This window comes from Nocardioides sp. JCM 18998, from assembly GCF_055391535.1.
Window position 1 is genome coordinate 1125454 of sequence record NZ_AP043886.1, and the last position, 113189, is coordinate 1238642.

At 72.1% G+C, this 113189-nt stretch carries 102 protein-coding genes, 2 tRNA genes, 1 other RNA gene and 1 pseudogene (2 of these 106 only partly in view); 38 read left to right on the forward strand and 68 right to left on the reverse strand.

The window, feature by feature from the left end; genetic code table 11:
• Together ACZ5L9_RS05375 and ACZ5L9_RS05380 are read right to left on the reverse strand one after the other, a co-directional pair.
• A protein-coding gene (locus tag ACZ5L9_RS05375) for a YbaB/EbfC family nucleoid-associated protein (RefSeq protein ID WP_464534662.1) crosses the window boundary here: on the reverse strand, positions 1-59 show its start. 331 nt of this gene lie to the left of the window's left edge; only the first 59 of its 390 coding nucleotides appear in the window; the start codon lies at positions 57-59; its stop codon lies off the left edge, out of view.
• A gap of 25 nt (positions 60-84) precedes the next feature.
• Complete coding sequence (locus ACZ5L9_RS05380; RefSeq protein ID WP_464534664.1) at positions 85-2382, reverse strand: DNA polymerase III subunit gamma and tau; 2298 nt, start codon at positions 2380-2382, stop codon at positions 85-87.
• 108 nt (positions 2383-2490) lie between these two features.
• Here ACZ5L9_RS05380 and ACZ5L9_RS05385 point away from each other — a divergent pair, with 108 nt between their 5' ends.
• Positions 2491-3345, forward strand: coding sequence for an NAD-dependent epimerase/dehydratase family protein (locus ACZ5L9_RS05385; RefSeq protein WP_464534668.1), 855 nt, complete (start codon positions 2491-2493; stop codon positions 3343-3345).
• Positions 3346-3348: 3 nt separating this feature from the next.
• On the opposite strand, the gene ACZ5L9_RS05390 is transcribed toward ACZ5L9_RS05385, so the two are convergent.
• The 3 genes from ACZ5L9_RS05390 to ACZ5L9_RS05400 all read right to left on the reverse strand — a co-directional run bounded on the left by ACZ5L9_RS05390 (position 3349) and on the right by ACZ5L9_RS05400 (position 5030).
• Complete coding sequence (locus ACZ5L9_RS05390) at positions 3349-4515, reverse strand: cation:proton antiporter (RefSeq protein ID WP_464534671.1); 1167 nt, start codon at positions 4513-4515, stop codon at positions 3349-3351.
• 24 nt (positions 4516-4539) lie between these two features.
• An RNA gene (gene ffs, locus ACZ5L9_RS05395) (signal recognition particle sRNA small type) lies at positions 4540-4629 on the reverse strand.
• Between the two features lie 59 nt (positions 4630-4688).
• Positions 4689-5030, reverse strand: coding sequence for a hypothetical protein (locus ACZ5L9_RS05400; RefSeq protein WP_464534673.1), 342 nt, complete (start codon positions 5028-5030; stop codon positions 4689-4691).
• A 38-nt stretch (positions 5031-5068) separates the two neighbouring features.
• On the opposite strand from ACZ5L9_RS05400, the gene ACZ5L9_RS05405 reads away from it, so the two are divergent.
• Both ACZ5L9_RS05405 and ACZ5L9_RS05410 read left to right on the forward strand, forming a co-directional pair.
• Positions 5069-5533 (forward strand): MarR family winged helix-turn-helix transcriptional regulator, encoded by a 465-nt coding sequence (locus ACZ5L9_RS05405; protein WP_464534677.1) that lies wholly within the window; start codon positions 5069-5071, stop codon positions 5531-5533.
• Between the two features lie 94 nt (positions 5534-5627).
• Positions 5628-5715, forward strand: a tRNA-Ser gene (locus ACZ5L9_RS05410).
• A 38-nt stretch (positions 5716-5753) separates the two neighbouring features.
• Here the strand turns inward: ACZ5L9_RS05410 and ACZ5L9_RS05415 are convergent.
• A complete protein-coding gene (locus ACZ5L9_RS05415; RefSeq protein ID WP_464534680.1) occupies positions 5754-6719 on the reverse strand; it encodes a glutathione S-transferase family protein in 966 nt (321 codons plus the stop codon).
• A gap of 148 nt (positions 6720-6867) precedes the next feature.
• On the opposite strand from ACZ5L9_RS05415, the gene ACZ5L9_RS05420 reads away from it, so the two are divergent.
• The 5 genes from ACZ5L9_RS05420 (at position 6868) to ACZ5L9_RS05440 (ending at position 11453) form a co-directional block, all read left to right on the forward strand.
• A complete protein-coding gene (locus ACZ5L9_RS05420; protein ID WP_464534682.1) occupies positions 6868-8238 on the forward strand; it encodes a putative bifunctional diguanylate cyclase/phosphodiesterase in 1371 nt (456 codons plus the stop codon).
• Positions 8239-8269: 31 nt separating this feature from the next.
• Positions 8270-8656, forward strand: a complete 387-nt coding sequence (locus ACZ5L9_RS05425; protein WP_464534684.1) for a phage holin family protein — start codon at positions 8270-8272, stop codon at positions 8654-8656.
• On the forward strand, positions 8656-9147 hold the full coding sequence (locus ACZ5L9_RS05430; RefSeq protein ID WP_464534686.1) for a low molecular weight protein-tyrosine-phosphatase: 492 nt from the start codon (positions 8656-8658) through the stop codon (positions 9145-9147). Before ACZ5L9_RS05425 ends, ACZ5L9_RS05430 begins: the two co-directional genes overlap by 1 nt.
• Positions 9144-10001, forward strand: coding sequence for a fructosamine kinase family protein (locus ACZ5L9_RS05435; protein WP_464534688.1), 858 nt, complete (start codon positions 9144-9146; stop codon positions 9999-10001). The genes ACZ5L9_RS05430 and ACZ5L9_RS05435 overlap by 4 nt, the downstream gene beginning before the upstream one ends.
• A gap of 117 nt (positions 10002-10118) precedes the next feature.
• Entirely contained in the window at positions 10119-11453 is a 1335-nt protein-coding gene (locus ACZ5L9_RS05440) for a calcium-binding protein (RefSeq protein WP_464534690.1), read from the forward strand.
• A gap of 7 nt (positions 11454-11460) precedes the next feature.
• Here the strand turns inward: ACZ5L9_RS05440 and ACZ5L9_RS05445 are convergent, their stop codons facing one another.
• Positions 11461-13005 carry an EAL domain-containing protein gene (locus tag ACZ5L9_RS05445; protein WP_464534692.1) on the reverse strand — a complete coding sequence of 515 codons (1545 nt, stop codon included), beginning with the start codon at positions 13003-13005 and terminating at the stop codon, positions 11461-11463.
• Between the two features lie 139 nt (positions 13006-13144).
• Between ACZ5L9_RS05445 and cls the strand changes: the two genes are divergently transcribed.
• Positions 13145-14608 carry a cardiolipin synthase gene (gene cls / locus ACZ5L9_RS05450; protein WP_464534694.1) on the forward strand — a complete coding sequence of 488 codons (1464 nt, stop codon included), beginning with the start codon at positions 13145-13147 and terminating at the stop codon, positions 14606-14608.
• A gap of 70 nt (positions 14609-14678) precedes the next feature.
• Positions 14679-15677 carry a hypothetical protein gene (locus ACZ5L9_RS05455; RefSeq protein WP_464534697.1) on the forward strand — a complete coding sequence of 333 codons (999 nt, stop codon included), beginning with the start codon at positions 14679-14681 and terminating at the stop codon, positions 15675-15677.
• Positions 15678-15741: 64 nt separating this feature from the next.
• Here ACZ5L9_RS05455 and ACZ5L9_RS05460 read toward each other — a convergent pair.
• The 12 genes from ACZ5L9_RS05460 to ACZ5L9_RS05515 form a co-directional block, all read right to left on the reverse strand.
• Positions 15742-15829 (reverse strand) — tRNA-Ser (locus ACZ5L9_RS05460).
• A 52-nt stretch (positions 15830-15881) separates the two neighbouring features.
• Positions 15882-16499: a LutC/YkgG family protein gene (locus ACZ5L9_RS05465; protein WP_464534700.1), complete on the reverse strand. Its 618-nt coding sequence runs from the start codon at positions 16497-16499 to the stop codon at positions 15882-15884.
• Entirely contained in the window at positions 16496-17989 is a 1494-nt protein-coding gene (locus ACZ5L9_RS05470; protein ID WP_464534703.1) for a lactate utilization protein B, read from the reverse strand. Before ACZ5L9_RS05470 ends, ACZ5L9_RS05465 begins: the two co-directional genes overlap by 4 nt.
• Positions 17986-18738 (reverse strand): (Fe-S)-binding protein, encoded by a 753-nt coding sequence (locus ACZ5L9_RS05475; RefSeq protein ID WP_464534705.1) that lies wholly within the window; start codon positions 18736-18738, stop codon positions 17986-17988. Before ACZ5L9_RS05475 ends, ACZ5L9_RS05470 begins: the two co-directional genes overlap by 4 nt.
• Positions 18739-18743: 5 nt before the next feature.
• On the reverse strand, positions 18744-20207 hold the full coding sequence (locus ACZ5L9_RS05480; RefSeq protein WP_464534708.1) for a rhamnulokinase: 1464 nt from the start codon (positions 20205-20207) through the stop codon (positions 18744-18746).
• An 86-nt stretch (positions 20208-20293) separates the two neighbouring features.
• A complete protein-coding gene (locus ACZ5L9_RS05485; RefSeq protein WP_464534711.1) occupies positions 20294-22369 on the reverse strand; it encodes a bifunctional aldolase/short-chain dehydrogenase in 2076 nt (691 codons plus the stop codon).
• 4 nt (positions 22370-22373) lie between these two features.
• Positions 22374-23546: an L-rhamnose isomerase gene (rhaI, locus tag ACZ5L9_RS05490; protein WP_464534713.1), complete on the reverse strand. Its 1173-nt coding sequence runs from the start codon at positions 23544-23546 to the stop codon at positions 22374-22376.
• Between the two features lies 1 nt (position 23547).
• On the reverse strand, positions 23548-23913 hold the full coding sequence (locus tag ACZ5L9_RS05495) for an L-rhamnose mutarotase (protein ID WP_464534715.1): 366 nt from the start codon (positions 23911-23913) through the stop codon (positions 23548-23550).
• Positions 23914-24037: 124 nt separating this feature from the next.
• Entirely contained in the window at positions 24038-25090 is a 1053-nt protein-coding gene (gene rhaS, locus ACZ5L9_RS05500; RefSeq protein WP_464534717.1) for a rhamnose ABC transporter substrate-binding protein, read from the reverse strand.
• A gap of 5 nt (positions 25091-25095) precedes the next feature.
• Positions 25096-26184, reverse strand: a complete 1089-nt coding sequence (locus tag ACZ5L9_RS05505) for an ABC transporter permease (RefSeq protein WP_464534719.1) — start codon at positions 26182-26184, stop codon at positions 25096-25098.
• Complete coding sequence (locus ACZ5L9_RS05510) at positions 26181-27212, reverse strand: ABC transporter permease (protein ID WP_464534721.1); 1032 nt, start codon at positions 27210-27212, stop codon at positions 26181-26183. The genes ACZ5L9_RS05505 and ACZ5L9_RS05510 overlap by 4 nt, the downstream gene beginning before the upstream one ends.
• Positions 27209-28759, reverse strand: a complete 1551-nt coding sequence (locus tag ACZ5L9_RS05515; protein WP_464534723.1) for a sugar ABC transporter ATP-binding protein — start codon at positions 28757-28759, stop codon at positions 27209-27211. The genes ACZ5L9_RS05510 and ACZ5L9_RS05515 overlap by 4 nt, the downstream gene beginning before the upstream one ends.
• A gap of 177 nt (positions 28760-28936) precedes the next feature.
• Between ACZ5L9_RS05515 and ACZ5L9_RS05520 the strand changes: the two genes are divergently transcribed.
• Positions 28937-29983, forward strand: a complete 1047-nt coding sequence (locus ACZ5L9_RS05520; RefSeq protein WP_464534725.1) for a LacI family DNA-binding transcriptional regulator — start codon at positions 28937-28939, stop codon at positions 29981-29983.
• Between the two features lies 1 nt (position 29984).
• Here ACZ5L9_RS05520 and ACZ5L9_RS05525 read toward each other — a convergent pair whose 3' ends face one another.
• Complete coding sequence (locus tag ACZ5L9_RS05525; RefSeq protein ID WP_464536808.1) at positions 29985-30425, reverse strand: nucleoside deaminase; 441 nt, start codon at positions 30423-30425, stop codon at positions 29985-29987.
• Between the two features lie 39 nt (positions 30426-30464).
• The gene (locus ACZ5L9_RS05530; RefSeq protein ID WP_464534727.1) at positions 30465-30950 is read right to left on the reverse strand and encodes a tRNA adenosine deaminase-associated protein; all 486 of its coding nucleotides are present in this window, start codon (positions 30948-30950) and stop codon (positions 30465-30467) included.
• Positions 30951-31027: 77 nt separating this feature from the next.
• Between ACZ5L9_RS05530 and upp the strand changes: the two genes are divergently transcribed.
• Positions 31028-31669 (forward strand): uracil phosphoribosyltransferase, encoded by a 642-nt coding sequence (upp, locus tag ACZ5L9_RS05535; RefSeq protein ID WP_464536810.1) that lies wholly within the window; start codon positions 31028-31030, stop codon positions 31667-31669.
• 142 nt (positions 31670-31811) lie between these two features.
• On the opposite strand, the gene ACZ5L9_RS05540 is transcribed toward upp, so the two are convergent.
• From ACZ5L9_RS05540 to ACZ5L9_RS05585, 10 genes are all read right to left on the reverse strand, one after another.
• Positions 31812-32825 (reverse strand): phosphotransferase enzyme family protein, encoded by a 1014-nt coding sequence (locus tag ACZ5L9_RS05540; RefSeq protein ID WP_464534729.1) that lies wholly within the window; start codon positions 32823-32825, stop codon positions 31812-31814.
• The gene (locus tag ACZ5L9_RS05545) at positions 32822-34093 is read right to left on the reverse strand and encodes an aspartate aminotransferase family protein (RefSeq protein WP_464534731.1); all 1272 of its coding nucleotides are present in this window, start codon (positions 34091-34093) and stop codon (positions 32822-32824) included. The genes ACZ5L9_RS05540 and ACZ5L9_RS05545 overlap by 4 nt, the downstream gene beginning before the upstream one ends.
• A gap of 25 nt (positions 34094-34118) precedes the next feature.
• Positions 34119-35585 (reverse strand): APC family permease, encoded by a 1467-nt coding sequence (locus tag ACZ5L9_RS05550; protein ID WP_464534733.1) that lies wholly within the window; start codon positions 35583-35585, stop codon positions 34119-34121.
• A 159-nt stretch (positions 35586-35744) separates the two neighbouring features.
• A complete protein-coding gene (locus ACZ5L9_RS05555; protein WP_464534736.1) occupies positions 35745-36467 on the reverse strand; it encodes an IclR family transcriptional regulator in 723 nt (240 codons plus the stop codon).
• A 76-nt stretch (positions 36468-36543) separates the two neighbouring features.
• Complete coding sequence (locus tag ACZ5L9_RS05560) at positions 36544-37836, reverse strand: M20/M25/M40 family metallo-hydrolase (RefSeq protein ID WP_464534738.1); 1293 nt, start codon at positions 37834-37836, stop codon at positions 36544-36546.
• Between the two features lie 2 nt (positions 37837-37838).
• A complete protein-coding gene (locus ACZ5L9_RS05565) occupies positions 37839-38696 on the reverse strand; it encodes an alpha/beta fold hydrolase (RefSeq protein WP_464534740.1) in 858 nt (285 codons plus the stop codon).
• An 11-nt stretch (positions 38697-38707) separates the two neighbouring features.
• A complete protein-coding gene (locus ACZ5L9_RS05570; RefSeq protein ID WP_464534742.1) occupies positions 38708-38857 on the reverse strand; it encodes a hypothetical protein in 150 nt (49 codons plus the stop codon).
• Entirely contained in the window at positions 38854-39765 is a 912-nt protein-coding gene (locus ACZ5L9_RS05575) for an alpha/beta fold hydrolase (RefSeq protein WP_464534745.1), read from the reverse strand. Before ACZ5L9_RS05575 ends, ACZ5L9_RS05570 begins: the two co-directional genes overlap by 4 nt.
• On the reverse strand, positions 39762-40742 hold the full coding sequence (locus ACZ5L9_RS05580; protein WP_464534748.1) for a DODA-type extradiol aromatic ring-opening family dioxygenase: 981 nt from the start codon (positions 40740-40742) through the stop codon (positions 39762-39764). Before ACZ5L9_RS05580 ends, ACZ5L9_RS05575 begins: the two co-directional genes overlap by 4 nt.
• Complete coding sequence (locus tag ACZ5L9_RS05585; RefSeq protein ID WP_464534750.1) at positions 40742-42091, reverse strand: Rieske 2Fe-2S domain-containing protein; 1350 nt, start codon at positions 42089-42091, stop codon at positions 40742-40744. Before ACZ5L9_RS05585 ends, ACZ5L9_RS05580 begins: the two co-directional genes overlap by 1 nt.
• Positions 42092-42318: 227 nt before the next feature.
• On the opposite strand from ACZ5L9_RS05585, the gene ACZ5L9_RS05590 reads away from it, so the two are divergent.
• The 3 genes from ACZ5L9_RS05590 to ACZ5L9_RS05600 all read left to right on the forward strand — a co-directional run bounded on the left by ACZ5L9_RS05590 (position 42319) and on the right by ACZ5L9_RS05600 (position 43914).
• Complete coding sequence (locus ACZ5L9_RS05590) at positions 42319-43311, forward strand: NAD(P)/FAD-dependent oxidoreductase (RefSeq protein WP_464534753.1); 993 nt, start codon at positions 42319-42321, stop codon at positions 43309-43311.
• A gap of 25 nt (positions 43312-43336) precedes the next feature.
• Positions 43337-43675, forward strand: coding sequence for an indolepyruvate ferredoxin oxidoreductase subunit alpha (locus ACZ5L9_RS05595; RefSeq protein WP_464534756.1), 339 nt, complete (start codon positions 43337-43339; stop codon positions 43673-43675).
• A gap of 116 nt (positions 43676-43791) precedes the next feature.
• The gene (locus ACZ5L9_RS05600; protein ID WP_464534759.1) at positions 43792-43914 is read left to right on the forward strand and encodes a hypothetical protein; all 123 of its coding nucleotides are present in this window, start codon (positions 43792-43794) and stop codon (positions 43912-43914) included.
• 78 nt (positions 43915-43992) lie between these two features.
• Here ACZ5L9_RS05600 and ACZ5L9_RS05605 read toward each other — a convergent pair whose 3' ends face one another.
• Complete coding sequence (locus ACZ5L9_RS05605; protein ID WP_464534763.1) at positions 43993-44466, reverse strand: hypothetical protein; 474 nt, start codon at positions 44464-44466, stop codon at positions 43993-43995.
• Positions 44467-44687: 221 nt separating this feature from the next.
• On the opposite strand from ACZ5L9_RS05605, the gene ACZ5L9_RS05610 reads away from it, so the two are divergent.
• Entirely contained in the window at positions 44688-45845 is a 1158-nt protein-coding gene (locus tag ACZ5L9_RS05610; RefSeq protein ID WP_464534766.1) for an acyl-CoA dehydrogenase family protein, read from the forward strand.
• A gap of 88 nt (positions 45846-45933) precedes the next feature.
• On the opposite strand, the gene ACZ5L9_RS05615 is transcribed toward ACZ5L9_RS05610, so the two are convergent.
• From ACZ5L9_RS05615 to ACZ5L9_RS05640, 6 genes are all read right to left on the reverse strand, one after another.
• The gene (locus ACZ5L9_RS05615; RefSeq protein WP_464534770.1) at positions 45934-46575 is read right to left on the reverse strand and encodes a response regulator transcription factor; all 642 of its coding nucleotides are present in this window, start codon (positions 46573-46575) and stop codon (positions 45934-45936) included.
• A 41-nt stretch (positions 46576-46616) separates the two neighbouring features.
• Positions 46617-48065 (reverse strand): aldehyde dehydrogenase family protein, encoded by a 1449-nt coding sequence (locus ACZ5L9_RS05620; protein WP_464534774.1) that lies wholly within the window; start codon positions 48063-48065, stop codon positions 46617-46619.
• Between the two features lie 37 nt (positions 48066-48102).
• Positions 48103-50103, reverse strand: coding sequence for a primary-amine oxidase (locus tag ACZ5L9_RS05625; protein ID WP_464534778.1), 2001 nt, complete (start codon positions 50101-50103; stop codon positions 48103-48105).
• Positions 50104-50156: 53 nt separating this feature from the next.
• Complete coding sequence (locus ACZ5L9_RS05630) at positions 50157-51596, reverse strand: APC family permease (protein WP_464534781.1); 1440 nt, start codon at positions 51594-51596, stop codon at positions 50157-50159.
• Between the two features lie 118 nt (positions 51597-51714).
• Positions 51715-53223: a PAS domain-containing sensor histidine kinase gene (locus ACZ5L9_RS05635; protein ID WP_464534786.1), complete on the reverse strand. Its 1509-nt coding sequence runs from the start codon at positions 53221-53223 to the stop codon at positions 51715-51717.
• 41 nt (positions 53224-53264) lie between these two features.
• The gene (locus ACZ5L9_RS05640; RefSeq protein WP_464534791.1) at positions 53265-53777 is read right to left on the reverse strand and encodes a flavin reductase; all 513 of its coding nucleotides are present in this window, start codon (positions 53775-53777) and stop codon (positions 53265-53267) included.
• A gap of 217 nt (positions 53778-53994) precedes the next feature.
• On the opposite strand from ACZ5L9_RS05640, the gene ACZ5L9_RS05645 reads away from it, so the two are divergent.
• Complete coding sequence (locus tag ACZ5L9_RS05645; protein WP_464534795.1) at positions 53995-54573, forward strand: TetR/AcrR family transcriptional regulator; 579 nt, start codon at positions 53995-53997, stop codon at positions 54571-54573.
• A gap of 72 nt (positions 54574-54645) precedes the next feature.
• On the opposite strand, the gene thpR is transcribed toward ACZ5L9_RS05645, so the two are convergent.
• The 3 genes from thpR to ACZ5L9_RS05660 form a co-directional block, all read right to left on the reverse strand.
• A complete protein-coding gene (gene thpR, locus ACZ5L9_RS05650; RefSeq protein ID WP_464534799.1) occupies positions 54646-55239 on the reverse strand; it encodes an RNA 2',3'-cyclic phosphodiesterase in 594 nt (197 codons plus the stop codon).
• A 10-nt stretch (positions 55240-55249) separates the two neighbouring features.
• Entirely contained in the window at positions 55250-55981 is a 732-nt protein-coding gene (locus tag ACZ5L9_RS05655; RefSeq protein ID WP_464534802.1) for a VIT1/CCC1 transporter family protein, read from the reverse strand.
• A 64-nt stretch (positions 55982-56045) separates the two neighbouring features.
• On the reverse strand, positions 56046-57464 hold the full coding sequence (locus tag ACZ5L9_RS05660) for an FAD-binding oxidoreductase (protein WP_464534805.1): 1419 nt from the start codon (positions 57462-57464) through the stop codon (positions 56046-56048).
• 209 nt (positions 57465-57673) lie between these two features.
• Between ACZ5L9_RS05660 and ACZ5L9_RS05665 the strand changes: the two genes are divergently transcribed.
• Positions 57674-61021 (forward strand): BTAD domain-containing putative transcriptional regulator, encoded by a 3348-nt coding sequence (locus ACZ5L9_RS05665; RefSeq protein WP_464534810.1) that lies wholly within the window; start codon positions 57674-57676, stop codon positions 61019-61021.
• 119 nt (positions 61022-61140) lie between these two features.
• Here ACZ5L9_RS05665 and ACZ5L9_RS05670 read toward each other — a convergent pair whose 3' ends face one another.
• From ACZ5L9_RS05670 to kdpF, 7 genes are all read right to left on the reverse strand, one after another.
• Complete coding sequence (locus ACZ5L9_RS05670; protein ID WP_464534813.1) at positions 61141-62280, reverse strand: acyl-CoA dehydrogenase family protein; 1140 nt, start codon at positions 62278-62280, stop codon at positions 61141-61143.
• A gap of 39 nt (positions 62281-62319) precedes the next feature.
• Entirely contained in the window at positions 62320-64440 is a 2121-nt protein-coding gene (locus tag ACZ5L9_RS05675) for a subtype A tannase (protein ID WP_464534817.1), read from the reverse strand.
• Between the two features lie 40 nt (positions 64441-64480).
• Entirely contained in the window at positions 64481-64930 is a 450-nt protein-coding gene (locus ACZ5L9_RS05680) for a universal stress protein (RefSeq protein WP_464534821.1), read from the reverse strand.
• A 99-nt stretch (positions 64931-65029) separates the two neighbouring features.
• Positions 65030-65638, reverse strand: a complete 609-nt coding sequence (gene kdpC / locus ACZ5L9_RS05685) for a potassium-transporting ATPase subunit KdpC (protein WP_464534825.1) — start codon at positions 65636-65638, stop codon at positions 65030-65032.
• Between the two features lie 12 nt (positions 65639-65650).
• Positions 65651-67795 (reverse strand): potassium-transporting ATPase subunit KdpB, encoded by a 2145-nt coding sequence (kdpB, locus tag ACZ5L9_RS05690; RefSeq protein WP_464534829.1) that lies wholly within the window; start codon positions 67793-67795, stop codon positions 65651-65653.
• Positions 67792-69477, reverse strand: a complete 1686-nt coding sequence (kdpA, locus tag ACZ5L9_RS05695; RefSeq protein WP_464534833.1) for a potassium-transporting ATPase subunit KdpA — start codon at positions 69475-69477, stop codon at positions 67792-67794. Before kdpA ends, kdpB begins: the two co-directional genes overlap by 4 nt.
• Complete coding sequence (kdpF, locus tag ACZ5L9_RS05700; protein WP_464534837.1) at positions 69477-69566, reverse strand: K(+)-transporting ATPase subunit F; 90 nt, start codon at positions 69564-69566, stop codon at positions 69477-69479. Before kdpF ends, kdpA begins: the two co-directional genes overlap by 1 nt.
• Before the next feature lie 173 nt (positions 69567-69739).
• Between kdpF and galT the strand changes: the two genes are divergently transcribed.
• Genes galT through ACZ5L9_RS05715 form a run of 3 tightly spaced genes read left to right on the forward strand, consistent with a single transcriptional unit; the run spans position 69740 to position 72944 of the window.
• The gene (gene galT / locus ACZ5L9_RS05705) at positions 69740-70840 is read left to right on the forward strand and encodes a galactose-1-phosphate uridylyltransferase (protein WP_464534841.1); all 1101 of its coding nucleotides are present in this window, start codon (positions 69740-69742) and stop codon (positions 70838-70840) included.
• Positions 70837-72018: a galactokinase gene (gene galK / locus ACZ5L9_RS05710; RefSeq protein ID WP_464534844.1), complete on the forward strand. Its 1182-nt coding sequence runs from the start codon at positions 70837-70839 to the stop codon at positions 72016-72018. Before galT ends, galK begins: the two co-directional genes overlap by 4 nt.
• Positions 72018-72944 carry an aldose 1-epimerase family protein gene (locus ACZ5L9_RS05715; RefSeq protein ID WP_464534848.1) on the forward strand — a complete coding sequence of 309 codons (927 nt, stop codon included), beginning with the start codon at positions 72018-72020 and terminating at the stop codon, positions 72942-72944. Before galK ends, ACZ5L9_RS05715 begins: the two co-directional genes overlap by 1 nt.
• A 65-nt stretch (positions 72945-73009) precedes the next feature.
• Here ACZ5L9_RS05715 and ACZ5L9_RS05720 read toward each other — a convergent pair whose 3' ends face one another.
• Positions 73010-74668: a ricin-type beta-trefoil lectin domain protein gene (locus tag ACZ5L9_RS05720; protein WP_464534852.1), complete on the reverse strand. Its 1659-nt coding sequence runs from the start codon at positions 74666-74668 to the stop codon at positions 73010-73012.
• 209 nt (positions 74669-74877) lie between these two features.
• Between ACZ5L9_RS05720 and ACZ5L9_RS05725 the strand changes: the two genes are divergently transcribed.
• Positions 74878-76953, forward strand: coding sequence for a glycoside hydrolase family 2 protein (locus tag ACZ5L9_RS05725; RefSeq protein WP_464534854.1), 2076 nt, complete (start codon positions 74878-74880; stop codon positions 76951-76953).
• Positions 76954-77071: 118 nt separating this feature from the next.
• Here the strand turns inward: ACZ5L9_RS05725 and ACZ5L9_RS05730 are convergent, their stop codons facing one another.
• The 10 genes from ACZ5L9_RS05730 to ACZ5L9_RS05775 all read right to left on the reverse strand — a co-directional run bounded on the left by ACZ5L9_RS05730 (position 77072) and on the right by ACZ5L9_RS05775 (position 88744).
• Positions 77072-78142, reverse strand: coding sequence for a LacI family DNA-binding transcriptional regulator (locus ACZ5L9_RS05730; protein WP_464534858.1), 1071 nt, complete (start codon positions 78140-78142; stop codon positions 77072-77074).
• A gap of 36 nt (positions 78143-78178) precedes the next feature.
• Positions 78179-79102 (reverse strand): carbohydrate ABC transporter permease, encoded by a 924-nt coding sequence (locus ACZ5L9_RS05735; protein WP_464534861.1) that lies wholly within the window; start codon positions 79100-79102, stop codon positions 78179-78181.
• Complete coding sequence (locus ACZ5L9_RS05740) at positions 79099-80067, reverse strand: carbohydrate ABC transporter permease (protein ID WP_464534865.1); 969 nt, start codon at positions 80065-80067, stop codon at positions 79099-79101. Before ACZ5L9_RS05740 ends, ACZ5L9_RS05735 begins: the two co-directional genes overlap by 4 nt.
• An 81-nt stretch (positions 80068-80148) precedes the next feature.
• Complete coding sequence (locus tag ACZ5L9_RS05745) at positions 80149-81567, reverse strand: extracellular solute-binding protein (RefSeq protein WP_464534869.1); 1419 nt, start codon at positions 81565-81567, stop codon at positions 80149-80151.
• A gap of 576 nt (positions 81568-82143) precedes the next feature.
• On the reverse strand, positions 82144-84291 hold the full coding sequence (locus ACZ5L9_RS05750) for a sensor histidine kinase (protein WP_464534873.1): 2148 nt from the start codon (positions 84289-84291) through the stop codon (positions 82144-82146).
• The gene (locus ACZ5L9_RS05755) at positions 84288-84932 is read right to left on the reverse strand and encodes a LuxR C-terminal-related transcriptional regulator (RefSeq protein WP_464534877.1); all 645 of its coding nucleotides are present in this window, start codon (positions 84930-84932) and stop codon (positions 84288-84290) included. The genes ACZ5L9_RS05750 and ACZ5L9_RS05755 overlap by 4 nt, the downstream gene beginning before the upstream one ends.
• A 132-nt stretch (positions 84933-85064) precedes the next feature.
• The gene (gene dmpG, locus ACZ5L9_RS05760) at positions 85065-86078 is read right to left on the reverse strand and encodes a 4-hydroxy-2-oxovalerate aldolase (RefSeq protein WP_464534881.1); all 1014 of its coding nucleotides are present in this window, start codon (positions 86076-86078) and stop codon (positions 85065-85067) included.
• Positions 86075-87091 carry an acetaldehyde dehydrogenase (acetylating) gene (locus ACZ5L9_RS05765; protein ID WP_464534883.1) on the reverse strand — a complete coding sequence of 339 codons (1017 nt, stop codon included), beginning with the start codon at positions 87089-87091 and terminating at the stop codon, positions 86075-86077. The genes dmpG and ACZ5L9_RS05765 overlap by 4 nt, the downstream gene beginning before the upstream one ends.
• A 15-nt stretch (positions 87092-87106) precedes the next feature.
• Complete coding sequence (locus ACZ5L9_RS05770) at positions 87107-87901, reverse strand: 2-keto-4-pentenoate hydratase (RefSeq protein WP_464534886.1); 795 nt, start codon at positions 87899-87901, stop codon at positions 87107-87109.
• Between the two features lie 93 nt (positions 87902-87994).
• Positions 87995-88744 carry an IclR family transcriptional regulator gene (locus tag ACZ5L9_RS05775; protein WP_464534889.1) on the reverse strand — a complete coding sequence of 250 codons (750 nt, stop codon included), beginning with the start codon at positions 88742-88744 and terminating at the stop codon, positions 87995-87997.
• Between the two features lie 74 nt (positions 88745-88818).
• On the opposite strand from ACZ5L9_RS05775, the gene ACZ5L9_RS05780 reads away from it, so the two are divergent.
• Genes ACZ5L9_RS05780 through ACZ5L9_RS05795 form a run of 4 tightly spaced genes read left to right on the forward strand, consistent with a single transcriptional unit; the run spans position 88819 to position 92802 of the window.
• Positions 88819-89988 carry a cupin domain-containing protein gene (locus ACZ5L9_RS05780; RefSeq protein ID WP_464534892.1) on the forward strand — a complete coding sequence of 390 codons (1170 nt, stop codon included), beginning with the start codon at positions 88819-88821 and terminating at the stop codon, positions 89986-89988.
• Positions 89989-89993: 5 nt separating this feature from the next.
• A complete protein-coding gene (locus ACZ5L9_RS05785; RefSeq protein ID WP_464534894.1) occupies positions 89994-90836 on the forward strand; it encodes a fumarylacetoacetate hydrolase family protein in 843 nt (280 codons plus the stop codon).
• 2 nt (positions 90837-90838) lie between these two features.
• Positions 90839-91462, forward strand: a complete 624-nt coding sequence (locus ACZ5L9_RS05790; RefSeq protein ID WP_464534896.1) for a maleylpyruvate isomerase N-terminal domain-containing protein — start codon at positions 90839-90841, stop codon at positions 91460-91462.
• Positions 91453-92802 (forward strand): FAD-dependent oxidoreductase, encoded by a 1350-nt coding sequence (locus ACZ5L9_RS05795; RefSeq protein ID WP_464534899.1) that lies wholly within the window; start codon positions 91453-91455, stop codon positions 92800-92802. The genes ACZ5L9_RS05790 and ACZ5L9_RS05795 overlap by 10 nt, the downstream gene beginning before the upstream one ends.
• A gap of 29 nt (positions 92803-92831) precedes the next feature.
• Here ACZ5L9_RS05795 and ACZ5L9_RS05800 read toward each other — a convergent pair whose 3' ends face one another.
• The 4 genes and pseudogenes from ACZ5L9_RS05800 to ACZ5L9_RS05815 all read right to left on the reverse strand — a co-directional run bounded on the left by ACZ5L9_RS05800 (position 92832) and on the right by ACZ5L9_RS05815 (position 94317).
• Entirely contained in the window at positions 92832-92981 is a 150-nt protein-coding gene (locus ACZ5L9_RS05800) for a heme-binding protein (RefSeq protein WP_464534901.1), read from the reverse strand.
• Positions 92982-93066: 85 nt separating this feature from the next.
• Positions 93067-93294 (reverse strand): annotated as a pseudogene (locus ACZ5L9_RS05805) (heme-binding protein); the annotation flags it as partial.
• Between the two features lie 19 nt (positions 93295-93313).
• Entirely contained in the window at positions 93314-93841 is a 528-nt protein-coding gene (locus tag ACZ5L9_RS05810) for a hypothetical protein (protein ID WP_464534905.1), read from the reverse strand.
• 53 nt (positions 93842-93894) lie between these two features.
• Positions 93895-94317, reverse strand: coding sequence for a hypothetical protein (locus ACZ5L9_RS05815; RefSeq protein WP_464534907.1), 423 nt, complete (start codon positions 94315-94317; stop codon positions 93895-93897).
• A 121-nt stretch (positions 94318-94438) separates the two neighbouring features.
• Between ACZ5L9_RS05815 and ACZ5L9_RS05820 the strand changes: the two genes are divergently transcribed.
• The 3 genes from ACZ5L9_RS05820 to ACZ5L9_RS05830 are packed head-to-tail and all read left to right on the forward strand — an operon-like array spanning position 94439 to position 96307.
• Positions 94439-95086, forward strand: coding sequence for a COG4315 family predicted lipoprotein (locus ACZ5L9_RS05820; RefSeq protein ID WP_464534909.1), 648 nt, complete (start codon positions 94439-94441; stop codon positions 95084-95086).
• Between the two features lie 34 nt (positions 95087-95120).
• Entirely contained in the window at positions 95121-95651 is a 531-nt protein-coding gene (locus ACZ5L9_RS05825; RefSeq protein ID WP_464534910.1) for a sigma-70 family RNA polymerase sigma factor, read from the forward strand.
• Positions 95648-96307: a zf-HC2 domain-containing protein gene (locus ACZ5L9_RS05830; protein ID WP_464534912.1), complete on the forward strand. Its 660-nt coding sequence runs from the start codon at positions 95648-95650 to the stop codon at positions 96305-96307. Before ACZ5L9_RS05825 ends, ACZ5L9_RS05830 begins: the two co-directional genes overlap by 4 nt.
• A gap of 18 nt (positions 96308-96325) precedes the next feature.
• Here the strand turns inward: ACZ5L9_RS05830 and ACZ5L9_RS05835 are convergent, their stop codons facing one another.
• Positions 96326-96919 (reverse strand): TetR/AcrR family transcriptional regulator, encoded by a 594-nt coding sequence (locus tag ACZ5L9_RS05835; protein WP_464534915.1) that lies wholly within the window; start codon positions 96917-96919, stop codon positions 96326-96328.
• A 211-nt stretch (positions 96920-97130) separates the two neighbouring features.
• On the opposite strand from ACZ5L9_RS05835, the gene ACZ5L9_RS05840 reads away from it, so the two are divergent.
• Positions 97131-99395, forward strand: a complete 2265-nt coding sequence (locus ACZ5L9_RS05840; protein WP_464534918.1) for an MMPL family transporter — start codon at positions 97131-97133, stop codon at positions 99393-99395.
• Positions 99396-99506: 111 nt separating this feature from the next.
• Here the strand turns inward: ACZ5L9_RS05840 and ACZ5L9_RS05845 are convergent, their stop codons facing one another.
• The 4 genes from ACZ5L9_RS05845 to ACZ5L9_RS05860 form a co-directional block, all read right to left on the reverse strand.
• Positions 99507-101381, reverse strand: coding sequence for a sensor domain-containing diguanylate cyclase (locus tag ACZ5L9_RS05845; protein WP_464534922.1), 1875 nt, complete (start codon positions 101379-101381; stop codon positions 99507-99509).
• A 151-nt stretch (positions 101382-101532) separates the two neighbouring features.
• Positions 101533-102690: an FAD-dependent urate hydroxylase HpxO gene (gene hpxO, locus ACZ5L9_RS05850; protein WP_464534924.1), complete on the reverse strand. Its 1158-nt coding sequence runs from the start codon at positions 102688-102690 to the stop codon at positions 101533-101535.
• A 49-nt stretch (positions 102691-102739) separates the two neighbouring features.
• The gene (locus ACZ5L9_RS05855; protein WP_464534926.1) at positions 102740-103690 is read right to left on the reverse strand and encodes a PDR/VanB family oxidoreductase; all 951 of its coding nucleotides are present in this window, start codon (positions 103688-103690) and stop codon (positions 102740-102742) included.
• On the reverse strand, positions 103687-104781 hold the full coding sequence (locus tag ACZ5L9_RS05860; protein WP_464534929.1) for an aromatic ring-hydroxylating dioxygenase subunit alpha: 1095 nt from the start codon (positions 104779-104781) through the stop codon (positions 103687-103689). Before ACZ5L9_RS05860 ends, ACZ5L9_RS05855 begins: the two co-directional genes overlap by 4 nt.
• 345 nt (positions 104782-105126) lie before the next feature.
• Here ACZ5L9_RS05860 and ACZ5L9_RS05865 point away from each other — a divergent pair, with 345 nt between their 5' ends.
• The 8 genes from ACZ5L9_RS05865 to ACZ5L9_RS05900 form a co-directional block, all read left to right on the forward strand.
• Positions 105127-106203 (forward strand): acetamidase/formamidase family protein, encoded by a 1077-nt coding sequence (locus tag ACZ5L9_RS05865; protein WP_464534931.1) that lies wholly within the window; start codon positions 105127-105129, stop codon positions 106201-106203.
• A complete protein-coding gene (locus tag ACZ5L9_RS05870; RefSeq protein ID WP_464534933.1) occupies positions 106200-107720 on the forward strand; it encodes an AtzH-like domain-containing protein in 1521 nt (506 codons plus the stop codon). The genes ACZ5L9_RS05865 and ACZ5L9_RS05870 overlap by 4 nt, the downstream gene beginning before the upstream one ends.
• Before the next feature lie 92 nt (positions 107721-107812).
• On the forward strand, positions 107813-108313 hold the full coding sequence (gene uraD, locus ACZ5L9_RS05875; protein ID WP_464534935.1) for a 2-oxo-4-hydroxy-4-carboxy-5-ureidoimidazoline decarboxylase: 501 nt from the start codon (positions 107813-107815) through the stop codon (positions 108311-108313).
• On the forward strand, positions 108310-108627 hold the full coding sequence (gene uraH / locus ACZ5L9_RS05880; RefSeq protein WP_464534939.1) for a hydroxyisourate hydrolase: 318 nt from the start codon (positions 108310-108312) through the stop codon (positions 108625-108627). Before uraD ends, uraH begins: the two co-directional genes overlap by 4 nt.
• A gap of 3 nt (positions 108628-108630) precedes the next feature.
• Positions 108631-109968, forward strand: a complete 1338-nt coding sequence (allB, locus tag ACZ5L9_RS05885) for an allantoinase AllB (RefSeq protein WP_464534941.1) — start codon at positions 108631-108633, stop codon at positions 109966-109968.
• Complete coding sequence (locus tag ACZ5L9_RS05890; protein WP_464534943.1) at positions 109965-111194, forward strand: pyridoxal-phosphate-dependent aminotransferase family protein; 1230 nt, start codon at positions 109965-109967, stop codon at positions 111192-111194. Before allB ends, ACZ5L9_RS05890 begins: the two co-directional genes overlap by 4 nt.
• Entirely contained in the window at positions 111191-112453 is a 1263-nt protein-coding gene (locus tag ACZ5L9_RS05895) for an allantoate amidohydrolase (RefSeq protein WP_464534946.1), read from the forward strand. Before ACZ5L9_RS05890 ends, ACZ5L9_RS05895 begins: the two co-directional genes overlap by 4 nt.
• Positions 112450-113189, forward strand: partial view of a MurR/RpiR family transcriptional regulator gene (locus ACZ5L9_RS05900; protein ID WP_464534949.1) — the 5' portion only. It continues 85 nt past the right edge of the window; 740 of the gene's 825 nt are visible here — the first part of the coding sequence; its start codon is at positions 112450-112452; the stop codon falls past the right edge of the window. The genes ACZ5L9_RS05895 and ACZ5L9_RS05900 overlap by 4 nt, the downstream gene beginning before the upstream one ends.

The following is a 113189-nucleotide window of genomic DNA, read 5'->3' on the forward strand; positions in this document are numbered from 1 at the left end:
ATCAGCGCGTTGAGGTCGAAGCCTCCGCCACCCAGTGCGTCGAACGGGTTCTGCGTCATGACTGTCTCCGTGTCCTTCAGGGGCCTACTGGTGGCGGATCTCTTCGATGATCTGGGCGCCGAGCTCGCGCTGCAGCAGCTCGGTGCCGCCGAGCTGCTCGTCCTCGAACGCCTCGTCGTCGGGGCGTACGTCGGCGTCGCGGGCCGCCAGCTCCTCGGCTCGGCTCTGCTCCGCGGCCCGGGCGTCCAGATCGGGGGCGCCGATCCGGGTCGGCTGGATCGCTTCGCGGGCCGCACGGGAGGCGTCGAAGGCGGGCGCGGGCGGCTGCTCGTCCCAGGGCGGCGGGGGTGCGTCGGCCCCCGCCCACGGCGGCGGAGCCTGATCCGTCGGCGGCTCCGGGGTGGACGGCGGGGGCTGGACGGGCGCCGGCTGGACTGCCGCGGCCTGGGCGGGCGTGTACTGCTCGGGAGCCGCCGGGGCCGCGGCCGGCGGCGCGGCGGGAGCCTCGCCCTGGTGGACGATCGCCTCGATCCGCCACTTGGCGCCGATCACGTCGGTGATCGCCTGCTGGAGGACCGGCTCGTGGTTGCCGCGGGAGAACTGCTCGCGCAGCCCCTGCGTGCCGAAGCCGACGGTCAGGACGTCGCCCTCGAGGCCGACGACCTGGGCGTTGTGGCTGAGCAGGGTCCAGGTCGCCTTGCGCAGGCCGTTGAGCGCGTTGATCACGTCGGGCCACAGGCGGCGTACGTCGACGGCGCCCATGCCGCCGCTGTTCGCGGTCGGTGCGGGCGCTGCGGGCTGGGCGGGCGCGGGCTCCCGAACGGTCGCGGCGGGCGGCGGCGCCCCCCACGGGTCGGGCTGGCGGGTCTCGACAGGCTCGACCACCGGGGCCGCGGGCTGGCGGGTCTCGACAGGCTCGACCACCGGGGCTGCGGGCTGGCGGGTCTCGACAGGCTCGACCACCGGGGCTGCAGGCTGGCGGGTCCCGAAAGGCTCGACCACCGGGGCCGCAGGCTGGCGGGTCTCGACAGGCTCGACCACCGGGGCTGCGGGCTGGCGGGTCTCGACAGACTGGACCCCCGGGACCTGGGGAGCCGGGGCGGCCGCGTCGGCGTGGCCGGGACCGCCGACCGAGGGCCGCAGCACGGGGCGGTCCTGCGCCGGGGGCGCGGCCGGGGCGGCGGGCGCGGCGGTGGGCACCCCGGAGACGGAGAGCCGGCGCTCGATGCGGTCGAGGCGGGCGGCCAGGCCCTCGGCGCCGTGGTCGGCGCCCGGCAGCAACACGCGGGCGCAGATCAGCTCGAGCAGCAGCCGCGGCGCGGTCGCGCCGCGCATCTCGGTCAGGCCGGTGGCGACCAGGTCGGCGGCGCGGCTGAGGTCGTGCGCGCCGAAGCGGGTCGCCTGGGCGACCAGCCGCTCGCCGGCGTCCTCGGAGACGTCGATCAGGCCGGTCGCCGGGGCGTCCGGGACGGCGGAGACGATGACGAGGTCGCGCAGCCGGCGCAGCAGGTCCTCGGTGAAGCGGCGCGGGTCCTGGCCGGTCTCGATCACCTTGTCGACGACGCCGAAGACAGCCGAGCCGTCGCCGGCGGCGAAGGCGTCGATCACCTCGTCGAGCAGGCTGTCGGGGGTGTAGCCGAGCAGGCCGGCCGCCAGGTCGTACGTCACGCCGTCTGGACCCGAGCCGCCGAGCAGCTGGTCCATCACCGACAGGGTGTCGCGGGCGGAGCCGCCGCCGGCCCGGACGACGAGCGGCAGGGCCGCCGGCTCGACCCGTACGCCCTCCTTCTCGCACAGCTCGCCGAGGTAGCTGGTCAGCAGCCGCGGGGGGATGAGCCGGAACGGGTAGTGGTGCGTACGGGAGCGGATGGTCGGGATGACCTTCTCCGGCTCGGTGGTGGCGAAGATGAAGCGGAGGTGCTCCGGCGGCTCCTCGACCAGCTTCAGCAGGGCGTTGAATCCCTGCGTCGAGACCATGTGGGCCTCGTCGATGATGTAGACCTTGTAGCGCGACCTCACCGGCGCGAAGAACGCCTTCTCGCGCAGGTCGCGGGCGTCGTCGACACCACCGTGCGAGGCCGCGTCGATCTCGATCACGTCGATGCTGCCCGGGCCGCCGCGGGCCAGGTCGCGGCAGGACTCGCACTCGCCGCACGGGTCGGCGATCGGCGCCCGCTCGCAGTTGAGTGCGCGCGCCAGGATGCGCGCCGACGTGGTCTTGCCGCAGCCGCGCGGGCCGGAGAAGAGGTAGGCGTGGTTGACCCGGTTGTTCGCCAGCGCGGCACGCAGCGGCGTGGTGACGTGCTCCTGGCCGATGACCTCAGCGAACGTCTCGGGCCGGTACCGGCGGTAGAGGGCGAGGGGCCCCTTCGATGCGTCCACGCATGAACCCTAGACGACCGGGCGAGCGGCGGCGCGCCCGAGGAAGGCAGTGCGCGGGCGTCCCCACCGGACCCGGCCGCGGCGTGACGCTCCACTACCGTGGCGCCTATGAGCGAGCGCGTGATCGTCACCGGCGGATGCGGGAAGCTGGGCCGGGCGGTGGTCGACGATCTGGTCGCGCACGGTCGCCAGGTCGTGGTCCTCGACCGCACCGCGCCGCAGCGCACCGACGTCACGTACGTCCCGGTGGACCTGACCGACTACGCCCAGGTCCTCGACGCCATGCTCGGCGTCGAGGAGCGGTACGACGCCATCGACGCCGTCGTGCACCTCGCGGCCGTCCCGGCGCCGGGGATCGTGGGCGACGCGGCGACCTTCGCGAACAACATGAACGCGACCTACCACGTCTTCCAGGCCGCCCGCCGCTGTGGCGTCACGAACGTGGTGTGGGCCTCGAGCGAGACGGTGCTCGGCCTGCCCTTCGACACCCCGCCGCCGTACGTGCCGGTCGACGAGGAGTACGCCCCGCGCCCGGAGAGCACCTACTCGATGGTCAAGACGCTCGAGGAGACGATGGCCGGCGAGCTGTGCCGCTGGGACCCGGCGCTCAAGATGTACGGCCTGCGCTTCTCCAACGTGATGGAGCCGCAGGACTACGCCGCCTTCCCCACCTACGACGCCGACGCGCGGCTGCGGAAGTGGAACCTGTGGGGCTACATCGACGCCCGCGACGGCGCCCAGGCCGTGCGTCGGGCGCTCGAGCACACCGGCACCGGATGCGAGGTCTTCATCATCGCCAACGGGGACACCGTGATGTCGCGACCGAACGGCGAGCTGCTCGACGAGGTCTTCCCGGACGTCGAGCGCCGCGGCGAGATCGGCGAGCACGACACCCTGCTCTCGATCGCCAAGGCGCGGCGCGTGCTCGGCTACGAGCCGGAGCACGGCTGGCGCGGCCGCTGAGCCTCAGCGGCCCGCGGGCCGCGGCTCGTGGGCCGGCGCCGTCATCCCCACCCGGACGGCGGCCCCGCCGCCGACCACGGCGAGGACGATCGTGACCAGGGCGCCGAGCATCAGGGCGGCCGCCTCGCCGGGGGCCAGGACGCCGAGCTGACCGCCGACGGTCGCCGCCGCGACCGGGACCCCGAGCTGGGCGCAGGCCAGGAGGCCCAGCGGGAGCGGCTGACCGAGGACCCGGCCGCCGAGGACGTGGGTGACGGCGGCTCCGGCGCCGAGGGCGATGCCGAGCGCGATCATGTTCGGGTGGCTGCCGAAGGCGCGCAGGTCCAGGCCGGCGCCGAGCCAGACGAAGAAGAGCGGCCCGAACAGGCCCTCGGTGAGCGCGAAGAGCTGCTTGGCCAGCCGGCGCGGCTCCCCGACCGCCGTGACGGCCAGGCCGAAGGAGAAGCCGGCCAGCATGATCGACACGTGGGTCCACACGGCGAGCGCCGCCAGGCCGAAGAGCACCGCCAGCTGGATCCGCAGCTCGGCGGCGAAGAGCCGCTGCTCGGAGATCGCGTGCAGCGCCCGCCGGGTGCCGTTGCGCTCCAGGTGCCGGAAGAGCAGGAAGACGACGGCGGCCGCCGCGATCACCGCTGCCGCTCCCCCGGCCGCGCGCAGCGCGTGGTGGGGGTCGATCGCGAGCGGGAGCGCGACGATGCAGGCGGCATCCGCGATCGCGATCTGCGGCAGCAGGCCCAGCACCTGCACGCCGCCGAGGCCGAGCGAGTCCACGATCGGCAGGATCAGCGCGGCGCTGGACGAGGCGAGCAGCACGCCGTACAGCGCCGGGTGGTCGCCGTTGCAGACGACGGCGATCAGCCACCCGCCGGCCGCGGAGAGCAGGCCGATCAGGACAGCACGCTGGACACCGCCGCGCAGGGCGGGGCGGATCGCGGGATCCCGTACGGGGACGTGCGTCCCGGCCACGAACATCACCAGCGCGAAGCCGATGTCGGCCAGGAACGTGAACGTCGGATCGCTCGCGTCGAGGTAGCCGAAGCCGGTGCGGCCGATCACGACGCCGGCCAGGAGCTCGCCGAGCACGACCGGCAGGTGCCATCCGCGCGGGTAGGCCAGCAGCGGGCCGAGCAGTCCGAGGACGCCGACGACGGCCAGCTGGGTGAAGGTCACCAGCGGACGCTATCGCCGAAATGCGAAGGCCCCCCACGTACCCGGTAGAGCTCTCCTACCCTTGCTGCCTTCCGGCCCTGGGGGATTCGGCGAGATACCGCCACGTGGGGGGTTGCGGTGGAGTCTAGGCGAGGCTGTCGCCGCCACCCAAAGCCGGGGCGGCCGGCGGAGCCTCAGAGCACCAGGAACAGACCGACGGCGGTCGGCAGCAGGCCGACCAGGAGCCAGGCGTTGCGCGGGTCGCGCTGGTGGATCATCTGGCCGAGGACGACCGCGGCGATGCCGAACAGGCCGGCGATGATGCTGAGCCCGATCTGGCCGCTGCGCTGGTCGGTCATGGTCGCGGCGATCACGATGCCGACGCACAGGTGGGCGATGGTGAAGACGGCCAGGACGGACATGATCCAGCGCTGCACATGGGTCAGCGACTTGTCGTTGACCGGGCGGACCGGGTTGTTCGGGTCCATCAGGTGCCGCGGGCGCTTCTTCACCGGCTGGGTAGGCGTGGTCTCCACGTATTAGTTTGTACACCAACTATTGGTACGCTCACAAAGTGCCAGCGCCCTCCCCGTCCGTGATCTCCGACGCAGCCGACCTGCTCGCCCTCGACCAGCAGGTCTGCTTCGGCCTCGCCGTGGCAGCTCGCTCGGTCATCGGGCTCTACCGCCCGCTCCTCGAACCGCTGGGCCTCACCCACCCCCAGTACCTCGTGATGCTGGCGCTGTGGGAGCAGGAGCCGCGCCGCGTCAGCGCGCTCGCCGACGTCCTCGAGCTCGACCCCGGCACGCTCTCTCCGCTGCTGAAGCGGCTCGAGGCGGCCGGCTACGTCGTACGGGAGCGCGACCGCTCCGACGAGCGCGCGCTCGCCGTCGTGCTCACCGACCGGGGCCGCGGCCTACGCGAGGACGCCCTCGCGATCCCGCCTGCGATCGTCGAGCGGCTGGGTGTTCCGCTGGAGGAGCTGCAGGACCTGCACACCCGCCTGACCCGGCTGATCGCCGCGGCGACCAGCGTCTGAGCGGCCCCGGAGCCGACACGGAGCCGACACGGGAGCCGGCACCGGAGGCCGCCGCAATTCGGCACCCTCCGGGCGCGCCGGTAAGGTACGCGACGGACCTGTCGCCTAGTGGCCTATGGCGCACGGCTGGAATCCGTGTTGGGTGCAAGCCCTCGGGGGTTCGAATCCCCCCAGGTCCGCCAGTCGGAAGAGCCCCTCTCGCGAGGGGCTCTTCTGCGTTTCAGGCCCGGCCGTGCGGCTCGTCCCAGACCGCCGGGTCCGGGCCCTTCGGGACGATGCCCGACGGGTTGATGTCGCTGTGCACGACGTAGTAGTGCGCCTTGATCTGAGCGAAGTCGGTGTTGTCGCGGAACGCCGGGAACGACTGGTAGAGGTCACGGGCGTAGCCCCAGAGGTTCGGCATCTCGGCGAGCTTCTGCCGGTTGCACTTGAAGTGGCCGTGATAGACCGCGTCGAACCGGGCGAGCGTGGTCCACAGCCGTACGTCGGCCTCGGTCAGCCGATCGCCCATCAGGTAGCGCCGGGTCGCGAGTCGCTCCTCGAGCCAGTCGAGAGCGGTCCAGAGCCGGTCGTACGCGGCGTCGTACGACTCCTGCGAGCCGGCGAAGCCGCAGCGGTAGACCCCGTTGTTGACCTCGGTGTAGATCCGCTGCATCACCTCCTCCATCTCCTCACGGAGCTCGGCCGGCCACAGGTCGGGCGCGTCCGCCCGGTGGTGGTCGCGCCACTCGAAGAAGAGGTCGTGGGTGATCCACGGGAAGTCGTTGGTGACGACCTCGCCGCTCGCGATCTCGACGACCGCCGGCACGGTGATCCCGCGCGGATAGTCGGGGAAGCGGGCCAGGTAGGCGTCCTGGAGGAAGTGGATGCCGAGCACGGGGTCCACGCCGTCGGGGTCGAGGTCGAAGGTCCACGAACGCGCGTCGTGGGTCGGGCCGGGCAGGCCGACCGAGAGGGCGTCCTCGAGGCCGAGCAGCTGGCGCACGATCAGGGTGCGGGTCGCCCACGGGCACGCCTTGGCGGCGACCAGCCGGTAGCGCCCCGGCTCGACGGGCCACATCGTGCCCTCGGTCGGGCCGTGCTCGGGGACCCGGGCTCCGGCCGTGATCCGGTCGTCGATGTAGCGGGTGTCGCGGGTGAACTCGCGGCCCTGCTCGACGTACGACGGCGTGTGGTTCTCGCTCATCCGAACTCCTGACGGGGGACCTGTCTAGACCTCATTCAAGGTTCAACGACCTTCTCGTCAACAATGCCACAACGACCGGCTCGCTTTACCTAAGATCGATGCGGGCGGGGGCGCCGGGGGGCACCCTCTTCAGGATCTGCGGAGGGCGGTGAGCGTGGTGTCGAGCGCTCCGCACTGCGAGAACTGCGGTCACGCGGTCGGCGTTCGCGACGACCTGACGGGCGCGCTCAACCGGCGCTCAGCGGTCGACTACCTCCGCACGCTGATCGAGGAGGACGACGAGGGCTCGGGCATCGCGGTGCTCTTCATCGACCTGGGCCAGTTCAAGCAGATCAACGACCGGTTCGGCCACTCCGTGGGCGACGACGTGCTCCGCGTGATGGCCGACCGGTTCAGCAGCCACCTGCGCGGATACGACCTGCTCGCCCGCGTCGGGGGCGATGAGTTCCTCGCCGTCGTCCAGACCGACGGCGACCCCGACGTCGCGGAGCGGGTCGCCGAGCGGCTCAGCGCCGCCGCGCAGGAGCCGGTCGTGATCGACCGCGAGGTGCTGCACCTGACCGCGCACATCGGCATCAGCCTCTCCCCCACCGACGGCGTCGACGCCGCCGAGCTGATCCGCAACGCCGACATCGCCATGTACGAGGCGAAGCGGGCCGGGGAGACCGAGCCGCGCCGCTTCTCCGGCGACCTCCGCGACGAGCGGATCCGCCAGTTCGACCTGCGCCGCCGCGCGACCGAGGCGATCGACCGCCGCGAGCTGCTGCTGCACTACGCGCCGCAGGTCGACATGGCCACGGGCGAGGTCGTCGGTCTCAAGGCCCTGGTGCGCTGGCAGGACCCCCTGCACGGCCTGCGGCGCAGCGGTGACTTCCTCCCCGCGATGGAGGCCGCGGGCCTGTACCCGCGGCTCACCCGCTACATCCTGGACCTGGCCTGCCGGGAGATCGCCGACCTCGGCGAGTCCGGCGAGATCGACGTGCCGGTCGCGGTCAGCGTCTTCCCGTCCTGCTTCACCAGTCGTGGGTTCGTCGACTACGTCGAGGAGACCCTGGTGGCCAACCAGCTCCCGGCCGAGCGGCTCGAGATCGAGCTGACCGAGACCGGGCCGATCTCAGCGCTGGCCACCGCCCAGGACCACGCCGAGGCGCTGTACGACCTCGGCGTGGGGATCGCGATGGACGACTTCGGCACCGGCTTCTCCTCGATCGCGCGGCTGCGTGCGTACCGCTTCTCCACGCTCAAGATCGATCAGACCTTCATCGACAACATCCCCGGCACCGACCAGGACACCGCGCTCATCACCGGCATGCTGGCCATCGCGCGCGGCCTGGAGATGCGGGCCGTGGCCGAGGGCGTGGCGACGCCCGAGCAGCGCGACCACCTCCTGGCCGCCGGCTGCCGGATCGCCCAGGGTCCGCTCTACGCGCCGGCGATGCCGCTGGCCGAGCTGCGCAGCTGGCTCGGCCGTACCGTCCCGGCGCCGCGCCGCTCGGAGGATCAGCACCAAGAGGTGTGACCGCTTGGCGCGGCATGCCACGATCAGGCGTGTGAGGTTCTTGTCCTGGCTCGCCGTCAACGCGGTCGCGCTCGCTGTCGTCCTGTGGCTGATTCCCGGGATCTGGCTGGAGGGCCCGACGAGCGGCATGGACGAGGTGCAGCACAAGATCGTGCCGCTGCTGATCGTCGCGGCGATCTTCGGCCTGGTCTCGGCGGTGGTCAAGCCCATCCTGACGATCCTGAGCATCCCGTTGATCATCCTCACCCTCGGTCTCTTCCTGCTGGTGATCAACGCCGCGATGCTCGGCCTGACCTCATGGCTGCTCGGGCCGACGCGGATCGGCTTCCACGTCGACGGCTTCTGGCCGGCGGTCTGGGGCGGCCTGGTCTTCGCGATCGCCGGCTTCTTCGCCCGCAAGCTCCTGACGGACGATTGATGCTCCCCGCCGCGCGCGTCGAAGACCGGTACGCCATCGCGGCGGTCTGCCTGGGCAACATCTGCCGCAGCCCGATCGCCGAGGTCGTCCTCCGCGCCCGGCTCGACGAGGCGGGCCTGGACACGGTCGAGGTGATCAGCGCCGGCACCGGCGGCTGGCACGTGGACGAGCCGATGGACCGGCGTTCCGCGGCGGTCCTGGGCGAGCACGACTACGACCCGAGCCGGCACCGCGCCCGGCAGTGGGACCCGGCGTGGGCGGAGCGGTACGACCTCGTGCTGGCGATGGACGAGCAGAATCTCGCCGACCTCGGCGGTCCGAGCGCCCGGGTGATGCTGTGGCGCGACCTCGACCCGGCCGGGCCCGGTGAGGTCCCCGACCCGTACTACGGCGGCGCCGACGGCTTCGCGCACGTGCTCGCGATGATCGAGCGGACCGCCGACGTCATCGTCGAGCAGCTGGAGGCCCAGCGGGCGGTGCGGTTGTCGTGACCCGGCTGCCCTCCATCGCCCGTCGTGCCGAGCAGCTGCTCGGCCGGGCCGTGGTGAGCACGGCCCCGGTGGCGGGAGGCGACGTCGCGACGGCCACCAAGCTGCGCCTGGCCGACGGCACCCAGGCGCTGATGAAGACGCTGCCGCACAGCCCCGACACGTTCTTCCCCACCGAGGCGCGGGCGCTGGCCTGGCTCGCCGAGGCCGGGGGCGTACGGACCCCGGAGGTGCTCGCGGCCGAGCAGGACTGTATCGTGCTGCGCTGGGTCGACCCGGGCCGCCCGAGCGCCGAGGCCGCCGCCGAGCTCGGTCAGGACCTCGCGACCACCCACCGCGCCGGGGCCGGCTCCTTCGGGCACGACGAGGACGGGTTCATCGCCCGGCTACCGCTGCCCAACGCGCCCGCACCCACCTGGGCGGAGTTCTTCGTGACCCGGCGGGTGCTGCCCTACCTCAAGCTCGCACACGATCGCGGCAGCCTCGACGAGACCCACGCCGCCACCATCGAGCGGGCCGTCTCGCGGATCGGCGAGCTGGTGCCGGAGGAGCCGCCCGCACGGCTGCACGGTGACCTGTGGACCGGCAACGTGCTCTGGGCGCACGACGGGCACGCGTGGGTGATCGACCCGGCCGCGTACGGCGGCCACCGCGAGATGGACCTCGCCATGCTCGCCCTCTTCGGGCTGCCCCACCTCGAGCGCGTCCAGGAGGCGTACGACGACGCGTACCCGCTCGCTCCCGGCTGGGAGGAGCGGACCGGTCTGCACCAGCTCTTCCCGCTGCTCGTGCACGCCTGCCTGTTCGGCGGCGGGTACGGCGTCCGTGCGGCGCGCGCCGCGGCCCGCTACGCCTGATCGCGGGTTCTGATCCACCACCCACCTCGGTCACAGTCGAACGACAGGCGGACGTGCCAGCGTCGGGTCGCCCCCATCCATGGTCAGCCGTTCTCGGCGCTGACGAAGGGAAGAACCGTGCCCCAATCGCCCCACCTGCCCCGCACCCTGAACCGCACCCTGCTGCGTCGAGCCGCCGTCCCGGCACTCGCCGCCGGCCTGCTCGTCCTGCCGGCGCTCGGCGCCGCGCACGCCGAGGACACCCCGTCCGCGAGCCCCTCGGACACCCCGTCCGCGAGCCCGTCCGCGGCACCGCCCACCGGGCTCCTCTGCAACGGCGTCGCGCCGACGCTGTGGGCGACCGCCGACGGCCAGGTCGTCACCGGCACCGACGGCGACGACATCATCTCCGCCAACGGCTTCCACAACGTCACGCTCGACGGGGCGGGCGGCAACGACGTGATCTGTGGAGCCGTCGCCGCCTCGGGCGCGACCACCGGGAACACACTGGCCGGAGGAGACGGCGACGACACCCTGGTCAGCAGCGGCGCCCGGGAGCGGCTCGTCGGCGGAGCCGGCAACGACCGCCTCTTCGGCACCGTCAACGACGACGTGGACTACAGCGCCGACGGCTACACCTCCGGCGCGGCCGGCATCAGCGTCGACCTGGTCGCCGGCACCGTCACCGGCTCCCGCACGGGCACCGACACGCTCAGCGGCCTGAACCGGGCCAGGATCTTCGGCACGCCCGGCAACGACACGTTCGTGGGCGACCAGGACGACAACTGGTTCGACGGCGGAGCCGGCGCCGACACCGCACGCGGCAACGGCGGCGACGACTGGCTCCACGCGGTCGCGCCGACCTACCTCGACGGCGGGCCCGGCAACGACACCCTCACCGTCGGGTACGGCGGGCGGCTGCGCGGTGGCCCGGGCAACGACCTCCTCGCCGCCGACCCCAACAACACGCTCTCCGGCGCGAGCGCCGACAGCGGAACCGCCGTGACGGGCTACCGGCTCAACGGCGGGCCCGGCAACGACACGTTCAAGCTGAACACCCTCAAGACCGACGCCGCCACCTGGAGTGCCGTCCCGGCGCTGCGCTGGAAGGGCACGATCCTCGGCGGCCAGGGCAGCAACACCGTCGACCTGCGCTGGCTGGGCACCCAGGGCGCCACCGCCTCCATCCTGACGCGACGCGCGACCTGGCCGACCGGCGCCGCGACCATGCTCTCCGTGCAGCGCATCATCGGCACGCCGGGCGACGACCACCTCATCGGCGGTGGTGGCAACGACACGCTGATCGGCATGGCGGGCAACGACGTCCTGCAGGGCCGCAACGGCGCCGACTTCCTCTCGGGCAATGCCGGGAACGACCGGCTGGTCGGCGGGGTGGGCCGCGACCGGGCCAACGGTGGCCAGGACCGGGACGTCTGCCGTACCTCCGAGACGGTGATCCGCTGCGAGGCCTGACTCCGCGTCAGACGAGGTGCGGGACCCGCATCCACTCGACGAGCTCGTCGGCGGTCAGCGGCTGCGCGTAGAGGTAGCCCTGGCCGGCGACGCAGCCGAGCGATCGCAGCCGCTCGGCCTGCTCGGTGGTCTCGATGCCGACGGCCGCCACCGACAGGCCGAGGGCCGTGCCGGCGTGGATGATCGCGGCGAGCGCGGTCCGGTCGGCGTCCTCGGCGAGCAGCGCCCGGTCGATCTTCAACCCGGTCACCGGCAGCTCGGTGAGCCGGGCGAACGAGGTCTCGCCCGCCCCGAAGTGATCGAGGGTGACGTGGATGCCGAGCTCGCGGACGTGCCGGACGGCGGCCGCTCCCTGCGCGCTGTCGAACTGGCCGCTGTGGACCACCTCGATCGTGATCCGGTCCGGGTCGACGCCGTACGCGGGCATCAGGTCCTGGATGCCGATGCGGCGACCCAGCGCGATGTTCTGCGGAGCCACGTTGAGGAACAGCCGCGGCACCGCGACGCCGGCCGCGTCCCAGTCGCCGAGCTGGGCGAAGGCCTTCTCGAAGATGAGTCGGTCGAGCTGCCAGCTCATCCCGATCTCGGCGGCGACCTCGACGAAACGATCGGGGCGGATCGTGCCCAGCACGGGGTCGCGCCAGCGCGCCAGCACCTCGACGCCGAGGAGTGATCCGTCGACCAGGTCGAGCTGCGGCTGGTAGACCACGTTGATGTTGCGCTCGTCGATCGCGGTGCGCAGCGCGCGGCCGACCACGAGCCGCTCGCGGGCCTCGTCGGCGAGGCCGTCGTGGAAGACGATCGGCGACTCGTTGCCCTGCCGCTTGCCCTGCCCCGCGGCCGTCGTCGCCGAGCGCACCAGCGTCGGGACGTCGACCGCCTCGCCGTCGGCGATCGCTACCCCGGCGACGAGGCGGACCGGCTGGGAGCCGTCCCGCAGCGCGACGCCGGGCGCCCGCCCGAGCGCGGCGCCGTCGTGCAGCATGCTCGCCAGGGCGGTCAGCGCGGCCTCGTCGAGCGCCGGGAGGAGCAGCAGCAGGCGCGGGCCGTCGAGGCGGCGCACCACCGCGCCGTACGTCGAGCCGGTCGTGGCGATCCGCGCGGCGGCGTCGGCGACCAGCCGGTCGGCGACCGACGGCGCGATCGCGCTCGCCGCGACGTGATCGACGATCTCGACCACGATGACCGAGCCCGCCAGCTCGTCGGTACGGGTGACGTAGCCGTCGTCGCGCGTCGACTCGTAGTGCGGCAGGCCCGTCACCGGGTCGCGCTCGCGACCGGCGGCCCCCGCATCGCGGATGACGGCCACCCGGGCGGCGTCGACGACCGTGACGCCGACGGTGGCGGCAGGGGATGCGGGGTCGTCGAACCGAGGGAACGCGACCAGGGCGACGATGCACAGCCAACCCGCGAGCAGTGCGACGACCAGGGCCGGGACCGGGACGGCGTAGCCCGCGACGAGACTCCCGATGAGGTAGCCGGCCGTCGCGGCTGCCACGGCGGCCGTGGTCATCACGGTCACGCGTTGGGCACGACTCCGTCGTCGCTGCATGGGGGACTCCTCGGGCGCTGCAGTGGTGTGGGGGTTCTCCTTCTTTCGGCATTCCGCCCCGCGATCTGCGTCGTCCGTGCTAGGTCGCCCGTCCAGAGAATGCCGCCCCCGCGACGCCGATCCCTCTACGCTCATGGCCGTGCACCTGATCGCGCTGCTCGAGGCCTGTCTCCTCGTCCTCGAGGTCGGGCTGCGCCTCTTCGCGCTCGGCGTCATCCCGGGCGGGCGCAAGCCGTCGACCGGGATGGCCTGGCTGCTGCTGATCCTGGTCGAGCCGATCATCGGCTTCGCGATCTTCCTGCTGGTCGGCCGGATCTCGCTGTCGCGCGGACGGATGGAGCGCAAGGGCGCGGCCGTCGCCGTGATGCGCGAGCGGGCCGCCCGGCAGGTCAACGTGATCGACCCGCCCCTGACAGCGGCGATGGACCGGGTCACCGAGCTCAACGAGCGGCTCGGGGCGCTGCCGATCATCGACGGCAACACCGTGGCGATGCGCGAGGGCTACCGCACGGTGATCGAGGAGATCGCCGCGGAGGTCGATCGCGCCACCTCCTACGTGCACATCGAGTTCTACATCGTGACCTGGGACGAGGTGACCGCTCCGCTCTTCGAGGCGATGACGCGGGCGGCGGATCGCGGCGTCGAGGTCCGGCTGCTCTTCGACCACCTCGGATCGCTGCGGGTCACGGGCTACCGGACGTTCGTACGACGGCTCAAGGCGACCGGCATCGACTGGCACCTGATGCTGCCGCTGCAGCCGCTGCGCGGGCGGTGGCGCCGGCCCGACCTGCGCAACCACCGCAAGATCGCGGTCGTCGACGGCCGGATCGGCTGGACCGGCTCGCTCAACCTGATCGAGCCGGGCTACCACCGGGCGAAGAGCCACCGGCTCGGACGGGAGTGGGTCGAGCTGATGGTGCGCGTCGAGGGTCCGGTGGTCGCGACCCTCAACGCCGTCTTCGCCTCCGACTGGTACGCCGAGACGAGCCGGGCCGTCTCGCACGGGCTGGCGCCGTCGACCGCCGGGGCCGAAGTCGTGAGCCAGCCCGGTGAGGTCGCCTGCCAGGTGGTGCCGTCCGGTCCGGGCCTGGCGGTCGAGAACAACCTGCGGATGTTCACCGCCCTGCTCTACCTGGCGACCGAGCGGATCTCGATCACCTCGCCGTACTTCGTGCCGGACGAGTCCCTGCTCTACGCCGTCACCACCGCCGCCCAGCGCGGGGTCCCGGTGGAGCTCTTCGTCAGCGAGGACTCCGACCAGTTCATGGTCGGGCGGGCGCAGGCGTCCTACTACCGCGCCCTGCTGGAGGCGGGCGTGCGGATCTACCGCTACCCCTCGCCGAGCATCCTGCACTCGAAGCACTTCACCATCGACTCCGACGTCGCGGTGATCGGCTCCTCGAACATGGACATGCGCTCGTTCGCACTCAACTACGAGATCTCGCTGATGGTGCCGGACCCCACCGTCGTGGCGGCGATGCGCGAGGTGGAGGACCACTACCGGGCGGTCTCGCGCGAGCTCACCCTCGAGGAGTGGCGGCGGCGCTCACCCGGCGCCCGCTACGTCGACAACGTCATGCGCCTCACCGCCGCGCTGCAGTGATCCCTTCGCCCGCGTGGCAGAGCAAGGAACGCGGCAGCCCGGACGTGGCGTCTTCACTATCGTGAGGACCATGACCCGCCGGGTGCGACGTGTGCCCGCCGCCGCTCGAAGAAGACGGTCACTCGCCGTCGGCGCGGCGGGGCTTGTCATCGTCGGCTGCCTGGCGACGTACGCCGCCGGTCACCCGACAGCCGTCTCCGCCTCCGGCCCACCGGTCCCCGCGAGCGCGGCGCCGCGCGGGGAGGACGCCGCGCACCAGGCCGCCGCGACCTCGGAGGCGCAGCGGCTCGTGACCTGGGTCGACCTCCCCGCAGCACACCCGGCCGCATCGGCACCCGCCGCCATCCTCCACGAGCCGACGTCCAGGCCGATGTCGAGCGACATCGAGCACCAGATCCATCGCACCGCGTTCTGGATCGTGCCGAACAGAGACGCCATCGGGCTCAGCGCCGATCTGAGATCCCGCACCCCGCCGATCGCCGACGCCGCGGCCGGCACGGGCAGGGAGAGCGAGCCCGATCCACTCCATCCAGGATCCAGGATCAGCGCCACGAGCATCATGTGGCTGGCCGGCGAGGAGAGCACCGCGGCGACGGACGCCTATGCGATGCCGGAGCTCGACGTCACGTTCTTCCAGGACGGCGAGGCGGTCGACGTGCGGGCGGACGCCTGGGTCTCCTGGCGCCCGGCCCGCCCGATATCCACCGACGTCGACGCCGACGAGGTGTCGTCCGTACGGGTCACGTACCGCCCCGACAGCGGGACCACGGACCCGGGCGGCTCCGTGGTGGTCTCCGACCCGCAGGAGATCGCCGAGCTGAGCAGCCTGGTCAACGGTCTTAGCGTGCTTCCGCCCGGCGGAGTGCGGAGTTGTCCCGTCATCGTCGGCCGGTCAGCAACGGCGACGCTCGCCTTCGCCTCGGCCGGAGTCACCCAGCAGTTCACCTGGGCCCCATGCCCGGGATCGGTCACGACCTCAGCGACGAACGCCGACCACATCGCCTTCGAACCCGGTGACTTCGTCTCGACCGTCCGACGGCTGGCCGAGCGCGGCGGCGGAGCGCGTTGACGCCGCCTTCCGTACGCCGAAATGCAACGGAGCCCGGTCCTTCGCAGGACCGGGCTCCGTCGACTGGCGGTGGCGGAGGGATTTGAACCCTCGGTAGGTTTCCCTACACAGCATTTCGAGTGCTGCACCATCGGCCGCTCGGACACGCCACCGAGAGGAACGTTAGCGGAGGCCCCACGTCGCCACGAAATCGGCTCGGGCCTGCTACGACTCCACGATCACGACGACGAGGTTGCGGGGGCCGTGGACGCCCTCGACCCGGCTGAGCTCGATGTCGCTGGTCGCCGACGGGCCACTGATCCAGGTCAGCGGCCGGCCCTCGAGGACGGCCTGGCGGAGCAGGGTGACGGCGTCCGGCACGTCCAGCACGACCTGGTCGGAGCGCACGACGCAGATGTGCGTGTCCGGCACCAGCGTGATCGCGCGGCGGCCCTGGTCGGGGCCGTGGTCGAGCACGATCGTGCCGGTCTCGGCGATGCCGACCGCGGACGCGGTGACGACCGCGTCGATCCGGTCGAGCTGCGCTGCGGTGAGCCCGCCGTCGTCCACCACGATGCCCGTCCCGCTCAGCCCGAGCGAGCCGTGGAGTCCCGGCGGAAGCAGCGCGGACGCCCCCTCCGGGAGCGCATCCCGGATCGTGGCCGGCAGCCCGTCAGGTGTCGTACGGACGACGAGCGCCCGATAGTCGGCGACCCGCTCCTCGAAGAGCCCGACGACGTCCTCGACGGCGCTCCGGCGCGGCGCGACCGGGGGCGCCGGCACGTCGGTCACATCGGTCAAGGCCGCGCGCACGCGGCCGAGGATCTCGTCGCGCGCGCTCATCGCCCGTCCTTCTTCGTGCTCTCGTCCCGGCCGCCGTCCGTCCGCTTCCACCACGCTCGGAACGACTCGTCCGGCGCCGACGGCAGATCACGCGCCGATGTCCACTTGGCCGCGCCGAAGCGGCCGGCGACTCGCAGACCGGCCTTGGTGAACCGCTCGCCGAAGCCGAGCCGCCGGCTGTCCGAGAGCGCCACCGCGGCACCCTTGAAGGCGATGCCCTCGAGCGTGGGCACCCGGGCCGCGCGGTGCGCGTCGACCACCTTCGCGCGCTGGTCCACCAGCACCGAGGGGATGTCGATCCGCACCGGACAGGCCTCGAAGCAGGCCCCGCACAGCGACGAGGCGTAGGGCAAGGAGTCGACCTGCTCGTCGGTGCCGATGCCCTTGAGCAGCGGGTTGAGGATGGCGCCGATCGGACCGGGATAGACCGACCCGTACGCGTGCCCGCCGGTGCGCTCGTAGACCGGGCAGACGTTGAGGCACGCCGAGCAGCGGATGCAGCGCAGCGCCTGTCGCCCGACCTGGTCGGCCAGGGCGCGGGTGCGGCCGTTGTCGAGCAGGACGACGTGCACCTCCTGCGGCCCGTCGCCGGGGGTCACGCCGGACCACGTCGAGGTGTACGGGTTCATCCGCTCGCCGGTCGAGGAGCGGGGCAGCAGCCGCAGCAGCGGGTCCAGCTCGTCCCAGGTGGAGACGACCTTCTCGATCCCGACCACGGAGATCAGCACCTCGGGCAGGGTCAGGCACATCCGGCCGTTGCCCTCCGACTCCACCACCACCAGCGTGCCGGTCTCGGCGACGGCGAAGTTGGCCCCCGAGACCCCGACGCGGGCGCGCAGGAACTTCTCCCGCAGGTGCTCGCGCGCCGCCGCGGCGAGGACGGCGGGCTCGTCCGTCAGGTCCTCGGGTGCCGGCCGGCCGACCTTCTTCATCGCGCGCAGGAAGATCTCGCGGACCTCGGCCCGGTTGCGGTGGATCGCCGGCACCAGGATGTGGGAGGGCAGGTCGTCGCCGAGCTGCACGATGAGCTCGGCCAGGTCGGTCTCCCAGGCGGCGATGCCGGCCTCGGCGAGCGCCTCGTTGAGCCCGATCTCCTGGGTGACCATCGACTTGACCTTGACCACCTCGTCGACCCGGTGGCGCTGCGCGATCTCGGTGACGATCCGGTTGGCCTCCTCGGCGTCGCGGGCCCAGTGCACGCTGGCGCCGTTGGCCGTCAGGGTCTCCTCGAGGCGGACGAGCTGGGTCTCGAGGTCGAGGAGGGCGGCCTCCTTCACGCCCGCGCCGGCGAGCCGCAGCTCCTCCCACGAGGAGACCTCGTTGACCTCGTCGACGAGCCGGGCCCGCTTGGCCCGGATGGTGCCGGTGGCATGGGCGAGGTTGTGCCGCAGCTGGGTGTTCGCCAGCGCCTCGCGCGCCGCCACCGGGAACGTCGGCATCCCCACGAACGTCGCACTCATCGACGTGCGCGCTTCGCTGCGCTCGCTCATCGGGTCTCCCCCCACGGCTCGGCCTCGGTGGAGGCGAGGATCTCGGCCAGATGCACGGGGCGTACGCCGGCGCGCTGGCGCGTCATCAGGCCTCCGATGTGGGTCAGGCAGGAGTTGTCGCCGGCGGTGAGGACCTCCGCACCCGTGCCGCAGACGCTGCGCACCTTGTCGGTGCCCATCGCGATCGAGGTGTCGGCGTTCTTCACCGCGAACGTGCCGCCGAAGCCGCAGCACTGGTCGGCGCCGGGCAGCTCCAGCAGCGTCAGGCCCCGAACCCCCTCCAACAGCCGCAACGGCCGCTCCCCCACGCCGAGCATCCGCAGCGAGTGACAGGTCGGGTGGTAGGTGACGGTGTGCGGGTAGTAGGCGCCGACGTCGGTCACGCCGAGCACGTCGACGAGGAACTCGGAGAGCTCGTAGACCCGCGGCGCGACCTCCCCGACCGCCCGCTCCAGGCCCGCGTCACCCGAGCGCCGAGCGACCAGGGCGTGCTGGTGGCGGGCCGAGCCCGCACAGGATCCCGAGGGCGTGACGATCGCGTCGTAGCCGGCGAAGGCGTCGACGAACGTACGGACCACCGGGACCGCCTCGTCCAGGTAGCCGGTGTTGACCATCGGCTGCGCACAGCAGGTCTGGGCCGCCGGGAAGTCGACGTCGACCCCGAGCCGGCGCAGCAGTGCCACGACCGCCTGCCCGGTGCGCGGATAGAGGGCGTCGTTGATGCACGTGACCATGAGGGCGACCCGCATACGGCTCATCCTTCCTCGCCCGAGAAGGGCGTGCGCAGGCGCGCCTCGGCGCCCGCCCAGTCGAGGCCGGCGCGGGGCTCGTAGCGGACGAGGTCGTGGGTGCGACGGACCAGCGCCCGCATCGCGCCGAGGTCGGGCAGGTCGCTGTGTCCGTCGAGCCGGCCCAGGGCGCGGGCCTGCACCAGCGCGTTGCCGAGCGCCGCGGCCTCGGAGGGCCCGGCGAGCACCGGCAGCCCGCAGGCGTCGGCGGTGAGCCCGCACAGCAGCGCATTCTGGGAGCCGCCGCCGACGACGTGGACGACGTCGACCTCGTGGCCGGACAGGTCGACCGCGCGCCGGACGTTGCGCCGGTAGGCGAGAGCGAGGCTGTCCAGGATCGTGCGGACGACCTGGGCCGGGGTCTGCGGGAGCGGCTCGCCGGCGGCGCCCGCGAGGGCGCCCAGCCGGGCCGGCATCGGGTCGGAGGTGCTCGCCGGGGCGAGCAGGGTGGCATCGTCGATGTCGACGACCGTGCGCAGCGGGTCGGCCTGCGCGGCCTCGGCGAGCAGCGCCTGCAGATCGGCCGGGCGCCCCTCCGCGGCCCAGACCCGCAGCGTCTCGGAGAGGACCCACAGGCCCATCACGTTCTTGAGGAAGCGGATGGTGCCGTCGACGCCGCCCTCGTTGGTGAAGTTCGCCAGCCGCGCGGCCTCGGTCAGCACCGGGGCGTCGAGCTCGAGGCCGACCAGCGACCAGGTGCCCGAGGAGATGTAGGCGAACCGCTCCTCCCCCGGCGATGGCACGGCCGGCACGCCGACGACCGCGGAGGCGGTGTCGTGCGAGCCGACGGCGATCACGGGAACGTCCTCGACGCCGATCGCGTCGGCGACCGACGGGAGCACCGGACCGATCACCGAGCCGGGGTCGCGCAGCGGCGCCAGGATGCCGGCGGGCAGGCCGAGCCTCGTGGCCAGGTCGACCGACCACTCCCGCGTACGGGCGTCGTAGAGCCCGGTCGTGGAGGCGTTGGTCCGCTCCGCGCCGAGCTCGCCGGTGAGCCAGTAGGACAGCAGGTCGGGCAGCAGCAGCAGCGTCGCCGCCGATGCGAGCGCCGCGGTGCCGCGGGCGGCGACGAGCTGGAAGACCGTGTTGAACGGCAGCTCCTGGAGGCCGGCGACGGCGTACATCGAGGAGGCGGAGACCCGCGCATAGACCCTCTCCGGGACGCCCGTGGTGCGGGCATCCCGGTGCGAGTACGGGCTGCCGAGCAGCTCGCCGTCGCGATCGAGCAGGCCGTAGTCGACCGCCCACGCGTCGATGCCGATCCCGTCCAGCGGCCCGGTGTCGGCCACCTTCCGGATCCCGGCGAGGATCTCGCGGTGCAGGCCGACGACGTCCCACACCAGCGCGCCGCGGACGGGGACGCCGCCGTTCGCGAAGCGATGCACCTCCTCCAGCTCGAGCCGGTCCGGGCCGACGACGGCAGCCATGACGCGACCGCTGGTCGCGCCGAGGTCGACCGCCGCGACCCGAACGGTTCTCGAGGCTGGCTCCGCTCGCACCTCAACCATCGGACTCATCGCAGGAAGGCAGCCGCCACGCCAGCGTCGACCGGGATGTGCAGGCCGGTGGTGTGGCTGAGCTCGGCCGAGCAGAGCACGAAGACGGCGTTGGCGATGTTCTCCGGCAGCACCTCACGCTTGAGGATGGTGCGCTGCGCGTAGAACTTGCCGAGGTCCTTCTCCTCCACGCCGTAGACGGCGGCACGGTTGGCGCCCCAGCCCGACGCGAAGATGCCGGAGCCCGCGACGACGCCGTCGGGGTTGACCCCGTTGACCTTGATGCCGTGCTCACCAAGCTCGGCGGCCAGCAGGCGCACCTGGTGGGCCTGATCGGCCTTGGCGGCGCCGTACGCGACGTTGTTCGGCCCGGCGAAGATCGAGTTCTTCGAGGAGATGTAGACGATGTCGCCGCCCAGCTGCTGCTCGATCATCACCTTGGCGGTGGCCTGGGAGACCAGGAAGGAGCCCTTGGCCATCACGTCGTGCTGCAGGTCCCAGTCCTTCTCGGTGGTCTCCAGCAGCGAGCGCGAGAGCGAGAGGCCGGCGTTGTTGACGACGAGGTCGAGACCGCCGAAGGCGAGCACGGCGGCGTCGACGGCGGCACGTACGGCATCGGCGTCCGACACGTCGACCTGGACGCCGACCGCGACGTCGGCCCCGCCCCCGACGATCTGCCCGATCTCGGCGGCGGCGGCCTGGGCCTTCTCCAGGGAGAGGTCGGCGATGACGACGCAGGCGCCCTCGGCGGCGAGCTTCTCGGCGGTGGCCTTGCCGATGCCGGAGGCCGCACCGGTGACGAGCGCGATCCGGGTGGCGAGCGGCTTCGGCTTCGGCATCCGCTGGAGCTTGGCCTCCTCGAGCGCCCAGTACTCGATCCGGAACTTCTCCGCCTCGTCGATCGGCGCGTACGTCGAGAGCCCCTCGGCACCGCGCATCACGTTGATCGCGTTGACGTAGAACTCACCGGCCACGCGGGCGGTCTGCTTGTCCTTGCCGAAGCTGAACATGCCGACGCCCGGGACCAGCACGATGAGCGGGTCCTTGCCTCGGATCGCCGGCCACTCGGTGGTCGAGCCCGTCGAGACCGCGTTGCGGTCGTAGTAGCCCTGGTAGTCCTCGCGGTAGGCCACCGCGAGCTCCTGGAGCCGGGCGATGGACTCCTCGACCGAGGCGCTCGAGGGCAGGTCGAGCACGAGCGGCTTGACCTTGGTCCGCAGGAAGTGGTCGGGGCAGCTGGTGCCGAGGGCCCCCAGGCGCGGGTGCTCCTCGTGTGCGAGGAAGTGCAGCACGACATCGGAGTCGGTGAAGTGGCCGACCATCGGCCGGTCGGCCGAGGCGATGCCGCGGATGGTTGGGGCCAGGGCGGCAGCCTTCGCCCGACGCTCGGCCTCCGGCAGGGCGCCGTATCCCTCCAGCGCGGGACCGAACGGCTCGGCCTTGCTGTGCTCGGCGATGTAGGCGGCGGCGGTGTCGATGATCCACAGCGAGTTGGCCTCGGCCTCGGCGCTCGTGTCGCCCCAGGCGGTGATGCCGTGGCCACCGAGGATGCAGCCGATCGCCTGCGGGTTCCTCTCCTTGATCGCGGCGATGTCCAGTCCGAGCTGGAAGCCCGGGCGGCGCCACGGCACCCAGACGACCTTGTCGCCGAAGATCTTCTCGGTCAGGGCCTCGCCGTCGGCGGCGGTCGCGATCGCGATGCCGGAGTCGGGGTGCAGGTGGTCGACGTGGGCCGCGTCGACCAGGCCGTGCATGGCGGTGTCGATCGAGGGAGCCGCGCCGCCCTTGCCGTGCAGGCAGTAGTCGAACGCCGCGACCATCTCGTCCTCGCGCTCGATGCCCGGGTAGACGTCGACCAGCGCGCGCATCCGGTCCAGTCGGAGCACCGCGAGACCGGACTCCTTGAGGGTGCCCAGGTCGCCGCCGGAGCCCTTGACCCAGACCAGCTCGACGGGCTCACCGGTGACCGGGTCGGTCTCGGTGCCCTTGGCTGAGGTGTTGCCGCCCGCGTAGTTGGTGTTCTTCGGGTCGGCGCCCAGACGGTTGGAGCGAGCGATCAGCTCGGCTGCCGTGTTGGTGGGGGTGCTGCTCATCGCGTCAGTTCCATCCTGCCTGCGTACCGCCGACGCGGTCCGCCTCGATCTGTTCCTGGTAGCCGCTGGCGAGGTAGGCCCGCATCGGATCGGCGGGCAGCCCTCGCTCCTCACGCCAGGCGGCGAGCAGCGGGCGGACGTCGGTGGAGAAGGCGTCCATGAAGATCTCGTTGGCCAGCAGGACGTCGCCGTCCTGCTGGGCCGCACTCAGGGCGTCGCGGTCGAGCAGCAGCGCCCGTGCCGTCATCTCCTGCACGTTGAGGACCGACCGGATCTGTCCGGGGATCTTCTTCTCGATGTTGTGGCACTGGTCGAGCATGAAGGCCACCGGACTGCCCGGCTCGAACGCGCCGCCACGGGCGCACTCGACCAGGATCCGGAAGAGCTGGAAGGGGTCCGCTGCCCCGACGATCAGGTCGTCGTCGGCGTAGAACCGGCTGTTGAAGTCGAAGGAGCCGAGCCGGCCGAGCCGGAGCAGCTGCGCCACGATGAACTCGATGTTGGTTCCCGGCGCGTGGTGACCGGTGTCGAGGCAGACCAGCGCCTTGTCGCCGAGGGCCGCCACCTGCACGTACGACGTGCCCCAGTCCGGGACGTCGGTGTGGTAGAACGCCGGCTCGAAGAACTTGTACTCGAGCACCAGGCGCTGGTCCTCGCCGAGCCGGTCGTAGATCGTGGCGAGCGAGTCGGCGAGCCGGTCCTGCCGGCTGCGGATGTCGGCCTGGCCCGGGTAGTTCGAGCCGTCGGCGAGCCAGATCTTCAGGTCCCGCGAGCCGGTGGCGTCCATGACGTCGATGCACGCCAGGTGGTGCTCGATCGCCTGCTGCCGGACGGCCTTGTCGTGGTGCGTCAGGGAGCCGAGCTTGTAGACGTCGTCCTGGAAGGTGTTGGAGTTGACCGTGCCGAGCCCGATGCCGAGGTCCTCGGCGTAGGCACGCAGCGCGGCGTAGTCGTCCACCTTGTCCCACGGGATGTGCAGCGCGACCGTGGGGGCCAGCCCGGTGAAGCGGTGGACGGTGGCCGCGTCGGCGATCTTCTCCCGGACGGTACGGGGGGTGCCCGGGCTGCCGAAGACCTTGAACCGGGTGCCCGAGTTCCCGTACGCCCACGACGGGACCTCGATGGCCTGCGCCGCCAGGAGGGGCGCGATCTTGTCGAACTGTGCTCGCTGGTTCATCTCACTTCGCTTCTGTCGTGTTCTGGCCGGAGTCGATCCCTGCAAGCTGGTCCTCGAGGTGGAAGATCTCCTCGAGCTGCAGGAAGCCGACGTCCGGGGCGATGCCTTCAAGGTCCTCGAAGAGCTCCGCCATCTCTGCCTGCCACCGGTCGTTGACCTCGCGTCGTGCCATCGCGGCCCGGGCCTCCTCGAGTGAGGGCGTCTCGAGGTAGCCGATCAGCAGGCCGTCCGGGCGCAGGAAGAGCGAGTAGTTGTGCCAGCCGGTCTCGTGGAGCGCCTGGAGCATGTCCGGCCAGACCGCGGCGTGGCGGCGCTTGTACTCCTCGAGCCGGTCGGGCTTCACCTGGAGCTGGAAACAGACGCGCACGAGGGCTCTTCTTTCGTTGATGAGGTCTCGAGACGGGTCCCGCAGTCCTGCACACGTCCGGGCCTGCGGGACCCTCCTCGACCTGCTCGCCTGGTCCGGCCCTCGCTCGCTCGGGCCGGGGCGGTCAGAAGTTGAACTTGTCGATGTTCGACTTGTCGAAGACCGTCGGGTCACCGAGCAGCACGGTGCCGTCGGCGCCGACCTTGAACGAGCCGAGCGTGCCGGCGGTGAAGGTGTCGCCCTCCTTGCCGGTGATCGTGCCGTCGACCAGCGCCTTGGCCGCGTACGCCGCCAGGTAGCCCAGGTCGGAGGGGTTCCACAGCGCGAAGGAGGTGACGGTGCCGTCCTTGACGTACTTGCGCATCTGGTTCGGCGTGCCCAACCCGGTCAGCGCGACCTTGCCCTTGGCGGACGACGTGTCGAGGTAGCGGGCGGCGGCCGCGATGCCGACAGTGGTCGGCGAGATGATGCCCTTCAGGTTCGGGTGGTCCTGCAGCAGGGCGGCGGTCTTGTCGAAGGACGTCTGGTCGTCGTCGTTGCCGTAGACCGTGTCCACGAGCTTGATGTTCGGGTGGTCGGCCGCCAGGTCCTTCTTCATCAGCTCGATCCAGGCGTTCTGGTTGGTCGCGTTCGCGGCGGCCGAGAGGATGGCGATCTCGCCCGAGTCGCCGATCTGCTGGGCGATCTGGTCGACCTCGGTCTTCGCGATGCCCTCGGGGGTGGCCTGGTTGATGTACAGGTCACGACATCCCACGCTGGTGTCGGAGTCGAAGGTGACGACCTTCGTCCCTGCCGACATGGCCTGCTGGATCGCGCTGCACGGGGCCTTGGGGTCGTCCGCGGAGATCACCAGCGCCTTCACGCCCTGCTGGGCGGCGGTGTTGATGAAGGAGACCTGGCCGTCGGGGGTCGCGGTGTCGGGGCCGACCTCGGCGTACTTGCCCTTGAACTCCTCGACCGCCTTCTGGCCGCCGTCCTTGTCCGAGGCGTCGAAGTACGGGTTGCCCAGGTTCTTCGGGATGAACGTGACGGTGGTCCCCGTCGCGCTGCTCCCGCTTCCGCCGCTGCCGCTGTCGGCCGCGCTGTTGTTGTCGCTGCTGCCGCAAGCGGTCAGGCTCAGCGTGGCCGTGACCGCCACAGCCGCGACCGCGGAGAGCCGTCGAGTGCTGAACTTCATGGTTCTTACCTCTCTGTGGTGCTGGATGAAGAGACGACCGCTTGCCGTCGTCTGAGGATTCCGAGACCCGCCCGCCGGGCAGACTGCTGGGACAGCCAGGCGAGGACGCTGGTGGACATCACCGAGAGCACGAGCAGCGCTCCGATGACGATGTTGATGACGTTGACCGTCTCGTTCTGCAGGCGCATCGCGCTCTGGATGACGCCGATGAGGAGGACGCCGGCCACGACGCCGTGCAGGGCTCCGCGGCCGCCGAAGATCGACACCCCGCCGAGCAGCACGGCGGCGATGACCTTGAGCTCGTCGCCGGTGGCGTTGTCGCCGCGGGCGTTGCCGGTGCGCAGCGTGATGTAGATGCCGGCGAAGGCGGAGACCGCCGCGGTCAGGACGAAGAGGATGAACTTGGTGCGGGCGACGTTGACGCCGCTGAAGTGTGCGGCCTCGTCGTTGAGCCCGATCTCGAAGACGCCGCGACCGAAGCTGGAGAAGTGCAGCAGCCACACGAAGGCGACCAGCAGGACCAGGATGGGGATGACGATGACCGGGTAGCGGGTGCTGCCGATGTGCTGCTGGGCCAGCTTGGTCCACTTGTCGGGGAAGTCGGTCTTCGCGGTGGTGCCGAGCAGGCCGACCGCGAGTCCGCGGAAGAGGGCCATCGTGCCGATCGTGACCGCCAGCGACGGCAGCCCGACGTAGGCGATGAGGAACCCGTTGAAGGCGCCGGCGAGGATGCCGACCAGGATCGCGATGAGCCCGGCGAGTGGGATCGAGAGCCCGGCGTCCTGGTGCAGGATGCCGACCATCACGCTGGACAGGCCGACCACGCTCGCCACGGAGAGATCGATCTCGCCGGTGATGATGACCAGGGCCATCGGCAGGGCGATCAGCATGATCTCGGCGTTGTCGAGGCTGAGGAAGTAGAGCGTCAGGGGGCTGTTGAAGTTGGCCACGTTGGCGCTGGACCAGGCGAAGACGATGACGAGGAGCGCGATGATCGCGAACTCGCGGGTGAGCAGCACCCGTCGCCACCAGGGCTGGGCGTACGGCCGGTAGGTCCGGGCGACCGGTGTCGAGTCGACGGTTGCGGCGCTCATGCGATGTCCCTCGCTTCGATGATCTTGCGGTCCCGCCGGAGGGAGAGCACCCGGTCGAGGACGATGGAGCCGATGATCAGCAGGCCGACGACGAACTGCTGCCAGAAGTCCTGGACCCCCAGCACCGGCAGGGCGCGGTTGATGGTGACGAGCAGGAAGGCACCGATCGCGGCGCCCCAGACGGTCCCGCTGCCACCGAAGATCGCGACGCCGCCGATGACGGCCGCGGCGACCGCCTGCAGCTCGAGGTTGAGCCCCGCGTTGGAGCTGACCGTGCCGTAACGGGCCGCTGTCGCGACGCCGGCCAGGCCGGCCATCGCCCCGGAGAGGACGAACGCCGCGAGCACCCGCCGGGTGACCTTGAGGCCGTAGAGCTGGGCGGCGGCAGGATCCGATCCGATCGCGTAGAGCTCGCGCCCGCCGCGGGCGGTGTAGAGGTAGTAGCCGACGATCACCAGCACGATCAGCGCGACGATCGTCAGCACCGGGATGGTGAGGACCTGCTGGGTGCCGAGGTTGAGGAACCGGTCGGGCAGGTCGGAGGCGTTCACCCGGTTGCTGCCGGCCCAGGTGAGGAAGATGCCGCGGTAGATGTAGAGGGTGCCGAGGGTGATCACCAGCGCCGGCACCTTGCCGAAGGAGACGAGCGCGCCGTTGACCAGGCCGAGCGCGCCGCCGAAGGCGAGCCCGATCACGAAGACCAGGAACACCGGCGTGCCGGGGTGGGCGATGAAGATCCGTCCGGTCAGGTAGGCGGTCAGGCCCACGACCGAGCCGACCGAGAGGTCGACGTTGCGGGTGATGATCACCGCTGTCTCGCCGACCGCCAGGATCACCAGGATCGCCGGCGTCAGGAGCAGGTCGCGCCAGCCGTTGGCGCCGAAGAGGAACTGGTCGTTCTTGATCGTGGTGGCGGCGATCACCAGCACCAGCACCGCCGCGACGGCGATCTCACGCGAGCGCAGTGCACCGCCGATCACGCGGCGTACCGGTGAGATGTCGCTCGGGGTCAGGGTCAGGGCGGTCACGCCGGCACCTCCAGGGAGCTCGTCGGCTCGATGTCGTTGGGTCGGGCCGCCCGGGTGGCGGCGTGCATGACCTTCTCGGGCGTCGCCTCGGCCCGGTCGATCTCTGCGGTGATCTGGCCCTCGCACACCACGAGGACGCGGTCGGCCATGCCGAGCACCTCGGGCAGCTCGGAGGAGATCATCAGGATCGCCATCCCCTGGCCGGCCAGCTCGGAGAGCAGGCGGTGCACCTCGGACTTGGTGCCGACGTCGATGCCGCGGGTGGGCTCGTCGATGATCAGCAGCTTGGGCTCGGTGGCCAGCCACTTGGCGATGACGACCTTCTGCTGGTTGCCGCCGCTCATCGTGGTGGCCGGCATGTCCAGGGCTGCGGTCTTGACCTCCAGGCGCCCGGCCCACGGGCCGCTGGCCCGGTTCTCGGCGGCGGTGGTCAGGATGCCGGCCCTGGCGAGACCGCCTCGGATGACCGCGGCGACGTTGTGGGCCACCGAGGAGTCGACCACCAGGCCCTGCTTGCGGCGGTCCTCGGGGACGAAGGCCATCCCGGCCCGGATCGCCGCCCGTACGTCGCCGCGCGGGATCGCCCGGCCCAGCAGCCGCACCGAGCCGGAGTCGTAGCCGTCCACGCCGAAGACGGCGCGGGCGATCTCGCTGCGTCCGGCGCCCACCAGGCCCGCGAGGCCGACGATCTCGCCGGCGCGGACGGTGAGGTCGACGTCGTGGAAGACACCCGCCGACGTCAGACCCGCGACCTCGAGGACCGGGTCGCCCACGGTGGCGGGGGTCTTCGGGAACAGGTCGGCGACCTCGCGCCCGACCATCCGCGACACGATCTCCTCCGAGGTGGTCTCGGCGACCGGTTCGGTCGAGATGTACTCCCCGTCGCGCATCACCGTGACGGTGTCGCACAGGGCGAAGACCTCGTCGAAGCGGTGCGAGATGAAGACCAGCCCGCGGCCCTCGTCGCGCAGGCTGCGGGCGACCGCGAACAGCCGCTCGACCTCCACACCGGACAGCGCTGCGGTCGGCTCGTCCATGATCAGCAGGCTGGCGTCGAGCGAGATGGCCTTGGCGATCTCGATGATCTGCTGGTCGGCGATCGAGAGACCGCGTGCGGGCCGGCGCGGATCGATCCGGACGCCGAGGCGCTCGAAGAGCGCGCGCGCCTCGGCGTACATCGCGCCGCGGTCGATCCGGCGCCCGCGCCCCACGGGCTGGCGGCCCATGAAGATGTTCTCCGTGACCGAGAGGTCCGGGAACAGGGTGGGCTCCTGGTAGATCACCGCGATGCCGGCGGCCTTCGAGGCGGCGGTCGAGGCGAAGTCCACCTCCTCACCGAGGAAGCGGAAGGTCCCCGCGTCGCGTCGGTGGACGCCCGCGACGATCTTCACCAGGGTCGACTTGCCCGCGCCGTTCTCGCCGACGAGTGCGTGGATCGACCCGCGCTCGACGGTGAGGCTGCCCGAGCGGAGTGCCGCGACGGACCCGAAGGACTTCGCGACATCCCGCAGCTCCAGCACCACGGGGCTGGTTGCCGATTCCGGCATGCCCACTCCTTTGAAACGTTTTAATCGAACGCCATGGACACTAGGTGACCCCGATCACAGTCGTCAAGGGCGGTTTCTGAAACAGCGCTCAATCCGTGACCAATCCGTGATGTGGTCGGTTGACAGCCGCCCGTTGAAAACGTTTGAATCCTTCAAACAAGTGGGCAAGGGGGAGCGGTGACCAGTCAGGCGTCTGCGTCGATGAAGGACGTCGCCGCTGCGGCGGGCGTCTCGCTCGGCACCGTCTCGAACGTGCTCAACCGGCCCGACCGGGTGACGGCCTCGACCCGCGAGAAGGTCGAGCGGGCGATGGCCGAGCTCGGCTTCATCCGCAACGAGTCGGCGCGGTCCCTGCGCTCGGGCCGCACGCGAGCGCTCGCGTACGTGATGCTCGACGCCGGCAACCCCTTCTTCACCGACGTCGCCCAGGGCATCGAGCACGCCGCCGAGGCGGTCGACCTCTCCCTGTTCCTGTGCAACAGCGACAGCCGCGAGACCCGCGAGGCGACCCATCTGGGACACCTCGAGCAGCAGCGCGTCCAAGGCATCCTGATCACGCCCGTCGACCCGGACACCTCGCTGCTCGACGCGATCGCCCAGCGCGGCACTCCCCTGGTCGTGGTCGACCGGATCCGCAAGGGCGACCAGTTCTGCTCGGTCGCCGTCGACGACGTGCTCGGTGGCCGGATCGCGGTGGAGCACCTCATCGACCGGGGACACCGGCGGGTCGCCTTCGTCGGTGGCTCGCTGAGCGTCGGCCAGGTGGCCGACCGCTACGAGGGTGCCCGGCTGGCCTGGGCCGCCGCCGGCCTCCCGGCCGACGACCTCACCCTCATCGCCGCCGACTCCCTCACCGTCGCCTCCGGCCGCTCCGCGGGCGAGCGGCTGGCGGGCATCCCGTCCTCACGCCGCGCCTCGGCGGCGATCTGCGCCAACGACCTGATCGCGCTGGGGCTGCTCCAACAGGCGACCGCGACCGGACTGCGGGTGCCGGACGATCTGGCGATCGTGGGCTACGACGACATCGAGTTCGCCGCCGCGGCGGCGGTGCCGCTGACCTCCGTACGCCAGCCGCGCCAGGAGCTCGGCCGAGCGGCCGCCGACCTCGTCCTCGACGAGGCCTCGAACCCCGAGCACCGGCACCAGCAGGTGGTGTTCACCCCCGAGCTGGTCGCCCGCGCCTCGACGCTCGGCGCGCACCTACGGGTCAGCCTCACCGACTGAGTCAGCGCGGCGAGCGCTGCGCCCGGAAGAACCCGTCCAGGAGGGCGGCGCTCTCCTCGGCGGCGACGCCGGCGAGCACCTCCGGTCGGTGGTTGAGCCGCCGATCCCGTACGACGTCCCACAGCGAGCCGACCGCACCGGCCTTCTCGTCGTAGGCGCCGAAGACGAGGGTCCGGATGCGGGCGAGCACGATCGCACCCGCGCACATGGTGCAGGGCTCGAGGGTGACCACGAGCGAGCAGCCGTCCAGGCGCCACTCACCCCGGGCACGCGCCGCCTCGCGCAGCGCCACCACCTCGGCGTGACCGGTCGGGTCGGCGTCGGCCTCGCGGACGTTGCGGCCGCGGCCGATCACCTCGCCCTCGGGCGAGAGGACGACCGCGCCGATCGGAACGTCGCCGGTGGCCAGCGCGGCCCGCGCCTCGTCCAGGGCGGTCGCCATCGGCGCCGCCCATCTCTCCACCGCGCTCACAGCGAGTGATTATGCAGAGGTGAGACCGATGGTGTCGTCGAAGAGCTGGCCGAAGCCGACCTTGCGGGCGATCTCGGAGACCATCTCGTCGGGGTAGAGGTCGACGTCGTCGAGCAGGATGCCCATGTCCATCGCGCTCATCCCCATGTCGGCGAGGATCGCGAGGTCGCCGGCCGGCTCGGGCGCGTCCTCGTCCTCCGGGAACGGCAGGCCGAGGTGGTCGATCGCGGCCCCCGCGATCTCCCACTCGTCGGCGGCGGTGATGTCGGAGAGCAGCAGCGTGGTCGCGGCGCCGGCGACACGGACGACCAGGAAGAAGTCCTCGTCGATGCCGATCAGACCGAGCGCCCCGCCGTCGCCGGGGAAGCGCCGCAGGGCGTGGACCAGCGTGTCGACGTCGGCGAGGACGTCGTGCGCCAGCTCCTCGGCGGTCCACTCGCCCTCTTCGCGATAGACCGCAAGGGCGAAGTCGACACCATCAACCTGCGCGGGCATGTCATCCAGAGTGACAGAGGGAGGGGCTGTGGCCAACCCCTATACGGAGGTGGTCACGTAGGGTTCCGACCATGGCCCTGGAGACCCTCGTCGTCGACCACCCGCTGGTGGCGCACAAGCTCACCCACCTGCGCGACGAGCGCACCGACTCCCCGACCTTCCGCGCGCTCGCGGACGAGCTGGTCACGCTGCTCGCCTACGAGGCCACCCGCGACGTCCGGGTCGCCCCGATCACCATCCAGACGCCCGTCGCCGCGATGTCCGGGACGACCCTGGCCGCCCCGCGGCCGCTGGTGGTGCCGATCCTGCGCGCCGGACTCGGGATGCTCGAGGGGATGATGCGCCTGCTGCCCACCGCGGAGGTCGGCTTCCTCGGCATGGTGCGCAACGAGGAGACCCTCCAGGCGACCACGTACGCCGAGCGTCTCCCCGCCGATCTGTCCGGGCGGCAGTGCTACGTCGTCGACCCGATGCTGGCCACCGGCGGCACCCTCGCCGCGGCCATCGACTTCCTCGTCAGCCGCGGCGCCGACCACATCACCTGCGTCTGCCTGCTCGTCGCACCTGAGGGCGTCGCGAAGCTGACCGACCTGACCGCCCACATCGAGGTGCCGATCAAGGTCGTCACCGCGGCGATGGACGAGCGGCTCAACGAGCACGGCTACATCGTCCCCGGCCTGGGCGACGCCGGCGACCGGCTGTACGGCGTGGCCGGCTGAGGCTCGGCCGGGCCCCGTTGCCGGGCCGGGCGGGGGGGGGTAACACGATGTCCACGTAGGTAGCAGCGCGTTGCAACAGGCTGCTACCCACCGCGAACATCGTGTTACCCGAGATCCAGCCACCCCGAGAGCGACGGCACTCTCAGCAGCCCAGGTACTCCTCGGCGACCTCACAGGCCAGCTCGATCAGGCGCGGCCCCAGCTCGCGGGCCGTGTCCGTGCCGGGGCGCGACTGCACCCAGCCCAGGTAGGTCGTCCCGCGCAGGAAGAGGAACAGCGGCAGGCTCGCCTCCTCGGCGGGCGACAGCGGCCGCACGGAGCGGTAGCCGTCGAGCAGCGCCTGCCGCACCTGCGGATAGGACGCCAGCCCGCGGTTGAAGTAGAGCGCCGTGGCCAGCTCGAAGAGGAACCAGCCGTAGCCCGCGTCGTCGAAGTCGATCAGCTGCAGCCGACCGCCATGATCGAGCAGGTTCTCGGGCACCAGATCGGCGTGGATGAGGCCGTACGCCGAGGCGTCCGTGCCGAGCCGTGCCAGATCCACACGGGCCCGGTCGCGTGCGGCCACCAGCAGGTCGCGCCGCGGCCCGGTCAGCGCGTCGTACTCCCAGAACCTGCCCCACAGCGGAGCCTCGCCGACCAGCCCCGGAGCGTCCCAGGCGTGCCGGGTGAAGTCGCTGGGCGGGCTCCATCCGCAGGCGTGGTCGTGCAGGCGCGCGGCCAGGGCGCCGGCGTCGCGGTAGAGCCGGGTCATGTCCGCCTCGGCGAGCGCGGCCCCGCCCTCCGAGGTGCCGGCGGGGGTGCCGGCGAGCCAGCCGAGCACCGAGACCTGCCGAACCCGGTGCGGATCGCCGGGCACAACGTCCACCACCTCGACCACCAGCCGGCCGTCGGTCGCCGGCACCACCGCGGGGACCTCGACGGCCCCGGTGTCACCCAGCGCCCGCATCCAGGCGAGCTCGGAGTGCAGCGCGGCCGCGGAGTGGTAACCCTCCCGGTGCAGCCGGATCGCGACCGGCGTGCCGTCGGCGCGGCGGGCCGAGAAGACCGCGTTCTCGCGGTGCTTGACCAGCGCGATGTCGTGGAAGCCGCCGTCCCAGTGCTCGCCGGCCGCGTGGGCGAGCCGGGTCAGCCCGTCCAGGATGCTCTGGTCGCTCACAGCGCGACCAGCACGTCCTCGAGCGTGCCGAGCAGGATGTCGGCGTCGGCCTCGGAGAAGACCAGCGGCGGGCGCATCTTGAGCACGTTGTCGTAGCGACCGATCCGGCTCAGCAGGACACCGTCCTCCCGCATCCGGTTGACCGCGTGCTTGGTGAGGTCCGGAGCCGGTCGGCCGTCGACCTCGATGTCGATGCCGAAGAAGAGACCACGCCCCCGTACGCCGCCGACCACGTCGTGGCGCACGGCGAGCTTCTCCAACCCCTCGCGGACGTAGCCCCCGACCCGGAGCGCGTTCTGCTGCAGCTGCTCCTGCTCCAGCACGTCGAGCACTGCCATGCCGGCGGCCGCGGAGACCGGGTTGCCGCCGAAGGTGTTGAAGTACGTCGAGGCCGCCTGGAAGCCGGACACCAGGTCGTTGCCCGCGACCACGCCGGCCAGGGGGTGGCCGTTGCCCATCGGCTTGCCCATCGTGACGATGTCGGGGACGACGCCGACCAGCTCGTGGCCCCACATCGCCGCGCCCGTACGGCCGAACCCGGCCTGCACCTCGTCGCACACGAACAGGCCGCCGGATGCCCGGACCGCCTCGACCGCGCGCCGGACGTAGCCGGGCACGGGGTCGGGCAGGCCCTCGTTGGCGAAGAACGAGTCGATCAGGATCGCGGCCACGCCGTGTCCGGCCTCCTCCAGCGAGCGGACCGCCTCGAGGACGTCGGCGACGTAGCGGTCGGCCAGCTCGGTCTCGGTCAGGCCCGCGCCGTCGTGGCGCGGGTCCGGTACGCGGACCGCCCGGGCCCAGTCGGGGAACTCCTCGACCACCGGGAAGCAGGTGGTCAGCGACCCCAGGGTCGCGGTGTTGCCGTGGTAGCTGAAGTCGCTCACCACGATCCCGCGCCTGCCCGTGGCGAAGCGGGCCATCCGCAGCGCCAGCTCGTTCGCCTCGCTGCCCGAGCAGGTGAAGATCGCGGTGTCGAGCGGCTCGGCGAGGGTCGCCGTCAGCCGCTCGGCGTACTCGATCACCAGCTCGTGGAGGTAGCGGGTGTGCAGGTTGAGGGTGGCAGCCTGGCGGGCGACGGCCTCGACGACGTGGGGGTGACAGTGCCCCACATGGGGCACGTTGTTGTACGCGTCGAGGTACCGCCGCCCGTCGGCGTCGGTGACCCACACACCGTCTCCTGCGACGAGCTGCACCGGCCGGTCGTAGAACAGGGGGGCGTTGCGTCCCAGGACGTCGAAGCGGCGCTGCAGGAGGCGATCGTGGGTCATGAGGGGTCCTCTCGTGAGGGGTGGATCAGGGGACGGGCGTGGGGTCGAGCTCGTCGGCCCCGTCTGGATCATCGGCGGCACCATCGGCGTCGTCGGTGACGACGTTGAGCGGCTGATCGACCCGCTTGCCGCCGATCAGGACGCCCACCAGGAAGGTCACGACCACCGCTGCCAGGAAGATCGCCGCGGTCGTCCTCGACCCGCCGATCAGGGTGGTGAAGTTGGCGATCACCAGCGCCGTGATGGCGATCAGGCCCAACCCGCCGAGCACCGGCGCGACCACCGTCTGCCAGAGCCGGGTGTCGACCCGGGTACGGCGGAAGTACGCCACGATCGCCACGCTGGTCAGCGCCATCAGGACCAGGATCGCGACGATCGCGACCCCCGCCATCCAGGTGAACAGCTGGAGCACCGGGTCGGCCCCCGCGATCGCGAAGATGGCGACCAGGACCGCGGCCGAGCCCGTCTGCAGCAGCGAGCCGGCGTGCGGCGAGCCGTGCTTGGGGTGGACGGCGGCCAGACCCCGCGGGGCGTAGCCGGCGCGGGCCAGCGCGAAGACGTAGCGCGAGATCGCGCCGTGGAAGGCCAGCAGGGTCGCGAACAGGCTGGTGACCAGCATGATCTGCATGGCGTCCGAGGTCCACGGAGCCATGAACCGGGACGCGGCGTCGAAGGTGAGCCCCGCGGTGTCCTGGGCGGCGGCGCCCGAGACCTGGTCGCTGCCGAAGGCCAGCACGACCGCCCAGCTCGCCACGGCGTACAGGACGCCGATCACGATGATCGCGACGTAGGTCGCCAGCGGCACGGTGCGCTTGGGGTTGCGCGCCTCCTCGCTGTAGATGGCCGTGGCCTCGAAGCCGACGAACGATCCGATCGCGAACATCATCCCGATGCCCGGCGAGCCGGAGAAGAACGTCGAGGGCTTGAACGAGTCGGCGTCGATGCCGTGTGCGCCGCCCTGGGCGAAGACCGCGATCGTCAGCGCGACGATGGCCACGATCTCGAGGGCGAGCAGGACGCCGAGGAGCCCCGCGCCCAGGCTGATGTTGCGATAGCCGACGAGGCCGACCAGGGCCATCATCACGAAGGCCCAGAGCCACCAGGGCAGGTCCGGGCCGCCGTACTGCACGACGAGTCCCTCGACCGTCGCCGAGGCGAGGCCGTAGACGCCCGCCTGGATCGTCGCGTACGCGAACAGGGCCAGGGCTGCCGCCCCGATCCCGAGCCGGCGGCCCAGGCCCTGGGTCACGTAGGCGTAGAACGCGCCGGCGTCGGTGATCCGGCTGCTCATCGCGGCATAGCCGACGCTGAAGAGCAGCAGCACCAGTGCGGCGATCAGATAGGTCAGCGGGGCGCCTGCCCCGTTACCGAGGGCGATCATCACCGGGAGGGAGCCGGCCACGGTGGTCAGCGGCGAGGCCGCAGCGACCACCAGGAAGACGATCCCGATGACACCGATCGAGCCCCGGAGACCGGTCGCGTTGCTCGACATTCAATACTCCTTAGAGCAGGCCCGACCTCGTCAGCGACGGTGTCGCGACAGGTCCGGGCGGGTGTGAGGCACGCTATGTTCGGCGCCGGTCCGCGCAGCAGCGTCACTTTCACCCATCGCCCTAGGTGATTTCTTGAGTCGGCCCGGGCGCGGCCCTGCTCAGTTGAGGTGATCGAGGGTGGCGACCCGCTCCGAGACGGCGGTCAGCGCCTTCACGAAGCGCGGGACGTCGGCCCGGAAGGCCGGCGCGGTGATCGAGACGGCCGCGAGGACGATCCCGCTGCTGCCGGTGAGCGGCACGGCGACCGACACGTAGCCGGCGGTCGTCTCCTCCTTCTCCACGGCGTACCCCTGCTCGCGGACGGCGCGCAGCTGCTCGGCGAGCACGCCCGGCATCACGATCGTCGCCGGGGTGGATCGGGTCAGCCCGCGCGCGACCACCTCGTCGAGCAGGGTGGGCGGGGAGTAGGCCAGGAGCACCTTGCCGGTGGCCGTGGAGTGCAGCGGCATCCGGCCGGCGATCCGGGAGGCCCGGGTGGCCTGGGGCCCGCCGGCGACCTTCTCCAGGTAGAGCACGTCGAGCCCGTCGCGTACGGCGAGGTGCACGGTCTCCTTCGTCGCGAAGAAGACGCTCTCCATCATCGGCCGGATGCTGTCGCGCAGCACCCGGAAGCGCGGGACGCGGCTGCCGAGCTCGAAGGCACGCAGGCCGAGGCGGTACTCCTGCCCGGCCCGCTCGAGCATGCCCCAGTCGAGCAGCTCCTGGGCGAGCCGGTGCACCGACGCCTTCGAGATGCCGGTGCGCCGCGACAGCTCCGAGAGCGACAGCTCGACCTCGTCGAGCTCGAAGCACTCCAGGATGAGTCGCGCCTTGCCGAGCACGCTGTTCGCACCGCTGCCGCGTCCCTCGCCGTAGGGTCGCGGTCGTACGTCGGTCACCTTCGGTGGATCCCTTCCCTCAGGGCTCCTGCAACGTGAGCACTGTGCGCACCAGTATCTCCACCAGCCGTCGCATCTCGCGCAGGTCCACCAGGTTCATCCCCAGGGTGAAGTCGACCTCCTCGCCCTGCAGCCCGCGCGTCACCTTCGGCATCCCGACCCGCGCGGTCGGCACGCCGCGCATCCGCAGCACGTTGGCGTCGGTGGCGCCGCTGTTGCCCGGGATCGGGCGGTGCGGCTCACCGGCCACGGCCTCCCAGGCGGCGACGGTCGCGCGGACCACCGCCTCGTCGGGGTCGGTGTGGGTGGCCGGGATGGCCGCCACCTGGGTCACCGTGATCGCCGCATCGAGCTCCTCGCTCAGCCGCTCCACGAACGCGCGCACCTCTCGGGTCACCCCGGCAGGCGTCTGCTCGGTGGTGAGCCGCAGGTCCAGCCGCAGGCGCACCGAGGCAGCGGTCGAGGCGGCCAGGTGCTCCAGGCCGCCCTGCACGGACGAGACGACCCCCTGCGGTCGCATCGTCTCGTGCTCGTGCCGCTCGGCGTAGCCCTCCAGCCACTCCTCGAGCCGCTGGGCGACCACCCCGGCCAGCGCGACGGCGTTGCGATACGGCAGCCGGTGCCGGCTCCCGGCGTAGGTGTGCAGGCCCGGTACGACGACGTCGAGCCACACCAGGCCGACCTCCTCGTGCGAGACCGCCCAGCCCGGCTTGGCGATCACCGCGGCGTCGGTGGTGAAGCCGCGCTCCAGCAGGAAGCCGGCGCCGACGCCGTGGCCGGTGTTGGTGCGGCCCGGCGTGCCGAGACCCTCGATCGCGAAGGCCGGCATCCCGCCGGCGCCGAAGGCGGCGACCACGTCGCCCGCCGGCTCGAGGCCGGAGTCGGCCATCGCCGCCAGCGCGACCAGCACGCAGGCGGCATGGCCCTTGGGGTTGCCCGCGCCCAGGCCCTGCACGACCTCACCCTCGACGACCGCACGCGGCACCATGTCCGCGCGCATCGTGGCCGACGCGCCGGGCACGTCGTACTCCTGTGAGCCGGTGGTGAAGGTGTCGATCGGCGCATAGAGCAGCGTCGTCGGCCCGTTGGCCGTGCCGGCGAGCACCGCGACCGCGTTGGCCTGGCGCTCGTCGATCACCTGGGTGTGGGCCCGCACCCGGTCACCGGCAAGGGCGCTGGCCACCCACGCCGCGAGCGGCCGCTCGGCGCCGGTCGGGCTGGCGTGCTCCACCAGCCCGACCACCGCCTCGAGCAGCCGCTCGCGGGTGACGTGCTCCATGACCGCCGCCACGGCGGCCTCGTGCGAGGACACGGTCAGGCGGGGTTCTTGGCGAGGAAGCCCAGGCTGAGCTCGTTGTACTCGTCGGCCTTCTCGTGCTGCGGCCAGTGGCCGCACTCGTCGAACAGGACCAGCTCGGAGCCGGCGATCGCGTCGTGCATCGCGGCCGCCTCCGGCACGTCGCCGAACGGGTTGTTGCGACCCCAGACGACCAGCGTCGGCACCGTGATCTTGGCCAGCTCCTCGGGCGTGAGGATGTTGCGCAGCCGCACCTCCATGCCCTGCAGACACAGGAGGTTGTCGATGTTCGCGACGAAGTCGGGCGCGTGGTAGATCGCGTGCCGGACCTCGACGAGCTCCTCGGTGGCGTTGACCGGGTCGGCCATCAGCAGCCGCATCCGGGTGCGCGTCAGCTCGATGTCGTCGGTCTCCACGGCACGCCGCGTGCTGGTGCGGATCCGCTCCATCACCTCGGGGTTGGCCACCGTGCCGCCCGCGCAGAGCAGCTGCAGCGAGGCGATCCGGTCCGGGGCGTCGATCGCCGTACGGCCCCCGACCCAGCCGCCGAGCGACTCGCCGACGATATGCGCCTTCTCGATGCCCTGGGCGTCCATGTAGGCGAGCAGGTGGTCGCGGTAGCGCGGGATCTCGTACGGGAAGTCCGGCTTGCCGGTGTAGCCGTGGCCGAGCATGTCGATCGCGTGGCAGCGGTAGCGCTCGGCGTGCGGACGCAGGTTGCGCGCGAACGCCTCGAGGTGGCCGGAGGTGCCGTGCAGGAAGATGACGTGCTCGTCCCCGGCGCCCATCTGCAGCGCCCGGGTCGGGATGCCGCCGGCGTCGACGTGGCTCAGGGAGAACTCGGTGTCGGCGAGCTCGTTCCAGATCGTGGTCATGTGGTGCTCCTTCAGCGCTGGTTGATCCGGGTGACCCGGGTGTTGATCCTGGTGGTGACCTCGGGCAGGACCGCCTGGTGCGCGGCGATCCGGCGGCTGGCCAGGCCGAGGGCGGCCACGACCAGTCCGAAGCCGGTGAGGACGAGCAGCCTGGCCTTCATCGGGCACCACCCTCCGAGCGCAGGGCGACCGCCTTGAGGAAGCCGTCGACCACGGCGTGGTAGGCGCCGGGCTCCTCCTCCTGGAGGTGATGGGAGGCGTGGTCCATCAGGTGCAGGTTGCCGCGCTTGACCATCCGGCTGAGCATCATCGGGTAGTCGGGGGTGAGGAAGGCGTCCTCACGACCCCAGACGAACAGCGTCGGCGCCTCGACCCGGCCGAGCTCCTCGGTCAGGTCCTGCCACTCGCCGCGCGGCGAGTCCGACATCGCGGCCAGCTCGCGCTCGCCGGCGTCCAGGCTCTGCTGCCAGCGCATCTCGAGGGTCTCCTCGGGCAGGCGTGCGCCGTCGTACCACTCCAGACGGGTGATCAGCTCGCGCATCTTCTCCCGCGTCGGCCCCTCCTCGCCGCCGTAGTAGACGTCGCGGGCCCGGCGGCCCCGGTGGCCGTTCTCGGGCAGCGGGGACAGCGGCCCGTAGAACACGGGCATGCTGCCGGTGACGACCAGCGAGCCGACCCGGTCGGGGTAGCGGGCGGCGAGGGCGAGCGCCTGGGTGCCGCCCCACGAGTTGCAGATCAGGTCGGCGCGCTCGATGCCCAGGGTGTCCATCAGCGCCACCAGCTTGGTGGCGTGGAAGTCCCACATCGGGCCGGTGATGCGGCACTTCTCCGACTTGCCGTACTGCAGCAGGTCGGGGATGACGACGTGCCGGTCGCGGGCGAAGTACGGCGCCACCGGGCCGAAGTCGCTCCAGCCGGTGCAGCCCGGCCCGCCGCCGTGCAGCAGGAGCGTGTCCGGGCCGGTGCCGAGCTCCAGGTAGTGGTAGCGGACGCCCGCGGCGTCGGCGTACCTGCTCTCCGGCGCGGGGCCGGCCGCGGGGGCGGGTCGCGCCTCGATGGTGGCGGTCATCTGTCTCCTCCGGTCGTGGGGGTGGATGCGGCGGTGGAAGCCGGGTCGGGCTCGATGAGTGCGACGCCCATGCCGGTGAGCCACTCCGGCATCGGGCTGTAGGCCAGCGCCTTGCCGGGGGCGAAGTCGAGGGCGGCCGCCATCACCATCCAGGTGCGCAGCTCCTGGCCGCCGTTGCCGGCACGCTCGGCGATCTGGGCGGTGGTGAGCTCGCCGTACGGGGCCAGCTCGCCGTTCTCCAGGTCGGCGAGGAAGCCCTCGTCGAACTCCTCGAAGATGGTCGGCTGGGCGGCGACGATGATCTCGCGGCGGCGCTTGTCGTAGCGCTCCCACTCGCCGCGGCCGTTCAGCCAGGCCTCGACGAGGAAGGCCTCGTCGTCGCCCTCGGGGTCGGTCCAGTCGCTGGGCCACGGCAGCTGGTGGGAGAGGCCGCCGGAGGCGATCACGACGACCCGGGTCTCCTCGGGGAGCGCGGCGACAGCGGCGGCGAGCTGGCGACCGACCTCGACGCAGCGCGGCATCGTCGGCAGCGGCGCGGCGAAGACGTTCACGACCAGCGGCACGACGGGCACGTCGAGGCCTTCGAGGAGGTACTGGATCGCGTGCGACTGGCCGTGGTCGATCTGCAGCCGCGCCGAGATCGCCACCTCGGTGCCGCCCTCGACCAGCGAGGTCGCGAGGGCCTGTGCGGTCGCGGGGGTGACGTGCTGGGGACCCTTCGGCGTACCGCCGTCGCCGGCGGCGTTGACCTCCCCGACGCCCATCGTGAACGCCGGGATCAGGTCGAGCCAGAAGCCGCGGAAGTGGTTGGAGCCGACGATGATCGCCACATCCGGGTCGGCCTCGGCGATCCGGTCGCGGGCCACGCCGAGCGCGGCGCGGAACGCCTCGGCCCGGTCGGTGTGGACGACCTTGTCCCAGTGGGTGTTCATCAGCGTGGAGTGGGAGGCCCCGACGCCGAGCACGATCCGCCCCATCAGGCCTGCACCTTCACCTTCGCCACGCCCGGGCTCTCGCACGTCGAGGGGTCGAACGGCTCGATGCCCTGCTCCTTGAGCCGGTCGTTGCGCTCCTCGGTGACGTCCTCGGCGAGCTTGCGCCACTGCAGCAGCGCGTCGTCGGGGCGGTAGAGCTTCTCCGGCGGGGCGTCGGTCACCTCGACCATCCACTTGTCCTGCCCGGAGAACTGGCCGTGGAAGAGCCACCGGACGAAGCCCAGGTACTTGGGGTAGAACGCGAGGCCCTTGAGGCCGGTGTCGAAGTTGGCCATCACGCCGACGTACAGGTGGTTGTCGTCGTCCACCGGGACGTAGAACTCGTAGTGGATGAAGGTCGGATAGGCGATCCGCAGCACGCCCGGCATGCTCACCGAGGCGAAGCCGGGGAACTCCTGTGCGGCGATCACCGGGTTGGGCTCGACCGCGGAGCCGGTGTTGCCGATGTTGGAGACCTTGGTCGAGGGCTTCTTCTTGTACCAGGCCTTGCCGGTCCAGGTGCCGAGGCCGGGGAAGTCGCCCTCCCAGTGCTGGGACTCCTGCACGCGGTAGATCCAGCGACCGCGCTTGACGATCTTGGTGTCGTTCCAGACCGGCATCGCCTTGAAGAGGCGCCACAGCGCGGTGCGGTGGAGGTACTTCGCGTGCCCCTCGTCGTAGCCGTTCTCGCAGGCGAAGCGCCAGTTGCCCTCGCGCGGCTGGATGCGCTGACCGAGCACGGCCGGGTTGGAGACCAGCTCCTCGGGCAGCTGCTCGTCGATCGGGTGCGGCTGCTCGCCGTCGCCGATGTAGACCCAGACCATGCCGAGGCGCTCCTCGACGTCGTACGTCGGCTGGCGGACCTTGCCGCAGATGGGCGACTTCGGGCCGTCGGTGATCGCGGCGACCAGGTCGCCGTTCTCCAGGTCGAAGGTCCAGCCGTGGTAGACGCAGGAGACGGTGCCGGGGAACTGCTTGTTGCCGTAGCTGAGCGGGACGCCGCGGTGCGGGCACCGGTCCTTCATCCCGTAGATCTTCCCGCGGTCGCGGATGATGAACAGGTCCTCCCCGAGCAGCCGGACCTTGTGCGGCTTCTCGCCGACCTGGTCGACGAAGCAGACCGGGTACCAGTAGCCGCGGAAGCCCGCGGACGCCGCCTGGTAGTGCGGCCAGCTGGACCAGTCCTGACGACCGGGCAGGCGGCCGGCGCGGTGCGGCTCGGGCTTGTCGCTCGCCTTCTCACCCGCTGCGCGGGCAGCGAGCCGGGCCGCGCGGGCGGCGGCTCGAGCGGCCGCGCGCTCCTGCGCCGGGTCGCCGGCCGGCGTCGCGGTGGTGTCGGTGGTGTCAGTCACGATCTGCTCCCTTGTCGGTGCTGGGGTTGCGGGAGCAGACCATCGCCGGGACGTCGGGAACAACGAGCCTGGTCCGCTCAGCGAACCGAGGCACCTCTTTGCTCCGATGGTCCGCTCAGCGGTCCAGGAGGCGCGACGACGCCGTCACGGATGCCTAGGTTCCCGGCTACTCACGGCCGATCCCGGCCCACCGACGACCCGCACGCACCACCAGCCGGAGGTTCCTCATGGCAGCGCCCGCATCCACGCTCACCACCGACGTCCTCATCCTCGGCGGCGGCCCGGCCGGTCTCTACGGCGCCTACTGCGCCGGGTTCCGCGGCCTGTCCACCGTCGTGGTCGACGTGCTGCCCCAGGCCGGCGGCCAGGTGATGGCGCTCTACCCGGAGAAGGAGATCCGCGACGTCGCGGCGATCCCCGGCATCCGCGGCCGCGACTTCGTCGCCGCGCTCGAGCAGCAGGCCGCGGCCTACCAGCCGACGTACCTCCTCGGGCGGCAGGCGGTGGCCCTGGAGCACGTGGGGGGAGCCCCGGTCGTCACCCTCGACGACGGCACCGTCATCGCCGCCGGCGCGGTGGTGATCACCGCCGGCATCGGCACGCCGACGCCGCGCGCGCTCGGCTGCGGCGAGGAGTGGGTCGGCTCCGCGCTCTCGTACTTCGTGCTCGACCCGTCCGCCCACGCCGGCCAGGACGTCGTGATCGTCGGCGGCGGCGACAGCGCCCTGGACTGGGCCGACGCGCTCGAGCCGATCGCCTCCTCGGTGGCGCTGGTGCACCGGCGGGCCGCCTTCCGCGGCCACGCGGCCACGCTGGCCCGGGTGCAGGCGAGCAGCGCCGCGATCCACACCGACTCCGAGGTCGTCGCCCTGCACGGCGACGCCGCCGCGGGCCGACTGGAGAAGGTCACCGTCCGAGCCAAGGACGGCACCGAGACCGTGGTCGCCGCCGACCACGTCATCGCCGCACTCGGCTTCATCAGCGACCTCGGCCCGCTGCGCGAGTGGGGCCTGGAGCTCCAGGCCCGCTCGGTCGTGGTGGACCGGTCGATGCGCACCAACCTGCCGCGCGTGTACGCCGCCGGCGACGTCACGGAGTACCCCGGCAAGGTCCGGCTGATGTCGGTCGGCTTCGGCGAGGTCGCCACCGCGATCAACCACGTCGCCGTCGACCTCGACCCCGAGCTCACCCTCTTCCCCGGTCACTCGACCGAGCACTGATCCGCCTACCCCGAAGGAACCCGTCATGAGCTACGTCATCGGCGCCGACTGCATCGACATCCTCGACCGCTCCTGCGTCGACGTGTGCCCCGTGGACTGCATCTACGAGGGCGACCGCAAGAGCTACATCAACCCCGACGAGTGCATCGACTGCGGCGCGTGCGAGGTGGAGTGCCCCGTGGGAGCGATCCAGGTCGACCGGCTGGTGCGCAAGGACCCGGCGAAGGCGGTCTTCCTGGAGGACTCGCGCGACTTCTTCACCGTCGTGCTGGACGGTCGCGACGCCGCGATCGGCACGCCCGGCGGCGCGCAGAAGTACGGCGAGATCGGCGTCGACACCGCGCTGGTCGCCGCCTTCGACTGAGCCCCCGATAGTCCGGGACGATGCGGCTGCCCCAGCGGCGATCCACCCAGCCAGAACGTCCCGGACTATCGAGCACACACCTCGGCGCCGAGTCGCCGTGGAAGAACCCCACGAGCGTGTCGATCCTGCCCCTGCTGGCGGAAGTCGCGTTGGTCCTGCTCGCCCTGGCTCTGCTGGGCGCTCTCCTCGCCGGTGCTGGGAGCGTCGTCGGCAGGGTCCGCGCGTCCCGGCGCTCCTGACGGCGGTCGATCGGGACGGCGGGTCCCTGCGGTGAGGGCCGGCCCCGGTAGGCCGGGGCGACCGAGGGAGCAGCCCCTTCAGCGGGCCGCCATCCCCCGGCGGACGAGCGTGATCCCGGCCAGGACGGCGGCGGCCAGGGCGAGGACGAAGCCGCCGTGCATCAGCAGGTCGGCAGCGCCGGGGACCGGGCCGCCGCCGCGCGCTCCCGACATGGCCATGCCCGGCATCCCAGACATCCCGGACATCCCGGACATCGCCGCGCCGTCGGCCGGCGGCGAGCTCATCGCCAGGTGGACCGTCACCATGCACAGGCCGATACCGGACATCAGGGTGAGCTCGGTGTCGGAGCAGCGCCGGCGCCAGGTCCGCAGCGAGCAGGTCGCGCACACCAGCGAGAGGGCCAGCATCGAGAGCGTCATGGTCAGCATCGCCCCACGAGTCGTCGCGAGCAGCGCGAGGTGGGCGACGAGGCATCCGATCGAGGCCACCACCGCGAGGCGGGGCAGCAGCTCGGGACGACACCGCGGGGCGGGGCCGGCGGAGATCGACATCGCGGCTCCTTCCGGTCGGGGTGGGCGTGGCGCCGTACGCGTGATCGCGAGTATCCGGCCGTGAGCCACGCCACCCAACCGTCGCGGATCGCTCAGCGAACCGCCACCCTCCCCCGGGCCGATCACTGAAGAATTCCCCTAGGTCAGCGCGCACAAGTCCCGATTCACCGCAGCGCCCCGCTTTCCTAGATTCGAGTGACCTACGACTCACAGGAGCGGTGATGACCCAGATCCAAGCCGACGTCCGCCCGGGCGTCGGCCCGAAGCCCGCGACGATGGACGACGTCCTGACCGAGCTGCGTGCGCGCCGCGAGGAGTTCCACGCCCAGCGCTACGTCCCGGCCGACTTCGTCGCGCGGCTCAAGGAGATCGGCATCTACCGTGCCGCCACGCCGAAGCGCTTCGGCGGCGACCCGCTCCGCCCGGCCGAGTTCCTGCGCCTGATCGAGGAGATCTCGACGGTCGACCCGTCGGCCGGCTGGGTGGCCAGCTTCGGCTGCCAGTCCTCCTACCTGGGCTCGCTCCCCGAGAGCACCCTGGAGGAGCTGTACGCCGACGGACCCGACCTGGTCTTCGCCGGAGCGCTCTTCCCGATCCAGGAGGCCCTCCCGATCGAGGGCGGCTTCTCGGTGAGCGGCCGCTGGAAGTTCGCCAGCGGGTGCAAGGCGGCCGAGGTGATCTGCGTCGGCATCCCCGGCGACGACTCCACCAGCGGCAAGCCGCGCGGCGCCCTCGTCGACCCCGCCCAGATCGAGATCGTCGAGGACTGGGACGTCGTCGGCATGCGCGGCACCGGCTCCTTCGACCTGGTCCTGGACAACGTCGAGGTGCCGACGAGCCGCACGTTCATCCGCGGTGGCGCACCCACGATCGACGAGCCGATCTACCGCTACCCGACGATCACGTACGCCGCCCAGGCGCTCTCGGTCACGGCGGCCGGCGCGGCCCGCGCGGCCCTGGACTTCGCCGAGGAGATCGGCGCCGGCCGGGCCGGGATCACCGGAGCCCCGAAGCTCGCCGACCGGCCCTACTACCGCACCGGCATCGCCGAGGCCGAGGCGATGCTCCGCTCGGCCCGGGCGTACTTCCTCGAGGCCGCCGAGGACGGCTGGGACGCCGCACTCGCGGGCCCGGTGCCGGACAAGGTCAACGCCCACCTGCGTCTCTCGGCCGCCCACCTCGCGCGCGTGTCCGCCGACGTGGTGAGCAAGGTGACCAGCATCTCCGGCACCGCGCCGATCTTCACCGGCCACCCGCTGCAGCACCTGCTCGGCGACGCCCTGGTGCCGCAGTCGCACGCGTTCCTCAGCCCCGCGATGTACGACGCCGCCGGCGCCGTGCTGATGGGTCAGCCGGCGACGGTGCCGGCCTTCCGCTGACGCCACGGAGCCACAAACGGCTGCGGCCCCCGCCAACCGGTGGGGGCCGCAGCCGTTTGTGGCTCCGTCGAGGTGCGCGCCGGGCGGGTCAGATCTCGACGCCGAAGACCAGGAGGTCGCGCACCAGGACGCCGAGCGTCTCGGCCTCGGTCTTGGCCTTGATCCGGGCGCGGTGCACGTCGATGGTCTTGGCGCTGGCGCCGAGCTCGCGGGCGATCGCGCGAGACGAGAGGCCCTGGATCACCAGGCCCAGCACCTCGCGCTCCCGCGCCGTGAGCGTCGCCACCCGGTCCGTCAGCAGGCGCCGGGCGGAGCACTCGGCGAAGCGACGCCGGGCCTCCTCGAGCTGGACCTGGACGACGTCGATCATCCGCTGGTGGTCGTACGGCTTCTCCAGGAAGTCGACCGCGCCCGCGCTCAGCGCGCGTACGGACATCGGGATGTCGCCGTGGGCGGAGCAGAAGACCAACGGGGCGGGGTAGCCGCGCGCGGTCAGCTCGGCCTGCAGCTGGAAGCCGTTCATCCCGGGCATCCGCACGTCGACGACCACCACGGCCGGCTCGGCGGGGTCGAACTCGTCGAGGAACGAGCCGGCGTCGGGGTAGGTCAGCGCCTCGATCCCCACGCTCTCGAAGAGGAACACCAGCGACTGCCGCAGGGCCTCGTCGTCGTCGACGATGTGCACCACCGGCGAGACCGCCTGGGACATGACGGGATCCGGGGAGGTCATCACACCTCCCCGGACCGAGTCGAGCAGAGCAACGCTCACGCCTACAGGACCACCGTGACCGTCTTGGCCTCGGTGTTGGCGAGGATGCCCTCGTAGCCGAGCTCGCGGCCGATGCCGCTGGCCTTGGTGCCGCCCCAGGGCAGCTGCGGGGCGAGCGGGGACCAGCCGTTGACGCCGATCGCGCCGGCCTGCAGCTGCGCGGCGACGCCGTGCGCCCGGCCCACGTCGCGGGTCCAGACGGTGGCGGCGAGGCCGTACTCGTTGTCGTTGGCCATCGCCACGACCTCGGCGTCGTCGTCGAACGGGATCACCGTGCCGACCGGCCCGAAGATCTCCTCGCGGGCGATCGTCAGGTCGTTGGTGCCGGCGAAGACGGTCGGCTGGACGAAGAAGCCGGGCCGCTCGGGCGCGGCACCGCCGGCGACCAGGTCGGCGCCCTCGGCGTTGCCCTTCGCGACGTACGACAGCACCCGCTCGCGCTGGGCCGCGTTGATCAGCGGACCCATCGTGGTGGCGGCGTCGAACGGGTCGCCGAGCACCTGCGCGGCGGCCGCGCCCTTGAGCCCGTCGATGACGGCGTCGTAGACCGAGCGGTGGGCGAAGACCCGGGTGCCGGCCGCGCAGACCTCGCCGGAGTTGGCGAACAGGCCCATCGCCAGGCCGGGGATCGCCGCGTCGAGGTCGGCGTCACCGAAGACGATCTGCGGCGACTTGCCGCCCAGCTCCAGGGTGGTGCGCTTGAAGTTGCTGGCCGAGTTGCGCAGGATCTCGCGGCCGACCTCGGTCGAGCCGGTGAAGCTGACCTTGTGCACGCCGCGGTGACTGGCGAGCGCGGCGCCGGCGACCTCGCCGATGCCGGGCAGCACCTGGACCACGCCCGCCGGGAAGCCGGCCTCCTCGATCAGCTTCGCGAGGTGCAGGATCGAGAGCGAGGCGTCCTCGGCCGGCTTCACGATCACGGTGTTGCCGGTCGCGAGGGCCGGGGCGAGCTTCCAGCCGAGGATCATCAGCGGGGAGTTCCACGGCACGATCGCCGCGATCACGCCGACCGGCTCGCGACGGGTGTAGGAGTGCGTCGGCGCACCGAAGTAGCCGTCGGAGCTGATCAGGTCGCCGTTGATCTTGTCGGCCCAGCCGGCGTAGTAGCGCAGCGAGGCGGTCAGGTTCGGGACGAAGAGCGCCTGGGCGAAGCCGAACGGCGTACCCATGTCGAGGGACTCGAGTGCGGCGAGGGTCTGGGCGTCGCGCTCGACCAGGTCGGCGAGGCGGTTGAGCAGCACCCCCTTCTGCGAGGGCGGCACCGCGGCCCACGAGCCGCGCAGCGCGTCGGTCGCGGCGGCGACCGCACGGTCGACGTCCTCGACGCCCGCGGCCGCGATCTTGGCGAGCGGCTCTCCGGTGCTGGGGTTGATCGCCTCGATCAGACCGCCAGCGCCGGCCGTCCACTCGCCGGCGAGGTACATCGAGGTGGTGAGCTCAGGGGTGTTCACTGCTTCTCCTAGGGGTCGCCGAGATCGGTGGGTGTGTTCAGCAGCCGCAGCCACAGCCACCGGGGCTGTCCTGCGTGGACTCGGTCGACGAGCCGTGGCACGTGCCCTTGTTCAGGTCCGGCACGTCGAGGGTGGGGTTGCGGTCGAAGAAGCCGTGCGGGCGCAGCTTGAAGCCGGCGTAGTCGACCGGCATGATCGGCCAGTCCTCCGGCCGCACGAAGTGGGTCAGGCCGAAGGTGTGCCACAGGACGACGTCCTCGCCGTCCAGCGCGCGGTCGCCCGCGACGTACGCCGGGAGGCCCGCGCCGCCGGGGTTCTGGTTGACGGTGTAGCCCGAGGGCCACAGCTCGTCGCGGTCGTACCGGGTGACCCACAGGTGGTGGCGGGCGAACGCGGCCCGGCGCGAGATCGAGGAGTCCTCGGCGGCCAGGAGCGTGGGCTGGCCCTCGGGCTGGAGCACGAAGCCGGTGGGGTGGCCGAACCGGTTGGTCCGCTCCGAGCTGGAGACGGTCCAGACCCGGTTGCGGTCGTTGGCGGCGGTACGGCGGGCCATCTGCTCGCCGGTGAGCCGCGTCGAGGTGCGCGCGATCGCGTTGCCCCACGGGTTGTCGGGCCCGACCGGCACCGAGACCGCGTCGAGCTCCTCGACGTGGTTGCGGATGCTGTCGACGGTGAAGTCGAGCCGCGCGGAGAACAGGTGCTGGTGCACCGGCGCGCCCAGGCCGGGGGCCATCGCATTGAAGTACGGGTCGACGCCGTCGTGGCCCGACGGGAACGGGATGCCGGTGGCCTTGACCTCGAGGTCGACGGTGCCGTCCAGGTAGAGCGACCAGTAGAAGCCGTAGTCGTAGTTGCCGACCGTGCCGAAGAACGACATCACCAGGCGACGCTGGCGCCGGGTCTCGGAGGTGCCGCTGAAGATGTCGGCGTGCTTCCACAGGACGCCGTAGTCCTCCTCGTGGATGCAGATCGCGTTGCGGATCGTCTGCGGCACGCAGAAGTCGTCGACGACGGTGGCGTCGAGGTAGGTGATCTCGCCGAGGCAGTCGCAGCCGAGCTCGAGGGAGTTGGCGAGGCGGCCGAACTGGTACTCGCCGAAGTCGAAGTAGTTCTGCCAGCCGTGGGTGGGACCGGGGTCGCCGTAGTTGACCACCATCTCGGAGACCGAGGCCCGGTAGAGCACCGGGCGCTCCTCGCCGCGGTCGCTGAAGGAGAGCTGGTGCAGCGTCAGGCCCTCGCGGCCGTTGAAGCCGAGGCGCACCTTCCAGTTCTGCCACTCCAGCACGCCGTCCTCGACGCTGAACGAGACGCCCTCGGGCTGGGTGATCGAGATCGGCTTGAGGTCGGTGCGCTCGGGCCCGCGGACCTCCGGGTCGAGGTAGTCGCCCGACTCGGTGGGCATGTGCTCGACGTCGGTCTCCACGACCCGCAGCACCTTGCCCGCGGTGACGTCGACGTGCGCGATGACGCCGCCGACCGGGTGTGCCCAGACCATCGCGCCCGGCTCGGGCTCGTAGAAGCTGAGCACCCGGTAGATGCGGTGACCGACCTCGTCCTCGTACCCGAAGACGCCCGCGGAGAGCGGGACCGGGCGGACCTTGTCGATGTCGGCGACGCCGCGCTTGCGGACCGCCCCGCACCACGCCTCGTCGGCCTTCACGATCTGGTCGACGAGCGGGTAGTCCTCGTCCAGGCAGGGGCCGAAGCCGTCCCGGCTGGTGTCGAGCAGCTCACGCGAGACGACCCGGCCCGCGCCGAGGTCGACGACCACGGCGCTGACCGTCAGGTCGTCCAGCGCGGTGTGCAACAGGCTGACCTCGCGGGCGATCGGGGCGACGCCGTCCCAGCCGAACACGTCGGCCTTCTCCGGCTCGCGCAGCATCACGTACGAGACGCGGGAGTCGGCCGCCATCAGGCCGGCCTCCGCGAGGATCTCGCGGGTGCGGTCGATCTCGGCGGCGGTGAGCGCGGCGAGGGGGTGGCGCGGCGCGGCGTCGGGAGCGCTGGTCGCGGCGATGTCGAGGACGTCGGAGGTCATGGGTGGTGCTCCTGTGAAGACGTGAACGGGAAAACGGAGGAGGTCGGGGGCGGTCAGGCCAGCTCGGGAACGCCGGGCAGCCCGGGGTCCGCGGCGCGGCGCGCCGAGGCACGCAGGACGCCGGCGACGAAGGCGATCGGCACCGAGCCGAGCAGCAGCCACAGCGTCAGGCCGGTGCCGCCGGTGAGGACGCCGAAGTTGGTCACCACCATGGCCAGCACGCCGACCATCAGCAGCGCGGAGAGCACCGGAGCGACGAGCGTGGTCCAGAGGTTGGTCTCGAGGCGGGTCCGGCGGAAGAAGACCACCACCGAGGCCGAGGTCAGCACGTAGAGCACGACCAAGGCCGCCACCGCGAGGCCGGCGAACCAGCTGAAGAGGGTGGCGACGGGGTCCTGTCCGCCGAGCGCGAAGGCGGCCACCACGACGCCCGCGATGAGGGTCTGCACGAGCGAGGCCGTCGCCGGTGCCAGGTGGCGGTTCGTGCGGGCCAGCGCCGCCGGCAGGATCCCGGCACCCGCCATCGCGTGGAAGTAGCGGGTGATCATGTTGTGGAAGGCGAGGATGCCGGCGAAGAGCGAGGTGCACAGCAGCACGCTGGCCGCGGTGCCGGCCCACCCGCCGAGGACGTCGTCCAGCGGACGTACGGCGAAGGCCGACGGGTCGCCCTGCAGGGCCGCGAGGGCGGCGCCCTGGACCTTGCCCGGGCCGTAGTAGACCACCAGCATCCAGGTGAGGGCGGCGAGGAAGATCGCGACCGCCACGACGGCGGCGTACGTCGCTCGCGGGACCGTGCGGCGCGGGTCCTTGGCCTCGGCGGCGTAGATCGCGGTGGACTCGAAGCCGAACATGCAGGCGATCGCGAACATGATCGCGATCCCGGGTGCCCCCGCCATCACCGCGTGCGGGCCGAAGCTGGCGCCGACGTCGAGCGAGCCGACGCCGCGCCGGGCCACCACGCCGACGGCGAAGGCGACCAGCAGCACGATCTCGAGCGTGACCAGCACCGCCAAGATCTGGGCGCCTACCTCGACCGTGCGCGAGCCGAGGAACCACACCGCCGCGATCGCGACGGCGACCCAGACCCACCACGGGGTGGACAGGCCGAGGTGGTCGGCGAGCAGGCCCGAGAGGCTCGCACCGAACAGGCCGTACATCGCGAGCTGGATCGCGTTGTACGACAGCAGCGCGACCACCGACCCGCCCGTGCCGACGCGGCGGCCGAGGCCGGCTCGGATCAGCGCGAAGAAGCCGCCGTGGCTGTCCACGTGGCGGGTGATCGTGGTGAAGCCGACCGCGAACAGGATGATGACCGCGCCGACCGCCAGGTACGCGCCGGGGACGCCGGCGCCGTTGCCGAGCGCGACCGCGACGCCCGCGGCGCCGACGATGCTGGTCAGCGGGGCCTGCGCCGACAGGACGAAGAACAGGATCCCGGCGACGCCGAACGCGTCCTTCTTCAGGTCGGTGCTGACCTGCGGTGTGTGAGACACGGCCGGGCCTCCCGTGGCGCTGGACGGATGTCGCCGTCACTCCTCGTCGGGGTGACGCAGCCCACACACTCTCCCGAGACCCTCAACCTTGTCAATTGGAAAGTTTTGAAGAAATCCCCTAGGGAGCCAGGGGAAGCGCGAAGGCGAACCGCGACCCGCCCTCGTCCCGGCGCTCGGCCCAGATCGAGCCGTGCTGGCGGGTGATGATCCGGTAGCTCAGCGCCAGCCCGATGCCCGAGCCGTGCTCCTTGGAGGTGAAGCTGTCGACGAACGGGTCGCGGGCGATCCCGCGGCCCTCGTCCTCGACGCTCACCACCCCGCCCGCGCCGCCGGGTCGCACCACGATGCGCAGCCGTCGCCCGGTTCCCGCGGCGGCCATCTCGTCGATCGCGTTGAAGCAGAGGTTGAGCACCACCTGGCCGGTGAGCACCCGTTCGCAGCGCACCATCACCGGCGTCGGGCTCGGCTCCACCAGGACCTCGACGCCGGCCGCCTCTGCCCGCAGCCGGACGAAGTACTCACACTCCGCGACGACCTCGCGCAGGTCGACCGTCTCCCCCACGTGCTCGAGGTGACCGACGAAGCCCCGCAGCGCCTCCACGATCTTGCTCGCCCGCTCGATCTGACGACGGGCGCTCTCGATCCCGTGGGTGATCGCGCCGGCGTCGAGCATCGTACGGTCGTCGGCGCCCGGGGCGGCACCGGTGCCGGCTGCGATGCCGACCCGGGCCAGGACGCCGCCGAGGTAGTTCCCGGCCGCCGCGAGCGGCTGGCCGAGCTCGTGCGCGATCGCCATCGCCATGTCGCCCATCGCGTTGTAGCGCGCCAGGTAGTTCTCCCGCTGCGTCTCGCGCTCGCGGACGACCTCGCCCTGCACCCGGTCGGAGACGTCGTGCAGGATCAGCAGGAAGGTGCCGCCCTCCGTGTCGTTGAGCCGCTCGACGCTGCCCTCCAGCCAGGCGGCACCGGCCCCACCGAGGACCTCGAGCTGCACCCGGGCCACAGGCGCCGCGGCCTCCACCACGTCGCGCCACCCCACGACCGCACCGTCCAGCCGCAGCCGGGCGCGTTCCTCCAGGGGGCCGAGCGGACCACGCAGATCGGCACCGATCAGCGTCATCGCCGAGTCGGTGGCGAAGTGCAGAACCCCGCCGTGGTCGGCCATCAGCGCGGCGGTGGAGGTCTGGCGGGCCAGCGCGTCGAGGTACGACGTCGCCAGCCGCAGCTCCTGGGCGACGTGCTGCTCGCGCTCGATGTCGCGGAACTGCACCATCACCGCGGGTCCCTGGGCGAGCTCGACACGGGTGGCGATGGCGTCGGTCGGGATGATCCGTCCGGTGCGCGAGCGGTAGTGCCACTCGACCCGGCTCACGCCGTGCTCGACCGCGTCCTGCAGCCAGGCCCGGCCGAGCACGCGGTCGTACTGCTGGGCGGAGCTGCTCATGTCGTTGGCCTTGAGCGGCCGCAGCTCCTCGATGTCCCACTCGAGCATGGCGCAGGCCGCCGGGTTGGCCCACAGGATGTTCTTCGTCGCGGCGTCGTGGACCAGCACGCACTGCTGCGCCGCCGACATCATCGCGACGAAGTCGCCGCTGACCAGCTCGGGCGAGCGCGGATCTACCGTCATGGCGGCAGCGTATGTCGCCGACCGGGGCCCGATCCGGCGGCTCAGCAGGCGTCGAGGGAGTGGAAGCGGCGCTGGAAGTAGACCAGCGCGCCGGCGTCCTCGTTGAGGATGATCCGCTCGACCTCGACGAACATCACCGAGTGCGACCCCTGGCCGCTGATCTCGGTGATCCGGCCGATCACCGACGCGGCGGCGCCGACGAGGACCGGCACGTCGGCGCTGGTGTAGTCCCACTCGCCGGCCGCGAACCGGTCCACCCCGGAGGCGCCGGTGGCACCGGCGAAGAGCATCGCGACGTCCTCGTGCCGGCCACCCAGCACGTTGACGCACAGCCGGCCGTTGGCCTCGAACGTCGCGTGGCTGCGGCTCGACCGGTTGATGCACACCAGCAGCGTCGGCGGGGTGTCGGTCACCGAGCAGACAGCGCTCACGGTGAGCCCCGCGGGGCCGGCGGGGCCGTCGGTCGTGACGATGTTGACCCCGGCCGACAGGTTGGCCATGGCGGAGCGGAACAGCTGTTGGCGGGGCGTCGTCTCGATCATCGTCGCAGTCACCTGGTTCCTCCTCGATCGAACTCGTGTGAGCGTGCTACCGACGCTAGGAGCCGGACGGCGTCGGCAACATCGAGAGATCCTTCGGCGCTGCTGAGGAAATCCCCTACGTCCGGGCCCGGCATTGCTGACGACCGGCACCCGATCGCGGCCTCCGGATCGCTACGCTGCAAGCCGACGCCCAGGCCGACGGATGACCAGGCCGACGGAGGAGGTGCCGATGGCAGTCAGCTACGGGACGGGTCGCCAGGCCCTGCTCGAGGCCGCCGTCCGCGTGGTCGCCGCCGAGGGACTGCGCGGGATGACCTACCGCTCGGTCGCAGCCGAGGCGGGCGTCAGCCACGCGTCGGTCCGCTATCACTTCGGCGACTGGTCGACGCTGTTGGAGGAGGCGCTCGCGTACTGCCTGGAACGCAGCGCGTCCGACACCCTGCTCGCCTCCAGCGGCCCCGGCTTCGAGGGCTTCGCCGAGTCCCTGGTCGCGATGGTCACCCAGAACCCCGACCTGCAGGCCTTCCAGTACGAGCTCAACCTCGAGTCGCGGCGCCGCCCCGAGCTGCGCCGGCTGATGGAGACGGTCGACAACTCCTACCGCGAGCTGGTCGGTCGCGAGCTCGCGCGCAACGGCCTCGACGACCCGGACCTGGTCGAGGCGGTCTACGTCGCCCTCGACGGCCTGGTGTTGCACCAGACGATCTTCGCCGACCGCGCCCGCACCGCCCGGGCGCTGGCGGCGCTGCGCCGGCTGCTGGCGACGTACGCCGCGGAGCACAGCCGGCAGGCCCCGCTCCGGGGGTAACACGATGTTCACGGAGGTAGCAGCGCGTTGCGTCAGGCTGCTACCCACCGCGAACGACGTGTTACCCCAACCTCAGCCACCCAGCGGGAGCTCCCCCAGCACCTCGTACCGCGGCCGCCCCCGCGGCCCCTCGCCCAGGTGCGACCGGACCAGCGAGATCGCGGAGGCGGACCAGGTCGGGCCGCGGTAGGTGTCGAGCAGCCGCACCCAGTTGCTGACCTCGCCGGGGACGCCGAGGCGGGCGAGCGTGACGTGCGGGCGGAAGCGGGCGCCACGCCGTCCTGAGCCTGTCGAGGGGTCGACCTCGACGCCGCTGCGGGCCGCCGCCGTCCGGGCTCCGGTCGCGAGCCGGTCGAGCTCGACCCGGCCCTCGGCGGTGGCGCAGGCGAGCCCCGCCCAGATCACCCGGGCGCGACCCGCGTTCGGGAAGGCGCCGCCGCCGGCGATCGTGACGTCGAACGCCGTACGCCGGGCCGCGGCCCGGGCCAGCCGCTCCAGGAGATCGTCGAGGCGCCACTCCTCGACGTCACCGAGGAAGGCCAGGGTCAGGTGCAGCTGGCTCGCGTCCGCCCAGCGGAAGGACGCGGCCGAGCGTCGTACGTCCAGGAAGGAGTCGAGGTCCTCGACCGCCTCCTCCGGCGGGATCAGCGCGACGAAGAGCCTCACCGCCGGATCATCACCCGACCTGGGTGCCGAGCAGGTTCCCGATCAGCATCGTGACGACCATCGCGAAGACGCCGCCGCCGACGTTGCGCAGGACGGCGGGCAGCGGGCGGGCGCTGCTGAACCGGGCCGAGGTGAACCCGGTGAGCGCCAGCGCCGCGGCGACCGCGACGATGGTGACGTAGAAGCGCTCCGGGCTCGGCAGCAGGATGGTCAGCAGCGGCAGCAGCGCGCCGACGGTGAACGCGAGCATCGAGGCGAGCGCCGCGTTCCACGGCTTCGTCACGTCGTCGAGGTCGATGCCGAACTCGAACTCGGCGTGCGCGCGCAGGTCGTCCTTCGCCGTCATCTCCAGCGCCGCCTGACGCGCGACGTCGGGCGAGAGGCCCTTCTCCGCGAGCAGCGAGGTGAGGTGGTCGAGCTCCTCGTCCGGCATCTTCGCCAGGTCCTTCTTCTCGGCCGCGATCAGGGCGAGCTCGGCGTCACGCTGGGTCGAGACCGAGACGTACTCCCCCGCGGCCATCGAGAGCGCACCGGCCACGAGCGCGGCCGTTCCGGCGATGAAGATGTCGGAGCGATGGCTGGTCGCGCCCGCGACGCCCATCACGAGGCCGGCGACCGAGACGATGCCGTCGTTGGCGCCGAGGACGCCGGCGCGCAGCCAGTTGAGCCGGTTGCTCAACCCCTCGACGTCACCGTGCTCGTGGTGCGACAGATCCACGGTCTCAACGCTCTCGGATGCCATGCGGCCCATCGTCCCAACACGGGACGACGGGCCGCAAACAAGGTGAGGCGCTCCTAACGGATCCTCAGGCGGTCGGTCGTCCGCCCTCGTAGAGCCGCGGCACGGGGTGGTTCGCCGCGAAGACGCCGTGCGGGTCGACCGCGCAGCGGATCCCCTTCAGCTGCAGCCACCGGTCCTCGCCGTACGCGGAGCGGCAGTCGACCGCGCTCTCGGCGAAGTTGAGGTAGTGCGTGCCGGTGGCGTACGGCGCCAGCGCCTCGGTGACGGTGACCGCGTCGGCACGCGCCTGCGCGCCCATCTCCGGCGTGATCGCCATGCCACCGGCGAAGACCGCGAACTGGCCCTCGAGGTGGCTCAGCACGCCGCCGCCCTCGGCCGGACGTCCGACCGCACCGCCGAGCTGGCGCAGCTCGGCGAGGAGCAGCGAGGTCGTCGCGTCCGGGCCGACCTCGGCCCAGAAGGCGTCGACGCCGGCATCGGGCAGCCCGGCGAGCACGGTCGAGCCCGAGGCGAACGGTGCTCCGCCCTCCGGGTCCATGTGGATCCGGGTGACGGCCGTGGTCGGCACCCGGCCGAACGTGTCGATCTCCGGGCGCAGGGCCCGGAACGCACCGAGGATCTCGGCGGCGCGCTCGTCGCTGCCCAGCACGGCACCGTCGAGGACGGCGATCCGGCGTCCGCGCAGCGGCTCCGGGATGTCCGGGATCGGGGGGAGCCGCATCGCACGGAAGGAGGCGCTGACCTCGTCCGGTGCGCCGGGCGCCCAGGCGGCGTACTCCCGCAGCACCCGCTCCGCGTCGGACAGGTCCCAGACCATCATCCCGGCGTACGCCGAGTCGATCGGGAACATCCGGAACTCCAGCGCGACCACGACGCCGAAGCTGCCGCCGCCACCGCGCAGCGCCCAGAAGAGCGGCGCGTTCTGCTCGGCATCGGCCCGTACGAGGGTGCCGTCGCCGACCACGACCTCGGCGGCGACCAGGCTGTTGGCCGCCAGGCCGAGCTTGCGGGCGTACCAGCCGATGCCGCCGCCCAGGGTGAAGCCGGCGACGCCGACATCCGGCGACGAGCCGTGCAGCACCGCACACCCGTGTGCGGCCGCGGCCTCGACGACCGGCTCCCAGACGGCCCCGCCCTCGACGCGGACCACGCCGCGGTCGGCGTCGACGCTGAGCCGGTCCAGGCCTCCGGTGCGCAGCACGACGACGTCGTCGAGACCGCGCTCGGCCAGCGGGCCGGCGTTGTGGCCGGTGGATTGCGGGGCGATCCGCAGGCCGGTGACGGAGGCGGCGCGTACGAGGGCGGCGACCTCGTCGACGGTCCGCGGCTGGGCGACGGCTGCGGGGCGCTGGTCCACGGCGAGGTTCCAGGCGATCCGGGCCGCGTCGTAGCCGGCGTCGCCGGAGAGGTGGATGCGGTCACTGCCGCTGGTGCCCCAGATGCTGCGCAGGGCTTCGGCGGGGTGGACGTCGAGGACGGTCATGACGATTCCTTCGGTTCGGGGTGGTGTCCGGTGATGTCTCCGACGCTCCACCAGGCCGCTGGGGGACGACTGGGGATCGACTGGGGGACCGACTTGGGGGACCGACTTGGGGGGACCGACTTGGGGGACCGACCGGGGAGGCGGGCGGCCACGCCGGTGCACCGAAAATAGGGGAGGCGCCCGCGGATCCGGCTTCGTACAGTCAGGGGGTGACCGTGACGGCCGGCACCCAGGTGCGCGCCTCGGTGCTCGGCCCCGTGGCGGTCCGGCGCGACGAGCGCGAGCTCGACCTGGGCGCACCGCGCCAACGGGCCATCGTGGCGGCGCTGGCGCTGCACGGTGGTCGGCCCGTCGCCGTCGACACGCTGGTCGACCTCGTCTGGGGCGAGCATCCTCCGCCCGGGGTGGCCACCACGCTGCAGGGCTACGTGTCGCACCTGCGCCGCGCGCTGGAGCCGGAGCGCGAGCGCCGGGCGCCGGCGCGCGTGCTCGTCACGGTGCCGACCGGGTACGCCTGGCGGGCGCCGGTGGACGCCGGCGACTTCGAGCGGACGGTCGCGGGCCGGCACGCCGAGCTGCTGACCGAGGACCCGATGCTCGCCCCCGCCCTCGACGGACCGGTCCTGGAGGAGGCGCTGCACGACCTGGAGGGCGCGCTCGCCTGCTGGCGCGGAGCGCCCTACGCGGAGCTGGGCGATGCGCCGGCCGCCGTCGCCGAGCGGGCTCGGCTCGAGGAGCTGCTGCTGGTCGCCCGGGAGGACCGGGCGGTGACCGGCCTGGCCCTCGGCCGGCACCGGACCGTCGCGGCCGAGCTGGAGACCCTGACCCAGCAGCATCCGCTGCGCGAGCGGCTGTGGGCGCTGCAGGCGGTGGCCCTCACCCGGGCCGGCCGCCAGGCCGACGCGCTCGACCAGCTGCGGCACCTGCGGGAGGTGCTGGACGAGGAGCTCGGGCTGGCCCCCAGCGCCGAGGTGCGCACCCTGCAGGCCGCGATCCTGCGACAGGACCCGCGACTCGACTGGGCCCCTCCGCGCAGCCGGCTGGTGGTGCCGGCGCCCCGACCGGCCGCCGAGGCGCAGCCCGCGGCACCGCACGCACCGTCGCTGGCGCCCTGGCCGATGGCCGGGCGCGACTCCGAGCTGCAGGCCCTGCTGGGCCAGCTGCACCACGCCCGGACCGGCACGCCGTCGTACGCGGTGCTCACCGGCGACCCGGGCATCGGGAAGTCGCGGCTCGCCGGCGAGCTCGCCCGGGCGGCTCGCGAGCAGGGCGCCCAGGTGCTGGTCGGGCGGTGCTCCCAGGACGAGGGCGCGCCCCCGCTGTGGCCGTGGAAGAACGTGCTCGCGGGCGTCGACCTGTCGCTGGAGGACGTGCTCGGCGCCGAGCGCGGGGGCCAGTTCGCCGCCTGGGAGCGGGTGAGCGAGGCGTTGCTGGGCGCGGCTGCCGAGCGGTTGACCGTCGTCGTGCTCGACGACCTGCACTGGGCGGACCCCTCGAGCCTGCGGATGCTGCGACTGCTGCTGGAGCAGGCCGGCGAGGAGCGACTGCTGCTGCTCGCCACGTGGCGCCACCGGCCGCCGCCCACCGACGAGCTCGCCGCGACCGCCGACGCCCTCGCCCGCGTGCACGCACTGCGCCTGGAGCTCGCCGGCCTACCCCACGGTGCCGTGGCCGACGTCTTCACCGCGGTGACCAGCAGCGCCCCGTCGCAGGAGCAGGCCGTACGGCTGCGTGATCGGACCGACGGCAACCCGTTCTTCCTCGTCGAGTACGCCCGGCTGGCCGGCGAGCGGGATCTGACCGAGCTGCTCGACGAGGAGCATCCACCGGCGGCCGTTACCGAGGTGATCGCGCGCCGCCTCCGTCAGCTCGCAGAGCCGACCGCCACCGCGCTGCAGGCGGCGGCGGTGATCGGGCGCGTCTTCGAGACCGCCCTGGTCGCCTCCGCGATCGGCACCGACGAGGACGACGTGCTCGACCGGCTCGACCCCGCGCTCGGCGCCGGCCTGCTGCGCGAGGACGGCGCCGACCGGTTCATGTTCGCGCACGCCCTGGTCCGCGACGCCCTCGCGGCGGACCTGTCCGCCGGACGGCGGGCACGCCTGCACGTGCGGATCGCGTCCGCGCTGGAGCAGGTCGCGGGACGGGAGACCGAGGTCGCCGGTCACTGGCTCGCCGGCGGCGCCACGAACGCGCCGCGGGCCTGGCGCGCCGCCGTCTCCGCGGCGGCGGTCGCCCGACGGCTCTACGCCTACGACGACGAGGCCCGGCTGCGGCGGGCGGCGCTCGAGGCCCTGGCCCAGGATCCGGGCGCGACCCCGCGCCAGCGCTACGACCTGCTCACCGGCCTGATCGACGCCTGTCGGTGGGCGGCCGACCTGCCGGCGCTGGTCGCCGCGGTGGAGGAGGCGATCGCGGTCGGCGAGGAGCTCGGCGACCCGGTGGCCGTGGCCCGAGCTGCGATCGCCACGACCCAGTCGGTGCTGTGGCGCTCAGCGCCCCCGGGTGCGGTCAACGACCTCGTCGTCGGGGCGCTGCGTGGCACCCTCGACCGCCTCGGGCCCGGCGAGGACGAGCTGCGCAGCCGGATCCTGGTCGCACTCGCGATCGAGCTGGGCCCCGGCACGCCGTACGCGGAGCTCGAGGACCTGGTCGCCCGCGGCCTCGAGCTCGCCGAGCGCTCCGGTGACGCGAGGCTCCTCGTCGACGTGCTGCTCGGTGCGGCCACCGCACTCTCCGTCGCGCGCTCCGCTCCGCAGCGGCTGGTGTGGATCTCGCGTGCGCTGCAGCTCGCCCGCGACAGCGGGGAGGAGCGCGCGGTCGTCGTGGCCGGCACCCTGCGCGCCGTGGTGCTCTCCGAGCTCGGCCGGCCACGGGAGATGTTCGAGGCGATCGCCCGGGCCCGGGTCGACAGCGAGCGACAGCGCATCCTGTTCGGCCGCCTGATCCTGGACGAGCTCGAGCTGCCCTGGCACACGCTCGCCGGCCGGACCGAGCAGGCCGAGGAGATCTTCGAGCGGATGCAGGCCACCGCCCGCCAGATCTCGCACGGCCAGGCCGAGGAGGCGATCCTCGCCTCCCTCATCACCGTGCGGCTGGCGCAGGGCCGGGCTCACGAGGTCACGCCGTTGCTCGAGACGTTCGTCGACGCATCCGTGCCGTTCGCCGCCTCCATCGCCACCTACCTGTGCCGCGCCGGTGACCTGGACGGCGCCCGGACCTACTACCGCGCCCACGGCGCGCCGCTGGAGCACGACGACGAGGTCTCGCTGCTGGCCTGGTGCCACGCCGCCGAGCTGGCGCTCCACCTGGGCGAGCGGGCGCTCGCGCGCGCCGTGCTGCCGCTGCTCGAGCCGTACGCCGGGTGGAGCTGCTCGGTCGGCCAGGCGCTCAGCGACGGGCCGATCGATGCGTACCTCGCCTACGCGGCAGCGGCCGCCGGGCTCGGCGAGGCGGCGCACCGGCACGCGGAGAACGCCGAACGCCTGGCCTCCACGTGGGAGATCCAGGCGTTCGGTGAGCGCTTCGCCGCGATGCGCCGCCGCCACCGCTTCTGAACTCGATCTGGGTCCGTAGCGCGTGCTGCGCAGGGCGGAGGGCCCAAGGCAGCCTTGGAGCGGAGCGGGCTGTCGCGGACCGACAACGCAGCGCAGTGCGTGCTGCCGTGCTCCGTCGCTTACAGGCCCAGATCGCGGCCGATGATCTCCTTCATGATCTCATTCGAGCCGGCCCAGATCTTGGTGACGCGGGCGTCGCGCCAGGCGCGGGCCACGCGGTACTCGTTCATGAAGCCGTAGCCGCCGTGCAGCTGGACGCAGTGGTCGAGCACCTCGCTCTGCGTCTGCGAGGACCAGTACTTGGCCTTGGAGGCCTCGACGGCGGAGAGGTCGCCGGTCGCGTGGGCCGCGACGCACTTGTCGATGTAGGCCTCGGCGACCTCGATCTGGGTGAACAGCTCGGCCAGCAGGAACTTGTTGTGCTGGAAGTTGCCGATCGACTGGCCGAAGGCCTGGCGGTCCTTGGCGTACTGCAGGGTCTCGACCAGGATCTGCTTGGCGTGCGCGACGTTGGCGACCGAGCAGGAGAGCCGCTCCTGGGCGAGCTTCTGCATCATGTGGATGAAGCCCATGTTGAGCTCGCCGATGATCTCGGCGTCGGTGACGCGGACGTTCTCGAAGAACATCTCGGCGGTGTCGGACTCCTCCATGCCGACCTTGTCGAGCTTGCGACCCCGGCTGAAACCGTCCTTGGTGGTCTCGACGGCGAAGAGGGTGATGCCCTTGGCGCCCTTCTCCGGGTCGGTACGGGCCGCGACGATGACCAGGTCGCACGAGTAGCCGTTGGTGATGAAGGTCTTGGAGCCGTTGATGACCCACTCGTCGCCATCGCGCACGGCGGTGGTCTTCAGCGCGGCGAGGTCCGAGCCGCCGCCCGGCTCGGTCATGCCGATCGCGAGCAGGATCTCGCCGGCGGCGACGCCGGGGAGCCAGCGCTCCTTCTGCTCCGGGGTGCCGAGCTCGTTGATGTAGGGGGCGGTGATGTCGACGTGGATGCCGACGCAGGTCGGGTACGCGGCGCCGACCTTGGCGAGCTCCTCGTTGAGGACGGCGTTGAAGCGGAAGTCGCCCGCGCCGCCGTACTCCTCGTCGAGCGCCAGACCGAGGAAGCCGTTCTCGCCGGCCTTGAGCCAGAACTCGCGCGGCAGCGCCTTGGCGGCGATGTACTCGTCGGTGTGCGGAAGGACGTCCCGCTCGATCCAGGTGCGGACCGCAGCCCGGAAGTCCTCGTGGTCCTCGCTGTAGATCTCGCGCTTCATGCGCTCCATCGTAGCCGCAAGTTACTGACGCGTACGAAGTCAGGCCACGCTCGTGCGGACCCACGCGACGATGTTGCTCACCGGGTCCCCGGTGCGCTCCGCCATGGTGTGGCCCTGGCCCCAGACGGTGGCGAAGTCGACCTGCGCGCCGACCGCCTGCAGGGCGAGCGCGAGGTTGACCTCGACCGTGCTGGCGGTGTCGCTCTGCATGATGCCGGTCCGGATGCGCCAGTGGGTCGCGTGCTTCGCGGTGCCGGATCCGGCGTAGGGCCGGGAGAGGAAGTACATCGGGTTGTAGAGGTCTCCGCGGGCGAGGACGCCGCGGCCGAGCTCGTCGGCGGTGGCGAAGTCCGTCGCATACCCGGACGCGGCGACCTCGTCGCTCCAGCCGGCGAGGCCCGCGTAGCGGGCCTGGTGGGCGGCGATCGCCCGCCGCGCGACCGGAGCGAAGTGCAGGCCATCGGTGCCGATGCCGAACGCGAGGTTCGCGGTCTGCTCGCGCTCGACCCCGTCGAAGGCGCCGACGCCCTTCTCGGGGGTCTTCTGGCTGCGGACGAAGCCCGCCAGCGAGAGCACCCGGGCGGTGTTGGACGGGGCGTCGTAGCGGACCCAGGTGGCGTCCTTGTTGAGGTGGTCGACGTAGGCCTCGACGGTCCGGTACGTGGTGCCCGGCGCGGCCGGCTCGGCCCCGCCAACCGCCCCGCCACCCGCCCCGCCACCCGCCGCGCCGCCGGACGCGACGCCCGAGGGAACGGCCGAGGGAACGGCCGGGCGAACGGCCGTCGAGGGAGCAGTGCTGGGAGCGGACCCACCCGCCACCGGCCGTTGGCGCATGCCGCCCGGCGGAGCACCGGAGGGCATCGCGCCGGGTCCGCCGCGCATGCCGCCGGCGCCGCTCGGCAGGGCCGTCGGGAACGCCGTCGGCATCCCGCCCTGCGGTCGGTCCCCCGGGGCCGTGGCGCCGCCGGCGGGCGCACCACCGGGAGCGGCACCGGCGGTCGCGGAGCCGGCGTCCGCGCTCAGGCCACCCATCCCGCGCATCGTGATGTTCGAGGGCGTGTACGGGAAGCGCGTGTCGGCGAGGAAGTCGTTGAGCGACTGCTCGATCACCGCCATCAGGTGCTCGTAGTAGCTGCCGCCGAGATGGTTGCCGGCCCCGCTCGCGGCGAGGGTGAGCCGCCGCCCCGTCCGATCGGTGAGGCGGAGGCCGTTGACGTGACCGGCGAAGGCCGCCGCCAGGTCGGCGGAGTAGGCGGCGGTCCAGGTGCCGGGCGCACGGGTGCCGGTGCTCGCGAACTGCCCCATGTTCCACTCGTACGCCGCGTCGGCGTAGTCGAGGCTGGTGATCGGGCACCAGGCCATCACCCCGGCGATCGCGTCGCCGATCCGCGCGCCGTCCGGGTCGGTCGTCGCCGCCCCGATCGCCTGCAGGTACGGCGTGTAGAGGGCGGAGTCCCCGCTGGCCCCCATCACCGCGCACTGGGCACCGCCGCCGCTGTGGCCGAAGACGAAGACGCGCGTCGGGTCGCCCGGCACGAGATCGGCGTTGTAGCGCAGGAAGCGCACCGCCGCCTTGAGGTCCGTCACGCCCCAGGGCGCGTTGCCGACGTAGGTCGCACCGGCGGCGTTGTCGCCCGTGCTGTCGTGTCCGCGCAGACCGGCCGCGACGTAGACGAAGCCGGCCCGGAGGTAGGCCGCGGCGTCGCCGTAGGCGTAGCTCGTCGGCGGCTGCTGGGCGCCGTAGTCGGGGGTGTCGACCGGCATCACGATCGGCGCGGTCGCCGCGGTGAAGCTGCCGAAGACGCCATCGGCGCTCGGGACGGCGGTATAGGTGTCGTCGCCGTTGTCGACGGCGACGAGGTAGGCGCCGGGGACGTAGACGGCCAAGGTCTCGAGGTCGGGTGCCGCGGGACGCTCGCAGTAGGTGAGGCCCAGCTGCCAGTAGACGTCGTTGACCGCGTCGTGTCGCCAGGCGCTGTTGTCGATGGTGAGGGTGCCGGCCGAGGTCAGCGACACCGACGGCGCCGCCGGGGTCGGTGAGGGCGTGGGCGTGCCGGCCGCCGCCCCGTTCGGCTCGCTGGAGCAGGCCGAGAGCGCGAGCGCGCCCACGGCTCCCACCGAGAGGGTGGAGAGCACGTGTCGCCGGGTCAGCTGAGCCATGCGGCGGACCCTAGAGGCGGCGGTTGAGCGGATCCTGAGATCAGGCGCGCGGGGTCGTGTGCGCGACGTACAGATCGCACTTGGCCCGCTTGGCGACCTCCTTGGCGACGCTGCCGAGGAGACGGGAGGCGCCCTGGACGTTCTTGTTGCCGACCACGATCAGCTCGGCGTCGAACAACTCGGCGGCCTGCAGCAGCGCCGTGGACGGCCGCCCACTGCTGGCGTGCGCGGCAACCGTGAGCCGGGGGTAGAAGGCCCGGATCCTGGCGATCGCGCTGTCCGCCGCCTGGGTCGCCCCGCCGAGGGCGTCGGCATCACGCGCACTGCGCCCGAAGGCCCACTCGCCGAACTCCTCCTCGCGCTCCTCGCCGCGGCCGTACGCACACACGACCCGCAGCTCCGAGCCGAGGGCGTCCGCCAGGCGCGCAGCCGCGAGCGCCGCCTGGGCCGACGGCTCGCTGCCGTCGACGCCGACGATGATGACACCCATCCCAGCCTCCCCATGGAGATGATTCGTCCCCGAACGGTACGGCGATGAGAGCCAGGTCACGCAATCGCTTTACCAAGGCCGGGTTGTGGCCGCCCACGGTCAGCGGAGGGCGGCGTCGAGCGCGAGGTTGAGGGCGAGCACGTCGACCCGCCGCTCGCCGAGGTAGCCGAGGTCGCGGCCCTCGATCCGGTCGTCGAGCACGGCCCGGACCCTCGCCGCCGGCACCCCGCGCGCGGCGGCGACGCGGGCCACCTGGATCCGGGCGTACGCGACGCTGATGTCGGGATCCAGCCCGGAGCCGGACGCGGTCACCGCGTCGGGCGGCACGTCGCGGGGCGCGACCCCGTTGAACGCCGCCACCTGCGCGCGGCGCCGCTCGATCGCGTCGATCAGCTCGGGGCTCTCCGGGCCGAGGTTGGAGCCGCCCGAGGCGCGAGCGTCGTACCCGTCCCCCGCGACCGAGGGGCGCGGCTGGAAGTACTGCGGCAGCGGGGCGCCCGCGGCGTCGAGGAACGACTGCCCGAGCAGTCGCGAGCCGACGACCTGTCCGGACCCGTCGCGTACCAGTGAGCCGTCGGCGCGGTCGTGGAACGCGATGCGGCCGATGCCGGTGATCAGCAACGGGTAGCCGATCCCGAGGATCACGGTGAGGAGCAGCAGGACGCGCACGGCGGTCCACGCCGTCCGGACGAGGGTGCGCGCGCTCATCGGGTCACCACCTCAGTAGCCCGGGAGGAGGGAGACGACGAGGTCGATGGCCTTGATCCCGACCGCGGCCGCGAGGATCCCGCCGCCGCCGTTGACCAGGACGTTGAGGGTGAGCGATCGGCCCAGGTCGCTCGCCCGATAGGGCACCCCCTGCAGCGCCATCTGGATCAGCATCGCGATCACCACGATGCCGAAGATCAGCGTGGAGACGACCGCCGAGGCCGGCGAGTGCAGCCGCAGGACGTTGAGCCGGTGCAGGCCCGGGAAGGTGCCGACGAAGAGGGCCGGATAGAGCGCGAAGTAGCGGACCAGGTCGTTGGCGAAGTTGAAGGTCGTCAGCGCCCCGCGGGTCGCCATCTGCTGGCGGCCGATCTCGATGATGTCGATGATCCGGGCCGGGTCGTCGTCGATCACCACCATCGTGGCGGCCCGCTTGGCAGCCCCGGTGGCGGTGTTCATCGCGACGCCGATGTCGGCCTGGGCCAGGGCGGGCACGTCGTTGATGCCGTCGCCGGTCATCGCGACGAAGTGACCGCGCGCCTGGGCCTCGCGGAGGAACGCCAGCTTGGCCTCCGAGGTGGCGTCACCGAGGTGCTCGTCGATGCCGGCCTCGCGGGCGATGGCCGCGGCGGTGAGCGGGTTGTCACCGGTGACGAGGACCGTACGGATGCCCAGCGCACGCAGCCGCCCGATCCGCTCCGGCACGCTCTTCTTCACCACGTCCTTGAGGTGGATGACGCCGAGCACACGGCCGGCGCCCTCGCCGGGCTGGATCGCGACGACCAGCGGCGTACCGCCCGTCCGGGCGATCGCCGTGGTCGCGGCGTGCACCTCGGCGACGACGTCGCGCGGCTGCTGGTTGCCCTCGTGCTTGAGCCAGCCGAGCACGGCGGTCTCGGCGCCCTTGCGCAGCGACGTGCCGTCCGGGAGGTCGCGGCCCGAGAGCCGGGTCTGGGCGCTGAACGGGACCGGCCGACCCGCCCGGCGCGCGTCGGCCTCGCCCGCACCGGTCACGGCGTCGGTGTCGCGCTCGGCGGCGAGCCGCAGGGTCGAGACGCCCTCCGGCGTCGGGTCCTCGAGGGAGGCGAGCACCGCGGCACGGATCAGCTCCTCGGCGGTCGCACCCGCGACCGGGACGAGGTCGACGGCGGTGCGATCGCCCATGGTGATCGTGCCGGTCTTGTCCAGGATGAGCGTGGTGATCTCGCCGGCGGTCTCGAGGTCGTGGCTGGAGGAGACCACCACGTTGTGCCGCAGCAGCCGCTGCATCGAGGCGATGCCGGTCACCGAGAGCAGCGCCGCGACCTCCGCCGGGATGAGGCAGACCACCAGCGCGACCAGGATCGGGATCGAGACGCCCGCGGCGACCGGCGAGACGGCGGCGTTGAGGGTGAGGGCGATCAGCACGAAGGAGAGCGAGAACGACGCGAGCAGGGAGAAGAGGGCCAGCTCGTTGGGGGCCTTCTGCCGGCGTGCGCTCTCGGCCAGGCCGAGCATCCGGTCCACCAGGGTGTTGCCGCGCGGCGCGGTCACCCGGACCACGATCCGGTCCGACAGGACCCGGGTGCCGCCGGTGACGCCCGTACGGTCGGTGCCCGCCTCGCGGATCACCGCGGCCCACTCGCCGGTGATCGCCGACTCGTCGACCGAGGCGATGCCCCACACCACCTCGCCGTCGGAGGGGATCGTGCCGCCGCCCTCGACGACGACGTGGTCGCCGGCCTGCAGCTCGCCCGCGTCGACCTCCTCCAGGTCGGCGGTGTAGGCGGCGGGGTCCTGGGCGCGGTGGTAGCGCCGGATCCGACGGGCGGTGGCGCCGATGCCCAGCGAGCGCAGCGCCGCGGTCTCCTCGCGCCGTCGGCCCTCGGCGAGGGCCTCGGCGATGTTGGCGACGTACAGGGTGAGCCAGAGCAGCGCCGCGACGGTCCAGGAGAACCCGGTCGGCAGCGGCCCACCACCCGACGTGTTCGGCCGCCCGGAGAGCGGCTCGACGATCGCGACCAGGGTGGTGAGCGTCGCCCCGGCCTCGACCAGCAACAGGACCGGGTTGTGCCACAGCTCGCGCGGGTCGCCCTTGCGCAGCGCGGCCAGCAGCAGCGGCCCGGTGGCGTGCACCCGCCGCTTGAGCTTCCCGGTCGTGGTGATGGTGGCGATCATCGGAGCCCCTCGGCGAGCGGACCCACCATCAGGTAGGGGAAGAACATCGGCAGCGCGATCAGCACGATCATCGCCATCAGGAGCACCACGAACTGCGGCGTGTAGATCGGCAGCTCGACAGCGGTCGTGGGGGCGCGGTCCTGGGCCGCGAAGCCGCCGGCCAGGGCCAGCACCAGGGTGATCGGCAGGATCCGGCCGAGCAGGATGATCACGCCGAGCGACACGTTGAGGTAGGGCGTGTTCGCGCTCAGCCCGGCGAAGGCCGAGCCGTTGTTGATCGCCGCCGAGATGAAGGCGTACAGGATCTCCGACATGCCGTGCGCGCCCTCGTTGCCGAGGGACCCGCTGACGATCTCGTGGCGCAGCCCGGGGATGCCGAGGCTGATCGCGAGGCCGGCCGTGGCCAGGATCGGCATCACCAGGATGAAGAGTCCGGCGAGCTTCATCTCGCGCACCCCGACCCGCTTGCCGAGCAGCATCGGGGCGCGACCGAGGAGCAGGCCGGTGAGGAAGACGGTGATGACGACCTGGACGAGGATCGCGTACATCCCCGCACCGACGCCGCCCGGCGAGACCTCGCCGAGCAGCATGTTGAGCATCAGGATCATGCCGCCGAACGCGGTGTAGGAGCCGAGCATCGAGTCGGCCGCCCCGCCGGAGGTGCCGGTGGTGGCCGTGCTGAAGAGGGTCGATCCGGGGATGCCGAACCGCTGCTCCTTGCCCTCCGTCGCGGCGCCGGCGAGCTGCGGGGCGGTGCCGTGCCCGTGCAGCTCCGCGGCGGTCAGCGCGACGAAGACCAGCACGAAGAAGACGACCATGGTGGCGAGGACGACGTACCCGAGGCGACGATCTCCGACCATCACACCGAGCGTGCGCGGCAGCGCGAACGGGATCACCAGGAGCAGGAAGACCTGGAAGGCGTTGACCCAGGCCGAGGGATTCTCGTACGGGTGCGCGGAGTTGGCGTTGAAGAAGCCGCCACCGTTGGTCCCCAGCATCTTGATCGCCTCCTGGGATGCGACCGGCCCGCCCGGGATGGCCTGGTGACCGCCGCCGAGCGTCGTGACGTCGCGGAAGTCGTGGAGGTTCTGGATCACGCCACCGGCGAGCAGCACCACCGCGACGAGGACCGAGAGCGGCAGCAGGATCCGCAGCGTGGAGCGGGTGAGGTCGACCCAGAAGCTGCCCAGCGTCGTGCTCGCGCGCACGCCCCCGATGCCGCGCACGAGCGCCACCGCGACCGCCATCCCGACCGCGGAGGAGAGGAACATCTGCACCGCCAGCCCGACGGCCTGCACGGTGTAGCCGACGGTCTGCTCGGGCGAGTAGGACTGCCAGTTCGTGTTCGCCACGAAGGAGACGGCGGTGTTGAACGCGAGATCGGGGCTCATCGCGGCGTTGCCCAGCGAGTACGGCAGATGGGCCTGGAGCCGGGTGAGGGCGTACAGGCCGATCATGCTGACCGCCGAGAACGCGAGCAGCGCGCCCAGGTAGCCGCGCCAGGTCTGCCTCCGTGTCGGGTCGACACCGGCCGCGCGGTAGAGCAGCCGCTCGACACGGGTGTCCCGCTCCGAGATGTACACCCGGGCCATGTAGTCGCCGAGCGGCTTGTGGAGCAGGGCGATCGGAACGGCGACCGTGGCGAGGGCGGCGAACGCCAGCAGCCACGCCTGGACCGTCATCAGAAGCGCTCCGGACGCAGCAGCGCGAAGAGCAGGTAGCCGACCGCGGCGATACCGAGCAGCACCGCGATCCAGGCGACGACGACCACGCTCCGGACACTAGTCGAGCGTTCGGGTCCGCGCGGGCCAGGCCGATGGGTCTTTCCCGGCACGGACGCCGGGCCGGCCGCACCGGGAGGTGCACCATGGCGCTCGGCGACCACATCGTCGTCTCGCGCGGCCTGATGGCCCGGCTAGGTCGTCCGGGCGTTAACGTGAGCCGGTGCCCCCGATCACGAAGCGCGTGTCCCGGCTGGCTGACGGCCGCGAGCTGATCTACTTCGACGACGCCGACTCGACGCTGCCGCCGGAGCGGGCGCCCGACCTGCGCGAGCTCGACCCGCGCCCGCCCGCCGCCGAGATGCGTCTCGACGTGCTCACCGGCGACTGGGTCTCGGTCGCCACCGCGCGCCAGACCCGGGTGGTGATGCCCGCGCTCGACCCGCTGGCGCCCCAGGAGCCCGGCAACCCGAGCGAGGTGCCGTCGGACTACGACGTCGTCGTCTTCGAGAACCGCTCCCCCAGCTTCTCGGCCGTCCCCGGCGCCGACGTCGTCGACAGCGACACGATCGGGCCGGGCATGACGGCGCCGGCCGTCGGGCGCTGCGAGGTGGTCTGCTTCAGCCCCGAGCGGGAGGGCTCGTTCGGCAGCCTCACCCGGGCGCGCGCCCGTACGGTCATCGAGGCGTGGGCCGACCGGACCGCCGCCCTGTCGGCGCTGCCCGGGATCGCGCAGGTCTTCCCCTTCGAGAACCGCGGCGCCGAGATCGGCGTGACGCTGCAGCACCCGCACGGCCAGATCTACGCCTACCCCTACGTGACCCCCCGGACGCAGCGACTGGTGGACACGACCACCCGCTACGACGGGGACCTGGCCGCCGACGTGCTCGCCTTCGAGCAGGCCGGGCCGCGGGTGGTGCTCGCCGGCGAGCACTGGACCGCCTACGTCCCCTTCGCCGCGCGCTGGCCGGTGGAGGTGCACCTGATGCCGCACCGGCACGTACCGGACTTCGCCGCCACGTCCGACGAGCAGCGTGACGAGCTGTCGCACCTCTACCTGCGCCTGCTGCGCGGGATCGACGCCCTCTACCCGAACCCGACCCCGTACATCGCCGCCTGGCACCAGGCGCCCGCGCACGCGCATCGCGACGCGATCCGGCTGACGCTGCAGCTGACGTCGCCACGGCGGGGCGAGGACAAGCTCAAGTACGTCGCCGGGAGCGAGGCCGCCATGGGAGCCTGGGTCGCCGACATCGCACCCGAGACCCAGGCCGAACGCCTGCGCGAGGCGATCGCCCGCGCCGATCAGGAGAACCCCGTATGACCACCACCCTCGAGCACGCCCCCGGCGCCGCTCTCGACCGCGTCCTCGCGGGCTTCGCCGCCCGGTACGGCTACGAGCCCGAGGGCGTCTGGTCGGCGCCCGGGCGAGCCAACCTGATCGGCGAGCACACCGACTACAACGAGGGCTTCGTGCTGCCCTTCGCGATCGACCAGCGCACCTGGGTCGCCCTCGCCCGGCGCGAGGACCGCCGGATGCGGGTCGCCTCCGAGGCCACCGACGAGCTCGGCGAGTGCACCCTCGACGAGGTCGGCCCCGACACGGTGGACGGCTGGTCGGCCTATCCGCTCGGCACCGCGTGGGCGCTGGGCAGGGTGACCGACCTCGGCGACGCGCCCGGCTTCGACGCGTACTTCGTCTCCGACGTCCCCACCGGGGCCGGCCTCTCCTCCTCGGCGGCGCTGGAGTGCTCGCTCGCGGTCGCGCTCAACGACGTCTGGGGGCTCGGGCTGGACGGCCCGACGCTGGCCCGGGCCGCACAGCTCGCCGAGAACGAGGCCGTCGGGGCGCCGACCGGGATCCTCGACCAGTCCGCCTCGCTGCTGTCCGAGCGGGACGCGGCGCTCTTCCTGGACTGCCGCGATGCGTCCAGCCGCACCGTCCCGCTGGGCCTCGAGGCGGCCGGGCTGATCGTGCTCGTGATCGACACGCAGGTCACTCACGCGCACGCCGGGGGCGGGTACGCCTCGCGGCGCGCCTCCTGCGAGGCCGCGGCGTCGGCGCTCGGGGTGAGCGCCCTGCGCGACGTCTCGGTCTCCGACCTGGACCACGCGCGGGCCGTGCTGGACGACGAGACGTTCCGCCGCGCGCGGCACATCGTGACCGAGAACCAGCGGGTGCTGGACACCGTCGAGGTCCTCGAGGCGTCCGGCGCCGAGGGGATCGGGGAGCTGCTGGTCGCCTCGCACGCCTCGATGCGCGACGACTTCGAGATCAGCGTCCCCGAGCTCGACCTCGCGGTCGAGACGGCGATGGCGGCCGGCGCGATCGGCGCCCGGATGACCGGCGGCGGCTTCGGCGGATCGGCGATCGCGCTGGTGCGCGCGCCCGACGCCGACCTGGTCGCGGAGCGCGTCACCGCAGCGTTCGCCGAGCACGACTTCCACGAGCCCCGTATCTTCCCGGTGACACCGTCCACCGGCGCCCAGCAGGAGCAGTGATGCCACACCCCCGACCCCTCTCCGGCGAGCAGTACGAGCTGCGGCACGGCCCGTACACCGCCCATGTCGCCAGCGTCGGTGCGACGCTGCGTGTCCTGCAGCACGAGGGCCGCGACCTGGTCGTGCCGTTCGAGGCCGACGAGGTCCGCCCGGCGTACCGCGGCGTGGCGCTCGCCCCCTGGCCGAACCGGGTCGTCGACGGCCGCTACTCCTTCGCCGGGGTCGAGCAGCAGCTCGCGCTCACCGAGCCCGACCGCGGCCACGCGCTGCACGGGCTGGCGTGCTGGCTCGACTTCGCCCTGGTCGAGCGGAGCGACGCCGAGGTCGTGCTGGCGACGGTGGTCGAGGCCCAGGCCGGCTACCCGTGGCGGATCGCGGTGACCGTGCGCTACGCCCTCGGCGAGGGCGGCCTGGTCACCCAGGTCACCGCGCGCAACGACAGCACGACGCCCGCACCGGTGGGCCTGTCCGGACACCCCTATCTCGTCGCCGGCGACGGCCGGGTCGACGAGTGGGAGCTCGAGCTGCGCGCCGCCCGCTTCCTGGTCGTCGACGACAAGCGCCTCATCCCCGAGTACGACGAGAGCGTCACCGCCCAGGAGGGCTTCGACTTCCGTACGCCGCGCCGGATCGGCTCGACCTTCATCGACCACGCCTTCACCGCGCTGGACCGAGAGCCGGACGGCACCACCACGGCCCGTCTCGTGGCGCCCGGCGGCAGCGGCGTCGGCATGACGTGGGACGCGGCCGGCCCGTGGGTGCAGGTGCACACCGCCGACCGGCCCGACGCCCCCCGGCTGGACCGGATCGGGCTGGCCGTGGAGCCGATGACCTGCCCGCCGGACGCGTTCAACTCGGGTGTCGACCTGATCGAGCTGGCGCCGGGTGCGGACACCGGCGTCAGCTGGACGATCTTCGCGATCTGAGGACGGCGGAGCCCCGGGCCGATCGGCCCGGGGCTCCGTCGTCCTGCTGTTCCGGTGTTCCGACCTCAGGCGGTCGGCACGTGCCACACCTGGGTGGACAGCCCGTTGCAGTCGTAGATCTGCAGCTGTGTCCCATCGGTCGTCACGGCCGACGGGTCGTCGAGGCACCGCCCGGACTGCGGGTTGTAGAGGGAGCCGTCGGAGCGCGCGACCCACTGCTGGCCGCCGACCCCGTTGCAGTCCCAGAGCTCGACCTTGGCGAAGTTGGCGGTGCCGTTGCCGACGATGTCGAGGCACTTGTCGAAGGCCCGCACGGTGCCGTCGGTCTCCAGGGCCCACTGCTGCCCGGTGGCGATCCCACAGGTGTAGAGCTGGACCGCGTTGCCCTTCGTCGCGGTGTTGGTGTTCACGTCCACGCACTTGCCGGTGGTCCCCGGACCGGTGATCGCCCCGAGCGCGTTCGGCAGCGTCGCGGTGGCGAACGACGTCTCGCACTTGCCGGTGGACAGGTGCACGCCCGCCATCATCAGGAAGGTGTTGCCCGAGGAGGCGGCGAGCAGCGGCGAGCTGTAGCCGGCGCAGGCCGTCTCACCGGAGTCGTAGCCGCCGGTCGGCGAGGTCGTCACCGGCGTGGTGATCTCCTGCCAGGCGCCGGTGCCGAGCGAATGGTTCACGAAGAGCACGTGACCGCTCTCCGGCAGCTCGGCCAGCGAGCCGTCCGTACCGGCCACCACCCGCTGGCCGGAGGCGATCAGCGTGCCGTTGCTGCCGCCAGCCGGCGACCAGGTGAGGTACGGCGTGTGCAGCAGGAACCGGCTGTCGCTGGTCTGGATCCGGGTGCCGAGGCTCGACGGGGTCCAGGACTCAGCGTTGGAGCTGGTCTTGATGTAGACGTCGCAGGCCTGGTCGGGGTCGTAGCCGGCCTTGCAGTCCTCGTACGTCATCGCGTACGTGCCGTTGGGCAGGTTGACGACCGTCGCCATGCCGGGTCGCTCGACGCCGTTCTGGACCGCGACGTCGTAGACCTCGCTGCCCCACGTCGCGCCGCCGTCGGTGGAGGAGACGTGGGCCAGCACCTGGGCGTAGCCGTTGGTGGAAGGTCGCTCGTCGGAGAAGTAGCAGACCAGGTGACCGTTGGCGGCCACGTCGAACTCGGGCTCCCAGATGCCGTGGCCGGTCGAGTTGGCCAGGCCGGACTCGGTGGCGCAGGAGCTGCGATAGGTCCAGCTCGCGCCCTGGTTGGTCGAGACGAAGACCTCGACCGCCTGCTGGGTGTAGTCGCCGTGGTTCCAGGCGGTGCCCGAGGCGATCAACGTCCCGGCGGGGAGGGTGCCCTCGGCCTGCGGGAGCTCGTAGAGGGTCGGGCCGTCCAGGTCCCAGCCGTGCTGGGTGTCGGTCACCGTGCTGATCGGTGAGGAGGACCAGGTCACGCCCCCGTCGGTCGAGCGGTAGATCGGGAAGTTCGCCTTCGTGACGCCCGTGCCGGAGTGGGAGAACGTCGCGAGCATGGTGCCGTTGGCCGAGCCGCTGTGGGCCAGCCGGATGACACGTGGGTAGCTCGCGTCCTCGGTGGATCCGGCGGCGGTGCTGGGGGCATAGAGAACGCCACTCGAGGTGGTGGCGGCCTTGGCGGCGTCGGGAGCCAGGACAGCTCCCCCGAGAGCCAGCAGGAGCGCGGCGCCGAACACCGGGAGGCGTCGGGCAGTGGTGGGCAGTCGTTTCATTCGGGATCTCCATCGTCGTTGCGTGCGAGGGACCAGCGAAATTGCATCGTTGCAGTACGTACCGCTCGGCACTGTAGGGCGATGGACGGGGATGTGGCAAGGGTCACGTCGCAGCCCGAACGCCGCGGCCGCAGACAACTGCTGCAACGTTGCAAAATTGGTGCTATCTTCCAATCTCCAGCCCCACCCGACCTGAAGGACCTGACCACATGACGATCACCTCTGAGGCCCCCGCAGGCGTGGGTTCGTCCGAGGGCATCCCGCGCCCTGACTACCCGCGCCCGCACTTCGATCGCTCGCAGGACTGGCAGCCGCTCAACGGCGCCTGGCAGTTCCGCCGGGGCCCGATCGACGGCCCGGACGAGGAGAGCGGCTGGGACGAGCAGATCCAGGTCCCGTTCGCCTGGGAGACCCCCGCGTCCGGCATCGAGGCGCACTGGCTCGAGCACGCCGCCTACCGGCGGACCTTCACCGTTGACGACGGCTGGCGCGAGCGGGTCGTCCTCCACTTCGGCGCGGTGCACCACGAGGCCCGGGTGTGGGTCGACGGGACCGAGGTGGGCGGCCACGTCGGCGGCACCACGCCGTTCGAGCTCGACGTCACCGACGCCCTCGCCGAGACCGCCGAGCACACGGTGGTGGTCGCGGTCTTCGCACCCGCCGACAAGCTCCAGATCGCCCACGGCAAGCAGCGCAGCACCCCGCGCGATGACTACGACAGCTGCGCCTTCACCGCATCCAGTGGCATCTGGCAGCCGGTCTGGCTGGAGTCGCGGCCTCAGACGCACCTGGCCACCCTGCGGCTGACTCCGACCGAGGCCCTCGACGGCATCCGGGTCGTCGCGGCTGTCGAGGGCCCGGCCGTCGCCGATGCCACCGTGTCGATCTCGGTCGAGGGCGCAGCCGAGACCTCCGGGGCCGGCTGGAGCGGCGACAGCGCCGACCTCGCCGCCGGTGTCACCCTCGCCCTCCCCGACGCGCGCCTGTGGAGCCCCGCCGACCCGCACCTCTACCGCGTACGGGTCGAGGTGACCTCACCCGACGGGACCGACGTCGTCACCGGCACCACCGGCCTGCGCAGCATCGAGACCCGCGACGGCCAGATCTTCCTCAACGGACAGCGGATCTCCCTGCGCGGCGTCCTCGACCAGGGCTACTGGCCGCTCAGCGGGATCACCGCGCCCGACGACGAGGCGTTCGTCCTCGACCTCGAGATCGCCCGCGACGCCGGCTTCAACATGGTGCGCAAGCACCTCAAGCTCGAGGACCCGCGCTTCCACCACCACGCCGATCGGATGGGCATGCTGGTCTGGGCGGAGCCCGCGTCGACCGGCCGGTTCTCGACCGCTGCCGCCGAGGCCTTCACCGCGCAGATCGAGCCGATGGTGCTGCGCGACGGCAACCACCCGAGCATCGTGGTGTGGGGCCTCTACAACGAGGAGTGGGGCCTGGACTGGGCCCTGCCGGACGACCCGGCCAAGCAGGAGGTCGTCCGCAACGACTTCCGCACCCTCAAGGCGCTCGACCCCTCGCGTCCGGCCGTCGACAACTCCGGCTGGACGCACCTCGAGACGGACCTGGTCGACTGGCACGTCTACGACGAGACGCCGGCCGGCTGGGCGGCGAAGGTCGCCGACCTGGTCGCCAACGACGAGCCCACCTTCCCGGTGGCGATCGCCGTCGACACCATCGTGGACAAGCGCCTGATGGTCGAGGGCGCGGTGCCGCGCGAGCTGCCGTTCCTCAACAGCGAGTTCGGCGGCGGCTGGACCTCCATCGATCGCGGCTGGAACCTGCACTGGCAGACCCAGGAGTTGCGCCGGCACGACATGATCGCGGGCTGGGTGTGGACCGAGCTCAACGACATCGAGCATGAGTCCGCCGGCATCGTGGACTGCAACCGGACGATGAAGGATCACGGTGGTCGACCGCCGCAGCACGCCAACGGTGAGACGGTGCCGGTCTTCGGCGTCACGCCCGTCGCGCCCGGTCGTGACCTGGTCACGAGCACCGGCGAGGTCGACGTGGAGGTCGCCGTCTCGCACCACGGGAACGACCCGATCGAGGTGACGGTCGCGACCGCCTGGGGCTCCGTCTACGGCCTCGAGCCGGTCACCGAGACACAGGCGCACGACGTCGTGCAGGTCGACCCGTTCGTCCTCAGCAAGAGCGCCCGGGTCCGGGCCACCCTCCCGGCCGGCGCGACCTCCGGCCGGCTCCACGTCCTGCTCCGGTCCGGCGACAGCGTCGTCGGCCGGGGTGCGATCGACGTGGTCCTCGACTGACCGGCCCTCCCCCGCAAGGCAGCCCGACCGGCGCACCGCGCCGGTCGGGCTGCCTTGTCTTTGGCGCTGTGTCTCCCGGGTGCGTGCGCCGCCGGGTCGCACCGCCTCCGCCGATGGCTCAGGCGCCGGTGCCGGTGCCGGTGGTGCCGACGGTGCTCTCCCGGACCACCAGGCGGTGCTCGGCGTAGAACTCGGCCGGCTCGTCGTCGACGGCGCCGCGCAGCCGCGCGATGACGCGCTCGACCGCGAGCCGTGCGATCTGCCCGCGGTCGGGGGCGACCGTGGTCAGCGAGGGGGTCTGGTACCGCGCCGCCTCGATGTCGTCGAAGCCGACGACGGCGACGTCCTCGGGGACCCGCAGCCCGCGGGAGAGCAGGGTGCGGATGGCGCCGATCGCGACGAGGTCGTTGTAGCAGAAGACAGCGTCCGGGCGCTCGCCCGGCCGGCTGAGCAGCTCCTCCATCGCGTCGGCGCCGTCGGAGAAGTGGAACGTACGGCGTGGCACCAGCAACGAGCGGTCCAGCGCGAGGCCACGCTCCTCGTGGGCCAGCTCGAAGCCGCGGGTGCGCAGCTGCGCGGTCTCGCCGGTGTCGTACGGCTGATCGCCGATCGCCGCGATCCGGCGGCGTCCCAGGTCGATCAGGTGCGCGGTCGCGGCGCGCGCGGCGGCGACGTTGTCGATGGTGACGTAGTCGAACTCGCTCTCGGCGATCCGCTCGCCGAGCAGGACCAGCGGATGCTTCGGGTCGCGCTGCGGCAGGTCCCGCTGCGACAGCGCCAGCGGGCTGAGGATGACCGCGTCGAACAGCGCCGCGTCGCCCTCGCCCTGGATCAGCTCGCGCTCGCGATCAGGCTCGCCGTCGGTCTGGTCGACCACGACGGTGTAGCCGAACTCGCGAGCCTTGGTGACGACGGCACGCGCCAGCTCGGAGAAGTACGGGACGTCGAGCTCCGGCACGACGAGGGCGATGAGCCCGCTGCGGCCGTTCTTGAGGTTGCGGGCCAAGACGTTCGGGCGATAGCCGAGCTCGGCGACCGCGGCCTCGACGAGGAGGCGCTTCTTCTCCGAGACCGGCGCGTAGCCGTTGACCACGTTCGAGACGGTGCGGATGGACACGCCGGCCCGCTCGGCGACGTCGCGGAGCCGAGCGGGACCCTTCGTCTCGTGCTGTCGTGGGGCGTCCGTCATGCGCACATCTTGCCCGAACGGGATCGACCGTTGGCCTTAACCGGTCACGCTGCCCTGCAGCATGCCGCCGCGGAAGTAGCGCTCCAGGACCAGGAAGAGGAGGACGAGCGGAACGACCGTCACCAGGCCGCCGGTGATGAGCACCGGGACGAGCTCTGCCTTCGAGCCGGTCTCGGCGGCCTGCGAGAGCGCCGAGAGCCCGACGGTCAGCGGGTAGCGCTCGCTCTTGCTGAAGATCATCAAGGGCAGGAAGTAGTTGTTCCAGATCGCGACGACCGAGATCAGGAAGACCGTGACCAGGCCGGGGAGCGCCAGCGGCAGCGCGATCCGGCAGAAGATCCACACCTCGGAGGCGCCGTCGATCCGGGCGGCCTCCACCAGCGCCGGCGGCACGGCCGCGTCGATGTAGGTGCGCATCAGGAAGATCCCGATCGGCGAGACCATGCTCGGCAGGATCATCCCCCAGATCGAGTTGACCAGGCCGACGCGGGCGTACAGCAGGAACAGCGGCAGCGCGATCGAGGTCAGCGGCACCAGCAGGGTCGCCATCACCAGCAGGAACATCGCGTTGGAGCCGCGGAACCGGAAGCGGGAGAAGCCGTAGCCGGCGAGGGCCGAGAGCACGGTCGCCCCGATGGCGCCCGAGACCGCGTAGAGCAGGGTGTTGCCGAGCCAGTGCAGGAAGACGCCGGTCCCGCTGATGTTCTGCCGCAGCCCGGCCAGGTTGTGCCACAGCCGGAACGGGCCGGAGAACCAGAAGCCGAAGCTGCTGTAGATCTCGGCCTGGCTCTTGGTCGCGCTGATGAGCAGCCAGACCAGCGGCGCGAGGATGAAGACGGCGAAGAGCGACGCGATCAGGGTCAGCAGCGTGCTGGTGCCGCGGCGCAGGCCGTACAGGTGTGGGGAGACCTGGTCCTGGCCGGTCCTCGAGATCGGCCTGGTGGTGGCGCTTCGGGTCATCGAAACTCTCCGTTCCGGCGGCGCACGGCGAAGCCGGCGAACGAGATCGCGCCGATGATCAGCGCCAGGACGACGGCCGCCGCGGCGCCGAGCTCGTACTGCCCGCTGCCGACGGCGGTGTGGTAGACGAACAGGGTCGGGGTGAACCCGAAGGAGATCGCCTGCGGCTGGAAGGCCGCCAGGATCGACGGCTCGGTGAAGAGCTGGAGCGCGCCGACGGCGTTGAGGAAGACCAGCATCACGATCGACGGCATCACCATCGGGAGCTTGATGTGGATGATGATCCGCCACAGGGAGGCGCCCTCGACGATCGCCGCCTCGGTCACCTCCTTGGGGATCGACTTGAGCGAGGTGTAGAGGATCGTCATGTTGTACCCGGTCCACTCCCAGATGACGATCAGCATGATCGTCGGGAGGATCATGCTGCTGGAGAAGAAGTCGACGTCACCCAGACCCACCCACTTCAGCGCCCGCGTGTACGCGCCGAGGTGCGGCAGGAGCAGGAACGACCACATCACCGCGGCCACCACGCCGGGCACCGCGAACGGCATGAAGTAGACAGTGCGGAAGAACCGGCTGCCCCGGATCACGCCGGCGTCGAAGAGCGCGGCGAAGAGGAAGGCGATGGCGATGGTCAACGGGACCTGGATCGCCCCGAAGACCAGCACCCGCCACACGCCCGACCAGAACTCGCCGGACTCGAGCACGGTCCGGTAGTTGGCCAGGCCGACGTACTGGCGTCCGCCGATCAGCTTGGTGGCGAAGAGGCTGCTGTAGACCGCGTACACGGTCGGGGCCAGCATGAAGAGCCCGAGCATCAGCATGTGCGGCGCGATGAAGGCGGCGCCGGCGCGGTCGCGCCGAGCGGCTCTCGTACGACGGGGAGCCGGCCCGCCCGGCCGCCGGACCGGGGCATCGGCGGCCGGTGCGAGGACCGGCGGTTGGTGGATCGACTGCTGCGACATGAAGACGCTTCCGCTTCTCTTTCGGTGGTGCCGTGCCGGTGGGCGTCCCGCTCCGCTGAGCGAGGCGCCCACCGACGTCTATCAGTTCGAACCGGTGACGGTGAATCCCTGCGAGGTGGCGTACTTCGTCATCTGGTCCTGGAAGGTCTTGAACGCCTCCTGGAGCGTCTCGGTGCCCTTGGTGACGCCCGCGAACGTCGAGGTCCACTGGGTCAGCGCGGCGGTCATGATCGGCGGCCACTCGGCGGCCTGGACGTTCTGCGCGGCGGTCGCGAAGACGCTGTTCGGCGTCGAGTCGCCGGTGATCGGCAGGGTCCGCTTCTGGAAGGTGGCGTCGTTGAGGAGCGGGGTGTAGGCCGGGAAGGCGCCCGCGACGTCGCCGCTGAGGATCTGCCAGGCGTCATCGCTGCCGCCGAACCACTTCACGAACTCGGCGGCCTCCTTGGCGTGCTCGGTGCCCTTGACGACAGCGAGCGTCGAGCCGCCCCAGCTGCCGGAGACCTGGCCGCCGGCGGTCGTCTGCGGGAGCGTCGCGGTGCGCCAGTCGCCGATCGTCTTCTTGATGCTGCCCTGCATGCCGACCGGTCCCCAGGCGGGGCTCAGGCGCGAGGCGGAGGCGCCGCTGTCGAAGTTGGCCCACTGCTCGGGGGAGAAGTCACCGGCGGTGGTGACCTCCTTCTTGTCGATGAGGTCCTGCCAGTACTTGGCGAACTCCATCTGCTTGTCGCCGGTGAACGAGATGCCGAGATCGCTTCCGCCCGAGTAGCTGAACGGGAAGGCGCCGTACTGCTGCATCAGGGCGAGCACATCCTGGGCGCTCACCGGGTCGAAGTTCGTGATCGCGGCCTTCGGGTTCTTCGCGTGCAGCTTGCCGGCGGCGGTCGCGAAGTCGGTCCAGGTCGCGGGCGCGGTGATGCCGGCGGACTTGAACTCCTTCTCGTTGTAGAACAGCGCCATGGGGCCGAGGTCGACCGGCATGGCGTAGACGTGCGAGCCCTGCGAGACCTGCTGCCAGGCGATCGAGGCCTCGTTCGCCTTGGCGTCGTCGATGCCGTAGTCGGTGAGGTCGACCAGGCTGTTGGTCACCTCGAAGGACGGGAGCTCGAAGTACTCGATGGTCGCGACGTCGGGGGCGCCGCTGCCCGCCTTCAGGGTGTCGGCGAGCTTCGTGTACTCGTCGCCGGCCGCGCCCGCGTTCTCCAGGTCGACGCAGATGTCGGGGTGGGTCTGGTTGAACTTGTCCACCACCAGGTCGTAGCCGGCGGGCCAGCCCCAGAAGGTCAGCTTGGTCGCGTCCGACGAGCACGATGCCGTGGTGGAGGCGCTCTGCGACGCGCTCGGGTCGGCCGCCGCGGAGCTGGCGCTGCCGCCCGCGCTGGTGGTGTCGTCCGAGCTCGAGCACGCCGAGAGCGCGACGCCGGAGGCCAGGGCGATCGCCGCCATGGAGGCCGCGCGACGCACGCCGAGTCGGCCGGCCGCGCGGGTGTTCTGGAGGTTCATTGGTGCATTCCAATCTTGATTGACGGGCGCCCGAGTTTGCGTGAGACCGGCATCACAGCCGCGTTGGAAGCAGACACTACGCACGGTTTTGCATCGTTGCAATGCTTTCGCGTCGGCAATTCCGAATCGTTACGCACACCCCGATTCCGATCGGGACGGACACCGACCGGGGCGCCACGACACGTCTCGAAGCAGCGGGTCGCGCACGACCACCGGGACCACCACCGCCCGCTGCGACGGACCCTCCGGACGTACGGACAGGCCGGTGCGCCTCGGTGCTGCGCCCCGCCGCGCCCCCGCACAGCACAGCACAGCCCCGGGGCATCGTCGCAGAGCCGGGCGGCGCGCTGCTCACGCGCATCCTCAACGCCTGGCCGGTGACGCCCCACACGCGTCACCGGCCGGCGTTGCCTCCCTTGGTACCGCACGAGCGCCGGCACCGTAACCACGCGAACGGGGGGGGGTGCGGCAGCGACATCCGGACAGTCGTCCGACCCGTGCCCAGGAGGGTGTTCTCGGCCCGGGCCCGCGGAAGGGCCCGCGGATGGGCCCCCGGAGAGCGGGTGGTGGTGCGGCTCAGCCCGAGTAGACGGCGGCTCGCTCGGGGGTGACGGCGGTCGCGATCCCCTCGCGTCCCGTCGGCAGGATCCGGCCGGTGAAGCGGCCCTCGGCGCTCGCGGTGGAGAGCTCGTCGGCCATCCACCGGCGCAGCGCTGCCAGCGTCGACTCCGACAGCTCCCGGTCGTCGCCGTCGTCGAGCAGGACGACGTCGACGCCGCGCAGTCGAGCCTCGTGGGCGGCGTCGACCAGCGGCTGACGCGCGAGCCGGCCACCACGGAACTCATCGCGCAACCGGCCCTCCAGCGCCCGGCACTCGATCGCGAGTCCGAGCGGGATCGTCTCGGTCGTCGCGAGCCGGGTGAGCGTCGGCGCGACCAGCGTGGTGATCTCCCGCACCCGCTCGGCGAGGGTCTCGATCCGGGCGGAGTCGGCCGAGCTGCGGTCGACCTCGGCGAGTTCGTGCTCCGCAAGCCGAGCGGTACGGTCCCGGAGGCCACGCAGCACCGACCAGCAGGTGATCGCCCACAGCACGGCAGGAACCGGCGTGGTGAAGACGATCCGGTTCGGCAGCATGGTGGCGTGCCGGGCCAGCAGTCCGCTCGCGCCGAGGGCGACGCCGCCGCCGACCGCCAGCGCGGCGCCGAGCGGACGGCCCCGGATCGCCACGGCGCTGGCCACGACCCCCATCCCGATGAGGTACCAGTCGGCAGCCTCGCCGTTGTGCGCCGCCGGTGCCCAGCCGAGGGATCCGACCAGCCAGCAGCAGCCGACCGAGACGGCGGTACGCACCGGGGTGGGCCGGCGCAGGTGATGCCAGTCGAGGACGAGCAGGCCGGCCGCGATGCCCGCGTAGCCGAGCAGCACGACGTCCGGGCGCGCCCCGTCGGCGAGTGCGAGCGTGCCGAGCACGAGCTGGCCGAGGAGGAGGGCGGCCACCGCGATCCGGGTGTTCCGCATCGGACTGCGATGATCCGAGGATCCGGTCGCCGTCGGCCGCTCCGCGCTCGGGTGCCACGACAGGGTCACGGCGGTGCCGCGCTGCGGTTGGGAGACGACACGCGCGCTCGCGCCGGGCAGGGCGTTGACCCGGCCCAGGATGCTGACGGCGATGCCCATACGATGGTTCGGCACCGCCGTCCGGCGGAAGCCGGGGCCGTCGTCGATCACGCGGACCCGTACTCCCTCACCGGTGATCTCCACCTCGAGATCGATCCGGGCGCCGGGAGCATGCTTGACCGCGTTGGCGAGCGCTTGGCCGGCGGCGTCGGTGAGGGCGTCGGCGACGTAGGCGGGCACGGTGAGAGCGTCGGCGTGCCGGTCGTGACGGACGTACGCGGACGGCGCGATCTGGCGGGCGAGCCGCCCGAACCGCTCGAGGAGGTCGGCCGGGGTCACCGACCCGCCGCTCCCGGATGCCTCGACCCGCTCGATCAGGGCGAGCGCCCGGGTCGCCTGGGGCCCGGCCGCCGCGGCGAGCCGACTGCTGCCGAGCAGCAGCGCGGTGAAGACCTCGTCGTGGACCAGCGCCTCCATGCGCTCGCGGGCGGTCCGGCTGGCGGAGGCGGCCGAGGCGGCGGCGACCGCGTCCGCCGCCCGACGGGAGACCTCGTCGTGCCGCCGCGCGGCGGCGATGAACTCGGCCAGGCCCGCCACCATCAGGCCGAAGAAGAGGAGGTGCGAGTCGTCGACGAGGGCCGGGATGCCGAGATCGCCGTCGAGCCCTCGCAGCGCCTCGGTGCCGAAGAAGAGCCCCAGCGTGATCGCGACCGCGGCGACGGCCCCGGACCCGGTCACGGCTGCCGCGGCCGCGATCGTCGACCTCGCCATCAGCCAGGGCACGCCGGTCGGCCGCCAGAGGCCGGCGGCCGTACCGGCGAGGAGGGCGGCGACGCTGAAGACGTACCAGGTGGCGGCGACGACGTTGAAGCCCCGGATCAGGGTCCGGCTGCGCGAGGGAACCACCGCGATGCCGAGGACGCTGAGTACCCACGGGGTGAGGGCGATCACCGCGAAGCCCGCCGGCGCGCCACGGAGGTCTGCGCGCATCACGGTCACGGCGTAGAGCAGCGCCAGAGCCGCGCCGCCGGACTGGATCGCGGTCAGCGCACGCAGGACACGGATCTCGGATCCGCCGACCGGCTCGGTGGCCGCGAGGGCGCTCACCGCTGGGTCGGGATCGGCAGGAAGCCGTCCTCGACTCCGCGCTGATAGAGCTCGACCTTGGTCCTGGCGGGCCGGCTGAGCTGGCCGTACGCCTGCCGGATGCGCCGGATGTGGTCGTCCACGGTGTGCTCGCTGATGAAGAGCTGCTTGGCGACGGCCTTCGCGCCGAGGCCCGAGGCGTACAGCGCCAGCACCTCGCGCTCGCGCGGGGTGAGGGTGGCGGCCTCGAGGTCGGGATCGGAGTCGAGCGCGGCGGCCCACTCCGTGGTCGTGGTGGGCTCGCCCGCGGCCGCCCGTACGATCGCATCGACGATCTCCTCGGCCGGGGCCGACTTGCGCAGGATCCCCTGCACCGGCGCATGCGAGACCTGCCGGATGAGGTAGGGGTTCTCCCCCGACGTCAGCACCAGGACCTGGGCTCCCCACCCGTGCAGCCGCTCGGCGTTCTCGGCCGGGTCGGTGTCGTCGCGCAGGTTGAGGTCGAGGACGACGAGCTCGACCGGCGTCTCGTGCTGGGCGATCAGCGCGTCCACCGAGGTCGCGTGCGCGACGAAGCGCAGGTCATCGCGATCGCCGATCATCCCGGCCACCGCGAGCGCCACGACCTCATGGTCGTCGATGACCGCTACACCTGGGCGCACGGCGCGAGGCTACCTCCGGGATGCTCCATCCCGACGCAGGCAGGACCGGCCCAGGCCGATCGGTCAGAACCGCCGGGACGTCATACACCGCCCACCGTGGAACGGCTCGCAGCGCATGACGTCCCGCGGCGCTCAGTCCTGCTGGGCGAGCAGGGTGAGCGCGATGTCGATGATCATGTCCTCCTGGCCGCCGACGAGGCGACGCTTGCCGCACTCCATCAGGATGTCGCGGACGTCGACGCCGTAGCGGGCAGCGGCGTTCTCGGCATGACGCAGGAACGACGAGTAGACGCCGGCGTACCCCAGGGTGAGCGTCTCGCGGTCGACCCGGACCGGGCGGTCCTGGAGCGGGCGGACGATGTCGTCGGCCGCATCCTGCAGCTTGAACAGGTCGCAGCCGTGCTTGAGGTCGACCAGGTCGGCGACGGCGATGAACGCCTCGATCGGGCAGTTGCCCGCGCCCGCGCCGTGACCGGCGAGCGAGGCGTCGACGCGGAAGACGCCGTTCTCGACCGCGACGACCGAGTTGGCCACCGACAGCGAGAGGTTCTCGTGGGCGTGGATGCCGATCTCGGTCTCGTCCCGCAGCACCGAGCGGTACGCCTGGACGCGGGCGGCGACGTCGTTCATCGTCAGCCGGCCGCCCGAGTCGGTGACGTAGACGCAGTGCGCGCCGTACGACTCCATGAGCTGGGCCTGCCGGGCGAGCTGCTCGGGCTCGGCCATGTGGCTGAGCATGAGGAAGCCGGAGACGTCCATGCCCATCTCGCGAGCGGCCTGGATGTGCTGCGCGGAGACGTCCGCCTCGGTGCAGTGCGTCGCGACGCGCACGCTGCGCACGCCGAGGTCGTACGCCCGCTCGAGCTCGTGGATGGTGCCGACGCCCGGGAGGAGCAGCGTGGTGAGACGTGCCTTGGACATCACCGAGGCGGCGGCCTCGATCCACTCCCAGTCGGTGTGGGAGCCCGGGCCGTAGTTGACCGAGCCGCCGGCGAGACCGTCGCCGTGGGCGACCTCGATGGCATCGACGCCGGCGTCCTCGAGGGCGAGGACGATCCGCTTCACGTCCTCGGGGGTGATCCGGTGCCGGACGGCGTGCATGCCGTCGCGCAGGGTGACGTCCTGGACGTAGATGGGGGTGCTCACAGTGCGGCCTCCTGGTGGCGCGGGTTGCCGTTGGCGGCGATCTTCTCGGCCATCTGCACGGCGGCCGAGGTCATGATGTCGAGGTTGCCGGCGTAGGCCGGGAGGTACATGCCCGCACCCTCGACCTTGAGGAACACCGACACCTGGTGGGTCGGACGAACGGTCGCGCCGCTCTCCTCCGCAACCAGCAGCGTCTCGACCGGCTGGTCGGCGGGGATCTCGGTGATCTGCACGTCCTGGACCATCTGGTAGCCCGGCACGTAGGCCGACACGTCGCCGACCATCTTCGTGATGGAGTCGACGATCTGCTGCTTGACGGTGTCCTGGTCTCCCGAGCCGGGGGCAGGGAGGGAGACGAGCGCGAAGACGGTGTCGCGCATCATCAGCGGCGGCTCGGCCGGGTTGAGGATGATGATCGCCTTGCCGCGCGCGGCGCCGCCGACCTTCACGATCGCCGCCGAGGTGGTCTCGGTGAACTCGTCGATGTTGGCGCGGGTGCCGGGGCCGGCGGACTTCGAGGCGATCGAGGCGACGATCTCGCCGTAGGCGACCGGGACGACCCGGCTGATCGCGGCGATGATCGGGATGGTCGCCTGGCCACCGCAGGTCACCATGTTCACGTTGGGAGCCTCGATGTGCTCCTCGAGGTTGACCGCGGGGATCGTGTACGGGCCGATGGCGGCCGGGGTGAGGTCGACCATCCGGATGCCGAGCGGTCGCAGCTTGGCGTCGTTGTGGGCGTGGGCGCCGGCCGAGGTGGCGTCGAAGACGATCCCGATCTCGTCGATCAGGGGCGAGTTCAGCAGGCCGTCGACGCCCTCGGCGGTGACCTCGAAGCCGAACTTGGCGGCACGGGCCAGACCGTCGGAGGCGGGGTCGATGCCGACCATGACGCCCATCTCGAGGTGCTGCGCCCGATCTTGGGCGCCGCGCATGATCTTGATCATCAGGTCGGTGCCGATGTTGCCCGACCCGATGATGGCTACCTTGGTCTTCCCAGCGGTGTTGCTCATCGTGGAGTCCTTTGCTTACTCGGAGAAGGTGACGGTGACCGACCCGAGGCCGGTGACGGTCGAGGAGACGACGGCGCCCGGGGTGATGGGCCGCATCGGGCCCATCGCACCGGAGAGGACGACCTGGCCGGCGCGCAGCGGGTCGCCGAGCTCGCGGGCCTGGCGGGCGAGCCAGACCACCGCCTCGATCGGGTCGCCGAGGCTGGCCGCACCGGTGCCGGTGGAGACCTCCTCGCCGTTGATCGACATCGACATCCGGACCGCCTTGGGGTCGAAGTCGGCCAGCGTGCGGCGCTCGCTGCCGAGGACGTACGCGCCGGCGGACGCGTTGTCGGCGACGGTGTCGCCGAAGCTGATGTCCCAGCCGGCGATCCGGCTGCCGCAGATCTCGAGGGCGGCCACGCCGTAGTCGATGGCGGCGCGGACCTGGTCGGCATCGAGGTCGCCCTCGGCGAGGTCCTCCTTGAGCACGAAGGCGATCTCGGCCTCGGCGCGCGGCTGGAGCACGGCGTCGAACGCGATGGTGGCGCCGTCGGCGTGGGCCATGTCGTCGAAGAGGATCCCGAAGTCGGGCTGGTCGACGCCCATCTGCTGCTGGACGGCCGCGGAGGTGAGTCCGATCTTGCGGCCGACGACCACGGCGCCGGCGGCGATGCGGGCCTCGGCGAGCCGGGTCTGGACGGCGTAGGCGGCGGCCACGTCGTCGGAGCCGATCAGGTCGCGGATCGGCGTGGTGGGCTCACCGGACGAGTCAGCGGCCTGGAGTCGCGCGGCCGCCTCGACGATGCGCTCAACGGAGATCTGGGTCATGGCACCCACTGTGGGCCAGGAGAGCTCCGGCCTTCCACGACTTCGTTCCACTGACCGGTACACGGGCTCCGCGGGCACCGACGCCGCCGTGACTCAGCCGGCGAGTGCCGTCTCGATCGCGCCGGCGGCCTTGTTGAGGGTGGCGACCAGCCGCAGCAGCCGCTCCTTGTCGTAGCGCACCTCGGGCATCGAGACCGACAGTCCGGCCAACGCGACACCGTCGGGATCGCGGACGGGCACGCCGATCGCGACCACCCCGCGCTCGGTGCGGCCGAGGTTGACCACGAAGCCCTGCGTACGGATGGTGGCCAGCTCCCGGCGCAGCACCCGCAGGTCCGGCTGATCGCCGTCCTCCTCGGGGTCGGCGTAGATCTGGGCCAGCTCGGCGTCGGAGAGCTCGGCCAGCAGCAGGAGGCCGCCGGTAGCCCGGTGGGCAGGGAAGACCATGCCCTCGCGCGAGGTCACCCGCAGCGATTGCGCCGACTCGACCGAGGCGATGAAGCGCGCGTCCGCGCCGGTGCGGATCGTCAGGTTGACCGACTCGTCGAGCACCCCGACCAGGCGCTCCAGGTGCGGCATCGCCACGGAGCGCAGCAGCGAGGTCCGTGACCGCGAGTGCGCGGCCAGCTGCAGCACCGGACCGGCGTGGTAGAGCCGGGCCTCGTCCTGCAGCGCGAAGTCGCGGTAGACCAGCATCTGCAGCAGCCGGTGCGCGGTCGAGCGCGCGACGCCGAGGCGCTCGGCGGCGTCCGCGACGCTGAGCGTGCCCTCGAGCTGCAGCATCGCGGCCAGCTTCAGGGCATGGTCCACGCTGGCGATCGCGTACGTCGGCGCCGTCTTCATCGAGCTCCCTCCCATCGTTCTTCAGAACAGAATTGCGTGTTCTGCAAGAGCTGATCCGGGTCACCCTAGGCCACATGACCTCCCTCGACACCCCCGTGCGGCTCACGGCCGTCTCGGCGCCCGACCAGCCCGACGTGACCCCGGCGCTCGAGGAGCTCTACCGCGGCTTCGAGCAGGAGCTCCTGGTGCCGCTCTGGACCGAGATCGGCGACCTGATGCCGGCGCACCCCCGCAGCAAGGCGAGCCCGCACCTGTGGCGGTGGGCCACGCTCCGCACCCTCGCCGACCGGGCCGGACACATCGTCCCGGTCGGCCGCGGCGGGGAGCGGCGAGCGATCGCGCTGGCGAACCCGAGCCTGGGTGGCCGCCCCTTCGCCACCCCCACCCTGTGGGCGGCCATCCAGTACCTCATGCCCGGCGAGGACGCCCCCGAACACCGCCACACCCAGCACGCCTTCCGCTTCGTCGTCGAGGGCTCGGGCGTGTGGACCTGTGTCGGCGGCGAGGGCCCGAACGGCGGCGGCACCGATGCCGTGCCGATGAACCGCGGAGACTTCCTGCCGCAGGCCGGCTGGAACTTCCACGCCCACCACAACGCCACCTCCGAGCCGATGGCCTGGATCGACGGCCTCGACATCCCGTTCCAATGGACCAACGAGGCGCAGTTCTTCGAGTTCGGCCGCGATGCGCTGGCCCCCGAGGAGCGGACCACGCCCGAGCGTTCGCGCTCCGAGCAGCTCTGGGGCCACCCGGGCCTTCGCCCGCTCTCGGCCACCACCGTCGCGCCGGGCTCGCCGCTGCTCAACTACAAGTGGGCGCACACCAACGCCGCCCTCAACGACCAGCTCGCGATCGAGCGAGCCGGGCACCCCGACGTCACGGGCACCGTCGAGCCGGGCCATGCCGCCGTCCGCTACACGAACCCGCACGACGGCAGCGACGTGCTGCCGACGATCCGCGCCGAGTTCCACCGCGTCGCCCGCGGCGCCGAGACCGAGCCCGTACGGGAGACCGGCTCCTCGGTCTTCCAGGTCTTCGACGGCTCCGGTGTCGTCACGGTCGGCGACCACTCCTGGACCGTCGCCCGCGGCGACCTCTTCGTGGTCCCGTCCTGGACGCGGTTCTCGTTCCGCTCCGAGGCCGGCGCGACCGACTCCGACGAGGGCGCCCTCGACCTCTTCCGCTTCTCCGACACCCCGATCTTCGAGGCGCTCCGGCTCCACCGCACCCAGAAGGGCATCTGAACACCATGGCCAAGCTCGCCACCATCCGCACCGCTGACGGCACCCGCGCCGTCCGGCTCCAGAACGTCGACGGGGCCGACGCGCACGTCGACCTCGGCTTCGCCGACCTCGGCGCCTGGCTCGCGGCGGGCTCGCCCGCTCCGGCCGCCGACGCCGCGACCCACCCGGTCGACGGCCCCGACTTCCTGGGCTTCGCCCCCGTGGTGCCGAGCCCGTCGAAGGTGATCTGCGTCGGCCACAACTACAGGAACCACATCCAGGAGATGGGTCGCGAGCTGCCGTCGTACCCGACGCTCTTCCCGAAGTTCGCCGAGACCCTGATCGGCGCCTACGACGACATCGAGAAGCCCGCCGAGACCGACGCGTTCGACTGGGAGGTCGAGCTGGCCGTCGTCATCGGCCAGGAGGTCCGCCGCGCCGATGCAGCGCAGGCCGAGGCCGCCATCGCGGGCTTCACCGTGATGAACGACATCTCGGTGCGCGACTGGCAGTTCCGCACCATCGAGTGGACCCAGGGCAAGATCTGGGAGGCCACCACCCCGGTCGGCCCCTACCTCACCACCCCCGACGAGGTCGGCGGCGTCCGGCCGGCGCTGCAGGTGACCACCACGGTCGATGGCGTCGTGATGCAGAGCGACGACACCGGCACGCTGCTGTTCGACCCGGTCTTCCTGGTCGAGTACATCTCCACGATGATCACGCTCAAGCCGGGCGACATCATCGCCAGCGGCACCCCGGCGGGCGTCGGCCACGCCCGCGAGCCGAAGCTCTACCTGGTCGGCGGCGAGAAGGTCGAGACCGCCATCAGCGGCCTCGGTGCGTGCGTCAACACGATCGTCAAGGGCTGATCGTGGCCCGTACGCACGCCGACGCCCTGCGCTGGATGAGGTTCGGCACCGAGCTGCTCACCCGGCAGCTCGACGGCATCGACGACGAGGCGGTCCGCGCCGACTCCTCGCTCCGGGGCTGGAGCGTCGGCCAGCTGATCGCCCACGTCGCGGCCAATGCGGACGCGCTGAGCAACCTGGTCTGCTGGGCGACCACCGGCATTGAGACCCCGATGTACGCCTCGGTGCAGGCGCGCGACGCCGCCATCACGGCGGCCCGCGGCCTCGGCGCCGAGGAGCTGCTCGCCGCGCTCGACGCGTCGGCCCGCACGCTCGACTCGGGCCTGTCCGGCCTCTCCGAGCAGGGCTGGCACGCCGAGGTCCGCACCATCCAGGGCCGGGCCCTGCCCGCCACCGAGATCCCCTGGTTGCGCTCGCGCGAGGTCTGCGTGCACGCCGTCGATCTCGGTGCCTCGTTCGCCGACCTGCCGGCCGACTTCCTGGACGCGCTCATCGACGACATCCGCCTCAAGCGCGGCCTGCCGGCCGACGAGCTGCCGGTGGGCCCGCCGGATGCGGTGGCCGCGTGGCTCGCCGGTCGTCCGCACACCCTGTCCGACGCCCCCGAGATCGGAGCATGGCTGTGAATCTCGACAAGCTCGATCACCGGAACGCGCCCGATCACCGCGACGCACCCGATCACCGCGACCCCGACGCGATCGTGGTAGGCGGTGGCATCGGCGGCCTGGCCGCCGCCTTCGCGCTGTCGCGCGAGGGGCTGCGGGTCCGGCTGCTGGAGCGCGCCCCGGAGTTCGGCGAGGTGGGCGCCGGCCTGCAGATCGCGCCCAACTGCACCCGCATCCTGGACGAGTACGGCCTGCTCGAGGAGGTGAAGAGCCTCGGCGTCCTGCCCGACGACATGATCATGTTCGACGGCGTCGCTCCCTCGACAGGCTCGGGCAGCGGCCGTGGAGCCGAGGTGACCCGCCTTGACCTGCGCGACCTGGAGAGGCGGTACGGCTTCCCGTACCTGGTGATCCACCGCTCCGACCTGCACGCCACCTTCCTGCGGGCGTGCCAGCGGGCCGGCGTCGAGCTGGTCAACGGCGCGACCGCCGTCGACTACGAGTCGGGCACCGACGCGAGCGGCCGGCCCTGCGCGACGGTGATCCTCGAGGACGGCACCCGGCACACCGCGCCGGTCGTGCTCGCGGCCGAGGGCATCCACTCCCCCGCGCGCTACAAGTACGTCGGCGACGACCCGGTCTCGTCCTCCTACGTCGCGTACCGCGGTGCGATCCCGATCGCCGAGGCGCGGGAGAACAACATCCACGAGAACGCCGTGGTGCTCTATCTGGGCAACAACTGCCACTTCGTGCAGTACGGGCTGCGCGGCGGCGAGATGTTCAACCAGGTCGCCGTCTTCGAGTCGCCCAAGGCGCTCGCCGGCGAGGAGCTGTGGGGCACACCCGACGAGCTCGACGCCGCCTTCGCCGACACCGTGGGTGACGTCCAGGACGGGCTGAGGTTCATGTGGCGCGACCGCTGGTGGCGGATGTATGACCGTGAGTCCATCCCGAGCTGGATCTTCGGCCGGGTGGCGCTGCTCGGCGACTCGGCGCACGCGCCCCTGCAGTACATCGCGCAGGGCGCGATCATGGCGATCGAGGACGGCTGGGTGCTGGCCAAGCACGTCGCCCGCAACCGGTCCACGACCGGCGAGGTCGACTGGGACGCGGCGCTGGCCGCGTACGACGCCGTGCGGACCCGGCACACCGCACGGGTCCTGGCGACCTCACGGGAGTGGGGTGTGCTGTGGCACCACGTCGGGGTGAAGCGCGAGCAGCGCAACGCGATCCTCGGCGCGCGCGACGTCGACGACTACTCGTTCGTCGACTGGCTCTACGGGCCCACCGCGCTCTTCCCCGAGGACGAGGCGGCGATGTTCACGCCGATCCCGCTGGACTCGGCGGACGTCGGCGTCTGAGGTCCCCCGCTTCCGGGGCCGACCCCGCGTCAGCCCCGGAAGCGGCGCAACGCCTCGACGGCCAGCGCGTGGTCGTCCGCCTGCGCCAGACCGGAGATCGTCAGCACCCCGACGATCCCGGTGCCCGCGACCCGGATCGGGAACGCCCCGCCGTGGCCGACGTACTCGGTGAACGGCAAGTTGCGTCTTCTCGTTGAACGCGCCGCCGTGGCGGCGACCGACCAGGTAGGACGAGGCGCCGAAGCGATAGACCGTACGGACCTTGCGCTCGATCCAGGTGTCCATGTCCGCGGTGGTGTTCTCGCGGGCGGCGTGGAAGACCTGCTGGGTGCCCTTGCGGATGTCGATCACCACCGCGAGGTCGCGCTCGACGGCGATCTCGTGGGCGATCGTGCCGAGCCGCCAGGCGTCGTCGTTCGAGAACCCGTCGAGGACGAGCTCGGCCTCCTCGGCCTCGATGCGGGCGATCAGGTCGGCGTCGATCTCAGTCACGAGAAGACCTTCCCACGCCTCACCACTTGATGATCGGGAAGGGCCTGGTCGGGTGGCGGACGGCGTGCCCGAACAGGCCCGCGTAGATCTGCCGGTGGAAGCCGTTGTACGGCAGCGCCCGCACGGTCTCCTTGATCTGGGCACGGGTCAGCCCGGGATGCAGGAACCCGCCCGATGCGTCGGCCAGGTCGGCCCGGCGGAACGTCTCCACCAGCTCGTCCTGGCGCGGGCGCAGGCCGTGGTGGTCCAGGACCATCTGCTCGGCCTGGGCGACCTCGGCCGGATCGGTGATGCCGAGCTCGGGCGCGAGCTCCCTGACCAGGGCCGCGCTCGGCGGCAGGTAGTCGAACGTGTGGTCCGTCCAGATGCCCAGGTCGTGCACCGCCCACGACAGCGCCGCGTGGTCCGGCGCGTCGTGGCCGAGCATCATGCTCTGGAAGGTGAGGCCTCGCAGCACGTGGCCCCGGTAGACCTTCGCGCTGTCCCCGAGCGCATCGGCATAGTGGGAGAGGACGGTGTCGACGACGCCGTGCGAAGTGATCGTCACGGTGGTGACACTGCCACGCGGCGGCGTGGTGCGCCACGGGTCGCCGGGGACAACTAGTCGCGATCGGGGCTCCGGCCCCGAAGGCGCATCGCCACCAGCGCCAGGGCGGCCACGGCCGCGACGGCCTCGCCGCACAGGCTCCGGGTCTTCTCGGCGTACCAGACCGGCTCGTACATGTCGGGGAGCGGGCCGATCCGTCCCGGGTCCACGACGTAGTAGAGCAGCACCGCCGCGACGCCGCCGGCGGCGACCGCGAACGCGAGGGCGGCCGAGACCCAGCCGCGCCACACCACCAGCAGCACCGCCGCGACGATCGCGGCGCCGCCCTCGACCCGGAACAGGGTGGCCTGGCTGACCCAGCGGGTGCGGACCAGGGCGTAGTCCCCGGCGAGGTGCAGGTGGACGTACGCATCGACGGCCAGGCCGGCGACGACCACCGCCACCAGCACCCACTCGAACCAGCGACGACGTCCCATGCCGATGACACGAGACCGGGGGCGCCCGGGTTCATCCGGTGTGGGGTTGAACCGGCGGTGCCTCTGCGTCGTGGAGTGGGCAGGGACGCGACGCGTCGCACTCGAGAGAAGGGGGATCACCATGACTCACACCGGGATCCGCACAGACATCCAGCGGTCCGCCTGGCGCCGGTTCGCCGTGCCGGCCGGCGCGATCGCCGCCGCGGCGGTCCTGGCCGGCTGCGGCTCGGGCTCGGCGAACGACGGCGCCGCGGCGAGCCAGCCCACATCGAGCGACACCGCCGCAGAGGAGTCGACCGCAGGGGCGGAGACCGCAGAGGCAGAGACCATCGGCACCGCCCAGGGCGACGTCGGCACCTACCTGACCGGCGACGACGGGCGCGCCGTCTATCTCTGGGTCGCCGACTCGGGCGGGAAGTCGGCCTGCTCGGGCGCGTGCGCGTCGGTGTGGCCGCCGGTGCTCACCGACGGCGCTCCGAAGGCGGCCCAGTCCGCGGTCGCCGCCGATCTCGGGACGCTGACCCGCTCGGACGGGACGACCCAGGTCACCTACAAGGGCCACCCGCTCTACTACTTCGCCTCCGACACCGAGGCCGGTCAGACCGCCGGGCAGGGCAGCGACGGGTTCGGCGCCAAGTGGTGGCTGCTCACCCCGACCGGCGCCGCGATCACCGGCGACGACAGCGGCGGCGACAACGGCGGCGACAACGGCGGGGCGAGCACCACGGGTGGCTCGGACGACTCGGGCGGGGGCGGTGGCCGGTACTGACGGGGCGCGACGGGAGGATGGATTGAGGAGCACCATGGTGGCTGTGCCTGTCGGTCCCGCTCCCGACGGTGCCCGTCTGCTGCGCGCGCTGCACGACGAGCACGCAGCGGCGCTGTGGCGCTACGCGCTCCGGCTGACCGGCGGCGACAGCGTCCAGGCCCAGGACGTGGTGCAGGAGACCTTCATCCGCGCCTGGCGCAACCCGGCGGCGTTCGATCCCGGGCGCGGCAGTCCCCGGGCCTGGCTCTACGCGGTGGCCCGGCGCATCGTCATCGACGACCACCGCTCGGCTCGCCACCGTCACGAGACCGCCGCCGAGCACCTGCCCGACCCCGGCGTCGCGGACACGACGGACGCGCTCGACGATCGCGACGTCGTACGTCAGGCCCTCGCCCGCCTCTCACCGGAGCATCGGGCGGTGCTGCGGGAGTGCTACTACCGGCAACGGAGCGTCGAGGAGGCCGCCGCGATCCTCGGCGTCGCCCCCGGCACGGTGAAGTCACGAACCCACTACGCGATCCGCGCGCTGCGCATCGCCCTCGAGGAGCTGGGAGGCATCGCATGAGCAGCGATCCGTACGCACAGACCGCCGCGGCCTACGTCCTCGGCGCCCTCGCGGCCGACGAGCGCGAGGCGTACGAGGCGCACCTCGCCTCGTGTGCCGCCTGCCGCGCCGAGCTCGCCGACGCGGAGGGCGTGATGCCGTTCCTGCGGGCCAGCGAGGAGAGCGACCTCGCCGAGGAGATCCCGCCGCTGCCCGCCACGATCCTGCCGCGGCTGCTCGCGGAGGAGCGTCGCGAGACCCGTCGCCGCCGTACGGTCCGACTGGGGATCGGGGCGATCGCCGCGGCCTGCATCGTGACGGTCGGCACCGTCGCCACCCGATCGGACGACCACGCCGCGGTCCGCCCGATGGCCGCGGTCCACCCGACCCCGCTCAGCGCCACCGCCACCCTGGAGACGATCGACACCGGCACCCGGATCACCGTCCGCTGCTGGGACCGCACCGGCGCGATCCCGGCGGGCTACCAGTACACCCTGTCGGCCCGTACGCGCTCGGGGCAGACCACGGAGCTCGGCACCTGGCAGCTCAACGACGGGCACCCGGTCACGTTCACGACCGGCACCTCGCTCCCGGAGGACCAGATCGCGGCCCTCGACATCAGCGACACCGGCGGCACGCCGCTGCTGGAGCTCACCAACGTCGACACCCGGCCCTGAGGCCGGATCCGACGGCGCTCAGGGCCGCAGCGCGGCGACGCTCAGCTGCGCGTAGCGCCGCCAGACGTCGGGGTCGCTCACCTCCAGGGCGATGAGCGCGCGCGCCATGCCGCCGACGAGGACCTGGATGTCCATGCTCGTCACGTCGGCCCGCAGCGTGCCCTGCTCGATCCCCAGCTCGAGGATCCGCTCGGTGAGCCGGGTCGTCTCCGGGTCCTCGCGCCCCTCGGCGCCGGCCATCACCTCGATCATCAGCCGGTCCCGGGCCAGCCGACCGGTGGTCTCCTCGATCGCCCGCTCGAGCGCCCGGTAGGCGTCGACCTCCGCCGACTCCGCTGCCGCGGCGATGTTGGCCTTGAGCCAGTCAGCATGGGTCTGGGCGAGCGCGCGCACCAGGTGGGCCTTGGTCGGGAAGCTGCGGTAGACGGTCGCCTTGCCCACCCCGGCCCGCTCCGCCACCTGCGGCATCGTCGCGCCGAGGCCGTGCTCGGTGAACACCTCGATCGCCGCAGCCAGGACGCGCTCGTGGTTGCGGCGGGCGTCGGCCCGCCGCCGCGACCAGTCCGCCTCCCCCGCTGCCTCCTGCGCCGCCCCCGGCACTACGTCAGGCACCGCCTCGGCCACCGCCCCCGCGGGCTTCGTCGGGTCTCCCACCATCACTCCTCCGTGCTGGCTCGCACTCGTCGTCTCGGGTGGCGACCCGTCGCCACGAACGTGAACTGGACCACATAGTCCACTTCAAATGGACTTTTGGGTCCGCTTGTTTCTATCCTCGTAGTCTAACCGGACCTTAGGGTCCAGAAACAGTCTTAGGGGGCGTCGCATGTCATGGCAACTCTTCCGGCTCGGCCGGTGGTCCTTCGTGCACCGCAAGCTGGTGGCAGGCATCTGGGTGCTGCTCCTGGTCGGGCTCGGGATCGGCGCGGCCACCCTCTCGGGGCCGACCAACGACAACTTCAAGCTCTCCGGGATCGAGTCGACCCAGGCGTTCGACCTGATCAAGGAGCGCAGCCCGCAGGCCGCGCCGGACGGCGCCTCGGCCCAGGTCGTCTTCGAGGCGGCGAAGGGTGAGCAGCTCGCCGACGCCGACAACAGGGCCGCGGTCCAGCACGCGCTGCAGGACCTCAAGACCAGCGACGTCCAGTCCATCGCCGACCCGTTCAGCGCCGGCACGATCTCGGACAACGGTCGGGTCGGCTACGCCACGGTGAGCTACACGAAGGCGTCGGTCGACCTGACCGATGCCGACAAGGACGCCCTCCAGGGAGCGGCCGACTCCGCCAAGGACGCCGGCCTCAACGTCGCCATCGGCGGCGACGCGCTCCAGGACGAGGCCGCGGCACCGATCGGTGAGCTCATCGGCATCGCGGTGGCCATCGTCGTCCTGACCATCACCTTCGGCTCCCTGGTCGCCGCGGGGATGCCGCTGCTGACGGCGATCGTCGGCGTCGGCATCGGCCTCGTGGCGATCACCACCCTCACCGGATTCGTCGAGCTCAGCTCGACCACCCCGGCGCTCGGCACGATGCTCGGACTCGCCGTCGGCATCGACTACGCGCTGTTCATCATGTCGCGCTACCAGCACGAGGTACGGCAGGGCCGCTCGCTGGAAGAGGCTGCCGGACGCGCGGTCGGCACCGCCGGCAGCGCCGTCGTCTTCGCCGGCATGACCGTGATCATCGCCCTCGCCGGCCTCGCGGTCTGCGGTGTGGGCTTCCTGACCCAGATGGGCCTGGGCGGCGCCTTCACCGTCGCCATCGCCGTCCTCATCGCCCTGACCCTGTTGCCCGCCGCCCTCGGCTTCGCCGGCAAGCGGGTCACCTCCGGCCGGCTCAAGCTCCTCAAGGACCGCGACGCCGAGGGCGACGGCTCCGTGCGCACCAACGGCCGCCGCTGGGTCGAGGCCGTCAGCCGACACCGCTGGCCCGCTCTCGTCGCCGGCGTCGTCCTCGCCGCGGTCGCCTCGATCCCGGTCGCCTCGATGCACCTCGCGCTGCCCGACAACGGCACCAAGCCCGCCGGCTCCGACGCCCGGGTCTCCTTCGACCTGATCTCCGACAACTTCGGCGCCGGTGCCAACGGTCCGCTGGTCGTCGTGGTCGACACCAAGAACGCGGCCGACCCGGCCGCGGCGGTCACCACGGTCACCGACCAGCTCCAGGCGATGGCCGCCGAGCCCGGATCCGACATCGCCGCGGTCGTGCCCGCGGTCAGCAGCGACGACCGGGCCGCCCAGCAGGCGTTCGCCCAGCAGCTGAAGGCCGTCCAGTTCGCGACCATCACCGTCGTCCCGAAGTCGGGGCCGTCGGACGAGTCCACCAAGCAGCTCGTCTCCGACATCCGCGACACCGTCGCGAGCCTGCCCGCCGAGGCCGGCGCCCGGGCGCTCGTCACCGGACAGACGGCGGTCGGCGTCGACCTCGCCGACAAGCTGCTCTCGGTCTTCCCGCTCTACCTGCTGGTCGTCATCGGGCTCGCGATCTTCCTGCTCATCGCCGTGTTCCGGTCGATCTGGGTGCCGATCAAGGCGGCCCTCGGCTTCCTGCTCTCGGTCGGCGTGTCCCTCGGCGCCACGGTGGCGGTCTTCCAGTGGGGCTGGCTGGCCAGTCTCATCGGTGTCGACACCACCAGCCCGGTGCTGTTCATCCTCCCGATCCTGCTGACGGGCATCCTGTTCGGCCTCGCGATGGACTACGAGGTCTTCCTGGTCAGCCGGATGCGCGAGGCGTACGTCCACGGCACCCCTGCGCGCCAGGCCGTCATCGACGGGTTCGCCCACAGCGCCCGTGTCGTGGTCGCCGCGGCCGTCATCATGATCGGCGTCTTCGCCGGCTTCGCGCTCTCGGGCGACGTCATCCTCAAGACCATCGGCTTCGCGCTGGCCGTCGGCGTCCTGGCCGACGCGTTCCTGGTCCGGATGCTGATCGTGCCCGCGATCATGGCCATCGTCGGCGAGCGGATCTGGTGGCTGCCGAAGTGGCTGGGCGCGCTCGTCCCGAACCTCGACATCGAGGGCGAGGGCCTGACCAAGCGCCTCGACGCGGCGAGCGGCGCCCACGCCCGGACCGCCGAGCCCGCCGGCGTCTGACACCAGCGCGCAGCACGACTCCGCCGACGACCCCGGGGACGCCCCCGTACCGGGGTCGTCGGCGGCCTCGGTCACCCGTACCGGCCGACGCCGTGCCGGTCAGCGCGTGGGTCAGCGCGCGGTGGCTGCGTCTTCGCCACGCTCGACGCGGTTGCGGCCGTTGCGCTTGGCCGCGTAGAGCGCGCGGTCGGCGGCACCGACCAGGGTCGGGCCGTCCGCGCCGGGCAGCAGCACCGCCACACCCGCCGACAGGGTCACCGGGGACCGGGTCGCCCAGCGGAAGCCGTCCTCGACCTGGACGCGGATGCGCTCTCCGAGGTCGTAGCCCTCGTCGCTCGTCGCCTCCGGCATCAGCACGCACAGCTCCTCACCGCCGTAGCGGTAGGCGGTGTCGATGTCGCGGAGCTGACGGGTGACGATGCCCGCGATGTCCTGCAGCACCTCGTCGCCGCGGGGATGGCCGTAGGTGTCGTTGATCCGCTTGAAGTGATCGAGGTCGATCATCATCAGCGCGAGCGGACGGCCGTACGCATCGGCTCGAGCGACGTCGGCCGCCAGGTCCTCGTCGAACTGGCGCCGGTTCGCCAGCCCGGTCAGCGGGTCCCGGCGCGACTGCTGCTCGACGTCGCTGTGCAGCTGCGCCGCCTGGAGCGCGGACGCGCCCTGGAGCATCAGACCGTCGATCAGGTCGAGGTCGAGCGTGCCCGCTGAGGGCGGGCGCAGGGCGAGCACGCCGATCACCTGGCTGCCGACCACGAGCGGGATGGCGATCCCGGTGGTGTCGACGTCCAGGGCACCGCTCTCGCGGCGCTCGTCGAGCGGGATGGCACGCCCGTAGCGGGCGGCCCTGCCGACGGCTCCGATGCCGACCTCGACGGCGCTGGCGGCCGCGAGGGTCGGGTCGAGCGCCACGGTGCCCTGGGCCTCGCCGTCCGCGTCGTAGCGAACCAGCTCCTGGCCGTCGCGGCTACGCAGCCACAGGTCCACCTGCTCGGCCCCCGACAGCGTGCGGACGGCGTCGATCAGGCGCAGGCTGGTGTAGCGCAGGCTCAGGGACTCCGAGAGCCCCCGGCTCAGCTCGAGGACGTGCTCCAGGCGGGTGCCGTGCCGCCTCAGCATCGCCTCGCGCTGCTCGGCGACGGACGTACGCTCCTCGAGTGCGGACGTCATGGTCATCACGCCACGGCTCAGCGCGCTGACCTCGTCGACGACCGACGGCGCGATCGGGCAGGGGCGAAGGTTGCCCCGGGTGACCTGCTCGACGGCGGCGGTGAGGTCGCGCACGGGGTCCACCACGTGTCGTTGCAGGCGGCGGGTGGCCCGCAGGAGGGCCAGCAGCGACACCGCCCCGACGAGTCCGAGCATCAGCGCACCGAGCACCAGTGCCGCGCGGTAGGCCCCCTCCGCGGACGTGATCGCCCGCGCGACCGCCGAGCGCATCACGGCCTCGCTCGCCCGGTAGTCGTCGAAGAGCACCTTTCCCGCCCGCAGCTGCGCGTCCAGCGCCGGCAGTCCCGCGGCACCCTCGGAGACGTCGGGCCGGACCGCGGCGTCGACCGCCGGACGCGCCCAGCGCTCCTGCCACGACTGCTGTGACCGGACGGTCGCGATGGCCTCGGTCAGCAGGTCCGGCTCCAGACGCAGGGACGTGATCAGCTCGGCGTTCGCGTCGTCCCCGCGCGCCGTCCCGTCGACGTACGGCTGGAGGAACTCCCGTGCACCGGTGGCGAGGTATCCCCGCACACCGGTCTCCTGATCGAGCATCGCGTCATGGGCCCTGCTCGCCGCGTCGGCGGCCTCGCGCAGGTGGTGCAGCCGGGGCTCGACCCGAAGCGTCATCACCAGGGCGATGCAGAGCAGCATGACGAGCGAGAGGGCCAAGCCCAGCACCGCCGGGAGGTGGGTCCGTCGCACGAGCCGGCGCAGCGGCAACGGGTTCGCCGCGGGAGGCTCCGATGCACCCGTGACGTTCGCAGCCTCCGACATCGCACCCCTGATCCTCGCGCGGCTATTCGGGCCTCCGGTGCCCGGACGGGGTGATCTCAACGGCCCGCGGCTCACTCATCGGCCGGGCCGTCCTCACCCTGACGTCGCGGGCGATAAAGGTTTGATCACGCAGCCGCCCCGCCGGCCGAGGTCAGCCGAGCGGGTTGTCGACCATGTTCCCGATGATGCCGCGCAGCACGTTGGTGCCGTCCTCGCGACGCAGCTCCTCGTACCAGGCCTCGGTGAGGTCCGGGTCGGCACCGTGCATCAGGGCCGCCCGCCGACGGGCCCACAGCACCAGGTCGCCGGCGCGCTGCGATCGGGCCCGCGCATAGCGAGCCAGCGTGTCCGGCACGCTGATGGTGGTGGTGGCGAACGCCCGCTCCAGCATGACGGTGTCCTCCAGCGCGGAGCAGCCTCCCTGACCTATGTCGGGCGTGGTGTTGTGCGCGGCGTCCCCCAGGAGGGCCACCCGACCCTTGACCCAGGTGTGGAACGGATCGAGGTCGAAGATCTCGACCCGGTTGGTGGCCGCCGGGTCGATCTGCGCGATGAGCCGCTGGACGGCGGGTGCCCACCCACCGAAGTGCGCGGAGAGCACCTCCCGCACGGCCTCGCGCTCGAAGGGCAGGCCTGCCGGCTCCACGATGTCGAAGAAGAAGTAGAAGCGGTCGTCGCTCACCGGCATCACCGAGACCCGCTTGCCCTCGCCCACCCACAGGGTCCACTCGTCCGGCGGCGCGACACCGGCATCGACGGCGACCAATCCGTTGACGTTCACGTAGCCCGCGTACGACCGCTCCAGCTCACGACCGACGACGTAGCTGCGGGCGAGCGACCGCGCGCCGTCGGCAGCGATCAGGGCGTCACCGGATGCCGTGGTGCCGTCGGCGAACGAGACCGTCACGCCGTCCTCGTCCTGCTCGATGGCCGTCATCCGCCTGCCGAAGCGGATCCGCTCCATGCCGAAGGCCTCCATCAGCATGGCCTGGAGCGATGCCCGCGCGATCGGATACGGACGCTGGCCCATCTGCTCGGTGATCGGCCCGAGACCGAAGCGGCACATCGTCTCGCCGGAGATCGCCTCCCGGTAGGACATGTGCTCCATCCGGCCGCCGAGGGCCTCGGTCTCCTCGCGGAGTCCGAGCCAGTTGAGCACCTTGACGCCGTTGGGCCACACCGAGATGGCGGCTCCGACCGGGCGGTTCTCGGTGACCTGCTCGTAGATCTCGACCTCGTGGCCGAGCCGTTGCAGCGCGATGCCCGCACTGGCCCCGCCGATGCCGGCACCGATGATGATGATCTTCACGTGTCGCTTCCGTTCGCGTCGTTCGCGGGCGTCGGTCAGGGGTCGTGTGTCAGACGTCGAGGGTCAGCACCGGCGTACGGGAGCGCGAGACGCACACGTTGATCTGCGTGTTCGCCGCATGCTCGGCCGCGGTCTGGACCTCGTCGCGGTGGTCGGGAAGGCCGTCCAGCACCGGAGTCAGGCAGGAGCCACAGATGCCCTGCTCGCACGAGAGCACCACGTCGTACCCCGAGCGTTCGAGGACCTCGGCGATCGTCTCGCCGTCCCCGACCGCCATCCGCTCGCCGGTGGAGGCGGCGACGACGGTGAACGCGTCGCCGGCCAGGTCGATCGGCTCCTCGAGGGTGAAGCGCTCGACGTGCACCCGCTCCGGGCGGATCCCGGCGTCCGCGGCCCGCTGCCGGACGGCATCGAGGAAGCCGGCCGGCCCGCAGGCGTAGACCACGGTGTCGTCGGCGACCGACCAGTCCGGGGCCGCCTGTCGCAGCGAGTCCCCCCGGTCGCTGCGATGCCAGCGCACGCTCCCGGCGTACGGCCGGGCCGCGACGTACTCGGCGAGCACGGCCTCGTCACGGACGTAGCAGTGCAGCTCGAACGGGACGCCGCGCTCGTGCAGCCGGCCCGCCATCGCCAGCAACGGCGTCACGCCGATCCCGCCACCCACGAGGAGGGCGGGATCGGCGCCGTCCTGCAGCGAGAACGTCGACCGGGGGGCGGAGATCGTCAGCCGCTCGCCCACCCGGAGCCGCTCGTGGACGTGTCGGGAGCCTCCCCTGCCCGGCTGCTCGCGCTGGACGCAGACGAGGTAGCGGCTCGGGTCGGTCACGTCCAGGAGCGAGTACTGCCGCACCACCGTCCCGAGCGGGGTCGGAAGGTGGAGGTCGACGTGCGCCCCCGCCTCCGCCGGGGGCAGGCCGCCGCCCAGCGGGCGCAGCTCGACGATGAGCGCTCGCTCCGACGCCCGGGTCTGGGCGTGCACCACCACCGCAAGGGTGCTCATACGGTGAAGAACGTGCTGAGGCCCAGCTCGCGCAGGGCGCGGCGGTAGGCGATCGAGGAGCGGTCGGCCGGGATGTGGACCTCGAGCCTCGGGTCGAGCGGCAGATTCTCCGGCTTCTGCGCCTCGACCATCTGCCGGTCCTCCTCGAAGATCATCTGGTTGAAGTCGTAGACCTCCTGCAGGGGACCGTCGGTGTCGAAGTCACGCACGCGGGCGTCGAACATCCGCGTCTGCCGGGCCGAGACCGGCGAGGCGGCGTTCATGATCGAGAGCTTGGTCCCGTCGGGGAAGTCGATGACCAGTGACGCGGTGAACGGCACGTGCAGCCGGAAGTGCCGCGACCAGACGTAGTCCGGCTCGGCCTGCAGGCCGGTGCTGTGCGGGTAGTTGCCCATGCTGGAGAGGTAGCGCGCCTCGAAGCCGTCGGGGGTGGTCTCGACGGTGTAGTCGGGCACCTCGGCGTTCTCCGGGTCCGCGAAGGACGCCTGGTGCACGAACGCGAAGTGCGCGACGTCGAGGAAGCCCTCGACCTGGCGCCCGGCGAAGGCGGCGATGTCGACCGGCGGGCAGTTGATCTGCTGGAAGCCCTCATCGTCCCAGTGCGGTACCGGCGGGATCGACGCCTGGTCCGCCGGGTCCGTGGGCAGGCTGGCCAAGCAGGTCCACACCAGGCCGTAGCGCTCGACGACGCCGTACGCATGCAGGTTCATCCGGGCGGGGATCTTGTTCGTGGGGTGGGCCGGGATCGCGGTGCACGTGCCCGCGGCACCGAAGCGCAGCCCGTGATAGGGACAGCGGATGCCCAGCCCGTCGTCGAAGGCCTTGCCCAGGGAGAGCTGCATCCCCCGGTGCGGGCACAGGTTGTCGGCGACGACGACCTTGCCCTCGAAGCGGTAGACCACCAGCGGCTGGTCGAGGAGGGTGACGCCCTGCGGGTCGGCGGTGACCTCGCTGGCCACGGCGACCGGGTACCAGTAGCGCGCGATGATCTGCCAGTCGTCGGGGTCGAAGGTACAGCCGCGCGGCGTCGGCAGGACGCGGTCGGCGTAGGGACGGTTCGTGGTGCCGGCAGGGAAGACGTCGGTGGACACGGTGGGCTCCTGGGGTGGTCGCGGGGTCGGCTGTCGAGGGCGCTGCGGGTCGGCCGCGGAGCGGCCAGGACGAAACAGGCGTCTCGGGTCAGTGACCGTGGGCGATCAGGCCCCGGGGCCAGGCACTCGCTCGGTACGCGCTGCCTGCGGCGGGCGCCGGGTACGCGGTCGTCGTCGCCATGGTCGTCCTCCTCGATCGCACGGAGCGCTTCCTCGCTCGGATATCAGTCTGGGCGACGGATATGTCGGCCGCGTTACGGCGGAATCTCCACCGGGGGCGGACCGGGTGCGTGCTGGCGGTCGGACAGGAACATGGATGAAACATTCGTTCCATACGGTGCTCGGGTGGCCATCCCTCTCCTCCAGCTCGGCGACGGCGCGATCCGTGGCACGTACCTGCCCAGCACGACCGACAACGTGATCTGGGGTCGACTGCCGTGCGGTGCCGACGACCCGGTCCTGTCGGTCTCCCCCGGCGAGGAGGTCACCGTCGACACCCTCAGCCACGAGGGGATCCTGGAGGACCAGGGGCGCGACCCGCGGGCCTTCTTCGGGCAGTACGGCGCCGAGGCCCTCGACGACGCGATCGCCCTGGCCGCCAGCAGCGTTGCGCGCACCGCCGGCGCCGACGGACCCCACGTCGTGACCCGGCCGATCGAGGTGGCGGGCGCACGGACCGGGGACCTCCTGGCGATCACCGTGCTCGAGACCACGCCGCGCGTGCCGTACGGAGTCATCTCCAACCGACACGGACGCGGCGCCCTCGCCGGTGACCTGCCGCGCGACGGGTCGCCGCTGCACTGCGTGTTCGCCCGGACGGACGAGGACGGGACCCACGGCCTGCTGCCGCTGCGCGAGGACCAGGACGACACCGGCCCCACGGCCCGGTTCGAGCTCGCGCCGTTCCTCGGCATCATGGGTGTGGCGGTGGCCGGCGCGACCCGCCCGCACTCGGTCCCGCCCGGACCGCACGGCGGCAATCTCGACATCCGGCTGCTGACCAGCGGCAGCACGCTCTACCTGCCCGTGCAGGTGGACGGTGCGCTCGCGTACGTGGGCGATCCGCACTTCGCCCAGGGCGACGGCGAGGTGAGCCTCACCGCCATGGAGGCGAGCCTGCGGGCCACCGTCCGCTTCGACGTGGTCGCCCGCGAGGAGGCGTTGCACCGCTTCGGCGAGCTGGCCGGCCCGCTGGCGGAGACGTCGGAGCTGCTCGTCCCCACCGGCCTCGACGAGGACCTCGACGTCGCCGTGCAGAACTGCGTGCGGGCGGCGATCGCCCTCATCGGCGCTCGCTTCGGGATGGACGAGCGACTCGCCTACGCCTACCTCTCCGCGGCCACCGACTTCCGCATCTCCCAGGTGGTCGACGTGGTGAAGGGCGTGCACGCCACCATCAGGAAGGCGGACTTCACCGCATGACCGGACCGGTGTCGCCCGCCGCGCCCGAGGGCCTCATGGCGGCCTTCGAGGCCTACGAGCGGGCCCTGATGGCCGACGACCTGCCCCTACTGGACCGGCTCTTCGCCCAGACGCCCCACACCCTGCGCGGAGACGCCTCGGGACTGCTGGTGGGGCACGAGCAGATCAGCGCCTTCCGCGGGGGCCGCGGCGGTGCGCCTCGGCGCACGATCGTGCAGACCCACGTGCAGGCGATCGACGACGACCACGCCCTGATCGTCGCCGTCACCGAGCTCGCCCGGGGCGGGCGAGGCCAGCAGACGCAGCTGTGGGCACGGGCGCTCGACCGTTCGCTGGGCCATGACGGCTGGCAGGTGACGGCGGCCCACGTGGCGGTCGCCCCGCCCGCGCTCGACACCCGGATCTGGCGGGTGGTCGGTGACCCGTTGACGCCCCCGACCGGGACCGGATCGCTCACCGGCGAGAGCATCGCGGTCAAGGACCTCTACGCCGTCAAGGGCCACCCGATCGGCGCCGGGAACCCCGCCTGGCTCGATCAGGCCACACCCGAGACCGAGCACGCAGCGGCCGTACGGGCGCTGCTCGCGGCCGGTGCGTCGGTGCGTGGCATCGCCCGCACCGACGAGTTCGCCTACAGCCTCGCCGGGCAGAACGTCCACTACGGCACGCCACCCAACCCCGCGGCGCCCTACCGGATCCCGGGTGGCTCGACGTCGGGCTCGGCCACCGCCGTGCGTCTCGGTCATGCCAGCGTCGGGCTGGGCACGGACACCGGCGGCTCGATCCGGGTGCCGGCGGCCTACCAGGGTCTCTACGGCATCCGGACCACCCACGGTGCCGTCGACCGCGCCGGCCTCCTGGCGCTCGCGCCCTCCTTCGACACGGTCGGCTGGCTGACCCGCTCCGCGACCCTGCTCGCCACCGTCGGGGACGTGCTGCTCCCCGAGGCACCGACGCGCGGCTCGGCCACGCTGGTGGTCGCGCCGAGCCTGCTCGAGCTGGCCGAGCCCGACGTCGCTGCCGCCGTCGAGGCGTGGCTGCCGGCCGATGCCGTACGGGAGACCTGGCGTCTCGACGAGCTGGGCACGTGGCTCGCGGCGTTCCAGAGGTGGCAGGCCTTCGAGGCCTGGCAGGTCCACGGCGGATGGCTCGGCTCGCGGCTGGACACCCTCGGCGCCGATGTCCGCGGCCGCTTCGAGGCCGCGGAGCGCGTCACCGCGCAGGAGGCGACGGCCGCGTGGCACGTGGTGCGTGGGGCGCGTGACGCCGTGCGCCGACTGGTGGGCGATCGGGTGCTCGTCGTGCCGACCACCGCCTCGGTCGCGCCGCTTCCCGATCGGGCCCAGGCTGCCCGGGATGCCACCATGCGCCTGACGTGCCTGGCCGGGCTGGCCGGGCTTCCGGCCGTGAGCCTGCCGCTGCGCACGGTGGCCGGACCGCCATGCGGGGTCTGCCTGCTCGCGGCCCCCGGTCGCGACCGCGACCTGCTCGAGCTCGCGGTGCGCCTCGACCCGTAACCGAACTGAAACGGTAGTTTCATCGCCGGTTACATCCGTTCCATATGGTGAGCGGACACGGCCGGCACGAGCCACGTGGAAGGGACCGGACAGTGAAGATCGTCGAGTTCAACGCGATGGAGGCATCGACCGCCGGGGCGTTCGTACGCGCGTGCGCCTCCATCGAGTCGTTCGTGGCCGGGGTGGTGGGAGCTCGGCCCTACCCGGACGCGACGGCACTGCTCCAGCACGCCGAGCACCTGGCCCTGCGATGGACGCCCGCCGAGGTCGACGAGGCGCTGGCCGATCATCCTCGCATCGGCGAGCGGCACGCGGCCGGCGGCGCGAGCGCCTCGCTCTCGGACGCCGAGCAGGCCGCGGTCTCGCTGGCCGGCGACGTCCGCGGGCGACTCGCCGAGGCGAACCAGCGCTACGAGGACCGGTTCGGCCGCATCTACCTCGTCCGGGCCAGGGGACGCGACGCCGAGGAGCTCCTCGCGCTCCTGGAGGAGCGCCTGACCAACGACGACGCCACCGAGGCGCAGGTCGTCCGCCAGCAGCTGGCGGAGATCGCCATGCTGCGCCTTGTCGACCTCTTCGAGGAGGCCGCGTGAGCTGCACGGTCAGCACCCACGCACTCGACGCCGAGCGCGGACGTCCAGCGGACGGCATCGGCCTGACCCTCACGCTCGCCGACGGCACCACCTGGTCGGGCGTCACCGACGCTGACGGCCGCGCCCGGATCGACCGCGAGGTGCCACCCGGCGTGCACACGCTGACGTTCGCCACCGGCGCGTGGTTCGAGGGCCGGGGGCGGAGAACCTTCCATCCCCGCATCGACGTCACCTTCACCGCGGTCGACGAGGAGCACCACCACGTCGCGCTGCTGCTGAGTCCGTTCGCGTACACCACCTACCGAGGGAGCTGAGCGATGCGCATCGACGCGATCCGCGCACAGCGGGTCCTGATCGGCGACGGCTTCGTCCCCGCCACGCTGCGCCTGAGCCGGGGTCGGATCGAGGCGATCGATCCGTGGGAGACGCCGGTCGACGGGCTGGTGCTCCAGGTGCCGGAGACGGCGTACCTCATGCCGGGCGCGGTGGACACGCACGTGCACGTCAACGAGCCCGGCCGCACCCACTGGGAGGGCTTCAGCAGCGCCACCGAGGCCGCCGCCCTCGGCGGGGTGACCACGCTGATCGACATGCCGCTCAACTCGGTGCCGCCCACCACGACCGTCACCGGCCTGCGGGCCAAGCAGGACGCCGCCGCGGGCCAGCTGATGGTGGACGTCGGCTTCTGGGGCGGTGCGATACCCGGCAACCTGGCCGACCTGGAGCCGATGTGGGAGGCCGGCGTCTTCGGGTTCAAGTGCTTCCTGGCCCCATCGGGCGTGGACGAGTTCCCGCCCCTGGACGCCGCAGGCTTCACCGCCGCGCTGAGCGAGATCGCACGGTTCGGCGGTCTGATGATCGTGCATGCCGAGGACGCCCGCGTCCTCGAGGCGCACGCGCCCGCCACCGGCAGCCGTGCGTACGCCGACTTCCTGGTCAGCCGGCCCCACGAGGCCGAGCTGGCAGCGATCCGTCGCGTCGTCGACGGCGTCCGCGAGACCGGCGCGCGAGCACACATCCTCCACCTGTCGTCGGCGCGGGCCCTGGACCTGATCAAGGACGCCAAGGACGAGGGCCTCCCCCTCACGGTCGAGACGTGCCCGCACTACCTCTGCTTCTCCAGCGACGGGATCCCCGACGCCGCACCCGAGTTCAAGTGCTGCCCCCCGATCCGCGATACCGGCAATCGCGAGGAGCTGTGGCAGGCCCTGTGCGCCGGGGTCATCGACACCGTCGTCACCGACCACTCCCCCGCCACCGCCGAGGAGAAGGGTCGCGGCGACGGCGACCTGCACCAGGCCTGGGGCGGTGTGTCGGGACTCCAGGTCGGCTTCACCGCCGTCGCCGCCGAGGCGAGGAGACGCGACATCGCGCTGAGTCGGGTGAGCGCATGGATGGCGCGCAACACCGCCGACCTCGTCGGACTGCGCCGCAAGGGGCGCATCGAGGTGGGTGCCGACGCCGACCTGGCGGTCTACGACACCTCCGTGGAGCTTCGGGTCGACGCGACGAGGTTGGCCCACCGCAACCCGATCTCGGCGTTCCACGGGATGCGGTTCGACGGCAGCATCACCCACACGATCATCCGCGGCGACGCGCTCGACGTAGAGCGTCCCGACCACGCCTGGGGGCGTCAGCTCAGGAGGGCCTCATGACAGCGATCCCACCCCTCTCCATGCCACCTCGGCTGCTGATGGGTCCCGGCCCGATCACCGTCGACCCCCGCGTGCTGCACGCGATGTCGACCCAGCTCGTCGGGCAGTTCGATCCGGCGATGACGGCCGCGATGGGCGACGTCAGCGGGCTGTACCGGACGGTGTTCGCCACCGCCAACGAGCAGACCTTCCTGGTCGACGGGACCTCACGCGCCGGGATCGAGGCCGCCCTCGTCTCGCTGATCGAGCCGGGCACGCGCGTCCTCGTGCCGATCTTCGGCCGGTTCGGGCACCTGCTCGTCGAGATCGCCGAGCGCTGCGGCGCGGAGGTGCACACCGTCGAGGTGCCCTGGGGCGAGGTCGTCCCTCCGGAGCTCGTCGAGGAGGCGGTCCGCGCCGTCCGCCCAGCGCTCGTGGCCGTGGTCCAGGGCGACACCTCGACCACGATGTGCCAGCCCCTCGCCGAGATCGGCGCGATCTGCCGCGAGCACGGCGCCCTCCTCTACGTCGACGCGACCGCCTCCCTCGGGGGCAACCCGTTCGAGACGGACGCCTGGGGCGTGGACGTCGCGACGGCCGGTCTGCAGAAGTGCCTGGGCGGTCCGTCGGGCAGCGCGCCGATCACCATCTCGCCTCGCGCCGTCGCCACGATCGAGGCCCGCCGCCACGTGGAGGCCGGCCTCCGCGACGCGGACGACATCGGCCGCGGGCTGCGGATCTCCTCGAACTACTTCGACCTCGCCCAGGTGATGGACTACTGGGGACCGCGCCGGCTCAACCACCACACCGAGGCGACCTCGATGCTGTACGCCGCCCGCGAGTGCGCCCGCCTGCTCGTCGAGGAGGGCATGGCGAACGCGATCGAGCGCCACCGGCTGCACGGTGCCGCGATGCTGGCCGGCGTCCAGGGCCTGGGGCTGCGGGTCTTCGGCGACGCCGCCCACAAGATGTCGAACGTGGTGGCCGTCCACATCCCCGACGGGGTGGACGGCGACGGCGTACGGATGGGCCTGCTCGCCGACTACGGCATCGAGATCGGCACCTCCTTCGGGCCGCTCCACGGCCGGGTCTGGCGGATCGGCACGATGGGCTACAACGCCCGCAGGGACGCCGTGATGATCACGCTCTCCGCGCTCGAGCAGGCGCTGCGCTCGGCCGGCGCCCGCGTCCTGCCCGGCGGTGGCGTCGACGCGGCGCGCGAGATCTACCAGGGCGGCCAGCCGTGACCGGCGTGGCGCCCGCCACCGCGACCGAGGTGCTGCGCCGGTGCGCGGAGCTCGACATGTTCTCGGCGAGCCCGACCCACCTCGAGCGGACCTACCTGACGCCCGAGCATGCCGCGGCCAACCGCGCGACGGAGTCCTGGATGCGACAGGCCGGGTTGCGCACGTGGGTCGACGCCGCGGGCAACCAGTACGGGCGACGCGAGGGGGTGCGGCCCGGCCTGCCTGCCCTGCTGCTCGGCAGCCACCTCGACACCGTGCCGGACGCAGGTTCCTACGACGGCATGCTCGGCGTGATGATGGCCGTGGCGGTGGCCGAACGGCTGCGCGGCGTCGATCTGCCGTTCGCTCTCGAGGTCGTCGGGTTCAGCGACGAGGAAGGGACCCGCTTCGGCAAGGCGCTCCTCGGCAGCCAGGCTGCCGGCGGCTCGTGGGACGAGGCGTGGTGGGGGCTGTGCGACCGGGACGGCATCACGCTCCGCCAGGCGTTCGTCGACTTCGGACTCGACCCCGGACGGATCGGCGAGGCGGCGCGCCAGCGCGACGAGCTGGTGGGCTACCTCGAGGCACACATCGAGCAGGGCCCCCTGCTCGAGGCCGCCGACCGATCCCTCGGCTACGTCACCGCGATCGCGGGGGCACGCCGCTTCCACCTCACCATCCACGGCGAGGCGCGCCACGCCGGCGGCACCCCGTACGAGCGTCGCAGGGATGCGCTCGTCGGTGCCTCGGAGGCGATCGTGGCCATCGAGCGGATCGCTCGGGCGAGCACCTGCATCGCCACCGTGGGCCGCATCGAGGTGCAGCCCGGAGCGGTCAACGTCATCCCGGGCCGGGCCGACCTGAGCCTGGACCTGCGCGCGGCCTCGGACGCCGAGCGCGACGCGATGTGGCTGCGGATGGAGGCCGAGATCGTCGGGGTCTGCCGGGCCCGGGGCCTGAGCCTGACCTCGGAGGAGACCCATCGCGCCTTCGCCGCCCCGTGCGCGCCGTGGCTGCAGGATGCCGTCCGGGACGCCATCACCGAGACGGATGCGAGCTACCCACCCGGCGTCGCGCCGATGGGGCTGTGGAGCCGGGCGGGTCACGACGCGATGGCCATCGCCGCCGTCACCGATGTAGGAATGCTGTTCGTGCGCTGCTACGACGGCATCAGTCATCATCCCGGCGAGGACGTCCGTGAGATCGACGTCGCGCGCGGCCTCGACGCGCTCGAGCGAGCGGTCCTCGACGTGGCCCGCGTCGTGGAGGGACGATCGTGACCCCGCCGACGGGCCACCGCATCGACGAGCGCATCGCCGCCTGCTATGCCAGCCTGCCGCCGCAGGAGCGCCGCGCCGCCGACACGCTCCTCACCCATCTCGACGACCTGGCCACCTACCGGGCGGCCGAGCTGGCGAGCCTGGCCGGGGTGTCCAAGGCGACGATGAGTCGCCTGTTCCGCTCGCTGGAGTTCGCCGACTTCGACGAGGTGCGCGACCACATGCGCGCGCTGCGCATCGCGGGAGAGCCGCGCCGCACCGAGGGCGCACCGAGCCTCGCGGGCCACATCGCCAGCGAGGCGGACGCCATCCGCCACCTCCTCGAGAGCGCCCCCGTCGCCCGTGCCACGACCCTGCTGGCCGGGGCGCGCCAGGTCCTCGTCGTCGGGTGGCGCAACAGCTACCCGGTGGCCCTGCACCTGCGCGAGCAGCTGACCCAGATCCGGGCGGGGGTGGCCCTCGGCCCGCAGCCCGGCCAGACGATCGGTGAGGACCTTGCCGGCCTCGGCCCCGACGACGTCGTGGTGGCCGTCGGGTTCCGCCGGCGACCGGCGGGCTTCGCCGCGTTCCTCGGCGACGCGGTCAGGTCGGGTGCTGCCGTGATCGTGCTCGCCGACCCGAGTGCCGCGACCCATCTGCGTCCTGCCACCGTCGCGCTGGAGTGCCCGGTCCAGGGCGAGCTCGCCTTCGACTCGTACGCCGCGGCGATGAGTCTGGTGAGCGTGCTGGCCGATGG

Excerpts from the sequence above, each read along its gene's own strand:
- ACZ5L9_RS05795 (WP_464534899.1), top strand. The coding sequence starts at position 91,453 with ATGGCTGTGAATCTCGACAAGCTCGATCACCGGAACGCGCCCGATCAC.
- ACZ5L9_RS05455 (WP_464534697.1), top strand. The coding sequence starts at position 14,679 with ATGACCCGCCGGGTGCGACGTGTGCCCGCCGCCGCTCGAAGAAGACGG.
- ACZ5L9_RS05820 (WP_464534909.1), top strand. The coding sequence starts at position 94,439 with ATGACTCACACCGGGATCCGCACAGACATCCAGCGGTCCGCCTGGCGC.
- ACZ5L9_RS05430 (WP_464534686.1), top strand. The coding sequence starts at position 8,656 with ATGCTCCCCGCCGCGCGCGTCGAAGACCGGTACGCCATCGCGGCGGTC.
- kdpC (WP_464534825.1), bottom strand. The coding sequence starts at position 65,638 with ATGAGCGCGCGCACCCTCGTCCGGACGGCGTGGACCGCCGTGCGCGTC.
- ACZ5L9_RS05525 (WP_464536808.1), bottom strand. The coding sequence starts at position 30,425 with ATGGCGACCGCCCTGGACGAGGCGCGGGCCGCGCTGGCCACCGGCGAC.
- ACZ5L9_RS05745 (WP_464534869.1), bottom strand. The coding sequence starts at position 81,567 with ATGAACCTCCAGAACACCCGCGCGGCCGGCCGACTCGGCGTGCGTCGC.
- ACZ5L9_RS05605 (WP_464534763.1), bottom strand. The coding sequence starts at position 44,466 with ATGTCGATCTCCGCCGGCCCCGCCCCGCGGTGTCGTCCCGAGCTGCTG.
- ACZ5L9_RS05475 (WP_464534705.1), bottom strand. The coding sequence starts at position 18,738 with ATGCGGGTCGCCCTCATGGTCACGTGCATCAACGACGCCCTCTATCCG.
- ACZ5L9_RS05735 (WP_464534861.1), bottom strand. The coding sequence starts at position 79,102 with ATGACCCGAAGCGCCACCACCAGGCCGATCTCGAGGACCGGCCAGGAC.
- rhaS (WP_464534717.1), bottom strand. The coding sequence starts at position 25,090 with ATGAAGTTCAGCACTCGACGGCTCTCCGCGGTCGCGGCTGTGGCGGTC.
- ACZ5L9_RS05580 (WP_464534748.1), bottom strand. The coding sequence starts at position 40,742 with ATGGGGCGGATCGTGCTCGGCGTCGGGGCCTCCCACTCCACGCTGATG.
- ACZ5L9_RS05890 (WP_464534943.1), top strand. The coding sequence starts at position 109,965 with ATGACAGCGATCCCACCCCTCTCCATGCCACCTCGGCTGCTGATGGGT.
- ACZ5L9_RS05720 (WP_464534852.1), bottom strand. The coding sequence starts at position 74,668 with ATGAAACGACTGCCCACCACTGCCCGACGCCTCCCGGTGTTCGGCGCC.
- ACZ5L9_RS05635 (WP_464534786.1), bottom strand. The coding sequence starts at position 53,223 with ATGACGGTAGATCCGCGCTCGCCCGAGCTGGTCAGCGGCGACTTCGTC.
- ACZ5L9_RS05670 (WP_464534813.1), bottom strand. The coding sequence starts at position 62,280 with ATGAAGCGCGAGATCTACAGCGAGGACCACGAGGACTTCCGGGCTGCG.
- ACZ5L9_RS05770 (WP_464534886.1), bottom strand. The coding sequence starts at position 87,901 with ATGACCCAGATCTCCGTTGAGCGCATCGTCGAGGCGGCCGCGCGACTC.
- ACZ5L9_RS05725 (WP_464534854.1), top strand. The coding sequence starts at position 74,878 with ATGACGATCACCTCTGAGGCCCCCGCAGGCGTGGGTTCGTCCGAGGGC.
- ACZ5L9_RS05775 (WP_464534889.1), bottom strand. The coding sequence starts at position 88,744 with ATGAAGACGGCGCCGACGTACGCGATCGCCAGCGTGGACCATGCCCTG.
- ACZ5L9_RS05590 (WP_464534753.1), top strand. The coding sequence starts at position 42,319 with ATGGCAGCGCCCGCATCCACGCTCACCACCGACGTCCTCATCCTCGGC.
- ACZ5L9_RS05445 (WP_464534692.1), bottom strand. The coding sequence starts at position 13,005 with ATGCAGCGACGACGGAGTCGTGCCCAACGCGTGACCGTGATGACCACG.
- ACZ5L9_RS05680 (WP_464534821.1), bottom strand. The coding sequence starts at position 64,930 with ATGGGTGTCATCATCGTCGGCGTCGACGGCAGCGAGCCGTCGGCCCAG.
- ACZ5L9_RS05715 (WP_464534848.1), top strand. The coding sequence starts at position 72,018 with ATGCCACACCCCCGACCCCTCTCCGGCGAGCAGTACGAGCTGCGGCAC.
- ACZ5L9_RS05595 (WP_464534756.1), top strand. The coding sequence starts at position 43,337 with ATGAGCTACGTCATCGGCGCCGACTGCATCGACATCCTCGACCGCTCC.
- ACZ5L9_RS05655 (WP_464534802.1), bottom strand. The coding sequence starts at position 55,981 with ATGGCATCCGAGAGCGTTGAGACCGTGGATCTGTCGCACCACGAGCAC.
- ACZ5L9_RS05545 (WP_464534731.1), bottom strand. The coding sequence starts at position 34,093 with ATGACCCACGATCGCCTCCTGCAGCGCCGCTTCGACGTCCTGGGACGC.
- galK (WP_464534844.1), top strand. The coding sequence starts at position 70,837 with ATGACCACCACCCTCGAGCACGCCCCCGGCGCCGCTCTCGACCGCGTC.
- ACZ5L9_RS05645 (WP_464534795.1), top strand. The coding sequence starts at position 53,995 with ATGGCAGTCAGCTACGGGACGGGTCGCCAGGCCCTGCTCGAGGCCGCC.
- ACZ5L9_RS05570 (WP_464534742.1), bottom strand. The coding sequence starts at position 38,857 with ATGAAGGCCAGGCTGCTCGTCCTCACCGGCTTCGGACTGGTCGTGGCC.
- allB (WP_464534941.1), top strand. The coding sequence starts at position 108,631 with ATGCGCATCGACGCGATCCGCGCACAGCGGGTCCTGATCGGCGACGGC.
- ACZ5L9_RS05415 (WP_464534680.1), bottom strand. The coding sequence starts at position 6,719 with ATGAGCGAGAACCACACGCCGTCGTACGTCGAGCAGGGCCGCGAGTTC.
- ACZ5L9_RS05385 (WP_464534668.1), top strand. The coding sequence starts at position 2,491 with ATGAGCGAGCGCGTGATCGTCACCGGCGGATGCGGGAAGCTGGGCCGG.
- ACZ5L9_RS05660 (WP_464534805.1), bottom strand. The coding sequence starts at position 57,464 with ATGACCGTCCTCGACGTCCACCCCGCCGAAGCCCTGCGCAGCATCTGG.
- ACZ5L9_RS05855 (WP_464534926.1), bottom strand. The coding sequence starts at position 103,690 with ATGAGCACCCTTGCGGTGGTGGTGCACGCCCAGACCCGGGCGTCGGAG.
- ACZ5L9_RS05530 (WP_464534727.1), bottom strand. The coding sequence starts at position 30,950 with ATGCCCGCGCAGGTTGATGGTGTCGACTTCGCCCTTGCGGTCTATCGC.
- ACZ5L9_RS05740 (WP_464534865.1), bottom strand. The coding sequence starts at position 80,067 with ATGTCGCAGCAGTCGATCCACCAACCGCCGGTCCTCGCACCGGCCGCC.
- ACZ5L9_RS05610 (WP_464534766.1), top strand. The coding sequence starts at position 44,688 with ATGACCCAGATCCAAGCCGACGTCCGCCCGGGCGTCGGCCCGAAGCCC.
- ACZ5L9_RS05470 (WP_464534703.1), bottom strand. The coding sequence starts at position 17,989 with ATGAGCGAGCGCAGCGAAGCGCGCACGTCGATGAGTGCGACGTTCGTG.
- ACZ5L9_RS05565 (WP_464534740.1), bottom strand. The coding sequence starts at position 38,696 with ATGACCACGATCTGGAACGAGCTCGCCGACACCGAGTTCTCCCTGAGC.
- ACZ5L9_RS05575 (WP_464534745.1), bottom strand. The coding sequence starts at position 39,765 with ATGACCGCCACCATCGAGGCGCGACCCGCCCCCGCGGCCGGCCCCGCG.
- ACZ5L9_RS05505 (WP_464534719.1), bottom strand. The coding sequence starts at position 26,184 with ATGAGCGCCGCAACCGTCGACTCGACACCGGTCGCCCGGACCTACCGG.
- ACZ5L9_RS05515 (WP_464534723.1), bottom strand. The coding sequence starts at position 28,759 with ATGCCGGAATCGGCAACCAGCCCCGTGGTGCTGGAGCTGCGGGATGTC.
- ACZ5L9_RS05870 (WP_464534933.1), top strand. The coding sequence starts at position 106,200 with ATGACCGGACCGGTGTCGCCCGCCGCGCCCGAGGGCCTCATGGCGGCC.
- kdpB (WP_464534829.1), bottom strand. The coding sequence starts at position 67,795 with ATGATCGCCACCATCACCACGACCGGGAAGCTCAAGCGGCGGGTGCAC.
- ACZ5L9_RS05615 (WP_464534770.1), bottom strand. The coding sequence starts at position 46,575 with ATGACCTCCCCGGATCCCGTCATGTCCCAGGCGGTCTCGCCGGTGGTG.
- ACZ5L9_RS05840 (WP_464534918.1), top strand. The coding sequence starts at position 97,131 with ATGTCATGGCAACTCTTCCGGCTCGGCCGGTGGTCCTTCGTGCACCGC.
- kdpA (WP_464534833.1), bottom strand. The coding sequence starts at position 69,477 with ATGACGGTCCAGGCGTGGCTGCTGGCGTTCGCCGCCCTCGCCACGGTC.
- ACZ5L9_RS05785 (WP_464534894.1), top strand. The coding sequence starts at position 89,994 with ATGGCCAAGCTCGCCACCATCCGCACCGCTGACGGCACCCGCGCCGTC.
- ACZ5L9_RS05550 (WP_464534733.1), bottom strand. The coding sequence starts at position 35,585 with ATGTCGAGCAACGCGACCGGTCTCCGGGGCTCGATCGGTGTCATCGGG.
- ACZ5L9_RS05465 (WP_464534700.1), bottom strand. The coding sequence starts at position 16,499 with ATGAGCGCGCGCGACGAGATCCTCGGCCGCGTGCGCGCGGCCTTGACC.
- rhaI (WP_464534713.1), bottom strand. The coding sequence starts at position 23,546 with ATGAACCAGCGAGCACAGTTCGACAAGATCGCGCCCCTCCTGGCGGCG.
- ACZ5L9_RS05815 (WP_464534907.1), bottom strand. The coding sequence starts at position 94,317 with ATGGGACGTCGTCGCTGGTTCGAGTGGGTGCTGGTGGCGGTGGTCGTC.
- ACZ5L9_RS05780 (WP_464534892.1), top strand. The coding sequence starts at position 88,819 with ATGACCTCCCTCGACACCCCCGTGCGGCTCACGGCCGTCTCGGCGCCC.
- ACZ5L9_RS05765 (WP_464534883.1), bottom strand. The coding sequence starts at position 87,091 with ATGAGCAACACCGCTGGGAAGACCAAGGTAGCCATCATCGGGTCGGGC.
- ACZ5L9_RS05675 (WP_464534817.1), bottom strand. The coding sequence starts at position 64,440 with ATGGCTCAGCTGACCCGGCGACACGTGCTCTCCACCCTCTCGGTGGGA.
- ACZ5L9_RS05845 (WP_464534922.1), bottom strand. The coding sequence starts at position 101,381 with ATGTCGGAGGCTGCGAACGTCACGGGTGCATCGGAGCCTCCCGCGGCG.
- ACZ5L9_RS05730 (WP_464534858.1), bottom strand. The coding sequence starts at position 78,142 with ATGACGGACGCCCCACGACAGCACGAGACGAAGGGTCCCGCTCGGCTC.
- ACZ5L9_RS05830 (WP_464534912.1), top strand. The coding sequence starts at position 95,648 with ATGAGCAGCGATCCGTACGCACAGACCGCCGCGGCCTACGTCCTCGGC.
- ACZ5L9_RS05625 (WP_464534778.1), bottom strand. The coding sequence starts at position 50,103 with ATGACCTCCGACGTCCTCGACATCGCCGCGACCAGCGCTCCCGACGCC.
- ACZ5L9_RS05825 (WP_464534910.1), top strand. The coding sequence starts at position 95,121 with ATGGTGGCTGTGCCTGTCGGTCCCGCTCCCGACGGTGCCCGTCTGCTG.
- ACZ5L9_RS05485 (WP_464534711.1), bottom strand. The coding sequence starts at position 22,369 with ATGAGCAGCACCCCCACCAACACGGCAGCCGAGCTGATCGCTCGCTCC.
- ACZ5L9_RS05480 (WP_464534708.1), bottom strand. The coding sequence starts at position 20,207 with ATGGCTGCCGTCGTCGGCCCGGACCGGCTCGAGCTGGAGGAGGTGCAT.